91 protein-coding genes and 1 tRNA gene (2 of these 92 running past the window's edge) are annotated in these 115,343 nt (G+C 58.5%); 44 read left to right on the forward strand and 48 right to left on the reverse strand.

Translation table 11 applies throughout. The annotated features are described in order from the left end of the window. Nucleotides 1–703, forward strand: the 3' portion of a protein-coding gene (gcvT, locus tag E5K02_RS21720; RefSeq protein ID WP_135397924.1) for a glycine cleavage system aminomethyltransferase GcvT. 404 nt of this gene lie to the left of the window's left edge; 703 of the gene's 1,107 nt are visible here — the last part of the coding sequence; the start codon falls outside the window, past its left edge; it ends in the stop codon at nucleotides 701–703. Nucleotides 704–793: 90 nt separating this feature from the next. Next, nucleotides 794–1,510, forward strand: coding sequence for a 2-phosphosulfolactate phosphatase (locus E5K02_RS21725; RefSeq protein WP_135397926.1), 717 nt, complete (start codon nucleotides 794–796; stop codon nucleotides 1,508–1,510). Nucleotides 1,511–1,600: 90 nt separating this feature from the next. Here the strand turns inward: E5K02_RS21725 and E5K02_RS21730 are convergent, their stop codons facing one another. Beyond that, the gene (locus E5K02_RS21730) at nucleotides 1,601–1,927 is read right to left on the reverse strand and encodes a nucleotide pyrophosphohydrolase (RefSeq protein ID WP_135397928.1); all 327 of its coding nucleotides are present in this window, start codon (nucleotides 1,925–1,927) and stop codon (nucleotides 1,601–1,603) included. A gap of 166 nt (nucleotides 1,928–2,093) precedes the next feature. Further along, nucleotides 2,094–2,543, reverse strand: a complete 450-nt coding sequence (dtd, locus tag E5K02_RS21735; RefSeq protein WP_135397930.1) for a D-aminoacyl-tRNA deacylase — start codon at nucleotides 2,541–2,543, stop codon at nucleotides 2,094–2,096. A gap of 93 nt (nucleotides 2,544–2,636) precedes the next feature. Between dtd and E5K02_RS21740 the strand changes: the two genes are divergently transcribed. Then, nucleotides 2,637–4,130 carry a hypothetical protein gene (locus E5K02_RS21740; RefSeq protein ID WP_135397932.1) on the forward strand — a complete coding sequence of 498 codons (1,494 nt, stop codon included), beginning with the start codon at nucleotides 2,637–2,639 and terminating at the stop codon, nucleotides 4,128–4,130. A 27-nt stretch (nucleotides 4,131–4,157) separates the two neighbouring features. Here the strand turns inward: E5K02_RS21740 and mltG are convergent, their stop codons facing one another. The 3 genes from mltG to E5K02_RS21755 form a co-directional block, all read right to left on the reverse strand. Beyond that, nucleotides 4,158–5,228: an endolytic transglycosylase MltG gene (gene mltG / locus E5K02_RS21745; RefSeq protein ID WP_135397934.1), complete on the reverse strand. Its 1,071-nt coding sequence runs from the start codon at nucleotides 5,226–5,228 to the stop codon at nucleotides 4,158–4,160. Between the two features lie 20 nt (nucleotides 5,229–5,248). Continuing rightward, nucleotides 5,249–6,025 (reverse strand): class I SAM-dependent methyltransferase, encoded by a 777-nt coding sequence (locus E5K02_RS21750; protein ID WP_135397936.1) that lies wholly within the window; start codon nucleotides 6,023–6,025, stop codon nucleotides 5,249–5,251. A gap of 157 nt (nucleotides 6,026–6,182) precedes the next feature. After that, entirely contained in the window at nucleotides 6,183–7,670 is a 1,488-nt protein-coding gene (locus E5K02_RS21755; protein WP_135397938.1) for a helix-turn-helix domain-containing protein, read from the reverse strand. A gap of 202 nt (nucleotides 7,671–7,872) precedes the next feature. Here E5K02_RS21755 and aceB point away from each other — a divergent pair, with 202 nt between their 5' ends. Then, nucleotides 7,873–9,507 carry a malate synthase A gene (gene aceB / locus E5K02_RS21760; RefSeq protein ID WP_135397940.1) on the forward strand — a complete coding sequence of 545 codons (1,635 nt, stop codon included), beginning with the start codon at nucleotides 7,873–7,875 and terminating at the stop codon, nucleotides 9,505–9,507. A gap of 217 nt (nucleotides 9,508–9,724) precedes the next feature. Continuing rightward, on the forward strand, nucleotides 9,725–11,017 hold the full coding sequence (gene aceA, locus E5K02_RS21765) for an isocitrate lyase (protein ID WP_135397942.1): 1,293 nt from the start codon (nucleotides 9,725–9,727) through the stop codon (nucleotides 11,015–11,017). A gap of 368 nt (nucleotides 11,018–11,385) precedes the next feature. On the opposite strand, the gene E5K02_RS21770 is transcribed toward aceA, so the two are convergent. Both E5K02_RS21770 and E5K02_RS21775 read right to left on the reverse strand, forming a co-directional pair. Next, entirely contained in the window at nucleotides 11,386–12,561 is a 1,176-nt protein-coding gene (locus E5K02_RS21770; RefSeq protein WP_135397944.1) for a ribonuclease D, read from the reverse strand. Between the two features lie 200 nt (nucleotides 12,562–12,761). Continuing rightward, complete coding sequence (locus E5K02_RS21775; protein ID WP_135397946.1) at nucleotides 12,762–13,244, reverse strand: hypothetical protein; 483 nt, start codon at nucleotides 13,242–13,244, stop codon at nucleotides 12,762–12,764. A 221-nt stretch (nucleotides 13,245–13,465) separates the two neighbouring features. On the opposite strand from E5K02_RS21775, the gene E5K02_RS21780 reads away from it, so the two are divergent. Continuing rightward, the gene (locus tag E5K02_RS21780; protein ID WP_135397948.1) at nucleotides 13,466–13,717 is read left to right on the forward strand and encodes a hypothetical protein; all 252 of its coding nucleotides are present in this window, start codon (nucleotides 13,466–13,468) and stop codon (nucleotides 13,715–13,717) included. Here E5K02_RS21780 and E5K02_RS21785 read toward each other — a convergent pair. Then, nucleotides 13,714–14,139 (reverse strand): DUF2721 domain-containing protein, encoded by a 426-nt coding sequence (locus E5K02_RS21785; protein WP_135397950.1) that lies wholly within the window; start codon nucleotides 14,137–14,139, stop codon nucleotides 13,714–13,716. The genes E5K02_RS21780 and E5K02_RS21785 overlap by 4 nt on opposite strands. A gap of 129 nt (nucleotides 14,140–14,268) precedes the next feature. On the opposite strand from E5K02_RS21785, the gene E5K02_RS21790 reads away from it, so the two are divergent. Beyond that, nucleotides 14,269–16,854 carry a M14 family metallopeptidase gene (locus E5K02_RS21790; RefSeq protein WP_135397952.1) on the forward strand — a complete coding sequence of 862 codons (2,586 nt, stop codon included), beginning with the start codon at nucleotides 14,269–14,271 and terminating at the stop codon, nucleotides 16,852–16,854. 68 nt (nucleotides 16,855–16,922) lie between these two features. Here the strand turns inward: E5K02_RS21790 and E5K02_RS21795 are convergent, their stop codons facing one another. The 3 genes from E5K02_RS21795 to E5K02_RS21805 form a co-directional block, all read right to left on the reverse strand. After that, entirely contained in the window at nucleotides 16,923–17,240 is a 318-nt protein-coding gene (locus E5K02_RS21795) for a hypothetical protein (protein ID WP_135397954.1), read from the reverse strand. A 187-nt stretch (nucleotides 17,241–17,427) separates the two neighbouring features. Continuing rightward, the gene (locus tag E5K02_RS21800) at nucleotides 17,428–18,663 is read right to left on the reverse strand and encodes an S-adenosylmethionine:tRNA ribosyltransferase-isomerase (RefSeq protein WP_135397956.1); all 1,236 of its coding nucleotides are present in this window, start codon (nucleotides 18,661–18,663) and stop codon (nucleotides 17,428–17,430) included. Nucleotides 18,664–18,726: 63 nt separating this feature from the next. Beyond that, nucleotides 18,727–19,506, reverse strand: coding sequence for a class I SAM-dependent methyltransferase (locus tag E5K02_RS21805; RefSeq protein WP_135397958.1), 780 nt, complete (start codon nucleotides 19,504–19,506; stop codon nucleotides 18,727–18,729). Between the two features lie 255 nt (nucleotides 19,507–19,761). Between E5K02_RS21805 and E5K02_RS25800 the strand changes: the two genes are divergently transcribed. Beyond that, nucleotides 19,762–20,343, forward strand: coding sequence for a hypothetical protein (locus tag E5K02_RS25800; RefSeq protein ID WP_206026002.1), 582 nt, complete (start codon nucleotides 19,762–19,764; stop codon nucleotides 20,341–20,343). 82 nt (nucleotides 20,344–20,425) lie between these two features. On the opposite strand, the gene E5K02_RS25805 is transcribed toward E5K02_RS25800, so the two are convergent. The 7 genes from E5K02_RS25805 to rpsF all read right to left on the reverse strand — a co-directional run bounded on the left by E5K02_RS25805 (nucleotide 20,426) and on the right by rpsF (nucleotide 29,476). Further along, nucleotides 20,426–21,025, reverse strand: a complete 600-nt coding sequence (locus tag E5K02_RS25805; RefSeq protein ID WP_206026003.1) for a TM2 domain-containing protein — start codon at nucleotides 21,023–21,025, stop codon at nucleotides 20,426–20,428. 230 nt (nucleotides 21,026–21,255) lie between these two features. Next, complete coding sequence (priA, locus tag E5K02_RS21820) at nucleotides 21,256–23,793, reverse strand: replication restart helicase PriA (protein ID WP_135397960.1); 2,538 nt, start codon at nucleotides 23,791–23,793, stop codon at nucleotides 21,256–21,258. Nucleotides 23,794–23,902: 109 nt separating this feature from the next. After that, nucleotides 23,903–25,954 (reverse strand): thioredoxin domain-containing protein, encoded by a 2,052-nt coding sequence (locus tag E5K02_RS21825; protein ID WP_135397962.1) that lies wholly within the window; start codon nucleotides 25,952–25,954, stop codon nucleotides 23,903–23,905. A 55-nt stretch (nucleotides 25,955–26,009) separates the two neighbouring features. After that, nucleotides 26,010–28,073: a GSCFA domain-containing protein gene (locus E5K02_RS21830; protein WP_135397964.1), complete on the reverse strand. Its 2,064-nt coding sequence runs from the start codon at nucleotides 28,071–28,073 to the stop codon at nucleotides 26,010–26,012. A 304-nt stretch (nucleotides 28,074–28,377) separates the two neighbouring features. Continuing rightward, nucleotides 28,378–28,821, reverse strand: a complete 444-nt coding sequence (gene rplI / locus E5K02_RS21835; RefSeq protein ID WP_135397966.1) for a 50S ribosomal protein L9 — start codon at nucleotides 28,819–28,821, stop codon at nucleotides 28,378–28,380. Nucleotides 28,822–28,842: 21 nt separating this feature from the next. Continuing rightward, entirely contained in the window at nucleotides 28,843–29,094 is a 252-nt protein-coding gene (rpsR, locus tag E5K02_RS21840) for a 30S ribosomal protein S18 (RefSeq protein ID WP_100338887.1), read from the reverse strand. Nucleotides 29,095–29,098: 4 nt separating this feature from the next. After that, nucleotides 29,099–29,476 carry a 30S ribosomal protein S6 gene (gene rpsF, locus E5K02_RS21845; RefSeq protein ID WP_135397968.1) on the reverse strand — a complete coding sequence of 126 codons (378 nt, stop codon included), beginning with the start codon at nucleotides 29,474–29,476 and terminating at the stop codon, nucleotides 29,099–29,101. Nucleotides 29,477–29,858: 382 nt separating this feature from the next. Between rpsF and E5K02_RS21850 the strand changes: the two genes are divergently transcribed. From E5K02_RS21850 to E5K02_RS21935, 18 genes are all read left to right on the forward strand, one after another. After that, nucleotides 29,859–31,217, forward strand: a complete 1,359-nt coding sequence (locus tag E5K02_RS21850) for a c-type cytochrome (protein ID WP_135397970.1) — start codon at nucleotides 29,859–29,861, stop codon at nucleotides 31,215–31,217. A 156-nt stretch (nucleotides 31,218–31,373) separates the two neighbouring features. Further along, on the forward strand, nucleotides 31,374–34,403 hold the full coding sequence (locus E5K02_RS21855) for a TAT-variant-translocated molybdopterin oxidoreductase (protein WP_135397971.1): 3,030 nt from the start codon (nucleotides 31,374–31,376) through the stop codon (nucleotides 34,401–34,403). Nucleotides 34,404–34,512: 109 nt separating this feature from the next. Continuing rightward, the gene (nrfD, locus tag E5K02_RS21860) at nucleotides 34,513–35,970 is read left to right on the forward strand and encodes an NrfD/PsrC family molybdoenzyme membrane anchor subunit (RefSeq protein ID WP_240737397.1); all 1,458 of its coding nucleotides are present in this window, start codon (nucleotides 34,513–34,515) and stop codon (nucleotides 35,968–35,970) included. Beyond that, nucleotides 35,963–36,487 carry a DUF3341 domain-containing protein gene (locus E5K02_RS21865; protein ID WP_100338892.1) on the forward strand — a complete coding sequence of 175 codons (525 nt, stop codon included), beginning with the start codon at nucleotides 35,963–35,965 and terminating at the stop codon, nucleotides 36,485–36,487. The genes nrfD and E5K02_RS21865 overlap by 8 nt, the downstream gene beginning before the upstream one ends. Then, nucleotides 36,487–37,209, forward strand: coding sequence for a c-type cytochrome (locus tag E5K02_RS21870; RefSeq protein ID WP_135397973.1), 723 nt, complete (start codon nucleotides 36,487–36,489; stop codon nucleotides 37,207–37,209). The genes E5K02_RS21865 and E5K02_RS21870 overlap by 1 nt, the downstream gene beginning before the upstream one ends. Nucleotides 37,210–37,211: 2 nt before the next feature. Beyond that, nucleotides 37,212–38,543 (forward strand): quinol:cytochrome C oxidoreductase, encoded by a 1,332-nt coding sequence (locus E5K02_RS21875; protein ID WP_240737398.1) that lies wholly within the window; start codon nucleotides 37,212–37,214, stop codon nucleotides 38,541–38,543. Between the two features lie 93 nt (nucleotides 38,544–38,636). After that, nucleotides 38,637–39,707 carry a cytochrome c oxidase subunit II gene (locus tag E5K02_RS21880; protein ID WP_135397975.1) on the forward strand — a complete coding sequence of 357 codons (1,071 nt, stop codon included), beginning with the start codon at nucleotides 38,637–38,639 and terminating at the stop codon, nucleotides 39,705–39,707. A 26-nt stretch (nucleotides 39,708–39,733) separates the two neighbouring features. Then, nucleotides 39,734–41,596 (forward strand): cytochrome c oxidase subunit I, encoded by a 1,863-nt coding sequence (locus E5K02_RS21885; RefSeq protein WP_206026004.1) that lies wholly within the window; start codon nucleotides 39,734–39,736, stop codon nucleotides 41,594–41,596. A gap of 171 nt (nucleotides 41,597–41,767) precedes the next feature. Beyond that, nucleotides 41,768–42,847 (forward strand): COX15/CtaA family protein, encoded by a 1,080-nt coding sequence (locus E5K02_RS21890; RefSeq protein WP_135397977.1) that lies wholly within the window; start codon nucleotides 41,768–41,770, stop codon nucleotides 42,845–42,847. Between the two features lie 51 nt (nucleotides 42,848–42,898). Continuing rightward, on the forward strand, nucleotides 42,899–43,750 hold the full coding sequence (gene cyoE, locus E5K02_RS21895; protein WP_135397979.1) for a heme o synthase: 852 nt from the start codon (nucleotides 42,899–42,901) through the stop codon (nucleotides 43,748–43,750). Nucleotides 43,751–43,759: 9 nt separating this feature from the next. Continuing rightward, nucleotides 43,760–44,347 (forward strand): cytochrome c oxidase subunit 3, encoded by a 588-nt coding sequence (locus E5K02_RS21900; RefSeq protein ID WP_135397981.1) that lies wholly within the window; start codon nucleotides 43,760–43,762, stop codon nucleotides 44,345–44,347. A gap of 22 nt (nucleotides 44,348–44,369) precedes the next feature. After that, complete coding sequence (locus tag E5K02_RS21905; RefSeq protein ID WP_135397983.1) at nucleotides 44,370–45,143, forward strand: cytochrome c oxidase subunit 3; 774 nt, start codon at nucleotides 44,370–44,372, stop codon at nucleotides 45,141–45,143. A gap of 47 nt (nucleotides 45,144–45,190) precedes the next feature. Next, nucleotides 45,191–45,532 (forward strand): cytochrome C oxidase subunit IV family protein, encoded by a 342-nt coding sequence (locus E5K02_RS21910; protein WP_135397985.1) that lies wholly within the window; start codon nucleotides 45,191–45,193, stop codon nucleotides 45,530–45,532. A gap of 4 nt (nucleotides 45,533–45,536) precedes the next feature. Beyond that, on the forward strand, nucleotides 45,537–46,211 hold the full coding sequence (locus E5K02_RS21915; protein WP_135397987.1) for an SCO family protein: 675 nt from the start codon (nucleotides 45,537–45,539) through the stop codon (nucleotides 46,209–46,211). Beyond that, nucleotides 46,186–46,740 carry a DUF420 domain-containing protein gene (locus tag E5K02_RS21920; RefSeq protein ID WP_135397989.1) on the forward strand — a complete coding sequence of 185 codons (555 nt, stop codon included), beginning with the start codon at nucleotides 46,186–46,188 and terminating at the stop codon, nucleotides 46,738–46,740. Before E5K02_RS21915 ends, E5K02_RS21920 begins: the two co-directional genes overlap by 26 nt. A gap of 41 nt (nucleotides 46,741–46,781) precedes the next feature. After that, nucleotides 46,782–47,027, forward strand: a complete 246-nt coding sequence (locus E5K02_RS21925; RefSeq protein ID WP_135397991.1) for a hypothetical protein — start codon at nucleotides 46,782–46,784, stop codon at nucleotides 47,025–47,027. Between the two features lie 227 nt (nucleotides 47,028–47,254). Then, a complete protein-coding gene (locus tag E5K02_RS21930) occupies nucleotides 47,255–50,956 on the forward strand; it encodes a sensor histidine kinase (RefSeq protein WP_167856536.1) in 3,702 nt (1,233 codons plus the stop codon). Between the two features lie 103 nt (nucleotides 50,957–51,059). After that, nucleotides 51,060–54,587 carry a hypothetical protein gene (locus E5K02_RS21935; protein WP_135397995.1) on the forward strand — a complete coding sequence of 1,176 codons (3,528 nt, stop codon included), beginning with the start codon at nucleotides 51,060–51,062 and terminating at the stop codon, nucleotides 54,585–54,587. A gap of 68 nt (nucleotides 54,588–54,655) precedes the next feature. On the opposite strand, the gene E5K02_RS21940 is transcribed toward E5K02_RS21935, so the two are convergent. Further along, nucleotides 54,656–56,749, reverse strand: a complete 2,094-nt coding sequence (locus tag E5K02_RS21940; protein ID WP_135397997.1) for a beta-N-acetylhexosaminidase — start codon at nucleotides 56,747–56,749, stop codon at nucleotides 54,656–54,658. Nucleotides 56,750–56,893: 144 nt separating this feature from the next. On the opposite strand from E5K02_RS21940, the gene E5K02_RS21945 reads away from it, so the two are divergent. Next, the gene (locus E5K02_RS21945; protein WP_135397999.1) at nucleotides 56,894–58,690 is read left to right on the forward strand and encodes a hypothetical protein; all 1,797 of its coding nucleotides are present in this window, start codon (nucleotides 56,894–56,896) and stop codon (nucleotides 58,688–58,690) included. Between the two features lie 4 nt (nucleotides 58,691–58,694). On the opposite strand, the gene E5K02_RS21950 is transcribed toward E5K02_RS21945, so the two are convergent. The 6 genes from E5K02_RS21950 to E5K02_RS21975 all read right to left on the reverse strand — a co-directional run bounded on the left by E5K02_RS21950 (nucleotide 58,695) and on the right by E5K02_RS21975 (nucleotide 65,507). After that, nucleotides 58,695–60,044, reverse strand: a complete 1,350-nt coding sequence (locus E5K02_RS21950) for a DUF58 domain-containing protein (RefSeq protein WP_167856537.1) — start codon at nucleotides 60,042–60,044, stop codon at nucleotides 58,695–58,697. Nucleotides 60,045–60,113: 69 nt separating this feature from the next. Next, on the reverse strand, nucleotides 60,114–61,154 hold the full coding sequence (locus E5K02_RS21955; RefSeq protein ID WP_135398003.1) for an AAA family ATPase: 1,041 nt from the start codon (nucleotides 61,152–61,154) through the stop codon (nucleotides 60,114–60,116). A gap of 165 nt (nucleotides 61,155–61,319) precedes the next feature. Further along, nucleotides 61,320–62,696 (reverse strand): DUF4350 domain-containing protein, encoded by a 1,377-nt coding sequence (locus tag E5K02_RS21960; RefSeq protein WP_167856538.1) that lies wholly within the window; start codon nucleotides 62,694–62,696, stop codon nucleotides 61,320–61,322. 14 nt (nucleotides 62,697–62,710) lie between these two features. Further along, the gene (locus E5K02_RS21965; protein WP_135398007.1) at nucleotides 62,711–63,511 is read right to left on the reverse strand and encodes a DUF4129 domain-containing protein; all 801 of its coding nucleotides are present in this window, start codon (nucleotides 63,509–63,511) and stop codon (nucleotides 62,711–62,713) included. Between the two features lie 54 nt (nucleotides 63,512–63,565). Then, a complete protein-coding gene (locus tag E5K02_RS21970) occupies nucleotides 63,566–64,540 on the reverse strand; it encodes a hypothetical protein (RefSeq protein ID WP_135398009.1) in 975 nt (324 codons plus the stop codon). A gap of 16 nt (nucleotides 64,541–64,556) precedes the next feature. Then, nucleotides 64,557–65,507 (reverse strand): stage II sporulation protein M, encoded by a 951-nt coding sequence (locus E5K02_RS21975; RefSeq protein ID WP_135398011.1) that lies wholly within the window; start codon nucleotides 65,505–65,507, stop codon nucleotides 64,557–64,559. A gap of 246 nt (nucleotides 65,508–65,753) precedes the next feature. Between E5K02_RS21975 and E5K02_RS21980 the strand changes: the two genes are divergently transcribed. Next, a complete protein-coding gene (locus tag E5K02_RS21980) occupies nucleotides 65,754–66,476 on the forward strand; it encodes an RDD family protein (RefSeq protein ID WP_135398012.1) in 723 nt (240 codons plus the stop codon). A 172-nt stretch (nucleotides 66,477–66,648) separates the two neighbouring features. On the opposite strand, the gene E5K02_RS21985 is transcribed toward E5K02_RS21980, so the two are convergent. Next, the gene (locus tag E5K02_RS21985) at nucleotides 66,649–68,655 is read right to left on the reverse strand and encodes a DUF4394 domain-containing protein (protein WP_135398013.1); all 2,007 of its coding nucleotides are present in this window, start codon (nucleotides 68,653–68,655) and stop codon (nucleotides 66,649–66,651) included. Nucleotides 68,656–68,902: 247 nt separating this feature from the next. Next, the gene (locus E5K02_RS21990) at nucleotides 68,903–69,634 is read right to left on the reverse strand and encodes an SDR family oxidoreductase (protein ID WP_135398015.1); all 732 of its coding nucleotides are present in this window, start codon (nucleotides 69,632–69,634) and stop codon (nucleotides 68,903–68,905) included. 416 nt (nucleotides 69,635–70,050) lie between these two features. Here E5K02_RS21990 and E5K02_RS21995 point away from each other — a divergent pair, with 416 nt between their 5' ends. Next, on the forward strand, nucleotides 70,051–70,386 hold the full coding sequence (locus E5K02_RS21995; RefSeq protein WP_135398017.1) for a DUF1294 domain-containing protein: 336 nt from the start codon (nucleotides 70,051–70,053) through the stop codon (nucleotides 70,384–70,386). Nucleotides 70,387–70,566: 180 nt separating this feature from the next. Here E5K02_RS21995 and E5K02_RS22000 read toward each other — a convergent pair whose 3' ends face one another. The 3 genes from E5K02_RS22000 to E5K02_RS22010 all read right to left on the reverse strand — a co-directional run bounded on the left by E5K02_RS22000 (nucleotide 70,567) and on the right by E5K02_RS22010 (nucleotide 74,786). Further along, complete coding sequence (locus tag E5K02_RS22000; protein ID WP_135398019.1) at nucleotides 70,567–71,784, reverse strand: PAS domain-containing sensor histidine kinase; 1,218 nt, start codon at nucleotides 71,782–71,784, stop codon at nucleotides 70,567–70,569. A gap of 303 nt (nucleotides 71,785–72,087) precedes the next feature. Further along, entirely contained in the window at nucleotides 72,088–73,629 is a 1,542-nt protein-coding gene (locus E5K02_RS22005) for a bifunctional GNAT family N-acetyltransferase/carbon-nitrogen hydrolase family protein (RefSeq protein WP_394346427.1), read from the reverse strand. A gap of 380 nt (nucleotides 73,630–74,009) precedes the next feature. Continuing rightward, entirely contained in the window at nucleotides 74,010–74,786 is a 777-nt protein-coding gene (locus E5K02_RS22010) for a hypothetical protein (RefSeq protein ID WP_135398023.1), read from the reverse strand. Nucleotides 74,787–75,027: 241 nt separating this feature from the next. On the opposite strand from E5K02_RS22010, the gene E5K02_RS22015 reads away from it, so the two are divergent. Together E5K02_RS22015 and E5K02_RS22020 are read left to right on the forward strand one after the other, a co-directional pair. Next, nucleotides 75,028–78,573: a fibronectin type III domain-containing protein gene (locus tag E5K02_RS22015; RefSeq protein WP_135398025.1), complete on the forward strand. Its 3,546-nt coding sequence runs from the start codon at nucleotides 75,028–75,030 to the stop codon at nucleotides 78,571–78,573. Nucleotides 78,574–78,885: 312 nt separating this feature from the next. Beyond that, nucleotides 78,886–82,461, forward strand: coding sequence for a hypothetical protein (locus tag E5K02_RS22020; RefSeq protein ID WP_135398027.1), 3,576 nt, complete (start codon nucleotides 78,886–78,888; stop codon nucleotides 82,459–82,461). 81 nt (nucleotides 82,462–82,542) lie between these two features. Here the strand turns inward: E5K02_RS22020 and E5K02_RS22025 are convergent, their stop codons facing one another. The 9 genes from E5K02_RS22025 to E5K02_RS22065 form a co-directional block, all read right to left on the reverse strand. Beyond that, a complete protein-coding gene (locus tag E5K02_RS22025) occupies nucleotides 82,543–83,202 on the reverse strand; it encodes a 3-oxoacid CoA-transferase subunit B (RefSeq protein WP_135398029.1) in 660 nt (219 codons plus the stop codon). A 50-nt stretch (nucleotides 83,203–83,252) separates the two neighbouring features. After that, complete coding sequence (locus E5K02_RS22030) at nucleotides 83,253–83,582, reverse strand: cupin domain-containing protein (RefSeq protein WP_135398031.1); 330 nt, start codon at nucleotides 83,580–83,582, stop codon at nucleotides 83,253–83,255. 12 nt (nucleotides 83,583–83,594) lie between these two features. After that, nucleotides 83,595–84,299: a CoA transferase subunit A gene (locus E5K02_RS22035; protein WP_135398033.1), complete on the reverse strand. Its 705-nt coding sequence runs from the start codon at nucleotides 84,297–84,299 to the stop codon at nucleotides 83,595–83,597. Between the two features lie 227 nt (nucleotides 84,300–84,526). Next, complete coding sequence (locus E5K02_RS22040) at nucleotides 84,527–85,480, reverse strand: bifunctional riboflavin kinase/FAD synthetase (RefSeq protein WP_135398035.1); 954 nt, start codon at nucleotides 85,478–85,480, stop codon at nucleotides 84,527–84,529. 55 nt (nucleotides 85,481–85,535) lie between these two features. Continuing rightward, nucleotides 85,536–86,348 carry a tRNA pseudouridine(55) synthase TruB gene (gene truB, locus E5K02_RS22045; RefSeq protein ID WP_135398037.1) on the reverse strand — a complete coding sequence of 271 codons (813 nt, stop codon included), beginning with the start codon at nucleotides 86,346–86,348 and terminating at the stop codon, nucleotides 85,536–85,538. Beyond that, entirely contained in the window at nucleotides 86,345–87,133 is a 789-nt protein-coding gene (locus E5K02_RS22050) for an undecaprenyl-diphosphate phosphatase (RefSeq protein WP_135398039.1), read from the reverse strand. The genes truB and E5K02_RS22050 overlap by 4 nt, the downstream gene beginning before the upstream one ends. Next, the gene (locus E5K02_RS22055) at nucleotides 87,134–87,451 is read right to left on the reverse strand and encodes a DUF3098 domain-containing protein (RefSeq protein WP_135398041.1); all 318 of its coding nucleotides are present in this window, start codon (nucleotides 87,449–87,451) and stop codon (nucleotides 87,134–87,136) included. An 88-nt stretch (nucleotides 87,452–87,539) separates the two neighbouring features. Next, nucleotides 87,540–88,433: a cell division protein FtsX gene (locus E5K02_RS22060; protein ID WP_135398043.1), complete on the reverse strand. Its 894-nt coding sequence runs from the start codon at nucleotides 88,431–88,433 to the stop codon at nucleotides 87,540–87,542. A gap of 88 nt (nucleotides 88,434–88,521) precedes the next feature. After that, on the reverse strand, nucleotides 88,522–93,123 hold the full coding sequence (locus tag E5K02_RS22065) for a translocation/assembly module TamB domain-containing protein (RefSeq protein WP_135398045.1): 4,602 nt from the start codon (nucleotides 93,121–93,123) through the stop codon (nucleotides 88,522–88,524). 241 nt (nucleotides 93,124–93,364) lie between these two features. Here E5K02_RS22065 and tsaD point away from each other — a divergent pair, with 241 nt between their 5' ends. The 6 genes from tsaD (at nucleotide 93,365) to E5K02_RS22095 (ending at nucleotide 99,312) form a co-directional block, all read left to right on the forward strand. Further along, nucleotides 93,365–94,375 (forward strand): tRNA (adenosine(37)-N6)-threonylcarbamoyltransferase complex transferase subunit TsaD, encoded by a 1,011-nt coding sequence (gene tsaD, locus E5K02_RS22070; RefSeq protein WP_135398047.1) that lies wholly within the window; start codon nucleotides 93,365–93,367, stop codon nucleotides 94,373–94,375. Nucleotides 94,376–94,558: 183 nt separating this feature from the next. Beyond that, nucleotides 94,559–95,032, forward strand: coding sequence for an SsrA-binding protein SmpB (gene smpB, locus E5K02_RS22075; protein ID WP_100338930.1), 474 nt, complete (start codon nucleotides 94,559–94,561; stop codon nucleotides 95,030–95,032). A 155-nt stretch (nucleotides 95,033–95,187) separates the two neighbouring features. After that, complete coding sequence (locus tag E5K02_RS22080) at nucleotides 95,188–95,991, forward strand: C40 family peptidase (RefSeq protein ID WP_240737400.1); 804 nt, start codon at nucleotides 95,188–95,190, stop codon at nucleotides 95,989–95,991. Nucleotides 95,992–96,221: 230 nt separating this feature from the next. Further along, nucleotides 96,222–96,719, forward strand: coding sequence for an HNH endonuclease (locus E5K02_RS22085; protein ID WP_135398049.1), 498 nt, complete (start codon nucleotides 96,222–96,224; stop codon nucleotides 96,717–96,719). Between the two features lie 263 nt (nucleotides 96,720–96,982). Continuing rightward, nucleotides 96,983–98,050 (forward strand): fatty acid desaturase family protein, encoded by a 1,068-nt coding sequence (locus E5K02_RS22090; RefSeq protein ID WP_135398051.1) that lies wholly within the window; start codon nucleotides 96,983–96,985, stop codon nucleotides 98,048–98,050. 194 nt (nucleotides 98,051–98,244) lie between these two features. Continuing rightward, the gene (locus E5K02_RS22095; protein ID WP_135398053.1) at nucleotides 98,245–99,312 is read left to right on the forward strand and encodes a fatty acid desaturase family protein; all 1,068 of its coding nucleotides are present in this window, start codon (nucleotides 98,245–98,247) and stop codon (nucleotides 99,310–99,312) included. An 87-nt stretch (nucleotides 99,313–99,399) separates the two neighbouring features. On the opposite strand, the gene E5K02_RS22100 is transcribed toward E5K02_RS22095, so the two are convergent. Next, a complete protein-coding gene (locus tag E5K02_RS22100; protein WP_135398055.1) occupies nucleotides 99,400–100,284 on the reverse strand; it encodes an alpha/beta fold hydrolase in 885 nt (294 codons plus the stop codon). 206 nt (nucleotides 100,285–100,490) lie between these two features. Next, nucleotides 100,491–101,111: a hypothetical protein gene (locus tag E5K02_RS22105; protein ID WP_135398057.1), complete on the reverse strand. Its 621-nt coding sequence runs from the start codon at nucleotides 101,109–101,111 to the stop codon at nucleotides 100,491–100,493. Between the two features lie 176 nt (nucleotides 101,112–101,287). Between E5K02_RS22105 and rpsA the strand changes: the two genes are divergently transcribed. From rpsA to cphA, 3 genes are all read left to right on the forward strand, one after another. Next, complete coding sequence (gene rpsA, locus E5K02_RS22110; protein WP_240737401.1) at nucleotides 101,288–103,315, forward strand: 30S ribosomal protein S1; 2,028 nt, start codon at nucleotides 101,288–101,290, stop codon at nucleotides 103,313–103,315. A 216-nt stretch (nucleotides 103,316–103,531) separates the two neighbouring features. Then, nucleotides 103,532–103,602, forward strand: a tRNA-Cys gene (locus E5K02_RS22115). A gap of 268 nt (nucleotides 103,603–103,870) precedes the next feature. Continuing rightward, entirely contained in the window at nucleotides 103,871–106,510 is a 2,640-nt protein-coding gene (cphA, locus tag E5K02_RS22120) for a cyanophycin synthetase (protein WP_135398058.1), read from the forward strand. Between the two features lie 72 nt (nucleotides 106,511–106,582). Here the strand turns inward: cphA and E5K02_RS22125 are convergent, their stop codons facing one another. Then, the gene (locus E5K02_RS22125; protein WP_135398059.1) at nucleotides 106,583–107,530 is read right to left on the reverse strand and encodes a hypothetical protein; all 948 of its coding nucleotides are present in this window, start codon (nucleotides 107,528–107,530) and stop codon (nucleotides 106,583–106,585) included. 112 nt (nucleotides 107,531–107,642) lie between these two features. Here E5K02_RS22125 and E5K02_RS22130 point away from each other — a divergent pair, with 112 nt between their 5' ends. From E5K02_RS22130 to kdsA, 3 genes are read left to right on the forward strand one after another with little or no spacing between them, the layout of a single operon-like run. Continuing rightward, nucleotides 107,643–108,245, forward strand: a complete 603-nt coding sequence (locus E5K02_RS22130; protein WP_135398061.1) for a methyltransferase domain-containing protein — start codon at nucleotides 107,643–107,645, stop codon at nucleotides 108,243–108,245. Nucleotides 108,246–108,252: 7 nt separating this feature from the next. Continuing rightward, nucleotides 108,253–108,558: a hypothetical protein gene (locus E5K02_RS22135; RefSeq protein ID WP_167856539.1), complete on the forward strand. Its 306-nt coding sequence runs from the start codon at nucleotides 108,253–108,255 to the stop codon at nucleotides 108,556–108,558. Between the two features lie 36 nt (nucleotides 108,559–108,594). Beyond that, nucleotides 108,595–109,419 (forward strand): 3-deoxy-8-phosphooctulonate synthase, encoded by an 825-nt coding sequence (gene kdsA, locus E5K02_RS22140; RefSeq protein WP_135398065.1) that lies wholly within the window; start codon nucleotides 108,595–108,597, stop codon nucleotides 109,417–109,419. A 66-nt stretch (nucleotides 109,420–109,485) separates the two neighbouring features. On the opposite strand, the gene E5K02_RS22145 is transcribed toward kdsA, so the two are convergent. Both E5K02_RS22145 and apaG read right to left on the reverse strand, forming a co-directional pair. Beyond that, complete coding sequence (locus E5K02_RS22145) at nucleotides 109,486–110,256, reverse strand: O-methyltransferase (RefSeq protein ID WP_240737402.1); 771 nt, start codon at nucleotides 110,254–110,256, stop codon at nucleotides 109,486–109,488. Nucleotides 110,257–110,404: 148 nt separating this feature from the next. Next, entirely contained in the window at nucleotides 110,405–110,791 is a 387-nt protein-coding gene (gene apaG, locus E5K02_RS22150; RefSeq protein WP_135398069.1) for a Co2+/Mg2+ efflux protein ApaG, read from the reverse strand. Nucleotides 110,792–110,899: 108 nt separating this feature from the next. Here apaG and E5K02_RS22155 point away from each other — a divergent pair, with 108 nt between their 5' ends. Next, nucleotides 110,900–111,565 (forward strand): uracil-DNA glycosylase, encoded by a 666-nt coding sequence (locus E5K02_RS22155; protein WP_135398071.1) that lies wholly within the window; start codon nucleotides 110,900–110,902, stop codon nucleotides 111,563–111,565. Nucleotides 111,566–111,835: 270 nt separating this feature from the next. Here E5K02_RS22155 and lepB read toward each other — a convergent pair whose 3' ends face one another. From lepB to E5K02_RS22175, 4 genes are all read right to left on the reverse strand, one after another. Next, nucleotides 111,836–113,032, reverse strand: coding sequence for a signal peptidase I (gene lepB / locus E5K02_RS22160; RefSeq protein WP_135398072.1), 1,197 nt, complete (start codon nucleotides 113,030–113,032; stop codon nucleotides 111,836–111,838). 137 nt (nucleotides 113,033–113,169) lie between these two features. Continuing rightward, entirely contained in the window at nucleotides 113,170–113,889 is a 720-nt protein-coding gene (dapB, locus tag E5K02_RS22165; RefSeq protein WP_135398074.1) for a 4-hydroxy-tetrahydrodipicolinate reductase, read from the reverse strand. Next, nucleotides 113,886–114,515: a DUF5683 domain-containing protein gene (locus E5K02_RS22170; RefSeq protein ID WP_135398076.1), complete on the reverse strand. Its 630-nt coding sequence runs from the start codon at nucleotides 114,513–114,515 to the stop codon at nucleotides 113,886–113,888. The genes dapB and E5K02_RS22170 overlap by 4 nt, the downstream gene beginning before the upstream one ends. A 46-nt stretch (nucleotides 114,516–114,561) precedes the next feature. After that, nucleotides 114,562–115,343, reverse strand: the 3' portion of a protein-coding gene (locus tag E5K02_RS22175; protein ID WP_135398078.1) for a ParB/RepB/Spo0J family partition protein. The gene runs 181 nt beyond the window's last position; the window shows 782 of its 963 coding nt (coding positions 182–963); its start codon lies off the right edge, out of view; it ends in the stop codon at nucleotides 114,562–114,564.

Below are 115,343 nucleotides of genomic sequence, written 5' to 3' on the forward strand. Positions count from 1 at the left end.
CGAAATGGAAAACATTTCCGACCAAACCAGCCTCTTTGCCGTGCAAGGCCCCAAGGCTGCCGAGGCCCTGCAGAGCCTAACCGACGCCGACCTACAAAGCATTCCGTACTACTCCTTCGTGCGGGGCACGTTTGCCGGGGCACCCAACGTCATTATCTCGGCCACGGGCTACACCGGCGCCGGCGGCTTCGAGCTCTATATTCCGAACGAACACGCCCAGCAGGTCTGGGACAAGATTATGGAAGCTGGCCAGCCGTTCGGCCTGAAGCCCATCGGCCTCGGAGCCCGCGACACGTTGCGCCTGGAAATGGGCTTCTCGCTCTACGGCAATGACATCGACGACTCGACCTCGCCCCTGGAGGCCGGGCTGGGCTGGATTACCAAGTTCACCAAAGACTTCACCAACTCGGCCCGCCTGAAAGCCCAGAAAGAGCAGGGCGTGAGCCGCAAGCTGGTAGCTTTTCTGATGGACGGGCCGGGCATTCCGCGCAGCCACTACGAGCTGGTGAATGAGGCCGGGGAGAAGATAGGAGAAGTAACCTCGGGCACCCAGTCGCCCTCCCTGAGCAAGGGTATTGGCCTGGGCTACGTGCGTACCGAGTTCAGCGCCCCCGGCAGCCAGATCTTCGTGCAGGTGCGGGGCAAAAACTTTCCGGCTACGGTCGTGAAGCTGCCTTTTGTGAAAGGCACCGAAGAAGCCTAAGCGGCTTGCCTGCTGTTGTAGCAGAACGTCATGCCGGACCCGGCATGACGTTCTTTTTTGTCTGTTTAGTCTCCAGTTACCCCGTTTTGCATGCCCTCACTCGATATTTGCTTTAGTCCGGAATTGTTGCCGTTGTATGATCTGAGGGGAAAAGTGGCGGTGGTCGTCGATATTCTGCGGGCTACCTCTTCCATCGTCACGGCCCTGGCGGCGGGCGTAACGCACATTGTGCCCTTCAGTGAGCTGGAAGCCTGTCGAGCAATGGCCGCCCAGGGCTACCTGACAGCGGCGGAGCGGGACGGGCAGCAGGCCGAGGGCTTTGACCTGGGCAATTCTCCCTTTGGCTACCTCGATGGTGTGCTGCCAGTGCGGGGCCGAGGTGTGGCCATTACCACGACCAATGGTACCCGCGCCCTGCATCTTTCTCTTGCTGCCGACGCGGTGGTGGTGGGCGCTTTTCTCAATCTGGCAGCCGTAGCGCAGTTCGTTCGGCAGCAGGGCAAAGATGCGGTGGTGGTATGTGCAGGTTGGAAAGGCATGTTCAATCTGGAAGACACCCTGTTTGGGGGCGCCCTGGCCCAGCGGCTCGAAGCGGAGTTTGACACAACCAGCAGCGACGCCACGCTGGCCGCGCGCCACCTCTGGCAGCAGGCCCAGCCCGATCTGAGCACGTATCTGCTACAATCGGCCCACGTGCGCCGCCTCAACAACCTGGAAGCCAACAAGGATTTCGAGTACTGCGTGCAGCTCGATACACACGATTTGCTTCCTATCTGGCGCGAAGGGCGGCTGATAGCAAATGCCTAACCCAACAGCGTACTTGCCAAAGCGGGGCGGCCGGAGGTATTCTCCGGCCGCCCCGCTGGCTTATCGACGGGTTTCTGCGCGAATGTCAATTCAGCGCAACTTTTCGTTCTGCTGATGACGGTCAGCATCACGCCGGGTTTTCTTTTCCAGGTTGCGTTGCAGGGCTTCGGTGAGGTTCACTCCGGTTTGGTTGGCCAGGCAGATAACGACGAAAAGCACATCGGCTAGCTCGTCGGCCAGCACTTTGTCACGGTCCGAGGCTTTAAAGGATTGTTCCCCGTACTGGCGGGCAATGATACGCGCCACCTCACCAACTTCTTCCGTGAGCATGGCCATGTTGGTCAGCTCGTTAAAATACCGGACCCCGGTAGTCTGAATCCAGGTATCAACCGTCTGTTGGGCTTCTTCAATAGTCATAGCGGTAGTGGGCTGAGGTAAAAGTAGACGAGTCCTTGCTAGTATGCAGGGCAAAGCCAGTCGTGCTTTGCGAAGGTAGTCCCGCCCTGCCCCAGTAAGTTTTCTCGTTGCACAGTGTAAAAATGCGTGTTTGCGGCTGGCCATTAGCATTGGCGCAATGAGCCCTTCACCGCTCCGGCGAATCCAGCACGATGGTAACGGGCCCGTCGTTGAGGAGCTCCACTTGCATGTCGGCCCCGAACTCGCCGGTCGGTACGGGCTGACCCAGCAACTGTTCCAGCAGCCGCACAAACTCCTCGTAGAGCGGAATGGCAATAGGGGGCGGGGCCGCCCCGATGTAGCTGGGGCGGTTGCCTTTTCGGGCGTCGGCCAGCAAGGTGAACTGGCTCACCACCAGCACCTGCCCCTGTATATCCTGCACGCTGCGGTTCATCTTGCCTTCCTCGTCGCTGAAAATCCGCAGCTGCACGAGTTTGCGGGCTATCCACTCGAGGGATTTGGTATCGTCGTCGGGGGCAAAGCCGGCCAGTACCAGCAGGCCGGGGCCAATCTGGCCGGTGATGCGGCCGTCGACCGTGACGCTGGCCTGACGGACGCGCTGAAGCACTACGCGCATAATTCGGAGGGAGAAACGGGAAAAGAATGGAGGGTCGGGCGGGTTTTTCGTACTTCGCAGCGCCAACCGGCACTTTGCGCACTGCGGCCCTGCATGACAGCCACGAAGAACGATAATCCAACAACAAAAAACGCCCTGTATGTACTGCTGGCTCTGCTGGTAGTGGCCGCAGTGCGGCTGCATGGGTTGGCGCAAGCCGCGCTGCCCGATTACGATTCGGTGCGCAACTGGCAGATTGTGCAGGAAATAGCCCGAGGCAACTTTCGCAACCTGTTTCACCACGGCAGCCCCGGCTTTTCGGTGCTCTATGTACCCGTAGCCTGGGTTACAAGCAACTTTCACGTCTTTCAATACCTGAACTCGCTATTAGGGGTGGCCGCAGTTGGGCTACTGGCGGCTTTCGTAGGCCGGGTGGTCCGCTTGCAGAGCTGGGAAATGGCCCTGCTGACGCTGCTTATCGGTACCTCCGTGTTTCTGACTTTTTCGGGCCGCGACTTTACCATGGGCTCAGCTTCGCTCCTGGTGTTTGCCGGACTGCTGGAGCAATACTACCGCCGGCTGAACACCCCCAGCTCCCGACAGCTACGGCGGGCGGCACTGTGGCTGGCCGTGGGGTTGAGCATCAACTACAAGTTCATCCTCACGCTGCCCATTCTGGCGGTCTTTGAGTTGCTACAGCGCGACGGGCTTTTGGGGCAGCGGCGCAACTGGCTGTGGGTAGCTGGCACGCTGGCAACGCCTTTTCTTCTATTTGGCGTGGTCGGCGTGTTGGCTGGGCTGCCTTGGTACCGGTGGCCGGCCGTGTATTACAATGTGCTGTTTCCGGGGGCTGCCAACGCGGCGGGCCGCCAAGGCAGCGTCCAGTTGGATTTGACCTACTACCTGCAGTTTCTCTGGGATTTTGAGTCGCCGCTGCTTCTGCTGGCGTTGGTGGCAGTGCCGGTTTTGTGGCGGCGGGAGCTGTTTACGGAGCTGCGGCAAGTCAACTTGCCGCGCTACCTGGCGGGGTGGGCCTACGCCTATTTGGCGGGCATGTCGTTGCTGCTAAAGGCTCCGCGGGGGCTGCTGTTGGCCTACGGGCTGTGCTACGCGTTAACGTTTTTGAGCATCCGCCGGGTGGTATTGGGCTGGCGCCTGGCCGTAGTCGTTCTGCTGGCTTGTGCCCTCAATCTTTACCGGATTCAGCGCGAAGTATATGCCTACACGCCCAGCCACTACCCCCAGGTGGCGCGGTGGCTGCAGCAGCGGCAGGTTGGTAAGGTGGTCAGCACGGTCGGCTTGGGCCTGGCGCCATTTGGCCTCGATACAGTAGCTGCCATTACCAGCACCAAGCAGCTGCCGGCCCTGCAAAAGCGGGGCTTCCGGTACGTACTGCTCGATGGGTACTGGCGCGTGACTAACGTAGCGCAGTTCGATTCACTGCGGCAGCAGCGGGCAGTGGCCGCCTGGCCCGAGCCCCTGCTTACCTGCCCGCTGCTGTTTCTGGAACACTCCGAATATACTGGGCTGAATTACCAGCAGACTTTGGCTCTGCACCGCTTGGCGCAACAGGATTCGGCCCAGTTGCGGCTATACCGACTGCCGTAAGGTTGAGTGGAAGTGCTGCTTTGCCTCTTAGCGCAAAATCTTCAGGCTGTCGAGGGTGTGCTGGTATTTGCGGGCGTTGCGCTTATGCTGGGCGTAGGTTTCGGCAAAGTCGGAGAAGCCGCTACGGTCAGGGCGGGCACAGAAGAAAAAGTACTTGTGCGCGGCGGGCTTGAGCACCGCATTCAGGGTTTGGCGGTTGGCCGAGGTGATGGGGCCGGGCGGCAAACCCTTGTTTTTGTAGGTATTGTAGGGCGAGTCAACCAGCTTATCCTTGTTCAGCACGCGCTTCACCCCGAAGTTACCGATGGCCCAGAGCAGGGTTGGGTCGGCTTGCAGGCGCATGCCGCTGCGGAGCCGGTTCAGATATACCCCGGCAATTATGGGCTTGTCGGTCGGCTCCGAGGTTTCGCGCTGCACAATGCTGGCCAGCACGTGCACCTGCGTCGGGGTTAGCTTCAGCGAATCGGCCCGCTGCCGGCGCTGCGGCGTCCAGAACCGGTGGTGCATGGCCGCCGCCGAATCCAGGAATTGCGTAGCCGAGGTGTTCCACAAAAACCGGTAGGGCCCGGGCAGGAACATGGTCAGAATTGTGGTCGTATCGAGCTGATAACGGCGCAGCAGCAGGCCGTTGTCGTTGAGCAACAGGCGCAGCTGGGTCGAATCGGCCTCCAGCTGCCGGGCTACCTGGCGCACAAGCTGGGGCTTGTACTTGAAAGCATCCAGAGTAAACGCTACCGTATCCTGCGGGCCCTGCAGGAGCTTGTCAACCAACGCTGAGTTGCCCAGCTCGGGCGTTAGCAGGTACCGGCCGGGCCGGACACGCGCGGGGTAGTCGCGCCAGCGGGCCACCTGCGCAAAGGTTGCCGAGTCGCGCAGGAGCTCGTGTTTCTGCAGCGAATCGAGCACTGCCCGAAACGAGGAGCCCGTCCGAATGTACAAGTAGGCGGGGCCAAAAGCCGAGGCCGTCACGTTGGGTTTCCACAGCAGCTGCCAGGCCTGGTACAAGCCGACGCTGCCGGCCAGCAGGAATACGAAAAATACTGCCCATAGCACCCGCCGCCAGAGCGAGGTGGGTTGGTAGGAAGGTGGTTGATTCAAAACGTTGAGCTACGGCTTTTTTAGGGCTTCACGGCTTTTGCCACAACCCGCCGCCAGACAAAGGTAAAGTCTCCGTCGGCAACCTCCTGAATCTGGAAAAGACGGCGGGCCATTACGGAGGTGTTGCGAAATTCGCCCCGCACGGCAATGGCGTTCTTGCCGTGGCAACCGGCCTTGTCTAGCCAGTCGTTGAGGCCCATAGGAACATCGGCCGCCGGCTCCCCGATTTCTTCTACCCGCAGGCCCGCTTCCTCCAGGCAGGCTCGCCATTCCTGAGGCGGCAAGTTGCGCACGTGCGAAGGGTCGCGCAGCTGTTCCACGTTGTTTTGCCACTCACTGATGGCGGGCTCATTATCGGGCACGCTGGTATCGGCCAGCAGGAAGCGGCCCCCGGGCCGCAGTACCCGGGCTACTTCGGCCAGGAACTGGGGCACCGAGTGGAAATGGTGGGGCGCCACCCGGCAGGTCACGACCGAGAATGAGTTATCCGGAAAGGGCAGGGCTTCAGCCGCACCGATTACCCACACTACGTTGGTCAGACCTTGTTCCTGTTGCCGTTTCTGGGCCTCGGCCAGCATGCCCGTCGACACGTCCAGCCCCACCACCGACTGCACCAGGGGGGCAAAGGCCAGGGCCGTAAAGCCCGTGCCCGTGGCTACGTCCAGCACCGTGTCGGTGGGCTGGCAATCGGCGTGTTCCAGCAACCATTGCAACAGAGCCTCACTCCACGTATTCCACTGGGTGTTGTAGTGCGTTGCCTGGCGGTCAAACTGTTCTTTGGCGGAAGAGGAAGGCATGGCTCGTTGCGTTTAGAGTGGTGGCTATGAAAGTATATGCTCAGTTCCTTGTTCCGGGCCCCGGCCGGGCGCTAGCGTAGAACGGGTACTGGCCAGTAGTTGAATCTACTGCCTGGCCCTGGCTTCGGTTACGCCCAGTTACGCCAAAGTAACGCCCTTATCCCGCATTGACCAGGGTGGCAATTGCTGCCTCTAGCTCCTTGGTACGTTGCTTCCGCTCAATTTCAACGGGCGCGGCCGCTCGCACCTCGCAGTCGTGGATGGCGCACCGCTCGCAGGTTTCGTTTACAATGCGCAGCGGAATAGCGGGGTCTTCCCAGAACAGCACTTTCTGCTTCAGATTCTCATCACACAGCAGCCCGACGGTTACGCTGACGGCCGGTTCATTTGGTGCCCCGGCCCGGGCCAGCGTGAGGCACAGATATTCATCGTTGGTGCCGAAGTAATGGGAGCGTTGGGCTGAAATAGCCGTATTGGGAGTCTTCGAAACGGGCTGTTGCCGCAGCTCCGCAATCAGGCGCAGCGACACCCACCGGCGGCAGTAATGCTCGTGCAGCTCGTTGCCGTGCGGGTTGTGCAGCCGTGAAAGGTGCAGCTCCTTGGTCAGCAGGAAGCCCGCGTCGGCGTTAGCCTGGTCGAAGCGTAGAAAGAACAGACTCTGCAGGCCGAAGTGCCGGGGCAGCAGGTTGGTAATGCGCTGCATAAACATCTCCGGCGACACGTCATACTTGGTAATCAGGTCCAGAAATGCCGTCGGGTCCCATTTCTTACTGCCAAACAGCTTCTGAAAGTCGCGCGTGAGGTTGTCTTCCTCCATCAGCAGGGCTCCGGCGAAGTAAGACGCCTTGAAGTTGTTGAGCACCTCATCAAAGCTGCGCACCGGAAAGCTGGCATTCACGTAGGGCCGTTCCCGCAGGTTGAGGTAGTTGAAGGCAATTTCGCGGCCCAGCACAAACGCTTCCTGGGCTCCGCTCAGGCCGGGGCGCATCAGCAGGCGTTTGGTTTTGGGTTGAAACACGGACCGCAGCCGCCCCAGGTTCATGTACTCGCCCAGCTGGCTCCGGTCCACGGTGTAGCCATACTTGTCGGTCAGCACCCGCTCCAGCTGCCGGGTGGCGAAAGGGGCGGCTACCATCAGCTTCTCCTGCACTACAAACGTGCGGACATCCTGCTCCAACTCCTCAAAGTAGTTGTCGTGCATCTCCTGGTAGGAGCGCAGGGAAGCCAGAAAGAAGTGTTCCTGCCGCATCTCGTAGTTGCGGGCAATTTCAAACAGCGTCCCGATGAAGGCATTCATCTTGGCGGGCGCATCCGAAATCAGCTCCACGATGCGCACGGGGTCCAGCCCGAACATTTCCAGTGGGAATTCTTTGAGCAGGTCCGACTGCAACAGCTCAGATATGGGTTCGAGCTTGCGGCTCAGCGTCAGGGAGGTAAGCTGGTCGTAGCTTACCTCCAGCACCTTGCTCAGGCTCAGAATCTTGTCGGCTTTGGGGTACTTTTTGCCCTTCTCGATTTCATTCAGGTACGACACCGACACGTCGCAGGCCCGGGCCAGTTCGGCCGGAGTAAAGCCGCGTTCCTGACGCAGCTCGCGCAGCTTTAAACCAAAAATTAACCGGACAACCTGACCGTGACTAAGCATAACGGGAATACAGAGGTAGACTACCCCCTACGGAAGACCGGAGCGGGAGCGGCTACAAGAAAAAAATAAAGCTGGAAAAGCCTGACAAAAGTAGGTAAAAACCAACTTTTATAAACTTTAGCGAAAATTCGCTTGATTAATAAAATTCGCTATCGTATGTTTGGTTATATTCTTTCCTGCTTCTTTCCAAAACCACTAGCCTATGTCACCTTTCGCGGAACCCCAGACCCTGGTACCCCCACCAGCCTACATCACACCCGAGCGGGTAAAAGTAGTGGGTGCGTACTCGCCCGAGTTTGCCGAAATCCTTACTCCCTCGGCCCTAGCCTTCGTAGCTGAGCTGCACCGCCGCTTCGACCGTACCCGCCGGGAGCTGTTGCTGCGCCGGGAAGCCCGGCAGCGCGAGTTCGAGGCTGGAATTCTGCCCGGCTTTCTGCCCGAAACGCAAATGATTCGGGACAAGCCCTGGACCGTGGCGCCCGTGCCCGCCGACTTGCAGGACCGCCGGGTGGAAATAACGGGCCCGGTGGAGCGCAAGATGATTATCAATGCTCTCAACTCGGGAGCCAAGGTGTTTATGGCCGATCTGGAGGATTCCAACTCCCCAACCTGGGCTAACGTGGTGGAAGGGCAGCGCAACCTGCGCGATGCCGTGCGGCGCACCATTTCCTTGAGCACCCCTACCAAAGAGTACAAACTCAATGAGGAAACAGCTACGCTCGTGGTTCGCCCCCGGGGCTGGCACCTAGCCGAGAAGCACGTGCTGGTGGACGGGGAGCCGATTAGCGCCTCCATGTTCGACTTCGGTCTGTACTTTTTCCATAATGCCCACGAGCTGTGTGCCCGCGGCAGTGCCCCGTATTATTACCTGCCCAAAATCGAAAGTCACCTCGAGGCCCGGCTGTGGAACGACATCTTTGGCTTTGCTCAGTGGTCGTTGAAAATGCCTAAGTGCACCATCAAGGCCACCGTGCTGATTGAAACGCTCCCCGCCGCCTTCGAGCTGAACGAAATTCTCTACGAGCTGCGCGAGCATAGCGCCGGCCTTAACTGCGGCCGCTGGGACTATATCTTCTCCTATATCAAGCGCCTGGGATTAAAGCCCGAGTTCCGCCTGCCCGACCGCGCCCAGGTCACGATGACGGTGCCCTTCATGGCCGCCTACTCGCAGCTGGTGGTACAAACCTGTCACCGTCGCGGCGTACACGCCATTGGAGGCATGGCCGCCCAGATTCCAATCAAGAACGACCCCGAAGCAAACGAGGCGGCCCTGGAAAAAGTACGGCTGGATAAGGTGCGGGAAGCCAGAAACGGCCACGACGGTACCTGGGTAGCCCATCCGGGCCTGGTACCGGTAGCCTTGGCCGTATTCAATGAGCTAATGCCCCAGCCCAACCAGATTGACAATAAGCGCGAGGATGTGAAAGTTACCGCTGCCGATTTGGTAAAGGCCCCGACGGGTACGATTACCGAGGAAGGACTGAAGCTGAACATCGACGTGGCCATTCAGTACCTCGAAGCCTGGCTGGGCGGTAATGGCTGCGTGCCGATCTACAACCTGATGGAAGACGCAGCTACTGCCGAAATCAGTCGGGCCCAGGTGTGGCAGTGGGTGCACACGCCCGGTACTACCCTGCAAGATGGCCGCGAAATAACCGTGGAACTGTACCGCTCCTATGTGCCCCAGCAGCTGGAAAAAATCCGGGCCCTGGTAGGGGAGGAACGCTACACCAAGGGCCAGTACCTACAGGCAGCCCGCCTGTTCGACAGCCTGGTGACCAGTGAGAAATTCGTCGAGTTCCTCACGGTGCCGGCGTACGAGCAGCTGCCCAGCTAATCCTGCTTCATTACAGAGGCACCTGCTGCTAGCCTACCGAAGCAGTAAGCTGTCCACTGACTCGCACGGCCCAAACTGTGCGCTACTTCCTTATTGCCAGTTCCGAAAAGCGGCTTTTTAGCCTGCCTGGCACCGCTTTGCCTATTCAAATCGGCTTCCACCACTTCCAACCCTTTCTTTTCAACCCGCAGGCTGGGCCTGCCCAACTTTCTTTTCCATGAACAAGCAAGAACGTATTGCCGCCATCAAGCAAGACTGGGCCACAAATCCGCGCTGGAAAGGTGTGGAGCGGCCCTACGCCGCCGAGGACGTCGTGAAGCTGCAGAACTCTATTCGCATCGAGTACTCTCTGGCGCGCCAGGGTGCCGAGCGGCTCTGGAAGCTGCTGCATTCAGAGCAATACGTGGCCGGCTTGGGTGCTCTGACCGGTAACCAGGCCGTGCAGGAAGTGCAGGCCGGACTGAACGCCATTTACCTCAGCGGCTGGCAAGTGGCTGCCGATGCCAACGGGGCCGGGCAGATGTATCCCGATCAGAGCCTTTACCCTGTCGACAGCGTACCGAGCGTGGTCAAGCGCATCAACAATGCCCTGCTGCGGGCCGACCAAATCCAGAACCTGAGTGGGGAGGGCAATGTCCACTGGCTGGTGCCGATTGTGGCCGATGCCGAGGCTGGTTTTGGCGGCAACCTCAACGCGTTTGAGTTGATGAAGATGATGATTGAAGCCGGCGCCGCCGGGGTGCATTTCGAAGACCAGCTCTCATCGGCTAAAAAGTGTGGCCACCTTGGCGGCAAAGTGCTGGTTCCTACGCAGGAGGCCATCAACAAGCTGGTTGCCGCCCGCCTGGCCGCCGACGTGCTAAACGTGCCCACGCTGGTAGTAGCCCGCACCGACGCTGATGCCGCCGACCTGATAACTTCCGATGTAGACGAGCGGGACCAGCCCTTCGTGCTCTCCGGGGAAGAGCGGACCAGTGAAGGCTTCTACCGGGTAAAGCCCGGTGTAGAATCTTGCATTGCCCGCGGGTTGGCCTACGCGCCCTACGCCGACTTACTCTGGATGGAAACCTCTCACCCTGATTTGAGCCAAGCGCGGGCCTTTGCGGAGGGTATTCATGCCAAGTACCCCGGCAAGCTGCTGGCCTACAACTGCTCGCCGTCTTTCAACTGGGCCTCCAAGCTCAGCGTGGAGCAAATGGAGACATTCCGCGAAGAGCTGGCCGCTCTGGGCTTTAAGTTTCAGTTTATCACCCTGGCCGGCTTCCACGCCCTCAACACCAGCATGTTTGAATTGGCTCAGGCATACCGTGACCGGGGCATGGCGGGCTATTCAGAGTTGCAGGAGCGGGAGTTTGCCCTCCAGAAGCATGGCTTCAAAGCCGTGAAGCACCAAAGCTTTGTGGGTACGGGCTACTTCGATGCCGTGCAAAGCGTGGTATCGGCGGGCAAGGCCAGCACCTCGGCTTTAGTGGGCTCTACTGAAGAGGCGCAGTTTCAAAACGCGCATTAGGCTGTTTGAGGCCATTGTGCACCCTATCGTCTTCTATGTCAAAAAGGTCTTTTCCTAGGAAAAGACCTTTTTGCAATTTTTTAGGCCTAGCCGGGGTTGTGCGAAGTCCTTTTTAGGCAGGTGAAGTAGGTTTGTTGCCAGGTAGTTATACTCAATGATATGGTTATATGAAAGTCTAATTAGTGCGGGTTTTTGTTTGGGGGTGCTGCGGGGTATGCCTAGGTTTGAGCCCATTAAGGAATTGCTATAATTTATTTTCAAAAGCCTATTTATTTCGACTAAGTTTAAGTGTAATTCTACCCCCTATTACCCAAGAAAGCCGCCCTGACCAGGGCGGGTTTCTTGGGTAATAGGGGGTAGAATATTCCTTAGAAAGGCGCGGCTATTTGAGCATAATCCAGGGTGTGGCGCTGGCAGGCTTCCTGCAAGATAGTCTTTTGCCAGGGCCGCAACACTTGGTCGGCCCCTAGCTCAATAATATCAGCTACCAAGCGGTTAGACAGTACCAGGTTGGCTACGTAGATATTGATATCAGTGGTAATGTGCGTTTTCAACTGCATCAGGAGCTGCTCGCGGGCATCAGCTTTGGCGGCTTTGTCGCCACTGAGGCGGCGGCGGAAGGGGAAGCGGCGCTGTTCACCGGTTGGGGCAGGCTCGGGCACGGGCACAAAATTGTCGGGCGAGAGTGCTGCCAGTTGGTCGAGATAAGGAGCGCGCTTGAGCTCGGGGTGCAGGCCGCGGGTATTCTTCCAGTCGTTGGCATCGCGCGGGGTGTCGCGCACCAGCTCCGAGAGGCGGTCATTGGCAAACACCATGTACGGCGGCTTGTCGAGCTGGCGGGCTACCTGGTCGCGGAGCAGGTACAGGTCGCGAAACAGGGGCATTTCGCCGGGGAGAATCCGGTATTTACCCGCAATGCGCAGGTAAGGCCGGTCGTCGCGGGTGTAGCGCACTTCCTCCAGGGCGGCATTTTCTTGTTCGGCCCACTCACTACGCCCCAGCTCGGCCAGCTTGGTCCGCAGGCGGTCGGCCAGCTCGAAGAGATAGAGCACATCGTTGGCCGCATACACCTTTTGCGCTTCGGTGAGGGGGCGCTTCAGCCAGTTGGATTTCTGCTCGCCCTTATCAACTTCAATACCCAGCTCGGCCTGAATCAGGCGGCCCAGGGAGATATTGTTGTCTGACTCGCCCAGCAGCGTATACTGCACGCTGGTATCCAGAATATTGCGCACGTGCACCCCATAGAGCTCATCCAGCAGCAGGATATCGGACTTGCAGCTATGGAATACCTTCTCAATGGCCGGGTCGCGCAGCAGGGCCCAGATGGGCTCTAACTCCTGGCCGGGATTGGTCAGTGGAATAGGGTCGAGCAGGTACACAACCTGACCGTCAAAGATCTGAATCAGCGCCAGGTTGCGGCCGTAGCGGTGGCGCATGTCGTCAAACTCCAGGTCGACAGCCAAGCGTTTGGCGGGTTGTAGCGCCGCGGCGGCCTGCTGCATTTCGGCAGCAGTAGTCAGGTAGTGTATAATAGGTGTAGACATTCAGGCAAAGCAAAAGGCAGTGGCAAAGGCGCCGAAAAAGGCGCAGGCCATTTTGGTAAAGGTAGGCACCGGGGGCGGGCAAACCAATGAGGCCCCATGGCGGGGTAAGTTAGGCAATAAAGCAGCACGGGTGGCCGGCGCACTGCTAGCAGCGCCTGGCCAACGCAAGAATACTGTCTCGTTAGTGGCCCGCAGCAACGCTAGTCCTCATCGTCGTCGTCCTCGTCGTGGTGGCTGAAATCCAGCTCCCGCGCCACGCTCAGGGTTTCCTGGATTACTTCCTCCATGAGCGGTTTGGTGTCCGCGTCGAGGGTCCGCTCAAATAAGTTGAGCAGCAGTTCCCCGTCCTCATTCACATACAGATTGGTGTAAAGCTTCTCAAACAGCTTAGCATCCTTGGTAATCGTAGCATCGATTTCGGCTACCGACTTTGCCTTTAGCGCCCGGTGCAGTACTTCCATCACCTTGCGGCTTTCTTCATGGTCGCCCAGGTCGGCCAGCAGCTTCAGGATCGACATGGCTACGGCTAGGCGCACCCGCTCGAAACGGAAGGCAATGTCGGCCTTGCCGGCCTGCTCGAAGGTTTTGTAGGCTGCTACGTCGGCTGGCGAAAGGTATTGAGTGGCCTCGCCTTCGGTGCGAAACGCTTCGTGCAGCAGCTGCTCGTATAAACTCGTGCTCATAAAAAGAGGCTTAGGGAATGGTTGTCGGAACCCGAAACAGGGCCCCGAGCGAAATTTTACCGGCGACTTACAGCTTCAGGGCGTAACCTAAAAGCCCAAAGGTACGATTGCAGCAGGAGGGAAAAGGCTTACCCGACCGGGGGCGGCCAACTTTAGGCTGTTCATGCCGGTTGGTTTTGCAAGTACTCCTTTCCCATTCAGCATATTAATCTCTGTTACCGATGACGCACAAAACGAAATGGCTGGTTTTTGCCCCTTCCGGACTGATGGTAATTGGCTTGGGCACCTGCTTGATTCAGTGGGCTACGGCCATCAAGCAAGATGGCGAGCCGACGGCCAAGTGGGTCGGCGCCGGTACCCTGGCCTTGGGCGTATTTAATGCGGGTATCTGCTTGTTTGGTCGGGGTGTGGCAGAAAGTGTGTTGTACCAGATCCGGGAGAAAGAATCGACGCCGGGGTTGCCGCAAGACTAGCGGCGCCTGGAGCCGGCCAAGCGCTGCTCTTCATCTTCCTCCATGTCGTTGAGCTCAATCGTGAGGGCATCCACCGAAATCTGGATTTCCCAGAGCGACATGCCCAATGAAATCAGCAAGCCAATGAGGCTGGCTCCAAAAACCAGATGACCAGCCGTAGTAAAGCCGGCATAGAGCAGAAACATGGACAGGACGCAGCCAAACATGGCTCCAACGCCCACGGCCTGCATGTTGCGGACGATAATCAGGCGCTGCCGCAGGTTCTGAATTTGGCGGATGAGGTGGGCGCTGTGCGTCGTTTCGTACTGTGACTTGAGCGTGCGCACTATCGTAGCCAGTGTCATGAAGCGGTTGGTATAGGCCAGCAAAAGCAGCGACAAGGCCGGAAACAGCAGGGCAGGAGTAGTCAGAGTTATTTCCATATACTGGGGACTGGTAGTTGCTGTGAGGCTTCGCCGCTTACGGAGGCTGGTGCCGAAAATAGCCGCTCACAGAATAGCTTTGCTTCGTCGCCCAGAATTTTCTACTGTTCTTCTTTCAGTACTTCTCCTATGCGCTTGTATAAAGTGTCTGCCCCCGTTGCGCGCGTTTACTGCTTGGTTATCGTGCTACTTGGCGCACTGGGGCAGCCGGGCCGGGCCCAGCCAGCTGCGGGCCTACCCACTCCTACCCAGTTTCTGGGGTATCCTTTGGGCAGCCGTTTTACCGCTCACGCCCAAGTGTTAGGCTACGTGCAGCAGGTTGTTCAGCAGTCGGGGGGGCGCATGCGGCTGCAGGCTTACGGCACTACCTACGAGGGACGGCCTTTGCAGTTGGTACAAGTCGGTACGCCGGAAAATCTGAGCCGGCTGGAAGAAATTCGGCGCAACAACCTGCGGCTGGCCGGCCTGGAAAACGGGGCCGTGCAGCGGCAGCAGCCGGCTATTGTGTGGCTCAGCTACAACATTCACGGCAACGAAGCCGTGTCGTCGGAAGCCGTTATGGAAGTGCTCTACGACCTGGCCAACCCCGAGAATGCCCAAACCCAGCAGTGGCTGCAGAACGTGGTAGTGCTCGTAGACCCGTGCGTGAACCCGGACGGGCGCGAGCGGTACGTGCAGTGGTACAACCGCAGCCGTAACCAGGTGCCCAATGCCTCGCCCTACGCCTGGGAGCACCACGAGCCCTGGCCCGGGGGGCGCTACAACCACTACTTCTTCGATTTGAACCGCGACTGGGCCTGGCAAACCCAGCAGGAAAGCCAGCAGCGGGTAGCAGTGTACAACCAGTGGCTGCCCCAGGTGCACGCCGACTTCCACGAGATGAGCGTCGACGACCCGTACTACTTTTCGCCGGCCGCCAAGCCGTTTCACGAGGATATCACGCCCTGGCAGCGCAGTTTTCAGAATATCATTGGCGACTACAACCGCAAGGTGTTCGACCAAAACAACTGGCTCTATTTTACCCGCGAAACCTACGACCTGTTTTACCCCAGCTACGGCGACACCTACCCCAGCTTCAACGGCGCCATCGGCATGACCTACGAGCAGGGCGGCTCGGGCCGGGCCGGGGTGCGGGTGGCTAAGTCCGACGGCGATACGCTGACCTTGCAGCAGCGCATTGCCCACCACCACGCCGCCAGTCTGGCTACCATTCAGGCCGCAGCCGAGCGGCGCAGCCAACTGGTAGACGAGTTTGCCAAGTATCACACCAACGCCCGCACCAAGCCCCGCGGACCGTACAAAACTTACGTGCTCAGCAGCGAGGCTCCGGGCCAGCTCAGCGCCCTGACAAGCTACCTCGACCGGCAGCAGATTCGCTACGGCTACGCCGGCCGCCAGCTGCGCACCCGGGCGTTTAGCTACGCCACCGGCAAAACCGAAAACGTGCAGCTGCAACCCCAGGATGTGGTCATCAGCATGTATCAGCCCAAGTCGACGCTGGTAAAAGTACTGTTTGAGCCCCGCCCGGCGTTGGAAGATTCACTCACGTACGATATTACGGCCTGGGCCTTGCCGTATGCCTACGGCGTGAAAAGCTACGCGCTTTGGTCACGGCTGGAGCCCCAGCAGGCGAAGGATTTTCCCGGTGGTAAAGGCCGCCAGACCTCCGGTGTAGCCGGTAGTGAAACGGCGACTCCCTATGCCTACGTGGCCCGCTGGAGTACTGTGCAGGACGTGCGCTTTCTGAGTGGTCTGCTCCAGCAAGGCGTAAAAGCCCGGGTGGCGCAGCGCCCTTTCGAGGCCGAAGGCCAGCAGTATAAGTCCGGCACTCTGATTCTGACGCGCACCGGTAACGAAGCCCTGGGTTCGGATTTTGACCGGCTCGTGCGGGCCCAAGCTGATTCGGCGGGGGTAGTAGTGCAAGCGGTGCGCTCGGGCTTTTCTACCAGCGGCGCCGATTTGGGCTCAGGGTACGTGCGCTACGTTAGCCGGCCCACCGTGGGCGTTGTGGCGGGGGAGGGCGTTTCGCCAACCGCTTTTGGGGAGGTCTGGCACTTTTTTGAGCAGCAGCTGGGCTACCCCGTCACGGTGCTGGGCGCCGACTACCTGCGTACCGTTCCGTTGCAGAAATTTGATGTGCTCATCCTGCCCGATGGGGATTATGCCGGTATTTACCCCGAGAAAAGCCTGGAGGCCTTGAAGGCTTGGGTGCGGGGGGGCGGCAAACTGATTGCCCTGGAAGGCGCCGCCGCATATCTGGCCAACAAAAAGGACTTCCTGCTCAAAACCAAGGCTAAGGCCGCCGACAGCACCAAAGCCAAAAATTCGTACCAACAGCTTCGGCGCTACGCCGATGCCGAACGCCAGCAAATCGGGCAGCGGGTACAGGGCAGTGTGTACCGGGTGCAGCTCGACAATACCCATCCGCTGGCCTTTGGCTACGGCAGCACCTATTTTGCCCTGGTGCGCGATACGCTCAACTACCGTTTCCTGGGTGAAGGCGGCTGGAACGTGGGCGTGTTGCGGCGCGACAATTATGCGGCCGGCTTTGCCGGCCGTGGGGCCCGCCCGAAGCTCACGGATACATTTGTGCTAGGCACCCAGGAAATGGGCCGCGGGCAAATCGTGTACTTGGCCGATAACCCCTTGTTTCGCGGTTTCTGGCAGGGAGGCAAGCTCCTGTTTAGCAACGCCCTGTTTTTCGTGGGACAGTAGTCCGAGCCCTATCAAGCAAAAGCCCCCGTCAGAGTACTGACGGGGGCTTTTGTTTAGCTGACTTTTGCTTAGTCTACTACGTCTTCGGCTTTGTTTTTCACGGCCGAAGCACCTTTTTTCACGGCGTGGCCGGTTTTCTGGGCGCCTTTCTTCACGACCTGGCCGGTTTTCTTACCAGCGTATTTGGCGTCTTCCTTGGTGTTGTAGGCAGCCTGGCCCGCTTTGGTACGGCCCGAGCGGCTCTCCACTTTTACGGTACCATTGTCGCGTACTTCAGCAGTGGTCTTGGCGCCAGTGGCATTGTCGCGGACGGTAGTTTTATTATCCTGCGCTTGTGCAGCAAACGAAAAGGCTACCATTGTCAGTAGCAGTGCTATCTTTTTCATGATGAGGAGTCGTTTGAAATAGGGTAATTCTAGGTCCTTATACGGGCGCTGTGGAATAGGTTGTAGCGTGCCTAGCTCCTCCGGTTTAAACCGGTGATGGATAGCTCAATTCCTTAAAACGCAGAAAAGCCGATGCATCATCCCATTCATCGGCTTCTGGTAAAATTAGTGCAGTTGCACCAGCAAATCAGGGCAGCAGCAGCGAACTGTCGCCGTAGCTGAGGAAGCGGTATTCGTGGGCCAGCGCGTGGTCGTAGACGCGGCGCCAGTCGGGGCCGATAAGGGCGGAAACCAGCAGCAGAAGCGTGCTTTCGGGTTGGTGAAAATTAGTGACCAAGCCCTGTGCTACCCGAAAGGTATAGCCCGGTGCAATCAGGAGCTGCGTGGTGGCCTGAATGGAATCGGAGCCGACTTGCTCCAAATAGGTTAGCAGCGCCTGCAAAGAATCCTGCATTGTTACTTCGTGGCCGCCTTCGTAAGGCTGCCACTGGCTTACGTGCAAGGGCACAGCGCCAGCGGGCAGCGGCTGGCGGGCCAACTGAGCGCCCAGCCAATACAAGCTTTCTAAAGTGCGCAAGCTGGTTGTGCCCACAGCAATAATAGGCCGAGGAGTGTGGCTCAGGAGCTGCTGAAGTAAGGTGGCGTTTACTGAAATTGGCTCGGCATGCATAGGATGGCCAGCCATTTGCTCGGCCTTCACGGGCTGGAAAGTGCCGGCGCCCACGTGCAGCGTTAGCTCGGCGGTGGCAATGCCCCGGGCGTGTAAGTCGTTAAAAACGGCGTCGGAGAAGTGCAGGCCCGCCGTCGGAGCCGCTACTGCGCCCTCGTGCGCCGCATACACAGTCTGGTAACGTACCGCATCTACGTCCGTGTCTTCCCGATTTAAGTAGGGCGGCAGGGGCAAATGACCCGCCGCGCGCAGAACCTCGGCAAAAGGCAGGTGGGCCGGCTGCCAGCTAAACCGAATCAGGGAGTAGCCTTCCGCTGCCTCCACTCGTTCGGCCGTTAGGAGTGCCTCGCCGTCGGGGCCCGGGAAGGCTACTTGTACCGGCCCCGACTTCCAGCGTTTCCCATTCCCAACCAAGCATTTCCAGACGCAACTGTCGGTTTGCTGCATGGCCAGCTCCACCGAGCGGTGGGGGGCTACGGGCTCCAGGCAAAATAGCTCGACAATGCCACCCGTAGGCTTTTGGCAAAAAAGCCGGGCCCGCACCACTTTCGTGTTGTTGAACACTAGTAGGGAGCCAGCGGGCAACTCGCCGGGCAAGTCAGTGAACTGCTTATCCTCAATCGTACCCCGGCGGTACACCAGCAACTTGGACTGGTCCCGGTTGGGCAAGGGCTCGGGTGCTATCCGCTCGGGGGGGAGCTGGTAGGTAAAATCGTGAATCGAGAGCAGGCGTGGATCAGAAAAGGCAGACATAGGCTGCAAAGGTACACGCCAGCCGCGGGTTGTGGGACACTACACCCGCCTAACGGCAAACGGCTACTTGGCCCGGCGGAAAAACATCAGGTGCTGCTGGGGCAGGGTTTCGATGCTTTCGATGAACTCCAGCCCAACGGCCTTCATTTCCTTGCGGGCCTGTTCAATACTCATCTTGTGAATGCGCTTGATAGGCACTTTGGGGTCTTCCGCGCGGTACTCCGCCAACGCCACCCGGCCGTTGGGCTTCAGGGCTGTTTTAATAGCCCGCATCATTTCGCGCGGATGGTCAAACTCGTGGTACGCATCCACAATCAGAGCCAAGTCAATACTGTTGGCAGGCAGGTTCGGATTTTGAACCGTGCCCAGCACCGGCTCCACATTGGGCGCGTTGTTGCGGTCCTTGTTGTCTTGCAGGTAGGTAATCATTTCCGGCTGAATATCAACTGCCAGCACCTTACCCTGGGGCACGAGCTGGCTCATACGGAAAGAGAAGTAGCCCGTGCCGGCGCCAATATCGGCTACTACATCGGTGGGCTTGAGGCGCAGGGCTTTCAGAAGCACATCGGTGCCCTCTTCTTCCTGCCGACCCGAGCGTTCGAGCCAGTCGGCGCCCTCGTGGCCCATCACGTGGGCAATTTGCCGGCCCAGGTAGTAGCGGCTGATCCCATTGGGGTCGGCAGGGGGGCGAATTTCGTAGCCGGTGGAGTCGGCCACGGGAGCTTGGCGGCGCTGCTCTCCGGCCGCCGCGGCCGTGCTTTCGGCTAAGGGCTGGGTGCAGGCTTGGTTCAGAAGAAAGCTCAGTGCCCAGGAGCCTAGCAGCAAATAAGAAGGTATGGTCATACGCACAGGTGCAAATAAACTGTGTTCCGGCAAACATCCATATTCGGGGAAGGGTTCGCTCCGTCGTGGGCTTCCGGGGCGAGTGCGCCCGGTTGAGGTGAATGAGGCATAACCGGCTTCGTTATGAATGACTTGGCTGGATTGGGAGTAGATTATCTTGAACAAAAACATCTGCTTAACGCCAAAGTCGGGCTACTCTTTATACTTTGGCCCGTAGAAAGCCTGTTTTAGAACCTTCACCAACCTTTCAAACCCATGAAACACGTATCCGGACTTCTACACAAGCTGACGGCATTTGCGGCCGTTGTCGTTGCGCTCAGCGGCTGTAATCGGGCTGAATATGCCATGTTGCCCAAGACGTCGTCTTACCACGGCACCGAGCACCGCGCCGTAAGCGTAAAGCCGGCCCCGGCTGCGGCAACACCTGCGGCGGAAGCGCCCGTAACGGCCACGCCAGAAGCTGTAGTAGCTGCTCCCGCACCGGTTGAAGCTGCTGGCGCTGTAGCTGCAGTAGCGCCTACTGCCAAGCCTGCTGCTACTCCGGCTCCCGCTAAAGCGCAGCGCAAGCTCAGCATCGTAGAACGTGCCGTAGTGGCCAAGGTGGCCAAGAAGGCCGACAAGCTGACCAGCAAGATGCGGGTGAAAAAGCATAGCGAAACGGCTAGCGCCAACAAGCTGAGCGGGAAGCTGCGCCAGGGCATCATCTTGCTGCTGGTAGGTCTGCTGATTGAGATTCTGGGTGCTGCTACGGGTATTGGCCTTATCTACCTGCTGGGTGCCATTGTAGCCATCATCGGGGTTGTACTCATCGTACTCTACCTGCTCGAAGAGCTGTAAGACAAGAACTCTGATAAAGAGTTGTCACAAAAAAGCCCCGCCGGTAGCTACCGACGGGGCTTTTTTGTGACGACTGCGAAGCTTAGATCTTCTTGGCGTATTCGCCATTCTTGGGCTTCAAGCTGCCGGTCAGGATCCGCACGAAGTCGATAATAACCAGAATGAAACCAACGATGAGCAGGCTCAGCACAATCTGCAGAATGCCTTTGCCAATGTAGCCCAGGTAGAAATCGTGCACGCCCAGGCCGCCCAGGAAAAAGCAGAGCAGGGCCGCTACGACTTGGCTTTTGCCTTCTTCGGCCGGGGCCGCAGCCTTCTTGGCTTGCTTGGCGGCTTTGTGCATGGCCTTGATGGTGGCTTTCACCTCCTTGATTTCGCTGGCGGTAGGCGCTGCAGCTTTAGGCGCAGCGGTGGTTGTAGCCTGCTGAGCGTGGGCCGCGTACGTACGCGGAGCTTTGCTCGCCTTTACCGGAGTTGCTACCGGAGCCGTAGCAGCCGTTAGCTCGGGGGCTTCGGTCACGGGAGCAGCTGTGGTAACGGCTGCGGCTGGCTGCGCAGCTACGCTGGTAGCCGTGCTATTGTGGTAGGGAGCGGCAGCTTTGAAGGTGTAGCTTTCCTTGCTGCAGGAAGCGAGTGACAAAGCTACCAGAGCAGCTGAACAGAGTGTGGTAAACTGTTTCATGATATGAGGTTAGGTAAGAAAAGTATTTGCAGCTAAACAGTATTTTGTGGTACTGTGTCAGGTAAGTACTGCAATATTAAACCTTTTCCTATCCAACCACGTTTATAGGCGGCTAAAAATACTTATACTTATAAATTTAATTTGTTATATATAGTTGTTAATCAGCTTATTGCTTCTTTGGTATTCACATCATTATGTTAGGCCGGAACAGGGCTGGGCGCAGAGTGGCCTTACATCGGGTCGACATCGGCAACCAGGCGGGCTTGCTTAAATTCCTTTTGGTCTTTTACCACGTTCATGGCCTCCATAATCTGGCTTTTAGCGTGCTTAAGCACCGTATGTTCCCGGTCGAGCTTAATGGTGATTTCCTGCAGATAGAAGTTCCGGATGCGGAAGATATAAGGCGCTTCCGGGCCGAGCACGGCCTCCCGGCCCAGGCGGAACACCAACTCCTGGGTTAGTAGAATAGCGGCCTGCTCGGCCACTAGCTGATCCACATGCTTTACCGTGAGACGAATCACGCGCATGAAGGGAGGAAAGCCGTATTCGCGCCGCTGCGTGATTTCGTACTCGTAGAATTCGAGGTAGTCGTTACGGATTACCTTATCGAAGATTACCTGGGCAGGGTCGGCGGTCTGAATGATGACTTTGCCTTTCTTGCCCTTGCGGCCCGCCCGCCCACTGACCTGCACAAACATCTGGAAGGCTCGCTCGTGGGCCCGGAAGTCGGGGTAGTGAATGATGCTGTCGGCGTTGATAATACCAACCAGACTTACATTGGCAAAATCCAGCCCTTTGGTTACCATCTGCGTGCCCACCAGCACGTTGGTCGTCTGCTGCTCAAAGTCAGAAATAATCTGCTGGTAGGAATTCTTGGCCCGGGTGGTATCAAGGTCCATGCGCTGCACGTTGGCGGCGGGCAGCATAATCTTGAGGTCGTCCTCAATCTTCTCGGTGCCAAACCCTACGGTTTTCAGATTGCGGGAGCCACAGGCGGGGCACTCCACCGGCATCCGGTCGTGGAAGCCGCAGTAGTGGCAGCGTAGCTCGTGGGCGTGCTTGTGGTAGCTCAGGCTCACGGCGCAATTTTTACACTTCGGAATCCAGCCACAGTCGAGGCAGGAAATAAAGGGCGAGTAGCCGCGGCGGTTTTGAAACAGAATGACCTGCTCTTTTAAGCCCAGTTTCCGCTCAATTTCGCCCAGCAGCTCGGGGGTGAAATGGTTGAGCATTTTCTTGGCCTCGCGCTGCTTGCGGGTATCCACGAGCTCAATTTCGGGCAGGCCCGCTTCCCCAAAGCGCTTGGTGAGTGTAACCAAACCCCAGCGTCCGGCCCGGGTCTGATAGTAAGTTTCGACGGCCGGCGTGGCCGAGCCGAGCAGGGTTTTGGCCCCCTGAAAATTAGCCATCATCAGGGCTACTTCCCGGGCGTTGTAGCGCGGCGACGGGTCGTACTGCTTGTAGCTGCTCTCGTGCTCCTCATCCACGATGATGAGCGACATATTGTCGAAGGGCAGAAACACGGCAGAGCGCACGCCAATAACCACCTGAAAGCGGCCCGAGAGCACGCCATTCCACACCTCCACCCGCTCGTTATCGGAGAACTTGGAGTGGTACACGCCGAGCCGGGTGCCGAATACGCGCATCAGGCGGGTTACAATCTGGGCCGTGAGGGCAATTTCGGGCAGCAGGTACAGCACCTGGCCGCCACCCTCCAGGGCCTTGCGAATCAGCTCGATGTAGATTTCAGTTTTGCCCGCCCCCGTTACGCCGTGCAGCAGCACAATGTCCTTTTCCCCGAACTGCTTCAGGATTTCGTCGTGGGCCGCCGTTTGGGCTTCGCTTAGCGTGAAGGGCATCTGGGCTTCCGGCGAATCATCGAGCGGAAAGCGCGACACAATCACGTCGAATTGCTCCAGTACCCCGTTTTTGATAAGAGTATTCACCGCCGAAGGGGAGAGGTGGGGGCTGCTGGTCAAGGCTGCTTTTTCCAGTCCTTGGTGGTTGGCGTGCACATTCTGGTACACCGGCACACGCTGCAGGTAGCGCATCAGCACGTCGAGCTGCTTGGGCTTGCTCGCCATGCGGGTAAAAAGCTCCTCAATGGCCGACTCTTCCATGAAGTGGTGGGCCAGGCGCACTTTCTTCACCACTTTGGGCGAATACTTATCGGCCAAGTGCTCGAACAGGAAGATTACGTCTTTCTGGATCAGTGACTTAATCACCTTGTGAAAATTGGCGCTGGCCAGCAGGTCGCCTACTTCGGTAAAGGTCAATGCCTTGCCGTCTTCGGCGCTAAGCACCTCCACAATCTTTTCCTCCTGCTCGCTAAGCGGGTAGGGATTCTGCTCGGGCTCAAAAGCCGGGTGGAGCTGAATGCGCGACTCGGAGCTAAGCTTCAGCGCCGAGGGCAGGGCCGCATTGATAACTTCTCCCAGCGTGCACATGTAGTAGTCGGCCATCCAGCGGAAGAGTTTCAGCTGGGCCTGGGTTACCACCGGCGCATCGTCGATAAACTCCAGAATGTACTTGGCCTGGTACTGAGCCGGTGGCGTTTCGTGCACGGCCGCCACAATGCAGCTGAGCGTTTTCTTGGCCCCGAACTGCACAATTACGCGGCCCCCGATGACGACCTCGTCGTTCATCTCGTAGGGCACGCGGTAGGTATACAGCTTGGGTAGCGGCAGGGGCAGAATTACGTCCACAAACAGCGTGACGCGGTCGGCTCCGGCGGCTTCCGGCTGGGCAAAGTCAAAGGAAAGGCTCAACGGACAGATCAGCTAACAACAGGACCGCAAAGGTAAGCCGAATTGCGGGCCGGAGGTTTCTTCCGTCTTCGCAATTCGGCTTATGTAGGTCAGGGCCAAGTAGTAAAAGTTAGTATCCCCCAGTGGCCGGCAACTGCGCCAGTGCCTCGGCTACAGTATGCACTGGCCGTTGACAAGCCCGGTTGAAGCACACGTACAGCGTCGTTTCGCCGTTCAGGGCGGTGCGATGCTGCAGCAGAGGCAGCTCGGCAGCGTCTGGCGCGCCAGCTACCACCGCGTGGGGTAGAAAGTGCCGGCTGAGTTCCTGCCGCACTGCTTCTACCTCGGGGCCGACAATGACAATTTCGGCCATGGGCTGCAACAACGCCGCATAGAGAGAGGCCCAATTAGTAAGGTGTTGCGGCTCTTTCACCACCAGTTCCTGCACGTGGCTGAGCATAGTCGTGGCCAGGTCGTGGTAGTCGTTTCGTTCCAGGTGCAGTCCCAGCCGGAGCAGGTTGTGGGCCATAACGGAATTAGAGCCCGGAATGACGTTATCAAACAGCTCCTTTTTGCGGGCAATAAGTTTTTCTCCGGCATCATCCGTGTAGAAAAACTGGTTTTCAAGCGGGTCGAAGAAGTGGGCCGACACGTAGTGCGTCAAGCCTTCCGCTTCGTGCAGCCAGTAGGTATCGAAAGTGGCTTCGTACAGCCCAAGATATGCCTGCACCACCAAGGCATAATCTTCCAAGAAACCATCGATGCTGGCCCGGCCGGCTTTGTAGGTTCGGTGCAAGCGCGGGCCGCGACGAAGGTTTTTCTGCAGAAACCGCGCGTTCTGCAAGGCCAGCTCCAGAAATTCAGCTTCCCCAAAAGCCCGATAAGCATCGACTAGCCCACTTATCATCAGCGCATTCCAGCCGGTCAATACTTTGTCGTCGAGGCCGGGCCGCACGCGTTGGGCTCGGGCGGCCATGATTTTCTGTTTCCACTCGGCTACTACTGCCTGCAAAACATCTACTTCCAGCTCGTGGTCGGCCGCAAAGTTGGCGTCCGACTGCCGCCGGTGCAGGATGTTGCGGCCATGTTCCCAGTTGCCCAGCGCCGTACAGGTGTAGTAAGCCGAGAACAAGGCCTCCTCGTCGCCGAGAATATCCTGGAGTTCTTCTTTGGTGAAGACGTAGAACTTGCCCTCCTCACCTTCACTATCCGCATCCAGGGAAGAGTAAAACCCGCCTTCCGGGCTAGTAAGCTCCCGTTTTATGAAAGCTACCGTGTCGTACACCACGGTGCGAAACAGCGCGTCTTGGGTTAGCTGGTAGGCTTCGGCATACAGGCTTACGAGTTGTGCGTTGTCGTAGAGCATCTTCTCGAAGTGCGGCACCAGCCACTCGGCGTCGACGGAGTAGCGGGCAAAGCCGCCACCGGCTTGATCGTAGATGCCGCCCCAGGCCATTTCGCGCAGCGTGAGCAGCGTCTGATTCAGAACTAGCTGGCTCCCGGTGCGGGCGTGGCAACGCAGCAGAAAGCGCCAGATACTGGGCATGGGAAATTTGGGCGCCCGGTTCATGCCACCTTTTTCCGAGTCGAACCGTACGCCCAGGTTGTATACCAGCAGCTTGAACTGCTCGTCGGAAAGGGCCAAATCGGAAGGGGCGGCCCCATATTTTTCCAGGTCGCTGGTGCGTAATACGCGGGCAAATTCTTCGGCCGATTTGTCCAGCTCCGCCCGATGCTCGCCCTGATAGGCCTGTCCAATGCTTTCCAGGAGCTGCACCCAGCTGCGCGGCGGGAAATAAGTACCGCCATAAAAGGGCTTGGCCTCTGGATTTAGAAACACATTCAGCGGCCACCCCCCCTGCAAACCCATGGCTTGTAGCGCGTCCATGTAGACTTGGTCCACGTCGGGCCGCTCTTCCCGGTCAACCTTGATGCACACAAAGTGCTCATTCATCACCTGCGCTATGGTGTGGTTCTCGAACGATTCTCGCTCCATCACATGGCACCAGTGGCAAGCCGCGTAGCCAATGCTGACAATAATAGGTTTTTGCTCTCTTTGGGCCCGACTGAGTGCTTCCGGGCCCCAGGGGTACCAGTCAACCGGGTTGTGCGCGTGCTGCAGCAGGTAAGGGCTGGTTTCCTGGCTGAGGCGGTTGGTGTGCGTTGGTTGGGCCGGAGACATACAGGGAAGTTAAGGGATACAAAACAAAACCCGGCTTTAGGGGCCGGGTTTGAGTTTACGAAGCAGATGGAGTTTCGTCGGTAGCAGCTGGTTTCTTGCGCGACGGCCGGCTGCGTTTCTTAGGTGCCTCTGGCGCTGTCTCTTCGGGTTTGGGTGCGTCGGCCTTGGGCTCTTTCGGCTTGGCAGCGGGCCTCGCGCGTGGTTTGCGAGGCTTCTTTTCCGCTGCTGGTGCTGGCTCACTTACCGGCTCGGGCACCACCACTTCTACTGGGCTAGCAGCTTCTACTGCCACCGGGTCTGCCGAAACCGGCGGAGTCGGTACCGTATTTCTTGGCTCTGCCTCCAGAGGAATCACCGGCTCTACTGGTGTAGGTTCGGTAGCCTCCGTGGGTTCAGCATACAGTGCCGGCCGCTTCCTGCGCGAAGTGCTGGGAGGGGTGGTAATGATTCGGTCTTTCGTAGCCCGAGGCTTCTTCTCGGTTTCCACGCGGGTGCTCTTACCCCGGGCCGCTTTGAGGCTTCGTTGCTTCGGGGCCGGCGTTTCTTCCGGCTCGTCCATAGGCTGCAGCCAGTCGACATTCGGTTTCGGGGTTGGCAGAACTGGCGCCAGGGGCTGCTCTGCCGGCTGTACAACGGCGTGAACTCGTTCAGGCGCTACCGATTCAGGCACTGCCTCGGCAACTGGAGCTTCCGCCGGAGTAGGAGCGGGGCTGGATTGCGGCTCTTCCGGAACTTCCGCTTCAAACGCAACCGTTGCTTCCGGCTCTTGTTGAGCAGTCAGGTCCGTTTCCGCGTTGGACGCCCCAGCGGCGGCCTCGGCGGCCAACTGAGCCTGCAGCTGCGCTGCCCGCTTACGAGCAGTGCGCTTGGCCCCGCCCCGGCTGCGCCGCTTCTTTTTAGGTAAAGCTGCCGAGGCTTCTAAAGCCGTTTCGCCCTCTTCATCGTCTTCTGCTTCGTACTGGTCTTCTTCTTGGGCAGCTTCCTCAACCGGGCTGGTCACCGTTACGGCAGTTGCCGGCGTCACGGTAGGAGCAGCAACCTCTACTGGTGTGCGCTCCTTCTCGGGATCAGGCTCCCCTATATCAATACGTTCTTCGTCGTCATCAAGCTCCGGTTCCGGTTCCGGTTTCGGCTGGGGTAGGGGCAAAGCAGCCAGTTGCCGCTCCAGCTCCTGAATTTCGGAGCGGACATCGGCTTGAGCAGCCAACCGCTGCACACGGGCCAGGGTGGCTGCCAAAAATTCGCGGTGCTCGGGTGCTTCGGGGTAAAGCGGCCGGTGCCCCAGCGCCTGGCGCACCGATTCCCACTCTCTGCGGAAGCGGCCGAAACCCGGGTCAAAGTATGTGCGGGTAAACCGTTCCCAGATGTAGTTTTCCGCTACCTCCGACGGATGCAGCATATCCGCTGCATAGAAGCGGTAGTCGCGCAAATCATCCAGTAACAGCTCATAAGCCGGGAAATACGATACATCCGGCAGTAATTCGCTTAAGTAGTGACAAGCAACCCGCAGCACCGATTTGCTCACTGAGTTCAGGGGCAGCGTATCTTTCACGTGCCGCACGGGGCTTACCGTCAAGATAAAGCGCAAGGTCGGGTTGGTCCGCCGCAGGTACGCATGCGTTTCGGCCACCGCGTTGATAATCTCATCGGGGGTAAGCAGCACCTTTTCAAAGCGCTCAGCCGGTACCTTATGGCAGTTGTTAACTATCTCGTCGGTTTCCAGCAAGCGGTAGGCAAAGGCCGTTCCCAGGGTCAGTACTACAACATCGGTGTTCTGCAGAAAGGCACCAACTTCCTGTACCAGGCCTTGTATGCGCTGCAGCAACGTCACCGGCGAGTCGGCCCCAACAGTGGCGTGTAGGTCATAGCTCTGCCAGCGGCCCCGGGCCTCCACTACGTGTTGCTGCCAATCCTTATCCTCACCGGCGGCCGCGCGAAGCAGCTGGCACGCCGAGACAGGGTTGAAAACAGTGCCGAAAGGATTAATCAGGGTTTTAACCTTCGTAGCCGCCAACCGGCTGCCGATGGTATCCGAAAAGCACGAGCCTACCGTAAGCACTCGGGCCGAGAGCGGCAATTGTTGGGGGTGCGGCGTAAGCGGTAATTCAGTACGAAACATTCTACAGGTATAAGGCCTAACAAGGGCCAACGAACAGGCAACCTACTCAACTCTGTTCTTTCAGCCAAAACCAGTGTCGCCTACGACTAGGCCGACGACGCCAGAAAGCGTACGGCCTATTGAGCGTCTTGGATCATCTAAATCTACGGATAACAGTATACACCTCTCACCGAGAAGACGTTTCCGCTTTAAACAAACAAGGAAATCCTACTGCCGTTCAAGTATCAGAAAGAAGAATAACCAATAGCAAAAAAGCCTGACTACCGCGGTAGTCAGGCTTTTTTGCTATTGAAGAAGCAGCAGCCTATTCAGCTACTACGTTGAAGCGCACCTGGTGCTTCACTTCTTTGTGCAGGTTGATCGTAGCGGTGTACTCACCAGCCGAAGCAGGCTCCTGGTCGAAGGAGATACGCTTGCGGTCTACGTCTACGCCTTTCGCTTTCAAAGCGTCGGCCAGCTGCAGGGTAGTCACGCGGCCAAAAATCTTGCCGGTCTCGCCCACTTTGGCTTTGATTTCGAAAGCAGCATCACCGATTTTGTCGGCAATGGCCTGCGCGTCACCTTTGATCTTGTCGGCTTTGTGCGCAGCCTGACGTACGTTCTCGGCAACGATTTTCTTGTTCGTCTTATCGGCCAGCATGGCCAGGCCCTGCGGCAGCAGGTAGTTACGACCGTAGCCGGGCTTTACAGTAACGATGTCGTTCTTGTAGCCCAGGTTCTTTACGTCGTCTTTCAGAATTACTTCCATGTCAGTCTCTGTAAGAAAGGTTTACTTCAACGAATCGGTTACGTAGGGCATCAGAGCCAGGTGACGGGCTTTGGCCACGGCCTGAGCAATTTTGCGCTGGAATTTCAGGCTGGTACCGGTGATACGACGGGGCAGAATGCGGCCCTGCTCGTTCACGAACTTCAGCAGGAAGTTCGGGTCTTTGTAGTCCACGTACTTAATGCCGTTCTTCTTGAAGCGGCAGTATTTCTTGCGCGTGTCCTGCTTGTGGATTTTCTCGTTGGCTAGGCTCATGGTCTTATTGGGCTACGGCTTCCGATTGTTGTTTAGCCTTCTGCTGGTTCATCTCGCCATTGCGACGACGCTGGCTGTAAGCCACGGCGTGCTTGTCGAGTACAGTCGTCAGGAAGCGGATGACACGCTCGTCGCGGCGGAACGCCAGCTCGAGTACGTCAACGATGTTACCTGAGCCAGTGAATTCCACCAGGAAATAATATCCGGTGTTCTTCTTCTGGATAGGGTAAGCCAGCTTCTTGAGGCCCCAGTTTTCGGTGTGGATAATGTCGGCGCTATTTTCCTTAAGCACCTGCGAGAACTTCTCGATCGTCTCTTGCACCTGCGTCTCGTTCAGCACGGGAGTCAGGATGAAGACCGTCTCGTAATTTCTTACTTCCATTAGACGGGATGAAAAAATTAGATGAAAAAATGAATCAGGGCGCAAAGATACTATTTATCTGGGGTAATACTCAAGGTGTTCAGCAAAAATATCCAGGTCGGCAAAATTAAGAGGCAGAAGTAGAGGCGAAGCCAAACCTTTGAAGCTAAGATAAGTTAGGAAAGGGAGTAGTATTAATCCGAGGGAGCTACAAGCTCGAGTGTAGACGGGAGTAATGTATTCCTATAATATAAGGAGATGCATTACAACGGTTTTTAGAATGATTCTAAGCAAGCCACAACGGGCGAAAATTAGCCCAGGCGGGTTTGTGGTCTGCGATTCCCGACCTACATTTGTGGCCTTGAAGTACCCCTGCCTTTCTTTTTCCCAGTCACATTGTGCTATGAATAGCATCCGACTTCGTCCTCTCTCCAACTTCTTTCTAGCTCTGTTTCTGACATTTGCTGCTGTGGGTACTACCACGGCACAGCAAGCTGAAACTTCCCCGGTTGCCACCGCGCCGGCCGCTAGCAAGGATGGCGTGACGCCCGGCTCTACTGCCGCCGCCGCCCCAGCTGCCGCTGCGGGTGCTACCACTGGTGATGCCGCCGCTATCAGCGCCGGTGCTGCCCTATTCACCCAGAACTGCGCCCAGTGCCACGCCATCAATGAGGTAGTGGTAGGTCCCGCTCTGAAAGATATCCACAAGCGTCGCCCCATTTCGTGGTTGATTCCGTGGATCAAGAACTCCAGCAAAGTTGTCGCCAGCGGCGATGAGTACGCGGTAAAGATCTTCAATCAGTACCAGAAACAGCAGATGCCGAGCTTCCAGCTCTCGGATGCTGAAATTACCTCGATTGTTTCCTACGTTGCTTCGGAAAGTGATAAGCCTGCTCAGGCTTCCACTGGCGGCGTAACTGCCGAGAATGCTGGTAAGGTTGATGGCCAAGATGGTGGCGCTGCCGCCGGTGCCGGTACTGGCAACAGCACCATCGACATTCTTCTTATTGTATTAGTAGTTGTATTGCTGGTGCTGGTGGTAACCCTGGTTATCATTGCCAACATCATGAAGGACGTGCTGCGCGGCCGCAAAGACCTCGACGGTCGCGACGTAGAGCAGCTCGAGCAGCGCTTCGATTTCTCAAAAATCTACAAGTCGCCCGTAGTACGTGGGCTGGCAGTTGGCCTCTTCGTGCTGGTTGTATTATATGAGTCGGTACAGGGCGTAATGGCCATTGGTTTGGCTCAGGGCTACCAGCCTACCCAACCGATTGCCTTTTCGCACAAGCTGCACGCTGGCGAAAACCAGATTAACTGCTCGTATTGCCACACGTCGGTTTATAAGAGCAAGAGCGCTAACATTCCTTCGGCCAACATCTGTATGAACTGCCACTCGCAGGTGAAAACGGAGTCGCCCGAAATCAAGAAGATCTACCGCGCCATCGAGCGGAAGCAGCCGATTCAGTGGGTTCGTATCCATAACCTGCCTGACCTGGCTTACTTCAACCACTCGCAGCACACCCAGGTAGGGGGCATCGAGTGCCAGACCTGTCATGGTCCGATTCAGAACATGGAAGTAGTATACCAGTACTCGGCACTGACGATGGGCTGGTGCATCAACTGCCACCGCGAGACTCCGCTCAACACGAAGGGCAACGGCTACTACACGAACCTCGTGAAGCTGCACGATGCCGCCAACAGCGGTGCTCCTTTCACGGTATCGTCGAACGGCGGTACGGAGTGCTCGAAGTGCCACTACTAGCATAACTAGGTCTTAGGTGCCCAGAGCATAGCAACTGCTACCTCCGGAGCACCTAAGACCTATTTCCTCTTAAAAAACACGCATACCAACTTAGAGGCTTACCGGACCAGAATCCAAGTCGCTAAGTCCCTAAGACCCTAGTCCCCAAAAAACACGATGCAAGAGTCGCCTAAGTACTGGAAGGGAATTGAGGAACTGGAAAGCTCACCGGAGTTTGTCAAAAACGCGTTCAGCGAGTTTGCCGACTTCCTGCCGGTGAAGGAATCCCACGGCTCTTCCGACGCCGCGGTAGCCCCGCGTCGCGACTTCCTCAAACTCATGGGCTTTGGTATTGCCGCCGCCACCCTGGCTAGCTGCGAAACCCCGGTCCGCAAGGCAATTCCTTACCTCAACAAGCCCGAAGAGGTAGATCCAGGTATTGCCAACTTTTACGCTTCCACTTATTTCAATGGTACCGACTACAATGCGGTGCTGGTGAAAACCCGTGAGGGCCGTCCGATTAAGCTAGAAGGCAACCCCGGTTCGCCCATCACGCGTGGCGGCTTGTCGGCCCGGGCGCAAGCCTCGGTGCTGAGCCTCTACGACAAAGGCCGTTTGCAGCACTTCGCCATCAAAGGCAAGAAGGCCGCTACCGACCAAGTCGACCAGGAAATTCGCACGAAGCTGGCCGGTGCCACTGGTCGTATTGCCATCGTGTCGCCGACCATCATCAGCCCCACGACCAAGAAGGTAATTGCTGAGTTTGCTGCGCGCTACCCCAACACGGAGCACGTAATGTACGATGCCAACTCCCAGTCAGCATTGTTGCGGGCTAATGGTGGAGTACTGCCTTCTTACGATTTCAGCAAGGCTGCTGTGATTGTGAGCTTAGGCGCTGATTTCCTCGGTACCTGGTTGTCACCGGTTGAATATGCTAGTCAGTATATCACCAACCGTAAGGTTTCGGCTGAGAAGAAGACCATGAACCGTCACTTCCAGTTTGAAACGGCTCTGACCCTAACCGGCTCCAACGCCGACGTTCGGGTGCCAGTGAAGCCTTCCGAAATGGGTGCTACTGCCGTGGCCTTGTACAACGCCGTAGTGGGCGGTGGTGCCGCTGCTGGTTCTGCTCAGCTGAAAAAAGCTGCCGCCGAACTGCGTGCTGCCGGCAACCGTGGCCTAGTAGTTTCGGGTTCGAATGATGTAGCTATCCAGACGCTGGTGGCTGCCATCAACCAGACGCTCGGCAGCGCAGCCGTTGACCTGACCGCACCTTCAATGCTGCGTCAGGGCGACGATGCCCGTATGCTGCGTTTGATAAACGATATGAATGCCGGCTCAGTAGGAGCTGTCATCTTCTATCACGCCAACCCCGCTTACGACCATCCGCTGGCCGAAAAGGTCAAAACGGGTATTGCCAAGGTACCAGTGAGCATCTCGCTCAACGACCGTTTGGATGAAACCGGCTCGTTGTGCTACTATGCCTGCCCTGACCACAACTATTTGGAATCGTGGAATGACTACGAGCCCAAGCGTGGTTTCCTGAGCTTGGCTCAGCCCGCTATTTCGCCACTGTTTGCTACCCGTCAGGCGCAAGACAGCCTACTAACCTGGGCCGGCAATCCGCAGAGCTACTACAACTACTTGCGCGCCTCTTGGCGTGGTCTGCTCGGCGGTAACTTCCAAGCTGGTTGGGACAAGGCCGTACACGACGGTGTTGCCCTTGGTACTTTGTCGCCTGCTCCAGTAGCCCCGGTAGCTCCGGCTATGAGCGCAGCTCAGGCTGTTGCCGCTATCGGCTCTGCACCGAAAGGCTCGGGTGTTGAGCTGGCTATCTACGAAAAAGTAGGTGTAGGCCCCGGCAACTGGGAAGGTAACAACCCTTGGTTGCAGGAATTGCCCGACCCGGTTTCGAAAGCAACCTGGGGCAACTACGTAGCCGTTCCGCGTGCTATGGCCGTGAAAAACGGCTGGGAGCAGGGTGATGTGCTGAAAGTGACGGCTAACGGCGTTTCTATCGAATTGCCCGTGTTGATTCAGCCCGGCCAAGCCAACGATACTGTAGGTATTGCTATTGGTTATGGTCGTAAGATGGCGGGTAAAGTTGGCGACAACGTAGGAGCCAACGTGTACCCCATGGCTATGATGCGCGACAATAGCATCATCTACGCCAACACCGTGACACTGGAGAAGACGGGTGCTCAGTCGCCCATCGCCCAGACGCAGACGCACCACACCATCATGGACCGCAAGCCGGTCGTGCAGGAGTCGACGCTGGCGAAGTACATTGAGAACCCCAAAGAGGTAACCGAGTACGACAAGATTGCCACGCCGGAAGGCTTAGAGAAACCTAACAAGGTTTCGCTCTGGCAAGACTATGAGTACAAGAACCACCACTGGGGTATGGTCATCGACCTTAACTCCTGCATTGGTTGCGGCTCTTGCGTAATCGGGTGTCAAGTTGAGAACAACGTTGCCGTTGTTGGTAAACAAGAAGTGATTAACCGTCGGGAAATGCACTGGCTGCGTATCGACCGTTACTATAGCTCAGACGCTAGCAAGGAAGACTTCGCAGAGAAAGGCAAGTTGGACACGTATGCGGCCATGGAAGACCCCTCGGAGAACCCGTCGGTTATTTTCCAGCCAATGTTGTGTCAGCACTGCAACCACGCTCCTTGCGAAACGGTGTGCCCCGTACTGGCTACCACGCACAGCTCGGAAGGTCTCAACCAGATGACCTACAACCGCTGCGTAGGTACCCGTTACTGCGCTAACAACTGCCCCTACAAAGTGCGTCGCTTTAACTGGTTCTCGTACTACTCAAATGAGAAGTTCGAGGATGTGAACAGCCACATGTTCACCGACCTGGGCCGCATGGTACTGAACCCCGACGTAACTGTTCGGGCTCGGGGTGTGATGGAGAAATGCTCGTTCTGCGTACAGCGTATTCAGCTTGGTAAGCTGGAAGCCAAGAAGCAGAAGCGTCGTCCGAAGGATGGAGAAGTGGTAACCGCCTGTGCGCAGTCGTGCCCCACCCAAGCCATTGTATTCGGTGACATGCGGGACCCGGAATCTCAGATTTCGAAGATCATCCGCCGCGAGGATGGCGAGCGTGGCTTCCACGTATTGGATGCTATCAACGTGCAGCCTAACATCACGTATCTGACTAAGATCCGTAACACGGAAACTGAAGTTCGCAACGCTTAATCACAGGGTCAAGGATCTTAGGGACGTGGAGTAGGAGAGATGCCCAACCGGTGGTTGGAAATAAACAGATACTCTACGTTCCCAAGACCCCCACTAACCAACTAAAACTATGCAGCACGTATCGCCTGTACGGGAGCCGCTCGTAACCGGGGGGAAATCGTACCACGACGTCACTCAAGACGTGTGCCGCCAGGTAGAAGCCGCCCCGAATGTTCGGTGGATGGCCGCCCTGAGCGTTGCGCTCTTCTTCCTGGGTATCTTCCTGTACTCTGTATACCGCACCTTGTGGTATGGTATCGGGGAATGGGGTCTGAACAAAACCGTCGGCTGGGCCTGGGACATCACCAACTTCGTGTGGTGGGTCGGTATTGGTCACGCTGGCACGCTGATTTCCGCAGTACTCCTGCTGTTCCGCCAGAAGTGGCGGAGTTCTATTAACCGCGCTGCAGAAGCTATGACGATCTTCGCCGTAATCTGCGCCGCCATGTTCCCAGTACTGCACATGGGCCGCCCGTGGCTCGCTTACTGGGTATTCCCGCTGCAAAATACCTTCGGTTCGCTGTGGGTAAACTTCAATTCGCCCCTGCTGTGGGACGTATTTGCCATCTCGACCTACTTCACCGTGTCGCTGGTTTTCTGGTACACGGGTCTGGTACCCGACTTTGCTACCATCCGTGACCGGGCAAAAGGCCCTATTGCTAAAGTAGCTTACTCGCTGCTGAGCATGGGCTGGACGGGTTCGGCCAAGCACTGGAGCCGTTACGAAACGGTGTCGCTGATTCTGGCTGGTGTTTCGACCCCGCTGGTACTCTCGGTACACACTATTGTATCGATGGACTTTGCAACCTCGGTAGTTCCGGGCTGGCATACCACTATCTTTCCTCCCTACTTCGTAGCTGGCGCTATCTTCTCGGGCTTCGCCATGGTACTGACCCTGATGCTCATCACCCGGGTAGTATTTAAGCTGGAAGACTACATCACGATGGAGCACATCGCCCTCATGAATAAAATCATGATGATTACCGGCTCTATTGTAGGGGTAGCTTACATTACCGAGTTCTTCATTGCTTGGTACTCGCAGGTAGAGTTCGAACAGTATGCCTTCATCAACCGGGCCACGGGTCCTTACTGGTGGGCTTACTGGTCGATGATGACTTGCAACGTAATTTCGCCCCAGCTGGTGTGGATTCGTCGCGTGCGGTACAGCATTCCGCTGACCTTCATTCTGTCGATCATTGTTAACATCGGTATGTGGTTCGAGCGTTTCGTAATCATCGTGACCTCGTTGCACCGTGACTACCTGCCTTCGAGCTGGGTGATGTTCTCGCCCACAATTATCGACATCGGTATCTATGTGGGTACGCTGGGTTTGTTCTTCACGCTGTTCCTGCTCTTCGCTAAGTTCTTCCCCGTGGTAAACATGGCTGAAGTGAAGACCGTGCTGAAATACACGGTGGATAACGGTCCGACCTACACCGGTCATGACCCGCACCACGACCTGATTCACAAGCCAACCACCCACGGAGTACCTGCCAACGCTCCGGTAAACTACAATAAGCATGACTAAGCGCTTCGCCCTCGGCATCTTCGACGACGAAGACGTGCTGATGCACGCCATTGAAAACGTCCGCGCGGCGGGTGTAAAGATCTATGAAGTGTTTACTCCGTTCCCCATCCACGGCATCGACGATGCGCTGGGTATTGAACGGTCCCGCTTGCCCATTGCCGCTTTCTTCTACGGCATGTGCGGCCTGGCTTTCGCTCTGTGGATGCAGATCTATATGCTAGGCTTCGACTGGCCGATGATTATTGGTGGTAAGCCACACATTGCGTTGCCCGCCTTCATTCCAGTATCCTTCGAATTGACGGTATTTTTTACCTGCCACGGTATGGTAATTACCTTCTACACGATTAGCAAATTGTACCCGCGCTGGAGAACTCCAGTACTGGACGTACGCTCGACGGACGACAAGTTCGTCATGGCCATCGAAATCAACGAAAGCACTGACCTCAACAACCTGAGCAAATTGCTGCGTGAGAATGGCGCTTCGGAGGTGAACGAAAAAGAAATGACTAAGAACTAATGACGCACACGCTGAAACTAGGCCTGCAAGCGTCGGCTATTGTATTTGCCTCGGTGCTGGCTACAGCTTGTAATCGGGCTGATGATACCGGCTTGGAATATGCTCCTCAGATGTACGAGCCTATTGCCTACGAACCTCTCAAGCAGATTCATACTAATACTGTGAATCCGATGGGATTGAATATGCGCAATCCAGTAGTAGGGACTGTCCCCCGCGGCAAGCTCAACTACTACTCGCACGTACCGAAGGATAGTGTAGGAACTGCCGAACGTCGTTTGCGCAACCCGTACTCTTACTCGAAAGCCAACCTGGAAGAAGGTAAGGTTCTTTACACCCGTATTTGCTCCCATTGTCACGGAGAAGCAGGAGCAGGGGATGGCCCAGTAGGACAAAAATTCAAGGGGGTTCCAAACTACTCGGCTGGTTCTTACAAGACCATGAATGATGCCCATATCTACCACGTAATCCAGTGGGGTAAGGGCCGTATGATGCCACACGGTTCTATCGTAAACCCTGAGGAGCGTTGGAAAATAGCTATGTACGTCCGCGTACTACAGCGTGGTGAAGGACCTGATGGGTTGGCTAAGCTGGTGAATGTTAGCACCGATTCGACCGAAATGACGGACCGCGCTACTCAATCCCCAGTTTTGGAAGCCCAGGCTGACAAAGCTTCATCTACTCCCGGTCAAGGCGACCAGGCTCGAAACGGAACGGCGAACTAACTATGGCAACTCTGACGCATCACGAAAGCGCCACGGCTGAATACCTGGAGCTTGCGCCGAAAACCCGCAGAACCTTCATCAGCATTATCGTTGCTGGAGTTATTCTGTTGGCAATAGGACTAATTATGGCCGCCATGCACATTGGCGGTGGACACGAAGCAGCTGGCGCGGCTCATGGAGCTGCGCATGCCGCCGGCCCTGAGGCTGGTGCTGGCGCGGCTCATCACGAAGGCAGCCCCCTGTGGCTAAAGCGCCTTTTTGTTACGCTTTGGCACAACAACGTTTTCTTCGTCGGTGTGTCGGCTATTGGTACATTCTTCGTCGCGCTGCAATACGTAGCCTACGCTGGTTGGTCAGTAGTTATTAAGCGCATCAATGAGGCCATGAGTGTATGGCTGCTGCCCGGTCTGGTTATTTTCCTCGCCGTTTTCTTCCTGGGCCGTCACGACCTGTTCCACTGGACGCACGACGGCATTATGGATCCTAAAGCAGAAAATTACGACGCCATTATTGCAGGCAAGAGCGGGTTCTTGAACATGCCCTTCTACCTGATCCGCATGGTTGTGTACTTGGGCATCTGGTGGTTCTTCTCCGAACGTCTGCGCAAGATCTCCCTGGCTGAAGACCTGAACGGTGGTACGGAGTATTTCCACAAGAGCATCAATGTTGCTGCTCTATTCCTAGTGCTGTACGCTGTTACCTCGTCAATGTCGGCTTGGGACTGGGTGATGTCGGTCGACGTGCACTGGTTCTCAACCATGTTTGGCTGGTATGTATTTGCCTCTTGGTGGGTATCGGGTATTGCGGTTACAACTCTTACCGCTATTTACCTGAAACAGGCTGGTTACTTGAAGTTCGTGAATGCAAACCACCTGCATGACCTTGGTAAGTTCATGTTTGGCTTCAGCATTTTCTGGACCTATGTATGGTTCTCGCAGTTTATGCTGATTTGGTACGCTAACCTACCTGAAGAAGCAGTGTATTACAACCAGCGTCTGGGCGGCTTTAATGGGGCTTATACCTGGATCTTCTTCTTCAACCTGGTTATCAACTTCGCTTTTCCCTTCCTGGTGCTGATGCGTCGTGACGCCAAGCGTCAGATGATCATGCTGAAGATTGTGAGCATTGCTATCCTGATTGGTCACTGGTCAGATTTCTATCTGATGATCACGCCTGCAACTATGCAGGAGAATAATGGGTTTATCATGGAGATAGGTGTAGCTCTGATTTTCCTGGGCAGCTATCTTCTGTTGTTCACCAAGCGCTTGGCCCAAGCCTCGCTGGTACCGGTGAACCACCCATTCCTGGACGAAAGCGTGCACCACACGACTTAATCAGACATGAGTATTGAGAAGTGAGAAGTTAGACTTGATTGTGTAACGAAATCTCACTTCTAACCTCTCAACTCTCACCTCTTCACTCAACTAATGATTGCTCTTGGTATTCTTCTGGTACTCGTGCTGCTGCTGGTCGTATTCGGCCTGCTGTTCCGCATCCAGATACTGACTTCCATTTTCTCGGGCAGCTCCACGCGCGAGATTGGCACGAGTAACCGCGTCAACGCCATCCTTTTTATCATTTTTATGATAATCGGTGGGGCGGCATTTGCTTACTCCTTTATTGAAAACTATGGCAAAATGAATCCGCCCATTGCGTCGGTTCATGGCCATGAGATGGAGCGCCTGTTCTGGACGACGATGATCATCATCGGCATCGTGTTCGTTCTGACCCACATCCTGTTGTTTGTGTACTCCTACAAGTATCAGCATAAGGAAGGTCGTCGCGCTTACTTCTTCCCCCATAACAACAAGATTGAAATCATTTGGACAGTGATTCCGGCTATCGTCATGGCTGGTCTGGTATTCGCTGGTTGGAAAGAGTGGACCAAGATTACCGGCCCCGCTCCTAAGGACTCGGTAGTACTAGAAGTAATGGGGAAGCAGTTCAACTGGCTTGTGCGCTACCCCGGCCGCGACCAGAAGCTGGGCGTAGTGAATTACCGTCTGATTGATGCTACCAACGAATTCGGCTTTGACTTGAGCGATAAGAGCGGGTTAGACGACTTCGTGGCCGGTGAGATTCACGTTCCCAAAGGTCACCCGGTGTTGCTGAAGATTCGCTCGCGCGACGTATTGCACGCTGTTTACATGCCGCACTTCCGCGTGCAGATGTACGCTGTGCCCGGTATGCCCACCAAGTTTTGGTTTACCCCAACCAAAACTACTGATGAAATGCGTGCTGAGCTTGGTAATCCTAAGTTCAACTACGAATTGGCTTGTAACCAGATCTGCGGTCGTGGCCACTTTGCCATGAAGCTGAACATCATTGTGGACGAGCCTGACGATTACGTGGCTTGGTTTGCCCAGCAAAAGTCTTTCTCGGAGCAGAACCCTGATGTTCTGGCTAATTTCAAGCAGAAATCGGACAAATTGGGAGAAAAGGAAAACGCTTCAGCTGCCGCAGCTGTTGTTACTCCGGCTGCCAAGGCCTCGCTCTAATTCTTATTTAACGCACGCTCTCTTCTATGGCTGCTAATCTTCCTACTCACTCGCAAGTGCAGGGTGGCATCGGGGTAACCGAGCCAAGCACCACGCACGACGAGCACCTGCACCACGACGAACACCATGATCAGCACTGGCTGTTCAAGTACGTCTTCAGTCAGGACCATAAGGTCATTGCCAAGCAATTCCTGATTACAGGTATCTTCTGGGCAATCATCGGTGGTACGCTCTCCAGCTTGTTCCGTCTGCAACTCGGCTGGCCCGAGTCGACCTTTGAATGGCTCTCGCCTTTCCTGGGGAAGTGGATTGAGGCTGGTAAGCTGAACCCCGAGTTTTATCTGGCTTTGGTGACGATGCACGGTACCATCATGGTATTCTTCGTGCTGACGGCTGGCCTCTCGGGGACGTTCTCCAACTTCCTGATTCCGCTGCAGGTAGGTGCCCGCGACATGGCTTCGGGCTTCATGAACATGCTCTCGTACTGGTTCTTCTTCCTGTCGAGCATTATCATGTTCACCTCGCTCTTCATCGAGACTGGTCCTGCCGCTGCCGGCTGGACGATCTATCCGCCGCTGAGCGCTCTGCCCCAAGCCATTCCTGGTTCGGGTATGGGTATGACCCTCTGGTTGGTATCGATGGCACTGTTCATTGTATCGCAGCTCTTGGGTGGTGTTAACTACATTACTACCGTAATTAACCTGCGTACCCGCGGCATGTCGATGTCGAAGCTGCCCCTGACCATTTGGGCTTTCTTCCTGACGGCTATTCTGGGCCTGCTCTCGTTTCCAGTTCTGTTCTCGGCTGCTCTGCTGCTGATCTTTGACCGCTCGTTCGGTACCTCGTTCTTCCTGTCGGATATTTATATTGCCGGCCAGGCTCTGAACCACCAAGGTGGTAGCCCCATTCTGTTCCAGCACTTGTTCTGGTTCCTGGGTCACCCCGAAGTGTATATCGTTATTATGCCCGCCATGGGTATGGTGTCGGAGATTCTGGCTACCAATGCTCGTAAGCCGATCTTCGGTTATCGCGCTATGATTGGTTCGCTGTTGGGCATCTCGCTGTTGTCATTCGTTGTGTGGGCTCACCACATGTTCGTAACCGGCATGAACCCCTTCCTCGGTTCGGTGTTCATGTTCCTGACGCTGATCATTGCTGTGCCGTCGGCGGTGAAGACCTTTAACTGGCTGGCTACGCTGTGGCGCGGTAACATCCGCTTCACCACGGCTATGCTGTTCTCGATTGGCTTCGTTTCGCTGTTCATCTCGGGTGGTCTGACCGGTATTATCCTGGGTAATGCTGCCATCGACATTCAGATGCACAACACGTACTTCGTGGTAGCTCACTTCCACTTGGTAATGGGTTCGTCGGCTTTCTTCGGCCTATTTGCCGGTGTATATCACTGGTTCCCCAAAATGTTCGGTCGGATGCTCGACGAGAAACTGGGCTACATCCATTTCTGGCTGACTTTCATTGGGGTATACCTCGTGTTCATGCCGATGCACTACGTTGGTATTGCCGGCTTCCCCCGTCGTTACTACGCCTGGACTGGTTTTGACTCATTCAGCCAGTTTGCTGACCTGAACAAGTTTATTTCGGCTGCTGCTATTCTGGCCTTCTTTGGTCAGTTTGTCTTCATCTTCAACTTCTTCTACAGCATCTTCCGCGGCCGTCGTGCTACCGAGAACCCCTGGAACTCGACGACGCTGGAGTGGACTACGCCAGTAGTACCCGGTCACGGCAACTGGCCCGGCGAAATTCCTGCTGTCTATCGTTGGCCTTATGACTATAGCAAGCCCGGTGCCGCCGAGGACTTCATTCCGCAGAACGTGCCTTATTCGAAGACCCAGTCTTCGAACCTGCCGTACGAGCGGGACACGGCAGAATAGTCTTCTAGACGCCAAGTAAAACGGGCCGCTGTACTCACGGCGGCCCGTTTTTATTTACCCACAAACGGGGGAATCCGGTACCGGCATCACCGGTAGGATTTCCCCGTTTTGCTGTAATCAAACCTACGCTTTGGTTGTTTATAAAACAGCGTAAGAGCATCACTAACAAGTATGATAGTACCTGCATTTGTGCGCCGTTTTCGATTCATTGGCATCGTGACTGTCGTGGCAGTATACGTGCTCATCATGGTAGGCGGAATAGTGCGTAGTACCGGCTCCGGCATGGGGTGCCCCGACTGGCCGAAGTGTTTTGGGACTTGGATTCCTCCAACTCAGGCAAGCCAGTTACCGGCCAATTACAAGGAAATTTATACTGCTCAACGGGTAGCTAAGAATCAGAAACTGGCTAAGACACTGCAACGGTTTGGGTTTAAGCAGGTGGCCAGTGAAATTTTTGCTCACCCCACTCAGTACATTGAAACTGACTTCAATGTCACCAAGACCTGGATTGAGTATGTAAATCGACTGGTGGGGGCACTTATAGGCGTTTTTGTCTTTCTGACGGTGCTATTCGCCTTGCCGTATTGGCAGCGCGACCGAGCAGTATTTTGGTTGGCCTTTTCCTCATTTCTGCTAACGGGGGTACAAGGGTATCTGGGCTCACTCGTGGTGTCGACCAACCTGCTGCCGATTATGGTAACCATTCATATGGGCTTGGCTTTGGTTATCGTAGCCATGCTCATTTACGCCGTTATTCGCTCCCAGCGTGAGAATGCGAATGTAGAAATGGTGTCACTACAACCAAGGCTAACTCCGTGGCTATGGTTGATTACGCTACTGACCTTTGTGCAAATTGTGTTGGGCACGCAGGTGCGGGAGGAAGTAGATATAGTAGCCTTTGCCGCTAATTACCTCAATCGGGTTGGTTGGATAGAGCAGTTAGGCGCTGTGTTTAAATTTCACCGCACCTTTTCGGCGGTGCTGCTGCTGTTGAATGCTTACGTGGCGTACCAATTGTACTCTATATCAGTAGGGCGGCTACGTAGCATGGCTCTGGTTAATATGGGGGTTATCAGTCTGGAAATCCTGGCGGGCATTGTGCTGGCCTATTTTGCGCTACCGGCCGCCGTACAGCCTATTCACCTGACGTTGGCTACGGTTTTGTTTGGAACCCAGTTTTTGACCATCGTTTTATATAGTCGGGCAACGAAATTGCAACGGCAGGCCGCTTATCCGGGCGTTGTTGCGTAACTTTGCGGCCCCGTTTGAGGCTGATCTGGCGGGAGTTTTGATTGCGTAAGAATGACGAAAGCCAAGGCCTATTTCCAGTTACTCAAATTCCGGCTGGCATTAACAGTGGCCTTTTCCAGTGCCATCGGCTATTTGCTCGGCGCGCAGGAATTTGACTGGGGGCGGGCATTACTTGTGCTGCTAGGTGGTCTGCTGGTTACTGGCTCGGCCAATACCATCAACCAGATCCACGAAATTGAGCTTGACAAGCTCATGAAGCGCACGGCCAAAAGACCTTTGCCCAAGGGCATTTTGAGTCCCGCTGAGGCTTGGGTTTTTGCCATTATTATCGGGGTGGCGGGTTTATTCATTCTCGGGTACTTTTTTAACACCCTAGCCGCCGCACTTTCCTTACTGTCGCTCATCTTATACGGCTTTGTTTACACGCCGCTGAAGACGATTTCTCCTATCTGCGTAGCCGTAGGAGCTATTCCTGGTGGTATGCCGCCCCTGCTGGGCTGGGTGGCGGCTACGGGATTTTTGGGTACCGAGGCCTGGGTGCTGTTTGGTATTCAATTCATGTGGCAGTTTCCGCACTTTTGGGCCATAGCCTGGGTTTTAGATGAGGACTACAAGAAGGCCGGCTTCAAAATGCTGCCCACCCCAGGTGGTAAAGATTTGCGGACGGCCTTCCAGATTATGACCTATACGCTGCTGCTGATTCCGCTGAGCTTGCTGCCCTTGCAGCTGGGCATGGCCGGTAAAACATCGGCGCTGATAGCCGTCATCTGCGGGGTACTATTTCTCATGCAGACCTTCTACCTGATGCGGACCTGCTCTAAGAAAGCGGCCATGAGCATCATGTTCGGGTCATTTCTGTACCTGCCGATCGTGCAGATTGCGCTGGTTTTCGACAAAATTTAACGTTTCAGGATGGCAACTTCCGAAATATTGCAAGACAAAGAAGCCGGGACCGGGACTCACCCCAAGCGCCTGCTGCTGTGGCTGATGATGATCAGCATCACCATGATTTTTGCGGCCTATACCAGCGCCTACATTGTGCGGCGTGAGGAAGGCAACTGGTTGGAGTTTGACTTACCCGCCGGGCTGCTCTACACGACTGTTCTTATCCTGCTCAGCAGCGCCACCATGCAGTGGGCTTACTTTTCGGCGCGTAAGGACGAAGTGAGACGTGCGCAAATCGGTCTGTTCCTGACCTTTGCACTCGGTGTAGTTTTCCTGGTAGGGCAGTGGAATGTTTGGGGAGATTTGGTAGACAACAAAATCTTTTTTGGTGGCGTTGATGCTAATCCATCGGGTTCTTTCCTGTATGTGCTCACCGGGGTGCACGGTTTTCACCTAATTACAGGCCTGATCTTTCTACTCATCGTATTGCGTAAAAGCCTGAACTATCAGGTACATTCTCGCCAAATGCTCTCCATTGGCAATGCCACTATCTACTGGCACTTCCTCGGCGCGCTTTGGTTGTACCTGTATTTGTTCCTACTTTTGAACCACTGATTTCGTTTTTACTTCGCTCGTTATGTCCACCACCTCCACGACGCAGACGCTTCACAACAACGCCTCCATCGAGCGGCCCCGTTCCGGGACCTGGGATGGCGGCAACGAACCCTTCAAGGCTAGCTATGGCAAGCTGATGATGTGGTTCTTCCTGCTGTCGGATGCCTTCACGTTTGCCGCCTTCCTGACAACCTACGGGTTGATGCGCCACCGCCACCTAGCCTTTACCGGCGACCACAAAGACTTTGTGTTCTCGACGGCTTACTGGCCTATCCCCGACAAGGTATTCAACTCTTTCCCCGGCCTGCACGGCATGGATTTGCCGCTGGCCTTCGTGGCGTTGATGACCATGATTCTGATCTTCAGCTCCGTGACGATGGTACTGGCCGTAGAAGCTGGTCACCGAATGGACAAGGCTGATGTGCAGAAATGGCTGTTGTGGACCCTGCTCTTCGGTGCTACGTTCGTAAGCTGCCAGGCGTGGGAGTGGAGCCACTTTATTGGTGGCACGGAAGAAGGCACCAAGATGCTGGACGGCACGATTTTCCACGGTGCTAACCTGCAAATGAACCAGTACGGCCCCGTACTATTCGCCGATTTGTTCTTCTTCATCACCGGTTTCCACGGCACCCACGTATTCAGCGGCCTGGTGCTACTGACTTGGGCTTTCATTGCTACCACCAACGGGACGTTTGAGAAGCGTGGCCACTATGAAATGGTAGAGAAAATCGGTTTGTACTGGCACTTCGTAGACTTGGTGTGGGTATTCGTATTTACCTTCTTCTACCTCGTTTAAGACGAAACCAGCTTAGTCGTTTCCTTCGCTTTTAATTCTCTAGTCATATGGCTCATCACGCAACTGACCACACCCAGCCAACCGGTGAGATTCCGCGCCCCGTAACGGGCTGGATCTGGAAAACCTTCTTTGTCCTGGTAGGCGTAACTGCTCTGGAATTCCTTGTCACCTTCGTAATGGACCCCAGCACCTTTCGGAATTCGATTCTGATTGTGCTGACCATTTTCAAAGCTTTCTTTATTGTAGCTGAGTTCATGCACTTGAAGCATGAAACCAAAGGCCTGATCTGGTCGATTTTGGTGCCCATGGCCCTGTTGATCTGGTTGATGGTCGCCCTGATTACCGAGGGATCCGCTATTGGCGAGGCGATTTACAACGCCTTTAAATAATTCAATGCGGCCCAAGCAAACCCTCATTCTGGGCCTTATTCTGCTTTTGCCGGTACTGGCGTTTTTGTTTCTCAAAACCTTCGGTACCAACCGTTTCGCGCTGCCAACTTACTTGCCCGACCGTGTCGACTCGACCCAGGTTGGTGGGGAGTGGCAGCGCGATACTGTTTTCCATACCCTAGGTGATTTCCGACTACCATCCCAATCAGGCCGACTAGTAACCCAGCAGGACCTGAATGGAGGGGTGTATGTGGCCAACTTCTTCTTTACCACCTGCCCTGGGGCCTGCCCCCGCATGAACAGCCAATTGATGCGGGTGCAAGAAAAGTTTCGTAAGGACCCTCGCGTAAAGCTGGTTTCGTATACTGTCGACCCCGAGCATGACTCGGTGGCGGTGCTGGCCCGCTATGCAGAGCGGTATGGCGCTATTGCTGGGAAGTGGTTCTTTCTGACCGGCAACAAAGCTGAGCTATACCGGTTAGCTACTCAGGAATTTCGCTTAGAGGCTCCCTCGGGTGCGGCTCCCGGTATCGTGCACAGCCAGAACCTGTATCTGGTAGATCGGGACAAGCGGGTACGGGGCATTTACGATGGAACCAAGGCGAAAGAAGTAGAGCGCCTCATCACCGAAATCAGCATTCTGCTGTACAACTATGACCACGACAAGTCCAGTCGCTAATCCTGGCAACAACGCCAAGATTAAAACGACTATGATTATTCTGGCAGCGGTAGTGCCGTTGCTGGTAGCCATTCTGCATTATTTCCCCGAGACATTTCGGATTCCCGGAGCCCAGGTAAAGTTTCTGCCCGCGCTGAATGCCGTGCTCAACTCCCTCACAGCCCTGTGCCTGGTGTTGGGCTACTACTTTATCCGGAACAAGCAGGTCCTGCGCCACCGCGCCATGATGGGCACGGCTTTCCTGTTAGGCTCCTTGTTTCTGGTTTCTTACGTGGTCTATCATTCTCAGGTACCTTCTACCAAGTTTGGGGGAGAAGGCCTGATCAGAACGGTGTACTACTTCGTGCTGCTAACCCACATTGTGCTGGCAGCCGTAACGGTAGGGCTAGTTTTGTTCACGCTGTACTTTGCCTTAACCGACCAGTTTGCCAAGCACCGCCGTATTGCCCGCTGGACCTTTCCAATCTGGCTGTATGTATCGGTTACGGGGGTAATCGTCTACTTCATGATTTCACCCTACTACACCTAAGCTCTGGGAAACTTTTCCTTATCCATTTGGTTAGTAAAGAGATGAAAAAGACTGTAGGAGTTGGTTTTTTTGCCCTGTTTGTGGCTGTTTTACTGAGCTTGGCTCCGTTGGCGACCCAAGCGCAGTGCACTATGTGTAAAACCCAGGTAGAGGCGGCGCGCACCGAAAAAGATGCGTACGATACTTCCGGGCTCAATAAAGGCATTGTGTACCTGATGACTATACCCTACCTGCTCATTGGTACGGTAGGGTATTTCTGGTACCGCAACAGCCACAAGAAAAAGTAATACCCGAACCCTCCTTAACGAGTTGGGCCTTATGGAAGCTGAAGTGTCCGCGGTGCCACCGCGGACCTTTGTGTAAATACCTGGCGCTAAACCTGGCTAGGTAGGTTAGCCGCGTGAAGTAGGAAATGCCGCCATTTGGCGGCATTTTTGTTTGGGCTGCCCCCCGTTTTTACCCGTAATTCTAGTTTGTTCTGCTGTTGAAGTCGTCCCGATTTTCCCCTTTCGTTGTGTTGCTGGCGGCCGCCATTTGTTTTGTGGGCGCCTACCTCAGCAACCGCTTCGGGTCTCGGGCCACCGGGGTGCTGGTGTATACTGATGTGGTGCGCCTACAGAGCTTGGTGGAGGGAGCCGAACAGATTGCCCAGCGGGAAACCGGCGAAGTAGCTCGTCGTCTGCAGAGCGGAGAGCTAAATTTTGGTACCCTGGTAGGCCACACAACTTACCCGTGCTTTGTTTTTCGCGGTGATAAACTCCTCTACTGGTCAGATCATACCACCCGGCCCGAACCGGAAAACGTTGGCCAGAATTTTCGCGAGAAGCTCGTGGAAATGAAATTTGGCTACTACCTGGCCTTACGCCAACCCGCCGGACCCTACGTGGTGCTGACGTATGTACCCCTGGAAAAGCGTTACGGTATCAGCAACCGTTACCTGCGGGAGGGGTCCGAAAAAGCGTTGTTTCGCGGATTGAATGTGCGCATCATGCCCAATATGCCGGGCTCGCGCCTGCCGTGGCTTCGTTCGCAGGAGGGAAAGTATTTGTTTTCGGTGGAGAGCCTGCAGCCCAGCCCGGTTACGGGCAAGTATCTACTCCTGGCCTTTTTGGTGCTGGGTACGGTGCTATACGTAGGCGGCTGGCTACTTTTGGCCCGTCGTCAGCTGAGGCAGGGGCGCATTATAGCCGGGGCTGCCAGTGTGGTTGTGCCGCTGGCTGTATACCGGGCGGGCCTGCTGTATCTGGGCTTGCCTTTTTCAGTGGTTGAATTGCCCTTGTTCGACCCGCGCGTCTACGCCGCTTCCTGGCTGTCGCCGTCCCTGGGCGACTTGCTGATTAATGCCTTCCTGCTGCTGCTGACTGCTTACTACGCGCTGCTGCTGTTTCGGCGCTATGGGGTGGTGCGACAGGCGCGGCATGTCGAGTCGTTGGCGGGGCGCGTCGGCGTAGGAGCCTGCGTGGTGTTAGGGTATTGGGGGCTGCTGGAAATGCTTTTTCAGTTTTATTCCAACAGCTTCAACAACTCCCAGTTGGTGCTGGATATCACCCAGAATATTCAGCTGTCGGGCTTCAAGCTTCTGTTGTGCCTGGCTATCGTGCTGCACACGGGCGGCTATCTGGTCGGGTTTTACATTCTCTCCCAGCTTTTTATTGCCATCGGCCGGCCGGTTACCAAGCGTTTTGGAGCCTCTATGCTGGCTATTTCCACGCTGCTGTTTTTGCCCGCCGGAATTGTGGTGGGAGAGGCCCACACTATTCTGCTGGGGCTGACGCTGCTGTTTTTCCTGGTGGTGCGCATCACCGGGCTCAAGCAGCTGGCGTCCATCATGCCGTATCAGGTCTACTTGTTCATCTTCCTCATGCTGGGCATTAGCTCCGCTGTCGGAGCCTTGGCCTTGTTCGAGCACTTCGACCGACAGCTGGTGCTAACCAAGCAGAAGATTGCCAGCAACCTGTTGGTTGATAATGACTTGCAGGGGGAGTACCTGCTGGCTGAGCGCACTGGCGAAATGGCCGCCGATCCGCTGATTCGGACCATGCTGGCCAGTCCGTTTACCAATCAGGATATGGTGCGGCAGAAGATTGTGAAATACTACCTGCGCGACTATTTCGATAAGTATGAAGTCGTCGTGACCCTATTCGACCCTGCCGGCAAGCCAATTCAGGAATCCAAGAATAAGCCCAACCTCGCTACCACGCGGCAACTGCTGCTACGCTCGGCTCTGGCCACCGACCAGCCCAACGTGTACCTGATCCGGAACCCCAACTCCTTCAGTACCCGGCGCTACGTTGCCTTCGTGGGCGTGCCCAGCCCCCGGGGCGGGGTAAGTACGGTGCTGCTGGAACTGTCCTTGAAAAAGCTTACGGCCAACAGCGTAGTGCCCGAGTTGCTGGTCGACCAGAAGTTTTTCCAGCCCAGCCTGGGGCCCGAGCTCAGCTACGCGGGCTTTGAGCAAAGCCGGCTGGTGTATAACGAGGGCGACTTCGACTATACCAACCGCCTGACGCCCCAGCAGCTGCAGGATCCGCGGCTATACAGCACCGGCTTATCAGTGGAGGGCTTCCATCATTTTGCGGTGCGGGGCCCCCAAAACCGGACGGCCGTCGTCACCACGGCTACTTATTCCTTTGCCGACTGGCTGGCTAATTTTTCCTTTCTGTTCCTGCTCCACACCTTCTTCTGGCTTATTGCCATTGGTATCTACATGCTGGCCCGGGGGCGCTACTTTGAAGCCTTCCAAACCAACTTCAGCACCAAGATTCAGCTGTTTCTCAACTTCGGCATTCTGGTGCCGCTTATCATCGTTAGCATTGCCACGGCCAGTCAGGTAACCAATTCCTACAAGCGCGACCTGCTGCGCACCTACGAGCGGCGGGGCAAGGCCGTACAGGAGAACCTGCTGAAAAACCAGGCGGTGCTGGCGGACTCAGCCAGCCGGACGGCGCTGGTAGACCTGGCCGAAAACGTGTCGAGCCTTACCGAAACGGACCTGAACCTCTACAATGCCCAGGGCGAGCTGCTAGTGAGCAGCCAGCCGCTCATCTTCGAATCGGGGCTGCTAAGCCCCCTGATGAACCCGCAGGCCGCCGCCGCCCTGGCCGAGCAGGCCCAGCCCCGGGTGCTGCTTACCGAGCGGGCCGGGTCGTTGTCCTTCAATTCCCTGTATCTGCCCTTGCGCACGTTGGTCGGGCCCGAGCGGGCCAATGTGGTGGTAGGCTACGTGGGAATTCCCTTCTTCGACTCCGAGAAAGAGCTGGACAACAAGCTGATCGAGCTGATATCCACTATCCTGAACATCTTCACCGTGATGTTCATCCTGTTTTTGGTGCTGACCTTTATTGCCTCGCGCATGCTCACCTCGCCCCTGAAGGTGCTGACCGAGAAGCTGAAGCACACCACCCTGACGGGGCAAAATGAAATGCTGGCCTACGAGTCGTCGGACGAAATCGGGCTGCTTGTGCGCGAGTACAATGCCATGCTGCTGAAGCTGGAGGAAAGTAAGCAGGAACTGGCTACCCAGGAGAAAGAGGCCGCCTGGCGGGAAATGGCCCGGCAGGTAGCCCACGAAATCAAGAACCCGCTGACGCCAATGAAGCTGAGTCTGCAGTTTTTGCAGAAGGCTATAACCGAAAAACGCTCCAATGCCGAGGAGCTGATTGGCAAGATTTCCCAGACCTTGATTACCCAGGTCGATGTGCTCAGCGACATTGCCACCTCCTTCAGTAACTTCACCAACCTGCCCGCCATGCGCCCCGAGCGGCTCGACATTGCGTCTATTCTGCGGCGCTGCGTGAGCCTGCACCAGGGAGGCGCCCGGGGCGGCAGCATCGATATGGACCTCCCGCCCGAAGCCGAAGAGGGCCAGTATGTGGTCTTTGCCGACGAGAACTTGCTGGTGCGCACCTTTAATAACCTGCTCATCAACGCCCTGCAAGCTGTGCCCGAAAGCCGCAAACCCCTCATCAAAGCGCATCTGGAGGCAGTAGGCCCCGACCGGGTACGCGTCTGCATTGAGGACAATGGGGCAGGTATACCGGAAAATGTGCGCGACAAAGTGTTTGTGCCCAATTTCACGACCAAGGAGTCGGGTTCGGGCATTGGGCTGGCCGTGGCCCGGCGCGGTATCGAAAGTGCCGGCGGCAAAATCTGGTTTGAAACCCAGGAAGGCACTGGTACTACATTTTGTATCGAGCTGCCGCTGGCCCCGGCCTAAGCGTCTTGCCCAGAAGGTGGAGCTGGCTGGCACGAAACAACCGGCTTTGCGCGTTGTTGAGCCACACCAATAGCTTCCGCTTCAACCCCGTTTTCAGTACCGAATGATCAGCAGCAATACGCTTCAACTTCTGCGCATTTGCCTGCTGCTACTCGGTGGTGTACTGGGAGCCTCCGCCACGGCCTGGGGGCAGCAGCGCCAGGACGTGCCCTCCTCGCGGCGCTGCCGCTGGGTGCTGCTTACGCCCGGCCGCGACACTACGCGCTTTGCCCTGACGGATTCTCTGACCGTGGTGCCCTCGTCGGTGAACGTGCTGGGTCAGTCGGTAGCGTATAATTCGCGGACGGGCCTCTACCAGCTGGTCCGCCCCGCCCCGGTTGCCACCGATTCGGCCGCCGCGCCGCCGCGCGACTCGGCGCTGGTGTGCTACCGGGTGCTGCCGCTGCAACTGACGGCCCCCCGGTTTCGGCGGCCCCGCGGGCTGATGGACAGCGTGACCTTTGGCCGCCGGCCGGTGAGATACGAAGATTTTGCCGTGAAAGAGCAGATTCTTAACACGCCGGGCATCAACAAGACCGGTAACCTGTCGCGGGGGGTGTCGTTTGGCAACACTCAAAACGTGTTTGTCAACTCTTCCCTTAACCTGCAGCTCGACGGCAAGCTCACCGACGATATTACCCTGACGGCCGCCATTTCCGACCAGAACGTTCCGTTTCAGCCCGAGGGCAACACCCAGCAGCTCCAGGAATTCGACCGGCTTTATATCACCCTCACCCACCCGCGCTGGAACCTGACGGCCGGCGACGTGGTGCTGCGCAACAAGCCCGATTATTTTCTGCGCTTCTACAAGAATGTGCAGGGTGCGGCCATTGAAGCCAACGTCATTCAGAAGCCGGGCCTGCGCAGCAATACGACCGTGGCGGCGGGTGTAGCCAAGGGTAAATTCGCCTCTATTGATATTGCCCCGATTGAGAACGTACAGGGCCCGTACCGCCTGCGCGGGCCCAACGGGGAGCAGTTCATTATTGTGCTGGCCAACTCTGAGCGGGTGTACCTCGACGGGCGCCTGCTGACGCGTGGCTTCGACTTCGACTACGTCATCGACTACAACCAGGCCGAGGTAACGTTTTCGCCCCAGCACCTAATTACCCGCAACTCGCGCATCAAAGTCGATTTTGAGTATTCCGACTTCAACTACGCCCGCTCGCTCTACCACGCCAGCCACTACCAGGAGCTGGGCAAGCTGAGCGTGCACGCTAACTACTACCGCGAAGCCGACAACCCCGACAACTCCCCCAACCTGACGCTGGACGATACCACGCGCGCCCTGCTGCGCCGCGTCAGCGAAAACGTAAGCCAAGTGAGCACGCCCGGCGCTACGGCCTCAGCCTACGACCGGCGGCAGGTGCAGTACAACCAGGCGGAGGTGTTGGACCCGGTGACCCAGCAGCTGACCAGGGTTTTTACCTACCCGCCCGACTCGACCAAGGCCGTGTACACCGTGCGCTTCACGGACAAAGGCCCGGGCGGCGGCACTTACAACCTGAGCACCCGCTTTGGCAATGCCAACGGGCGGGTGTACGAATACGTGGGGCAGGGGCGGGGCCGCTACCTCGACGAGCGGCTGCTGCCCACGCCGCTCGAGAAGCAGATGGTGACGCTAGGCGCCAGCTACCGCCTCGACTCCACGACCACCGTATTCGCCGATGTGGCCTCGACCAACTTGGACCTGAACCGGTTTTCGCCCGCAACAGACAAGGGCCAGGCGCTACGCGTGGGCTACGCCGTGCAAGACCGGGCCCTGGCCTTGCCGGTGCTCAAGGCCTACAAGTTTCGCAGCGCCCTGGACTATGAGTACACCAGCCACCGCTTTGCGCCCATCGACCGGTACCGCGACATCGAGTTTGACCGCAACTGGAGCACTACCAGCACCGTGCAGGGCAATGCTACGCGCCGGGCTGCCCGGGAGGACAACGTGCTCAACTTCTCGGTAGGAGCCGTGAAAGATGCCAACAACCTGATCAACTACCGCGTCACGCGCCGCTACCGGGCCGGCGAAGTGAATGGTTTGCAGAACTGGCTGGATGTGGCTCAGAAGCTCGGCGACGTAGAAATGCGGGCTGGGCTGTTTCTGCTCAGTACCGAGGCTGGGCGCTTTAAATCCGAATGGGCTAGGGGCGAGGCCACGGCCCGCTACACCCGCGGCCCCATTGTGCCGGGCTACGCCTACCGGTTCGATAAAAACCGCGTGGCCCTGCCCAGCGGCGACTCGCTGAGCTCGGCCAACTACTTCGACGAACACAATGTGTTTATCCAAAGTCAGGATACGGCCAGAACCCGCTTCCGCCTGGACTACACCTACCGGCGCGACCAGACGCCCGTGCGCAACGAGCTCCAGACCCGCGGCCAGGCTCAGACCTGGCAGGGCACGTTCAGCAGCCGCCTGGGCAAGAATCAGGACCTGAGCCTGCTGGCCACCTACCGCGACCTGGCCGCCCGCGACAGTGCCCGCCAAAGCACCGTGCTGGGCAAAGTAGACTGGAATGCTTCCTTTCTGCAGAATGTGCTGCGCTCGGAGCTGAGCTACAGCGTGGCCACGGGCCGGGAACTGCGGCGCGATTTTTCATTTCTGCCAGTGCCTGCCGGGCAGGGTACTCACTATTATCAAGATGCTGACGGTGACGGTGTGCAGCAAAAAGACGAGTTCTTTGAGGCCCAAACGCCCGACGCCCAGTACCGCACCTACATCAAGGTGTTTTTGCCCACCGACGATTACATTATTGCCTTTACCAACCGCTTCAGCTACCGGCTTACCATTAATGCCCCGCGGCAGTGGCGCGACCAGCCCGGCTGGCGCAGCCTGGTTTCGCGCTTCTCCACGGTCAGCTCCGTCACCCTCGACCGCCGCACCATTGATAAGGGTCTGGTTTCCCGCCTGAATCCGTTTGCCTTCCAAACCGAGGATACCTTGCTTTTGTCCTTAAACAAGCTGCTGCGTAACACGGTGTATTTCAACCGTTCCAACCCAATCTTCGGGGCCGAGTTCACCGTGCAGCAAACCCAGCAGAAGGTGCTGCTCAGCCAGGGCTTCGACGTGCGCAACTTGGCGAGCCAGTCGGTGCTGCTGCGCCGCACGCTGGCCCAGCAGTTTACGGCCCGCCTGACGACGACCCGCAGTATCCGGGAAAGCAACTCGGACTATTCGGATTTGCGCAATTTTCGGCTGCTGGTCTATGAGGTGGCCCCCGAAATCAGCTACCAGCCCAACAATACCCTGCGCTTTACGGGCACCTACCAGCGCATCAGCAAGCAGAATACGGCCGGCCCCGAAAAGGATATCCGCGGCACGTTTGATGAGCTTGGGGTTGAAACCCGCATCAGCCAGGTGAGCAAGCGCACGGTGTCGGGCACGGCGCGCTACGTGAAGGTGGGCTTCGACGCCGACCAATCGTCGCTCGTAGCCCTGGAAATTCTCAATGCCCTGCGGCCGGGCAGCAACTTCACCTGGAACCTGAACGTGGAGCAGCGCCTGAGCAACGGCCTGAACGTGACCCTGGCCTACGACGGCCGCAAGCCCAACGGGCTGGCCCCCATTCACACCGGTCGCATGCAGGTATCGGTCTTGTTTTAAGCACTTGGTCTGTCTTTTCGGGCCACCATGCGCCACCAAGCAGTAGCGCCTGACCAGCCTGCCGGGAACTAAAACGTGAGCAGCTTGCGCATGTGGTTGACTATAGCCAGCTCGGCCTGTCCGGCAGGAGCTTTGGCGGCATCCAGCTGCTTCAGGGCCGCCGCCTGCCAGGTAGCCGAAGGTTTCTGGTTTTTCTCCAGCAGCTGCAGCCGCTCCAGACCCAGGGTAGCCAGCAGGCGCAACTGGCCGGAAAGCGGGGCATATTCCCACAAGCTGGACCCTTTCAGCAGCAGGGGCTGTAGCTGCTGGTCGTTGGCCTGCCAGGTGCGTAGCTGGGCGTTAAGGAAGGAAAGGAGGGCTTTGGAACTTTGGCCCTTAAACCGCTCGGCGGCCGGGGCCAGCTCCAGATACTGCGCCAGCCCCTCCACGGCTACCCCAAATTGCCGGGCCGCTTCCGACTCGGCCGGGGCCGCATCTACCAGGCGGTTCAGGGGGGTGGATGGCGTATAGGTAAAGCCCTGGAAGTGCCGCTTGTATTCCTTCACCGGTTCCAGTACGCCGGCCAAGGTGCGCAGCGCGGCTACGTCGCCCCCCCCGGCCAGCTGCATCAGCAGCTCCTCGGGTGCTGTGCGGTGCCGCAGGCCCAGGGTTTCCAGCTCGTTCGATACCAGGGCCAGGCGGCGGTACATATCCGGTACGTCGCGCACGGCTGCGGCCGACCATAGCCGCTCGGCTACGGCGGCTGCCCGCGGCCAGATGCGGCTCTCAATAATCACGCTGTCGGCAAATTCAGACCACATCGTGGCTTCCCCGCCCAGAATAAGGGCTTTCTGCGGGCCAGTCAGGGGAGCATCCGCGGGCAGCGGGTCGTTGAGGTAATGGCTGGCCGCCGAGAAATTCAGATCCAGGTAGTAACCGTTGGAAAGCAAGGCCGCGTGGTTCTGTTTGGCCGCGTCATAAAGCCCTTTGCGGCCCCGCCAGCTCTGAATGACGGCATCTTCCGGCAGGCCCGGGCCCAGAATTTCATCCCAGCCCACCATCTTTTTCCGGTACTTGGTGACGTACTGCAACAGGCGCCGATTGAAGTAGGTCTGCAGCCCGTGCTTGTCGAGCTGGCCATTCTCCTTGAGGTAGCCTTTTTCCTTGGCCCAGGCCATGATGCGCGGGCTCCGCCGCCACTGCCGTCCGTCGTTTTCGTCGCCCCCGATGTGAAAATACGGGTCGGGAAACAGGGCCGTCATTTCGCCCAGCAGCTTGTCGATGAGCTGATAGGTGGTTTCCTTGGTGGGGTCGAGGGCAATATTGAGCGTGCGCCAGGTTTGAGCCGGGCCGTACGTCGAGTCAACAGAAGCCAGCTCGGGGTAGGCGGCCATCCAGCTGGTGGTGTGGCCGGGCATGTCGAACTCCGGAATAACGCGGATGCCGCGCTGCGCCGCGTAGCGAATCACCTCGCGCACCTGGGCGTGGGTGTAGTACTGGCCGCCCACCTGGTGCAGGCGGGGCAACACCTTGCTTTCGACCCGGAAGGCCTGGTCGTCGGATAAGTGCCAGTGTAGCACGTTGAGCTTCACGGCCGCCATGCCGTCGAGGTTGCGCTTGATGACGGCCACGGGCATAAAGTGCCGGGCGGCATCGATGAGCAGGCCCCGCCACCGAAAGCGGGGTGAGTCGGCAATATCGACTTCGGCAAAGGCGTATTCCTTTTTCTCGGTCGTCAGGAGCTGGCGCAGCGTAGCCAGGCCGCGCAGAACGCCCAAGTGGGTGGGGGCCGCCAGCGCGATGCCCATCGGCGTGACGCGCAGGCTGTACGTCTCGTCGTCGCCGAGCATGGCCAGCTGCCCCAGGCGGCCATAGGTGACGGTCAGGTCGGCGGCCCCGGATGTGACCAGCTCGGTCGAGAGGCGCTTGTCGTTGGTTTGCTGCCCCAGCCAGGTGCCAAACTGCACCACTACCGGACGCAGGGCCGAATCAGCTTTCGGCCCCTGCAATTGCACCCGCCAGCGGCCTTTGAGCGCAAAGCGGCTGGTGCCCCACTGCACGGTGGCAGGTACTGGTAGCAGACTGCGCGTATCCGGGCCCGGATTCTGGGCCTGGAGCCGGGGAAATCCACTCAAAAGCAGGATCAGGAGCAACAAACGGGGCAAGGCAAAGCAAGCAGGCATAAGCAGACAAAGCAGAAAGGAGAGGGACACGAAAGGTAAGCAACGACCGGGCCCGAATAGGCAATAAACGGTAGGTATTGCTAATTTGGAGCTTTTATCGACTGCCTGCGCCCGTTCCGGTGAGTGGCAGCCTCTATTTTTCCTATGACTTCTCCTTCCCGAATTGCCTGGCTCCTGAGCGTAGGGCTGCTCCTGTGGCTGGGGCTTTACGTATCGTCGGCGTTGCGGAATGGGGTAAACATCATCAGTTCGGACAGCGCCGGCTATTACCTCTACCTGCCCGCCATCTTCGTTTACGATGACCTGCAGCAGCTGCAGTTTCGCGAGGCTACCATTGCCAAATACCACTACGCCGGCCTGAACGAGCACGCCACGCTAGACCCGGTCAGCGGCAACTACGTGCTCAAGTATTCCTCGGGGCTGGCCCTGCAGGAGCTCCCGTTTTTTCTGGTGGCCCACGCCGTGGCCGAGCCCCTGGGCTATCCGGCCGATGGCTACTCGCAGCCCTACCAGTGGGCTATCCGGCTGGGGAGCTTGCTGGCGGCCGCCCTAAGCTTGTGGCTGGTGCGCCGGGCCCTGCTACCGCGGTTTGGGGAGTGGCCCACCGCCCTAGCTCTGCTTATTCTGGTGCTGGGTACCAACTACCTGAACTACTCCGGCGGGCAGGGCGGCATGACCCACAACTGGCTTTTCGGCTGGTACGCGGTGCTGCTGCTGCTCACGCCGAGCTTTTATGCCCGCCCCACGCTGGGCAAGGCCCTGGGCATCGGCGCCACCGTCGGCATCATGACCCTGACCCGGCCCACCGAAATTCTGGCCGTGCTGCTGCCCCTGCTCTGGGGCCTGGAACTGAGCCGGGCCTTTGTGCTGGCGCGGCTGGCGTTCTGGCGCCGTCACCTGGGCCTGCTCTGTGCGGCCCTGCTGGCGGGCGCACTCGTGGTGAGTATACAGCTGGTGTACTGGCACTACGCCATTGGATCCTGGTTGTACTACAGCTACGGCGAAGAAGGATTTAACTGGCTGAAACCGCACCTCTGGGAGGGTATTTTCAGCTTCCGCAGCGGCTGGCTGATCTATTCACCCCTGCTGGTGACGGCGCTGGTCGGGTTTGGACCCCTGCGCCGGCAGCAGCCCGCCGCCTTTTGGCCCATGCTGGTTTATCTGCTGCTGTTTCTCTATGTCACGTTTGCCTGGGAGCAGTGGACCTACGGCGGGGCCCTGGGGCAGCGGGCCATGGTGCAAAGCTACGCCGTGCTGGCCTGGCCCCTGGCCGCAGCCCTGGCCTGGCTGTTGGCGCGCCCGCGCTGGGCCGCGGCCTACGGTGTAGTAGCCGTAGTGGGGTGCTACTACGGCTTCTGGCTGACGCTGATGGCGCAGGCCGGGGGCTTGCTGGCGGCCGGCGACATGACCCGCTCGTACCTGTGGCGCATCCTGTTTCGCTACGAGGTGCCCAGCGAAACCCGCTTACTGCTCGACAGCAACTCCGAGTTTACCGGCACAGCTACCCACCAGCGGGTGGTGTGGGAGCAGGGTTTTGAACAGGAAACCAAGGGAATCTGCGGGACGCCGGCCTTGCAGGGCAACTGCTCCCTGGCCCTGGACTCCTTGCACCCGCAAAGCACCGAGTACGTTGTGGCGGCCAAGCCCGGCGACTTCCAGTGGCTGCGGGCTTCGGCGCTGGCCCGCGCCGAGTACAAAGAATGGGAAATGCCCCGAATGACCCAGTACGTGGTGCGGTTTCGGCGCGGTACGGAGGTGGTAAAAGAGCGCACCGTGCGCCTGCAGCGGGCCCTGGACGACAGCTGGCCCCGGGAGCTGCACTTCGATATGCGCCCGCCCAAGGAAGAATTCGACAACGTCTCGGTCGTGTTTCTCTACTACGGCACCCGCACCGGCCTGCTGCTCGACAACGCCAAAATCACCGTGTTCGACGAGCAGTAACAGGCTAAATCAAGCCCCGCGACTTAAATTCGAGGTAACGGTTGATGGTGTTTACCGTGAGCTGCTGGGGTGGCGTGAGCAGGCTGTAAATGCCGTAGCGCTGCAACTCGCGCACAATCTGCCGCTTTTCCTGGGCAAATTTCTCGGCAATAGTTTGGTTGTACACATCTTCGGTGGTGGCGGCCGGCTGGGTTAGAAACTGCTGGAGCTCGGTGTTTTCGAAGAACACGACCAGCAACAGGTGGTCTTTGGCCAGGCGCCGCAGGTAGGGCAGCTGGCGCTGCAGCCCGTTCAGGGTTTCGAAATTGGTGAACAGAATCAGCAGGCTGCGCTGCCGGATCTTGGCTTTGACGTTGGAGTACAGCAGCTCAAAATCCGTTTCCAAATATTTGGTGCGTTGCTTATAGAGCACCTCCAGCACTTTTTGCATGTGGCCCGCCCGGCGCTCCGCCGGTACAATGGCACTCAGCCGGTCGGCGAAGGTGATAAGGCCCGCTTTGTCGTGTTTGAGCAAGGCAATGTTGCTGACCACCAGCGTGGCATTGATGGCGTAGTCGAGCAGGCTCAGGCCCTCAAACGGCATGCGCATCACCCGGCCCTTATCAATGAGGCAGTATACCTGCTGGGCACGCTCATCCTGGAAATGGTTGACCACCAGCGTGTCGGTGCCGGTACCTGCGCGCCGCGCCGTGGCTTTCCAGTTGATGGTACGCGGGTCGTCGCCGGGCACGTAGGGGCGGATTTGCTCAAATTCCATGCTGTGGCCCACCCGCCGGATCCGCTTCACGCCGGCCTCCGTGAGCCGGTTGCTGATAGCCAGCAGCTCGTACTGCCGCATCTGCAGAAACGAGGGGTACACGGGCACCATCTGCTCCTGGCCGAAGCGGAAGCGGCGCTGCCCCAGCCCCAATGGCGACCGAACAAACACGTTCAGGAAGCCAAAATGGTATTCGCCCCGCTTCACGGGCCGCAGCTGGTAGTGGATGACCGTGGTCTGTCCCGCCGGTACGGTAGCCTTGAAAAGCACGTCGCGCCGCTGAAACTGCACCGGAATTTCATCGATGGTTTCGGTGCGGATAGGGAAGCGGTACTGGTTTTCGAGGTAGATGGCCACGTCATTGTCGCTGCCGTTGGCGAGCTTTTCGCCCATAACGCGCCGCCCAAATACGGGCCCGGCTCCGTCGCGCGCCGGAGCGTAGAGCAGCAGGATATCCAGCAGCGTGAGTACCAGCAGCAGCCCCAGCGCCAGTTGCAGCGGGACGAGCAAGGCCGGCAGGAAAAAGGCCACCACCAGACCTACGACCACTGCCAGCAGCAGCAGAAAAAAGCGCAGAGTCAGAAAGAAGGATTTCAAGCGGGGAGAGAAAGCAGGGTGAAACGACCGGCCCAGGACTGCTCCTCGGCTGAAGGGTACGTGAAGCAGTTAGCGCGGTACCTCAATCTGCTGCACAATCTGCTGTACAACATCATCGGCCGTGTGGCCTTCCATTTCACGCTCGGGCGTGAGCAGAATCCGGTGACGCAGCACGTGGGGGGCCAAATACTGCACGTCCTCGGGTGTTACAAAGTCGCGGCCCCGCAGCGCGGCCAGGGCTTTGGCCCCGTTGAGCAAGGACAGGGAAGCCCGGGGGGAGGCCCCCAGGTACAAGCCTTTGTGAGCCCGGGTTTGGCCCACGAGGCGGGCAATGTATTCCAGCAGCTTGGGCTCGACGTGCTGGCGCTGTACCTGGGCGCGCAGCTGGCGCAGGTCGTCGGCCGTGAGGACGGCCTGAACCCGCTCGAGCGAGGTGCCGCCCAGGCCGCTGTGGTGCCCCTGTAAAATGGCCACTTCTTCCTCCAGCGTGGGGTAGCCCACGTTCAGCTTAAACAAGAACCGGTCGAGCTGGGCTTCGGGCAAGCGGTAAGTTCCTTCCTGCTCAATGGGGTTTTGGGTGGCCAGCACCACGAACGGGTCGGTCATGGGGTAGCGGGTGCCATCCTGGGTTATCTGGCGTTCTTCCATCACCTCAAACAGGGCCGACTGGGTTTTGGCCGGGGCCCGGTTGATTTCATCGATAAGCACGATGCTGGCGAATATGGGGCCGGGCCGAAATTCAAACTCCGACTTATTGGGCAGGAAAACCGAGGTGCCCAACACGTCGGAGGGCATCAGGTCGGGGGTGAACTGCAGGCGGCTAAACGACACGGCCAGGGTACGGGCCAGCAACTTGGCCGTGAGTGTTTTGGCTACCCCCGGTACTCCCTCCAGCAGCACGTGCCCATCGGCCAGAATAGCGGTGAGCAGCAACTCAGCCAGCGCGTGCTGCCCCACAATGATTTTGCTAAGCTCCTGACGAATGGCTTCCGCATGACGGCTCAGGCCACTCAGGTCGGTACGCGGAGCAAAAGCCGAAGTAGCTGCGGCCCCGGTTTCCGGGGCCGCATCGTCGGCAGCGGAGAAGGGCAGGGGTGAGTTATTTTCCATATAAGGTGAAGAGCAAACGGCAGGCGGTGTCGAAAATGAAGGCAGGAATTATTTAATTAGAAATGCTATATACTCGCTTATTAGTGCGCTTCATTCTGTTTAAACGGCTTTATTAGAAAAGTTACAAAATGGTAAAATTCAACTACTAACCAGAGTGCAATTAGTTTAAGCCATTGCTTTGCGAAAGTCGTTCAAGGCCTTACTCAGCAACAGCAGTTCATTATCGGATACCTGCCGGGAGGTGCGAATGAAATTAATGCGCCGCACCAGCAATTCTACTTCGGCCAGGGACAAACCGGTCTTACTAGCCAGCCTTTCCCGGGCCTCTGCTTCATCCAAGTCCAGGCTGGGCTCGTGCAGCCGGGTGCGAAGAAACTCCAGAAACAACCCGATTTTTTTGTCCGCTATCAGCGCATGATTACCGCCCTGCTGGTACAAGCCTGCCACGGTGCGGGTGAAAAGCAGCGTCGTGTTGGGCAAGGGTCGTAGAATCGGGATGACACGCTGCCGACGTTTGGCCTCAAACAAGATGAAAAGTATGGCCCCGGCCAAGCTTAGATAAAGAGCCCAGCGCAGGGCGTCGTGCGCCAGCAGCACCCGCAGTAAGGATTGCTCCCCCTGTCGGCCCTGCTTCTGAAATTCGTCCCACCACACCGGCCGACCGACCGGCAAATACGAAAGAGCAGCAAAAGCAAAGTTGCTGGTAGGAGGCCGGAGTACGAAATAATTGGTGAAAGCCAAAGGTACCGAGCAGAGGTAGAGTTGGCCTCGGCCATGTGGAATGCGTACCAGCACGGCCCGGCCCTTCTCATCGGCGGCTAGCTGGGTGGCTTGCAGGCCGCTGTCGGGCAGAATGCGGTAGGCGGCTCCCAGCGTCGGCAGGCGAAAGGTGCCGCCCGCCGCCCGCGCCAGCCGCGGATTACTCAGGCGCAGCTGCACCGAGTCCTGCAAACCCGCCGCTTTGGCTGGGCCTTTCAGGCGGGGCGTACCCACGAAGGGGGCCGTGCGGAAACCCAGCGTGTCGGCAAATTGGGAGTTGAACTGCTCGGCGGCAATAAACACGTCGTTGCCGCGCGCTACGTGGCGGAGCAGCGCCCGGGTATCGGCCGAGCTGAGCTCGAACTCGTCATTGACAAACAGGTAGGAGGCCTTTGGGTAATCAGATTCAGCCAAGCCCGCGGCATAGTCATCCTCGGCGGCTAGCTGGGCTGAATCGGGCGGGGCCGGCGCCGCAGCCAGCGTGCTATCCGAAGTTGCCGTCTGGGCCTCGTCCTGGTAAAGCTGGCTGGCCGACTCTGGCGTAACTTCCTCTTCTCCTTCGAGGTAGCTGTAAATGGGCAGGCGCACCGCGTGCACGTCGCGCGCCCTGACGCCCAGCACCTCGGGCAATACCTGGTAGAGAACATAGGTGCCGTAAGGAATCTTGTCCTTGTTTTCGAAGGTAGGTTCCCAGTTCAGGGGTTTGGGCCGGTAGTACTCCACGGCCACGTAAGCGCCGAACAGCAGCACCAACCCCAGCAGATACCAACGAAACGTCGTCATGGTCTTCATAGGCGCTACGCGGCGTGACGGGTAGAGGCCAGCTGCCGTTGGAAGGCCACGCGGGCGTCGCGGGCCAGGGCGTACTGCGCCGCCGACAAGTCGTTTTGCTCGCCATACCACACGTATTCAAACTGCTGGGTTAGCTCCCGAAACGGGGGCCGCAGGGAGCTGGCACCAAGCTCGTGCACGTAGTCGTGGTTGGTTTTTTCGGGCTGCCACTGAATCAGGCCCTGGTCGGTGAGCTGCTTGAGCACCTGCAGATATCCCAGGCGCACGGCCAGGCGGTAATTGCCCGTGGCCTCGGCCTCGGCCAGCAAGGCGGAAAAGTCCAGGGTATGAATGTCTTCAGTGGTGGTATCATAGGCCAGTGAGGAGCGCCGCGGGGCGCGGCCAAAGGCCCGGGTAATATCCACCTGCATAAGTTTCAGCACCACAAACACGAACCCAATCAGTAAGAGGGCATAAATGCCGTATTCCCACATGATGCGCCCCCCGCGGGTTGCCAGCAAGCTGCTGAACCATTGCCACACCCGGGCCCAGAACAAATCCCAGGCGCTGTGCTCACTCTTGACTTCGACGTACTGAAACTCCCGCTGCGCCCGAAACTCCCGCAGCTGCTGTTCGGCCGGCCGACGCAAGGACACGATGGTCGTGCGGTCGGCCGGCAGGGGGCGCACGGTCAGGTCGGCCTGAGGCTTGGGCTTGGGCTTGCTCCAGGCGGGCGTCAGGGCCACCAACAGCACTAGCAGGCAGCTAAGCCGGCGCAGACGAATAAGCAGGGAGATGATAACCAAAACCAGCGGAATAGGAAGCACTAGAACCAGGGGTGGCCATTGGGCCGCGGCCGGGCAAGATACGGTTAGCAGGGCTTAGTACTCGCCTTCGTCATCGGGGCGGTAGGCTTGGTTGTAAGCTACCGGCGCCGGGCCCTGGCCGATACTGTCGACCAAGGAGCGAAGCCCAAGACCCTCCCGGCGCTCCACCAGATTGAAGTACTGAAACACAATGGCCAGCAGCGGAATGGTGTAGGTAACCATGATGCCCAGCACAAAGAGGCACTGCGTAATGACCCCAAACACGTCCGATTCGAGGCCGGGAATCTTGAGCATCTTGCCAAATAGCACCGCGTACTGGGGCAGGGCAAACAGCATAGACAGCATGCTCTGAATCATGCCGGCCACGAAGAGCAGCCCCAGCGTCGACCACCACTTGCCTTTTATCAGGTAAAAGCAGCGCAGCAGGGCCTGCCACACGCCGCCTTCTTCAAGCCACAGCACCGGAAAATACAGCGACAAGGGTACCATGATGTAGATAATCAGTGGGAACAGTACCACAAACAACAGGGCAAAAGAGTCGCTGAGGGCCGTCAGGCCGGTGACAAGGGCAATAAGCATAATGTAGATGCCGAACAGAAACATGAAGGCCATAATCAGGCGTCCGATTCGGCTCTTGATATCCTGCCACACCTGGGCCGGCGTAGGCACCTGCTCGTGCACTAGCACCAGCCGCACGTAGGAATACACCGTGACCAGCAGCAGAATAAAGCTTATCAGGCCACTGAGGGCGGCTATGGCAAAACCGGAAAAGTAAACCGGAGTAAAAAAGTCGGGTGAGCTCCCGGCCTGGGCGGCATTATTGATGCTTTTGCCCACCTCATTCCAGATAACGTTGGTCACGAGCCCGAGGCCTACGCCCATGAGCAGGGCAGGAGGCAAAACGAAGTAAAGCAGGCATTTGCCCAAGGGGCGAAAGTGAGCGGCAATAAATTCGAACGTCGCGCCGATTTTCTTGCCGAAATCCCGCTCCTGGCGCAAATCGGCGGTGTGGGTATACGTAGACTGCATAGGTGAAGAAAGGCAATTAGAAGGAAGAAGCGCGCCGGGCCAGCTGCCGCGGATACAGGATAAAGTACCAGATAATGAAAGCTGCCGAAGTGCCGATGATGGTCAGGCTCAGCAGGGCGGGCATCTCGGTGTGGCGCGTCACGAAGCCTTCCAGAAAGCCCGCAACCACGAAGATGGGTACCAGGCCCAGGGCCAGCTTCAGCCCGTCGCGGGCACCCTGGCGAAAGGAGTCGGTGCGGGAGTAGGTGCCCGGAAACAGCAGGCTGCGTGCCATCACCAGACCCGCCCCGGCGGCCAGAATAATGGCCGATATTTCCAGCGTACCATGAATCCAGATGGTGAGCACCGACGGCAGTAGCACGCCTTTTTGGTAGAAGAAATACTGAAAGGAGCCCAGCATCACACCATTATGAAACAAAGCCCAGACCGTGCCCAGCCCCAGCGTGGCCCCTAGGGCATAGGCCGTCAGGGCCACGTAGATATTGTTGGCGGTGATGGCCAAAAACATGGGCGCCTCGTTCATGCCCTTGTAAACGGCCATAGGGTCGCCCCGCTCGATGTTTTCGATGGTGCGGTTCACGTAGGCATCGCCCAGGACCACGCGCACAAACGTGTCGTCGTAGGCGGCCGACAAGGCCCCGATAAGGGTGAAGATGGTGAACAAGGCCAGAGACCAGGCCAGGGTACGGTGGTGCCGGGCTACCAGCAAGGGCAGCTCCTGCTGCCAGAAATCCCCAAACCGGGTCGTCGATTCGCTCTTATTCTTGTAAAGCGCCTGGTGCAGCTTGCCCGTCAGGTCGTTCAGGTAGCGGGTCGTCGCCGAAGTGGGGTAAAAGGTCTGGGCATAAGCCAGGTCGTCGGTCAGCTCGATAAAGCGGGCGGCCAGCTCATCGGGGCCTGCCGGCGGCTGGGTTTCGTAGCGCCGCCACTTGGCTTCATTTTGTCGCAGAAAAACCGCCTCACGCATACAATAAGCTAAGTATAGAGCTGGAAACAGCCGTAAATATGGGTGAGCTAGAGCAGCAACACGGGCGGGCATAGACTACTGCACGCAGAAGACCCGACCGCCCAAACACGACCTTGCGCGCAGGGTGGTGTTGCGAAGATTGGTAATTTTTCCGACCTGATGCGCATACCTAGTGACTAAATTCCGTCATTGGAGCTTCTTGTTCGGGTTTTAGTTCGATTTATCCTGTTGCCAACGCCTTTTGCTATGAGTACCATCCGCATCCACACCACGCAGAACGTGACCCTCGAATACGAGGTAGCCAGTGTCGGGGAACGTATTGTGGCCACCATTATCGACAACCTCATCCTATTCGGCTGGGCAGTAGTGAGTATGGGCCTATTGGCCGCTATTGGAATAGATGACGCGGTGATGCCATTTCTGGGCGTGTTTCTGGTGGGCGTGCCCTTTGTCTTTTACCATCTGGCCTGTGAAATATTCCTCAACGGCCAGAGCCTGGGCAAACGGGCGCGCGACATCAAGGTAATCCGCCTCGATGGGACCCGCCCCCGCGTGGGCGACTACCTGCTGCGCTGGATATTGCGCATCGTTGACCTGGGCTTTTTTGGCGGTCTGATTGCTATAGTAGTGATTCTCTCCAACGGCCGCGGCCAGCGCATCGGCGACTTGGCCGCCGGTACCTCTGTCGTCAGTACCCGGCCCCGGCAAGGCGCCGGCGCCCTGGCCCCACCCATGACGGATGCCAACTACGTGGTGGTCTTCCCGCAGGCTGCACAGCTGGCCGACCACGATGTGGCCACTATTCGGCAGCTGCTGGCCAAAAGTCTGGAGCGCGACAATTACCTGCTGCTGAACGAGGTGGCCAACAAAGTGAAGTCCCTGACCGGTATCCAGACCGACTTGGCCGACGAAGCTTTCCTGCGCACTATCCTGCGCGACCATGCCCACCTGGCGGCTACGGGCAGCTAGGCTTGCCCCACAGCTTGTTTTAAAACAGCCAGACCCGCTCTAAGGGCGGGTCTGGCTGTTTTAAAACAAGCTGTGGCTGGTTCTACCGCAACCCTGGGCGCACGCCTGAAAAGAAAAAAGCTCCTTCAAGATGCTTGAAGGAGCTTTTCTGTACTAACTACGGACGGAGCCGTTACTTGAGGATAACACCCCGGCGGGTGCCGGCGGCCTGCCCATCGAGCAGCAGCGTGAAGAAGTAGATGCCCTGACGTTGGGCCGCGCTGCTCCAGCGGATGCTTTGAGCGCCAGCTCCCAGCGTACCCACGTTGCGGCTTTCTACCTGCCGACCCAAGGCGTCGGTTACTACCAGCGTTACCTGGGCGGGGCGGGGTAGGGTGAAGGCAATGTTGGCTTCGGCCACGGCGGGGTTCGGATACAGGCCCAGACCCGAAGCCAGATCGTCCCGGTCGCGGGTGCCGGTGGCCACCCCGGTGGCGGCAGCCACGGCAATGTCGCGCACGGTAATACCGTTACCGATGGTGCTAACGGCAGTGGCGGCTCCGGTGCCCAGGTTTACGGTGTAGAAGGTGCTGTTGGCCGACGTGCCGACAGTTGCCACCATGTAGGCCGTGTTTACGCCTACGCCGGTGCTGTAGATATCCAGGTCCACGTTGGCCGGGTTGGTATTGGCCGTAAAGCCGGAGCTTCCAACGGGCGTCAGTTGCCCGTCGGCGGGTGGGTTGGCCGTGCTCTGGGTGCTGAGCACGTTCAGCACTTCGTCGTAGTTGTACAGGGTCGTGCCGCTCGTAGCATTGGCGCCCGTGAAGCTGTTGGTGTAGGCCACGGCTCCGGTGGTGGGCGTGTTGGCGCCCGAAGCGTAGGTTATCTGCCCATCGGTAGCGGCCAGGGTGCCGTTCACGGGGTTGAGGCGGTAGTTGTTGCGATTAGCACCCACCACCCGAATCCGGTCCACGGTGGGGTTGAAGTCGAAGCTGATGCTACCCGTGCCCAGGGCCAGGGCAATGCCCGCGCTGGTCGGGGTGGCCACGCCGGTAGCGGCATTGATGGTGTAGAGCTGGCCGGTTTGGGTCGTGGCATTGTAGCCCAGGGCGTACAGTGCGTTGTTCAGGGGCCGCACGTCGAGGCCCACCAGCGTCTGGTTGGCATCAACGCCGGTAATGCCCACGGCGGCCCGAATCAGGCTGGGCTGGGCCGAGTCGAAGGAAATCAGGTTGGTGCCCGCCAGGCCGTATACCAGCTGCCCCGTAATGGCGGGCAAGGTGGCCGGCCGGTCGATGGCAAAGGTGATGTCGGTCACCTGTTCTGCCGAGCCCGTATTCAGGCGTCCTACCAGCGTGGTGGCTCCATTGGCCAGGTCCAGGCTGAAGAGGCGGGTCTCCAGGTTGGCAACGCTTGGGTCCGTTACGCTGAGTACCGCGTTGTTCAGGGCCGTGGTGGGGTTGAAGCGGATATCCAGGTCGCTGTAGGTTAGCAGGCCGCTGAAGCTGATGTTGATGGAGCCTACCGTGTTGAGCGTGCCGTTGTTTGGGGGCACCTGCGTCACGAGGCGGTTGTTCTGCTCGTCGATGTTGTAGAGCGTGGTGGCCGAGGCGCCGATGTAGCTGTTGGTGTAGGCCGACGAGCCCACGGAAGGCGTCTGGTTGGCGTTTACGTCGGTTGTGGCGTAGGCCAGCGTGCCGTCGGTAGCGGCCAGAGTTCCGTTCACGGGGTTGAGGCGGTAGTTATTCCGGTTGCTCGACGTCACCCGGATGCGGTCCACGGTGGGGTTGAAGTCGAAGCCGATGCGCTTCAGGTCGGTCCCCAGGTTCAGGGTCAGGGCCGAGCCTACGGCGGTAGCGGCGGCCGAGGTCCGGTTGATGATGTAGAGCTGGGCTTGCTGGGTGGTAGCATTATACCCCAGGGCAAACAATTCTCCCGTGTTGGGCCGCGAGTCGAGGCCAACCAGGGTTTGGCCACTGGTAATGCCGGTAATGGTTATCCGGGTGGAAACGGGAGTGGCCGTGGAGGTATTGAGCCCGCCCAGGTTGAACGATACCAGGGAAGCGGCAGTAGTGCCTTCTACCGAGGAGAGGCCATATACGGTTTGGGCCTGGGCGGTACCGATAGAGAAAGCTAGGGCTGTTAAACCCAGCAGGGCAGTGCGAAAAGAGCCTTTTCGGGGAGTAGAGTTTGTGCTCATGGACTAAATGAAAGATAATTGTGGATGAGACACCGGCAGTAGTAAGCTGACCGGTAACACCTCTACGGGGTTGTGTCCGGTTATGGATTGGTTTTCGTCTGTTTTTTACTTCCGAGCACAAGAAAATGTGCCAAACTTCGTTCTGCCCGCTTCGGCCCCTGGGGCGGCAGTAGCCTAAAACACACAAGGCGGCCCCTGGGGAGAGCCGCCTTGTTGGAAACAGAGTAGTAGATGCAGATGCGGTGGTTTACCAGGCCACGGGCTTGCCCTGCCAAGTCACGAAGCTGCCGTTTTCCTCGGCGTGCAGCTGGTCGGTGAGGCGAATGATGCCCCGGGCCGAGTCGGCGGCGGGTAGGGCCGCGCCGGTACCGCCCATGTCGGTACGCATCCAGCCCGGGTCCACCATAATGGAGATAATGCCGTAGTGCCCGGCCTCGGCGGCCAGGGTGCGCATATACATGTTCATGGCCGCCTTGCTGGCGCTGTAGTGGTAGTGGCTGCCCGAGGCCTTGAGCTCCAACGAGCCCAGGCCCGATGACAAGCTTACCACCCGGCTTTTGTGGCGGGCCTTGAGCAGGGGCAGAAACTGCTGGGTGACCAGCAGCGGACCCACGGCGTTGGTGCCAAATACCTGCATAGCGTCCTCGTAGCGCAGCTGCCCCAGCTTTTGGGTTTCGGACGGGTCGTCGATGCCCGAGCCGGGATGGCCCGGCAGAATGCCCGCGTTATTAATCAGAATATCAAGGTGGTCGGTGGCGGCGGCTACCTGGGCGTAGGCCGCGGCCAAGGAGTCGGCACTGGTCACGTCCAGGGGCAGTACCACGAGCTGGCCTTCCCGCTGCTGGCCCAGGGCCTGCAGGTCGGTGGCGGCGTCGGGCTGGCGCGTGGCGGCAAAGACCTGGTCGCCGCGCTCCAGGTATTGGCGGGTAAGTTCGAGGCCCAGGCCGCGGTTGGCACCGGTAATGAGGACAGATTTCATAGGGGTGGAGAGCTTTAGTAGGCCCTGGCCAAGCCAGGAAAGAACTGATTTGCGGCCGGAAGTTTAGGTAAATAAAAGCCGGTTTTTGAGTGGTTGACGCTGGCCAGCGCAAAAAAGCCGGTCGGGAACGTTCCCGACCGGCTTTTCCCGCAAAATAGTAACCAGCCGAGTCCTGCCGGCTTGGCCTTCTGCCGGTAGGGCGTCGTGGCGGGTTCTGACGGCGGCTAACTTTACGCCGGGGCAAAACTCCTGCGGCCCGGGTACGCCGGAAACGGGGAACAGTGGGCCCGTTATTCCGGCTAGCCGACCTTTTGCTTGCTCGCAGTTCAATACCTTGTGGCCCCGTTGAGGCACTCTTCGTTGACCAACCTAGCTAGTATCTCGTCTGCCTCGCCCTTGTTGAACCCACCTCGCCGGTGCAAACCCCTGCAGCGGCCACCCCGGCCGAACCTGCAACGCCCGCCTTCTACACCATGACACTACTTCTGAGCTGCCTGTTGTTTTTCAATCTGCTGTGTTTTCTGCTTTTCGCCTTGGATAAACGCAAAGCCCAACGGAACCAGCGGCGCATTGCCGAAAAAACGCTGCACCTCGCCACGCTGCCCGGCGCGGCGCCCGGCGCGTGGGCGGCCATTTTGCTGCTCCATCATAAAAACCGCAAAGCCGCTTTCTGGAGCATTACCCTGCTGCTGACGCTGCTGCAAGGCGCAGTGCTCTATTGCGCGTTGCCCTATTTCCGGGCGCCGTTGTAGCAGTATTAAACGGCTGCATGCGGGGAACCGGGCCCTGCATAAGTCAAGTACCGGGAGTTCCTAAGCCGAAGCGCAGCTGTGGTCATTCGCCAGGGGAAGAAAACGACCCTGTAGTTGAACTGTAGCCATCATGGCAACCGTGGCTTATCTCGCCTTTCGACAGTGCGGAGTACGTTTTCTTCAGTGTAGCTCCACGAAAAAGCAGGTGCCCTGACCCTCTTGGCTTTCTACCCAGATCTTGCCCTGGTGCTGCCGCACAATCTGCCAGGTGATGAACAGGCCCAGGCCCGTGCTGGCTTCCCCGCCCACGCCGGTGCGGGCGGCCGGGCTGAACTTCTCGAACAAGCTGGCCTGTAGCGCTTCGGGAATGCCGATACCCGTGTCTTGGACCGTTAGCAGCACCCGGTGCTCGTGTTCTTGCAGTCCTACCGTTACGCAGCCCCCAGCCGGAGTAAACTTCAGGGCGTTGCTGACCAGGTTGTCCACTACCCGCCCGAAGGTGTCGGCGTGCAGGTTGGCGTGCAGGTTGGCGTGCAGGGGTTGCGGGGGCAAGTCCAGGGCCAGCCTCAAGCCTTTTTCGTGGGCAGCCAGCTGGTGCGCCGCTAGCCGGTCTACCAGCAGGGCGTTCAGGTTGGTGGGCTGCTTGCGCAGGTCCCGCGCTTCGAGGGAGCCCAGCAGCAGCACGTCCTGCAGCAGCTTGTAGGCATCGGCACAGGACCGCCGGATGAGGGCCAGGTAGTGGGCCGTATCCGGCACGTTCTCCGTCGGCAGCGTGGCCGCGTCCACTTGGCGCTGGAGCAGGTCGGTGAGCAGCTGAATGTGGCCAATGGGCGCCTTCAGGTCGTGGCTGACCAAGTGCACGATGGTTTCCTGCGTATCGTAGAGGCGCTTCAGGGACAGCTCCAGCGCCTTCCGGTCCCTGATGTCCTCCAGCTGCGTAAAGCCCAACTCTTCGCCTGCCTCCCCGTCGGGAAAGCGCATCGAGGTGACCTGACACCAGAACGACGACCCGTCGGTGCGCACCAGGCAGGTTTCCAGCGTGAAATGGGGCAGCTTGCGGGCCCAGAGCCGCTCCTGCAAAAAGCGCCAGTCGGCCTGATAGTCGGGGTGGGCAAATTCCTGGATTTGGTGACCCACTACCTCGTCCAGGTGGGTGCATCCGAGCATGTCCAGCACCATCCGGTTGGCCTGCCGGATGACCAGGTCCGGGCCGATGATTTTTTGCCCGAACGGCGAATTTTCAAACACCGTCCGGAACCGGACCTGGCTGGCGTGGTACTGGTTGGCCAGGGCTTGGTGCGCCGCCCTATCGACGCGTTCCGCCCGCATCCAGTCCAGCTCTGCGCGCAGGGAGTGTAGCTCGGTTTCCAGGGAGCGGTACTCGGCATCCGATTTCATAGCGTAGGGGAAGCGGCAAATAGAGTAGAGGTTGCGGTAAGGTACAGAAAGCCGTTGGCCCGGTCACGGCGTAGGTAAGCTTTTGCTGCGCAACAGCGGAGGTTGCGAGGCGGTAAGGGGGCTTCACCCAGGAGAGGAAGAGGTATGAATAACCGCCGCATAATAGACGCTCCTGTTCCTGAACTGCTGCGCATGCCCATCTACTGGCATGGAGGCCCTGGCTCACACTACGGGCGGCTAGCTCAGCTGAAAGGCTCCGCACCCATGAGGTACGGAGCCTTTCAGCTGAGTTACTAAGCAGATTTACCCGGCCGCAATGGCCTTGCGCTTGCTCACGCGGGGATGACGCTCGTCGGTGCCCTGGGCCAGCAACTCGTCGTCGCGGTCCGACTTCTTGATCGTCCAGCTCAGCGAGTAGAGGTCCTTGCGCCGGTCGCGCAGGTTGCGCACGGCCCCGCTGGTGTTCAGGTCCTTGAGCAAATCCAGGTCGAGGTCGGCAATCAGGGTCATCTCCGTGTTGGGCGTAGCCTCGGCCACAATGGCGTCGTGGGGGAAGGCAAAGTCGGAGGGGCTGAACACGGCACTCTGCGAGTACTGAATGTCCATGTTCTCGACCCGGGGCAGGTTGCCGACCGAGCCGGTAATGGCCACGTAGCACTCGTTTTCGATGGCCCGGGCCTGGGCGCAGATGCGCACGCGCTGGTAGGCGTTCTTGGTGTCGGTCCAGAAGGGCACGAACAGGATTTTCACGCCCTCGTCCGAGAGCATGCGGGCCAGCTCGGGAAACTCCACGTCGTAGCACACCAGGATGCCGATTTTGCCGAAGTCGGTGTCGAAGCACTTGAGCTTGTCGCCGCCGCGCATGCCCCAGTAGGAGGCCTCGTCGGGCGTTACGTGCAGCTTGTACTGCTCGTCCACGGTGCCGTCGCGGCGGCAGAGGTAGGCCACGTTGTGCAGCTTGCCGTCCTCGTACACCGGCATGGAGCCCGCCACGATGTTGATGTTGTAGCTCACGGCCAGCTCCATCATCTTGGCCTTGATGGGCTCAGTGAAGGCCGCCATAGCCCGAATAGCCACGGCCGGCGAGTCCTCGTTGGTGAGGGCCATCAGCGGGGCGTTGAAGAACTCGGGGAACATCACGCAGTCGGCTTTGTAGCCCGACACGGTATCGACGAAGAACTCCATCTGCTGCAACAGGTCTTCCAGGGAGCGGGTGGCGCGCATCTGCCACTGCACGATGCCGATGCGGACGTTGCTTTTCTGGTTGCCGATCAGCTTTTCCTCCTCCTCGTAGTACACGTTGATCCACTCCAGGAGCGTAGCAAAGGCCTTACTTTCGGAATCGTAGGGCAAATAGCCGCGAATGATTTTGCGGACGTGAAACTCGTTCGAGAGCTGGAAGGTGAGGATGGGGTCGGTGATTTCCTTGTTGCGCACCATCTCCACGTACTTGGCCGGCGTCATCTCGTTGGCGTAGGCCGCGTAGCCCGGAATCCGGCCCCCGGCCACCATGGCGCGCAGGTTAAGGTTTTCGCAGAGCTCCTTGCGGGCGTCGTAGAGGCGGCGGCCCAGGCGCAGTGAGCGGTACTCGGGGTCCACGAATACGTCGACGCCGTAGAGCGTGTCGCCGTCGGGGTTGTGGGTGTTGAACTTGCCGTGGCCGGTAATCTTGGCGTAGGTGTGCCGGTCGCCGAAGTCGGAGTACTGCACGATGATGGCCAGGGCGGCGGCTACCACCACGCCATTGTCTTCGATGCAGATCTGGCCCTCGGGAAACTTGCGAATCAGGGCCCCGAACTCCTCGGCCGACCAGGCGCCCTCCATATTGGAGTACACCTTGTCCATAATTCCTTTTACCGCCTTGAAATCGGAGCGGCGCAGGGTGCGCAATACCAGCTTGTGGGCCGGTACGGCGGTGGGCGTCAGCAACTCCGGAGTTGCCGGCTTATCAGCAGAAACTTTCTTAGCGTGGCTGCCGCTCGTTTTGCCATTTGCAGAAGTGGCCATATAAATCAGGGGAAGGATGTATGCAAAAATACTCAAATGCGGCCCGTTGGGTTGAGCTCGGGCCGGCCTGTGTACGGTTGTGGGGTGGTTTTGGCGGCCCCGCCCGCCTGCCTGCCGTAACAACCAGCCGCTGTCGGGCTCGGTTTACGCGCTTGGGCAAAGGGTGAGGACCTAACAACGCGGCCCCCCGAAACGTGCCGTACCGGCCCCGGGCCGCCTTAGGTCCCGGGTTTGGTGAAGACCGGAATAAACCGCCTAGAGCCGCCACTGGACTGCCGCTGCGGGTGCTTGTTTTTCTGCTCGTCGTAGTAGAAGGACTGGCTCAGCATCTCGGTTTCCAGGGTTAGCATACCCACGGCAGCGGGCCGGGAAGTCTGGGTCTGGGGGTGGGCCGCATCGAGGCGGAGAATGGACGGGTCGAAGGCCGCCAGGGAATCCAGGTTGGCGGGCCGGTGAGTAAGGGTATCCAGGCCGGGCTTGATCTGCACGAGCTCATATTCCTCGGCGTGGCCCTGGAAGCGGTGAAAAACCAGGCGGGAAGGCCCGGCGTAGAGCGACTCAAACCCCAGCCAGTAGTCCAGGGGCCCGCCATTGGCCCCCGAGTTGGTGTAGAAGCGCAGGTCGTTTTGCACCAGGGCCGCCGCGGGCCGGCGGCTGTTGAGTTCGAGCAGGCCCACCGAGCGGCCGTTCTCGAAAACCTCCAGGAAGTCGTGCCCGGTGGGGGCCTTGGGGTAGGGCAGCTGCGTGAGCCGCCCGGGGTGCAGCTGGCCCCGAAACACTACTTTCCCCCTGGGTGCCGGTACCCTATTCAGTTGCTGGTACTGCCGCAACCGGAGTTCCACCGGCACAGCCTGGGCGGCGCTGCTGTGCAGCAGCAGGCGGTGGGTCAGCTTTTGCTGGTCTTTTTCCCAGACGTCCCAGACCAGCAGGTTTTTCGAAACGAGGCCCACCACCACCTGGGAGGCGCGGGCGGGCAGGTGCAGCAGCAGGAGCATGCAGCCCAGTAACAGGAGGCGTGGCAAGGATGGCAAGGCGGCTGGGATGGTAGCGCACCCGCCCGTACGGGTGCGAAGGGGCAAGGTAAGCGCAAAGTCGGGAAGCCCCCGAAATAAAATGGCCGCTTTTCAGCCGGGGCAGGGTGATAAAAATAAACCGGAGGAGCTTGCGGCCGGAATGTACTTTTGAGATTACAACCTACTGCAACCCCAGCATATAGCTGGATCAACTATCTAGTGCATGAAGAAAAATTACTCCTGGTGTATCATCCTACTACTCCTGTGTATCGCCAGCCGGCCGGGGCAGGCCCAACAGGTCAGCGGGTATGAGTTTCGGGCCCAAACCCGGACCTACGTCCCGTTGGGCAGCGACGCCACCCGGCTGCCGGCCGTTGAAGCCGATGAGGTTATTGTGAACGACATTCCCCTGGGCTTCACGTTTGTCATGGGTGGCCGCTTCTACACGAAAGTGGCCGTTTCGTCGAACGGCTGGATGGCGCTTTCCACCTTGCCCGTGTCAGACCCCACGCCCAGTTCGGAGCAACTGGTTTCTATGGGAGTGGTTAACGCCGAGAATATCATTGCGCCGCTGTGGGCCGACTTGAGCGGCAGCGGGGGCCGGGCGTTTTACCAAACGACCGGCACGGCGCCCAACCGGGTATTCACCATGGAGTGGCGCGACTTCCGCTGGGACAAGCAGGCCCCGCAGGCGGTAGTCTCGTTTCAGGCCCGGCTCTATGAGCGAGAAAGGACGATAGAATTTAATTACCGCCCCGAGGCGGGCAGCGTGAGCAACACGGGGCCGCTGGCGCTGGCCCGGGCCGGGCTTAATACCCGAGACGAAGGCCGTCATGTGCTCAGCAACCTGGGGCAGGCTCCCCGGCCGTATAGCTACAGCCCGGGCCCCGGCACCCTGATCAAGCCGGCCAACGGGCAACAGTACGAGTTCCTGTATCGGCCGAACCGGTATCTGAGCTGCCAGTCACCGGAATCCTCCTCCGTAACCCGGGTAGGGCGCACGACGGCCCGCGTGAGCTGGGTGCTGGGTAACAACTGGCCGGGCGGGCAGCCGCGGGTGCATTATGGCCCCCTGGGGTTTGTGCTGGGCAGCGCCGCCGAAAAAATTGCCCCCGGCCTGCCCGGCGACTCGGCCCAGCTGACCGACCTGCTGCCTGCTTCGGCCTACGAGTACTTCATCGAAACCGACTGCGGGGCCGCCAACTTCCCGGCCAGCACCCGTCGCACCAGCTTCTCGACCTTCACGCCCCTCAGCAACGACGAGGCCAGCAGTGCGCTCTGGCTGCCGGTAATTGAGGTCGAAAAGCAAAACCTGTTCACCCAGGGTACTTGCCTGAATGCCTCAGCTTCCTTGCCCGCCAACAGCACCTGTATCCTTCCTACGGGCGCCGTGCGCGACGTCTGGTACGTTTTCCGGGCTACCAGCACCAGTCATCAGATCCTGCTTAATGCGGGGCCGGGCGACACGCACGTAGTAGAGCTGCGCAATGGGTACGGCTCCAGTTCCCGTGCTCTGGCCTGTGGCACCAACACCGCCCCGCTTCGGGTTAATTCGTTGGTTGTGGGGGCAGCCTATTTCGTTCGGGTTTACACCTTGGCGGCACCTGCTATCTTTACGGTAGGCGTGTTGCCGGGCCAGCTGCCACCTCCCCCAAACGATGATTGTTCAGCCGCCCAGCTCCTGACGGTGGCCTCCGGCCCGGGGGCCCTGCCGGCTACCCCCGGCACGGTGCGCTACGCGACACCCAGAAGCGGCGATGGGTATGCTGCCTGTGCCAATGGCAATGAATCCAAGGACGTGTTTTACAAGTTTGTGATGCCCAGTGGGCCAGCGGAGGTACTGTTTCGGCCGGCGTTTGAGGCTGGCGTTGAAGTGCTTAGCTCGTGCACCAGCGGCACCTCCTTATCCACGAACTGTATTGTCGTACAGGCCGGCCGCTTGGGCCGCTTATCCCTGGCCGGCCTGCCCCCCGGGGCTACCTACTACCTGCGCGTGTATAACCGCAATTGGGAAATCCATATCCCGACCGACGCCCGCTTTACCATTGCCGTGAATAGCCTGGCGCCCGCCCCGGCCAACGACGAGTGCAGCGGCGCCCAAACGCTGCCGCTTACGCCAACGGGCGTAGTGGGCGTGAGCGGCACGCTGCTGAGTGCTACCTCCTCGGGGCTGCAGCCGCCGACCTCGGAGTGCTACGCGGCGCCCTCCAGCTTTGCTCCCGAAAGGTATACGCCGCCCAGCAGTGCCCGCGACGTCTGGTATCAGTTTACGGCGACGGCTACCACCCACGTACTGGGGCTGAACGCCACGCGCCATGCGGTAGTGGAAGTAGTGCAAACCACGGCCGGCTCGCCCTGCGCCAGCGGGGCGGTGGTGCAGCGGCTGGGCTGCGCCATGGCCCGCCCCATTGGCCCCATCATCGACGGCGCCACCACTCGACCGCCTTTGCCCGCTCGCCTGCTGCTTCCTAACCTGGTCGTGGGCACTACGTACTGGGTGCGGGTATTTCAAGTAACGGAACCCACTGCCCGCACGCCCGACGGCGAGGCCTCCTTCGACCTAAGCCTGCACACTTGGACGACCCCCGGCAACGACGAGCCCCAGAATGCGCAGCTAGTGGCGCTGGCTTCGTCTCTGTCGCCCTGCAGCACCCGGGTTGAGTTTAGTTTCGACGGCGCCACACCTTCCTTTACGGGCACTACGCAGAGCGAAAAGCGCGACCTGTGGTTTTCCTTTGTGGCGCCACCCGCCCCGGCGGGCCACACCACTTCGCGCGTTATTCTGCGGCTGGGCGAAAATGAGGAACACTTGCAAGACGGAGGAATGGAGTTTCGGGACGGCCCTAATGTCAACTCCTTCGTTTATTCTTCCCAATCCTGGGGCCGCGCGCTGATGGCACTCCGGCCGGGCGATTCTTATTCTGGCCTGACTCCGGGCAAGACCTACTACCTGCGGCTCTACAGCAGCCTGCCCAACCCGGAGCCTTTTGCCCGCATGAGCCTCTGCCTGTCGGTAGATGTCAACAATGATCCTTGCTCGGCCCTACCGCTGCCCATCAGTGCCGGGGGACACTGCCTGCAACCCGTGCAGGGCAGCACATACGGGGCCGGGGAAAGCCGCCTGAATACTGGCGTCCATGCGCTGATTCCGAACTGCGGCCCGCCCAAAGGCACTATTAGGGACGTGTGGTACCGCGTAGTACCTGCCACACCCGCTTTTACGCTGCACACCGACGATAAAACGATTACCCTGGCTCGGCTGTACCTGCCCACTGCGGGCACTTGCGACGGAAACATGCAGCTAATCAGTTGCCAGAGCAGCCGGGCGGGCCTGGCCGAAATCCGGGGGTTGGGCACCGTCCTGTTTGATAATTTAACCGTGGGGCAGCCCTACTACCTGGCGGTTTCGAATAGCGACAACTACTACGAAGAGACTGGGCCCTTCACCCTCTGCGCCCAAACCGCCCTGACGTTGCCCACGCGCCCGGCCACAACCCAGCCGCAGCTGAATGTGTGGCCCAACCCGGTAACGGCCGGGGAGCTGCTGAGCGTGCAGCTGCCGGCCGACCTGGCCGTTGCCGCCCAGGTGCGGGTAGAATGGCTTTCGGCCCTGGGGCAAGTCCTGCCCGCTACGGGCGCCGGGGAGCTGCCGGTAGGGCAGGGGCAGGTACAGGTGCCCACCGCCGGCCGGGCGGCGGGGCTCTACCTGCTGCGCCTGTGGCTGCCCGACGGCCAGCCCCTGCCCGTGCACCGAATTGTAGTGCAGTAAGACCAAGGCTTGACGACTATAAAGCAGGGCCGGCGGATTTCCGCCGGCCCTGTTGGTTTGGGCTATATCCAAATCAGGAAGGCCACGGGCCCAGCCTGGCGGGTACGCCCGCCGCCGGAATGACCCGCTGACCGGCCGGGGCACCACCGGAAAAGAGCCGGGCGTACCGGCTCGGGAAGCTGAACGGTAGAAGCCCGGGCCGGGAGGTATATTTATCCGGCCGGGGAGACCGGGCAATGGGGGCCGAGTGCGTACATTTAGGGCTGTTTTCAAGCCAATTATCCCCGTCGGGGCCCTTCTAACACGGACTATATGAGGAAAAACTACTGTTGGGTTATACTGCTGGGAATACTACTCGTGGCGGGCGGCCCGGCCCGGGCCCAGCTGCTGGGATACCAGTTTCAGGCCCAGGCGGGCACCTATCTGCCGCTCGGCACCGGGGCTACCCGCCTGCCCGACCTGGAAGCCGACGAAGCCGTGGTCAATGGCGTGCCGCTGGGCTTTAGCTTTGTCATGAACGGGCAGTTCTTCACCAAGGCCGGCGTCAGCTCCAACGGCTGGCTGAGCCTGGCCCCGACGCCCGTGCAGTTTGCCATTCCGTATTCTACCTCGCTCTACCTGGGCGGGGCGGGCAGCGGCAGAACCATTGCGCCGCTGTGGGCCGATTTGAGCGGCAGCGGCGGCCGGGCCTTCTACCAAACGACCGGCACGGCGCCCAACCGGGTGTTTACCATGGAGTGGCGCGACTTCCGCTGGGACAAGCAGGCCACCCAGGCGGTGGTGTCGTTCCAGGCCCGGCTCTACGAGGGCTCCAACCGGATTGAGTTCAGCTACCGGCCCGAAGCGGGCAGCGTGAGCAGCTCCACGCCCATGGCCCAGGCCCGGGCCGGCCTCACCACGGGGCCGTATTCGTCGACGGTCAACTACATTATGCTCAGCGACCTGGGCGCCAGTCCGCAACTCAACCCCAGCAACTACGAGGGCACCCTGCTCAAGCCCGCCGGCGGGCAGCTCTACCGGTTTACGCCCAGCCCCAACACCATCCCTGATTGCCCGGTGGCTACCTCGCCCCAGCTGCGGCGCCTGACCCACACCACGGCTACCGTCGACTGGGTGCTCGACCGCACCCTGGACGTGGGCCGCCGGGTGCACTACGGGCCCCGGGGCTTCGTGCTGGGCAGCGCCGCCGACAAGGTAGCGCCCGTGCTGCCCGGCGATACGGCCCAGCTGACCGGCCTGCTGCCTTCCACCGACTATGAGTTTCTGGTGGAGGTCGACTGCGGTACGAGCACCGCGCTTACCCGTAGCACGCGGGGCCGGTTTCGCACCTACACCCCGCCCAGCAACGACGAAGGCAGCCGCGCCATCTGGGTGCCGGTGCTGGGCTCGGTGCGCTACACCCAGCTGACCGGCGGCCGGTGCGCCGACGCCTCCACTTCCTTGCCGGCCACGGCTGCCTGCGGCACGCCCACCGAAATCGTGCGCGATGTCTGGTACGCCTTCCGGGCCACCGAGGCCAGCCACCAGCTCGTTATGCAGGGCTATACCGCGCAGGAACCCTACGTAGTCGACGTGCGCGACGGGTACGGCCCCAGTTCGCGAAGCCTGTTTTGCGGCCTGAACACTGCCGCCGCGCCGCTGGTGGTCGGCTCCCTGGCCGTGGGGCAGCCTTATTTTATCCGGATATATCCGCTGCGGCCCGAGCACTACTCCTTCCAGCTGGCGGTGCTGGGCCACAACACGACGCCCCCGGCCAACGACAACTGCACTACGGCCCAAGTGCTACCGGTAGACCCCGTTCCGGGCAGCCAGCCCGGCACTACCGGCACGGTGCGCCACGCCACGGCCAGCAACCTGGGCTTGTTTGGCACCGGGTCGTGCAGCGCCAGTACCACCGACAACTCCAGGGACGTGTTTTACCAGTTCGTGGCCCCCGGGCCAGCAGCGGAGGTGCAGCTGCGCCCGGCTTTCACGGCCGGGGTCGACGTTCTTTCGTCCTGTACCAGCGTGCTGCCCAGCTACCGGGACTGTATCACGGTGGAAGCCGGCAAGTTAGGCCGCCTCGCCCTGACGGGGCTGACCACGGGGGCCACCTATTACCTGCGGGTGTATAATGCGTCGGAGGTTGTTGACCTGATTGACGCTGCTTTTGCTATTGCCGTCAGTGCGCCCCCCGGCATTCCGATCAATGATGAGTGCGCTGGGGCGGTAGTCCTGCCCGTCACGGCGCCGCTGGTCGTGGGGGCCACGGGCACCTTCAACGGCGCTACGGCGTCGGGCCTGGCGCCGCCGGCCACGCTGTGCTACGCGCCCCGCAGCAATACGAACCCCTACACCGCTCCCGCCGCGGCCAGCGACGTCTGGTACCGGTTTACGGCCACCAGCACCACCCACGCCCTGCAGCTGCATGCAACCTCGGATGCCGTACTGGAAGTGCTCCGCACCACCGCCGGCTCGCCCTGCGCCCCCGGCGCCCCCGTGCAGCGCCTGGCCTGCGCCGTGGCCCACGCCGAAGACCCGCTCTACGGCCGGTTTTACGTGGGCGAGAAGCCCCCGCTGCCGGCCCGTCTGCTGCTGACCAGCCTGAGCGTCGGGGAGACGTACTGGGTACGGGCATTTCCGCTGGCCGCTCCGACGGCCACCCGGCCGGCGGGCAAGTATAGCTTCGAGCTCAGCCTGAACACCTGGGCGGCGCCGGCAAACGACGAGCCGGCCGCGGCCGTGCCGGTAGCCGTGTCGCCCACGGCCCAGCCCTGCGCTTCGCCCGTGGCCTTTACCCTGGACGGGGCAACCCCCAGCTTCCCGGCCGCGGGCGGCTCGGCCTGGACCGAGCGGGACGTGTGGTTTTCCTTTGTGGCGCCCCCGGCTACGGGTGGGCGCAGCTACTCCAGCGTCCTGCTCTGGCTCGGCGAGAATCAGCTCCACATGATGCAGGGCGGTATTGAGCTGCGCGACGGGACCACCCGGGCGGCCCGCATCCTGGAAAGTCAGCAGTGGGGGCCCTTTGCCCAGCTGGTGGGGCCGGGGCTGAGCTATAACCGGCTCACGCCCGGGCAAACCTACTACGTGCGCTTCTACAGCTCCCTGACCAACCCCGAGCCCCTGACTCAGTTCAGCTTTTGTCTCACCGTCGCACTGAACGATGAGCCTTGCGACGCGCTGCCGCTGCCGCTCAGCGCCAGTGGGCAGTGCACGCAGCCGGTGGTGGGCACCCTGTTCGGGGCGACTCCGAGCCGCATTAATCCTGGGCTGGGGCTGGCCGTGCCCAACTGCAGCGCCGAAACCGTGTATGATGTCTGGTACCGGGTGGTGCCCACCAGCTCCGCCTTCTTCCTGCGCACCGACGACGTGACCGTAGGGCAGGCCCGGCTCTATAAGCTGGCAACTCCCGGTGGTGCCTGCGCGGAAGCCCTGGAGCTGGTAAGCTGCCAGGCCAGCCAAGCCGTGACAGTAGAGCCCCGGGCCCTGGGTACGGTGTTGTTCGACAACCTGACGCCTGGCCAGCCCTACTACCTGGCCGTGGCAAACCAGGGCGGCGCCGGCGACAACCGCAAAGTCTCGTTCACGCTCTGCGCCCAAAGTGCGGTATCCCTGCCCACGCGCGGGGCCGCGGGCCGGGCGGCTGGCAGTGCCTGGCCCAACCCCGTAGCGGCCGGGGAGGCGCTGCACCTGCGTTTGCCGGCTGACTTGCCGCGTCCGGCCGCCGTGCGGGCCCAGTGGCTTACCGCTCAAGGGCAGGAGCTCCCGGGGGCCGCGGCGGCGCAGTACGCGCCGGTGGCTGGAGAGCTGGCACTGCCCACCACGGGCCGGGCCCCGGGCCTCTACCTCTTGCGCCTGTGGCTGCCCGACGGGCAGCCGCTGCCCGTATACCGCGTTGTGGTGCAGTAGCTTTCGAGCTTTGCCAACTAAAAGGCCCGCTGGATTTTCCGGCGGGCCTTTTTATTGTGGTCGGTGGCGACGCGCAGCGGGCTACACGCCCTGCATTTCGGGCACGCCGGCGGCCGGAACGACCAGCTTGCCCGCCGTAGCGGCCTGAATCTGCTCGACGCTCACGCCCGGGGCCCGCTCGCGCAGCACAAAGCCGTCGGGCGTCACGTCGAGCACGGCCAGCTCGGTCACGATTTTCTTCACGCAGCGCAGGCCCGTAATGGGCAGGGTGCAGGCGGGCAGCAGCTTGCTGCTACCATCCTTGGCCACGTGCTGCATGGCCACAATGATATTTTTGGCCGAGGCCACCAGGTCCATGGCCCCGCCCATGCCTTTCACCATCTTGCCCGGAATCTTCCAGTTGGCAATGTCGCCGGTTTCGGACACCTCCATGGCGCCCAGAATGGTCAGGTCTACGTGTTCCCCGCGAATCATGCCGAAGGAGTCGGCCGAGCTGAAGATGCTGGAGCCGGGCAGCGTCGTGACGGTCTGCTTGCCGGCGTTGATCAGGTCGGGGTCTACCTGGTCGTCGGTGGGGAAGGGGCCCATGCCGAGCAGGCCGTTTTCACTTTGCAGCTCCACGTTGATGCCGGCCGGAATGTAGTTGGCCACCAGCGTGGGAATACCGATTCCCAAATTGACGTAGGAGTTGTCTTTTACTTCCTGGGCTATTCGTTTGGCAATGCCGTGTTTGTCGAGCATAAGAAACAAGGGTGGGAAACAAGGGGGGTGAACGTGGAGAAGTGCCCGACTTAGGCCTCTTCCCCGCCAATGGGACCGTAGAGGATGGCCCAGGTGGCAAAATCGGCTGAGAACACCTCAAAGAAATGGGGCAGGCCGGCCGGCACAAAAATCAGGTCGTGGGCGTGGCACTGCACCATTTCGCCATTACGGTTGAGTACGGCCTCGCCGCTGATAACGACGTAGACCTCGTCCTGCGGGTGGGGCGTTTGAGTATCTACTTCGCTGGGCGCGAAATACTCCGTGCGCATGCTGCCGTGGCGCAGCAACACTGTAAAAGGCGGGTTGCCTTCCTGGCTAATCTGGGCCTGGGCTTGCAGCAAGGAGATGTTTGCGTCCATGGCGCAACAGCGTTAGGTGGTAGCCGGGCGTACCGTGCGTTGCTCGATGCGCTTTTCGTAATTGTTGCCCTGGAAAATGCGTTGCACGAAAATGCCGGGCGTGTGAATCTGGTTGGGGTCCAGTTCGCCGGCGGGCACGAGTTCCTCTACTTCAGCTACGGTAATCTTGCCGGCCGTGGCCATCATCGGGTTAAAATTGCGGGCCGTGCCCTTGTACACCAGGTTGCCAGCCGTGTCGCCCTTCCAGGCTTTCACAAAGGCGAAATCGGCGTGCAAGGCTGTTTCGAGCAGGTACATCTTGCCGTTGAACTCCCGGCTTTCCTTGCCTTCGCCCACTTCCGTGCCGTAGCCGGCCGGGGTGTAAAAGGCCGGAATGCCCGCGCCGCCGGCCCGGCACCGCTCGGCCAGGGTGCCCTGCGGAATCAGCTCGACTTCCAGCTCGCCGGAGAGCAGCTGGCGCTCAAACTCGGCGTTTTCGCCCACGTAGCTCGAAATCATCTTGCGCACCTGCTTGGTTTGCAGCATCAGGCCAATGCCAAAATCATCGACGCCGGCGTTGTTGCTGATGCAGGTCAGGTTTTTGACGCCCAGGCGCAGAATTTCCTGGATGGCGTTTTCGGGAATGCCGCACAGGCCGAAGCCGCCCAGCATCAGGGTCATGCCGTCGGTGAGGCCGTGCAGGGCCGCCTGGGCATCGGCTACTACTTTATTAATCATAGGTGGGAAAGGAGGGTTTGCGGGTCGAAAATAGCAAGATGCCGGGGAGTAGGCGCGGCAACCGGTAAAAAACACGAAGCGGCCATGCCAATTTGGGGGCGGCAGCGGCAGAAACAGGAAGCCCGGCTGCCTTTTCAGATAACCGGGCTTCAGCTGAGAATATTTTGTCAGGCCCTCCTGCTTCCCGCGGGTCGAAATGACGGTCCGTTTATTTCATCGGCGGTAACTCAGCCGCCCACCAAGTGCTGGCGGGCCATGTCGGCGTCCTTCGCCAGCTGAGCTTTGAGCTCATCCAGACCGTTGAACTTCTGCTCGTCGCGCAGGCGGGCCACCAGCTGCACCGTCAGGGGCTGGTCGTACAGGTCGCCGTCGAAGTCGAGCAGGTGAGTTTCGATGGTTTGGTCCAGGTTGCCGGCTACGGTGGGGCGCACCCCGATGTTGAGCATGGCCTGGTGGTGAGTGCCGGCGGCCGTCGTAGCCAGCACGGCATATACTCCCCGGGCCGGAATCAGCTTCAGCGGCTCTTCCACTTGCATATTCGCCGTTGGGAAGCCGATGGTGCGGCCCAGCTGCTTGCCCCGCACCACGGTGCCGGTCAGCGGGTAGTTGTAGCCCAGGTAGCGGTTGGCCGTCAGGATGTCGCCCTGCTCCAGGGCCCGGCGGATGCGGGTGCTGCTCACGGCCACCGCGTCCACATCCTCGCGCGGAATCTCCTCGACTTCCATGCCGTAGCGCTCCGCATGCTGGCTCAGGTACTCAAAGCTGCCCTCCCGGTTTTTGCCGAAGCGGTGGTCGTAGCCAATAACCAGCTTGCGCGTACCGACCGTGTCGAGCAAAATTCGCTGGATGTATTCTTCCGAGCTCAACTCCGAAAATTCCTTGGTAAAAGGCACAATCAGCAGGTAATCTACCCCAAAGTCGGCCAGCTGGCGGCTGCGCTCCTGCAGGCTCGAAAGCAGCTGAATGTTCAGGGGCTGGGGGTGGGCCAGGGGCGGGGCCAGCACCAGGCGGGGGTGGGGCCAGTAGGTGATAACCACCGAGGGGCCGCCGTGGTGCCGGGCTACTTCCAGCAGCCGCCGCAGAATCTTCTGGTGCCCCAGGTGCACGCCGTCGAAGGTGCCGGTCGTGACGGTGGCATTGCCAAGGTGAGGAAACTGCGCCGGGTCGTGAAAGACTTCCATCGGGTAAATACGCGAATTGATAAATAGAGGAGCGGGCCGCCGCCAGGCCACGTGTTTACGAAGCCGGGTCGGCGGGGGCTGAATCGGCAGGAGGGCTGCTGGCTTGGTAAAACTCCAGGCCGGCCCGCTTTTCGGGCAGGCGCTGCCGGGGTTGGCGCGGCGGGCGGGTTTCTTCTCCTTCGCGGCGCGGGGGGCGCAAGGCTTCCAAAGCTTCCAGGGTTAGGGCGTCTTCCACGCGGTACTCCCCGATGCGGGTGCGCACCAGCTTGGTCAGGTGGGCACCGCAGCCCAGGTGCTGGCCAAAGTCGCGGGCCAGGCTGCGAATGTAAGTGCCCTTGGTGCAAACCACCCGGAACTGCACCTCGGGCAGGTTGATGCCGGTCAGTTCAAACTCCTTGATGGTTACTTCCTTAGACTTGATTTCGGCCGTGTCGCCACGGCGGGCCACTTCGTAGGCCCGCTCCCCGTTGATTTTCACGGCCGAGTACAACGGCGGGGTCTGCTGAATGGGGCCGGTGAAGGCCTGGACGGCGGCCAGCAGCTGCTCGGGGGTAACGTGGGCGTAGGGCAGGTCGGCATCCACGGCCGTTTCCAGGTCGAAGGAAGGCGTGGTCTGGCCCAGGCGGAAGGTGCCGGTGTACTCTTTTTCCTGGGCCTGAATCAAGTCAATCTGCTTGGTTTTCTTGCCCGTGCACAAAATCAGCAGGCCGGTAGCCAGCGGGTCGAGGGTGCCGGCATGGCCGATTTTCTTGATGCGCAGCGTGTTCTTAACCTTGCGCACCACGTCAAACGACGTCCAGGTCAGGGGCTTGTCGAGCAGCAAAACCTCGCCGGTTTCGAAGTCGAAGGCATGGGGTTGCTGGCTCATATCAGGTGCAGGTTAATGCCCAGCGCAATCATCACCAGAATGGTAATGCCCACGATGATGCGGTAGAAGCCGAAGGCCCGGAAGCCAAACTTTGACACAAAATTCACGAACGACTTCACCGCCAACAGCGCCACAATGAACGCCACCACGTTGCCGAAGGCCAGTACCTTGAGGTCTTCGGCCAGGGGCGCATTCACCTTGTAAGACTTGTACATCTCGTAGGCCGTAATCACAAACATGGTGGGCACGGCCAGCAGGAAGGAGAAGTCGGCGGCCGAGCGGCGGTCGAAGCCCTGGGCCAGGCCCCCCACGATGGTAGCCGCGGAACGGGATACGCCCGGCACCAGGGCTAGGCACTGAAACAAGCCTATTTTCAGGGCTTGCAGGGTGCTGGGCGTGGTTACCTGCTTGCGCGACTCGCTAAACCACCGGTCGATGAAGAGTAGCACCACGCCGCCCACGACCAGGGAAGTAGCTACCACCGTCACGCTTTTCAGCAGCTCGGCAATAACGTCCTTGAGCAGAAAGCCCAGCAGGCCGAAAGGCAAAAAGGCTACGGCCAGTTTCACGTAGAAGTCGAAGCTCTGCAGAAAACGGCGCCAGTAGAGCACCACCACCGACAGAATGGCCCCGAATTGAATAGAGGTAATGTAGGTTTCGGTAAAGGGCAATTGGCCGATACCCAGCAGGTTGGCCACAATAATCATGTGGCCGGTGCTGGAAACGGGTAAAAACTCAGTTAAGCCTTCGACAATAGCCAGAATCAGGGCGTGCCAGTAGTTCATTTAGGGACGCTTGTAGGTAGGAGCCGTGGGGGCCGGGGCCACGGGGGCGGCAGGCTGGGAAGCGGTTTCGGTGCGGGTAATCGTGTCGGTAGCGGCGGGCGGAGTGTCGCCGGGCTTGGCCATAATGGCCCAGAACTCGATGATAAAGCCCACGGCCAGCAAAATCGGGCCCAGCGTGATGCCCAGGAATCCTTCGCCGTAGTCGGCCGAGTCCAGGGTCATGGTGATAAAGCCGGCCGCCAGCACGGCCAGCCCGAGGTACATCAGGCGGTAGTTGCGCTTGCCGAAGGCAAAGCGGGGAGTTTGAGTCGGTTCCATATTCGTTGTTAGTTGTTGGTAGTCAGTTGTTAGAAGTAGGCAGCAGTTCGAAGTACCAACTGACAACCAGCAACTAACCGCTAAAAAATCAATACAAATCATCGAGCGACATGCCCAGGTACTTGCGCACGGCGCGGTAGGAGCTCAGAAAGCCGATGCCACAGCCCAGCAGCACCATGCCTACCATCAGGGCCGCAATCAGCCGTTCGTCGCGCAGCAGGCGCAGCTCTTCCAGTTGCAAATAGGCATATTGGAGCAGGGCCAGCAGGAGCAGCGCGGCAATAGCGCCGCTGGCAAAGCCTTGCCAGGTAGCCCGGCGCAGAAAAGGCCGCTGAATGAAAAAGGAGGTGGCGCCCACCAGCTGCATGCTCCGAATCAGGAAGCGCTGGGAAAACAGGGCCAGCTTGATGGTATTGTTAATCAGCACGGTCACGACCAGCGTCAAGACCAAGGCGAAGCCCAGCAGCACCAGACTGATTTTGCGCAGGTTCTTGTTCACCGAGTCGATAAAGCTCTGCACGTACTCTACTTCGTACACGCCCGGCTCGGCCCGCAGTTCCTGCACGATGCGCCGCATCTGGGTAGAGTCGGTGTATTCGGCGCTGATTTTCAGTAAGTAAGCATCGCGCAACGGATTGTCGCCCAGAAACTGCTCGGCATCTTCCCCCGTTTGCTCCAGAAACTGCTTCGCACCCTCTTCTTTGGAAAGAAAGCGCACCTGGGGCTGGTCGTCTTTGTAGGCCACGTACTTTTTGCGGCTCAAGTCCTGCTGCAGGCGCAGCAGCTGGGTTTCGGGCAAGTCCCGGTCCAGATACACCTGCATTTCAATGTTTTCCTTGACCAGGTTGCTCAGCTTGTGGGCGTGAATCAGCAACAGGCCAAACAAGCCAATGACCAGCAAGGACAGCGTAATGCTGAACACTACCATCAGGTGGGGGTAGCTACCGAGCTTTTTCTTGCGGGTCGGGCGGTTTTGGGCCATGCGGCAAAGGTAAGGTTGATTGGTGATTGTTGGGAGTTGATTGTTATTGTTCAATGTCCAATAAGCATCAATCAATATTGGGCTCAGCTTAAAGCACCGTGCGCGGGTCGTCGTCGACGTTGAGCACTTCCCGGGCTTTGCGGGCGGCTGCTTCGCGGCGGCGCAGCCGCTTGCGCGAAAACAGCTCCCGGAATGAGTCGAACTGCTCGGTGTGCAGCAAGCTGACGCCGGCCCGGGCCTGGTTGGTAAGCGCGGCCTGGTCGGGGTTGAAGTCGCGGGGCGTGGTTTCGTAGCGCAGTTTGGCCCGGAACTTTCCGTCGGGCCGCAGGTAGTATTCCAGGCTCAGGTCGCCGAGCAGGGAGGCCTGACCGGCGGCGTTGGGTGTGCCGGGGTCAGTGCCCGTGGGGTTCGTTGTATTGGCACTGGTGTTGAAGCCCCCTTCCCGGGTCACGCGCAGCCGGCCGTTGAGGAAACTATAGCTCAGGCGCACCTGCAACTCCTGCAGCTGTTCCGAAGACAGCCCGTTGATGTTGAAGTCAATTTCCAGGTTCTGGTCGATCTGAGAAGTAAGCAGGCCCAGCTGGGTCGACAAGATCTGGCCCAGGCTGTTCTGTACCGTATTGTCGTTGCCGCGCAAGCTGATCTGGGTGAACTGGCCCGGCGGGGAAAGCTGCTTGAATACCAATAGGCTGAACACTTGCCGGTTGAGTTCCTGTTCGTCGTTGCGCAGCGAAGAGGTAAAGGCCGTCAGGTCGCCTTCCAGGGACGAGGGCGCATCGTTGAACTCCAGGCTCAGGCGAATAATGGGCAGCAGCAGGGGGCCGGTCAGGTTCATTACGGCCGTCACCGGCACTACGGCCCGGCTGTTGATGGCCGCCTGGCCCAGAATAGGTGCCAGGGAGGTTCGTTGGGTATAGGCGGCTGTTACGTTCATCTCGCCGGCCAGCGGGTCGCCGTTCCAGGAAATAATGCCGCCGGGCCGCACCACAAATTCCTTGTTAATGAGGCCCTGCAAGGTGAAGTTGTAGGCCCCGCGCACAATCTCGACCTGCCCGAACATGTTGAAGTCGCCGCGGGTGTCGATGTTGAGGCGCAGCTGCCCGGCGGCCGTGCCCCGGATAATGTCGCCGGTGCTTTCGTCGAGCAAAATCTCAATGTAGGCGTCCGGCGTCACGTCCAGGTTCATGTTCAGCCGTATCCCCGACAAATCCACCTGGCCCGCGGCGGCGGTGGGCACTTTCACGGTGGTCAGCGTATCAGTCAGGTTGCGGTTGACGAACTTGATGTAGCTGGCCTGCTGGGCTTTGGCGGCGTTGTCGAGCGGCAACGACAGGCGGGTGCCGGCGTCGCTGCGGGCCCGCACGTTCACAACTAAGTTATCGGAGGGGCCAAACAGCACGGCGTCGCCGGTGGCGTAGGCCGTCCCGAAATACAGCTCGTTGTCTTTGCGGGTGGTGTTGAGTACCAGCAGCTTATTGAAATTGGCCCGCAGGCCCAGGCGCATGTTCCGGAAGCCCTGGTGGAAAATATTGCCATCCAGCACGCCCGAATTGCCCAGCGGGTCGCGCAGTCGAATGGAGCGGAAATTGATGCGGTCTTCCTGAAACCGGATTCGGTCGGAGAAGGTGTAGGTGGTGCCCAGGTAGGTGAAGGTCAGCTTGCCGTTGGTCACGTCCACGTTGCCCACCAGGTTGGGGGCGGCCAGGCGGCCGGTCAGGCGCAGGGTGCCCGCGGCGGTGCCGCCCATGTCCTTGAAGAGGAAGTTGAGCAGGGGCTCGGCCAGCTTCACAGGGGCATTGTCGAGTACGGCCGTCAGGTTGAGCTGCTGCTCCTTGGCCTGGGGCGAATAGGTGCCCGCTACCCGCACCACCCGCAGCTGCTCGCGCAGCACGTCCATGTCAATCAGCAGCTGGCCGTTGCGGTTGTTCCACTCGCTGCTACCCCGCACGTTGCCAATGAGTACGTCGTCGAACTGCAGGGAGTCGACGCCGAGGGTACTGTTGATTTTCAGGGGGCCGTACACGCCGCTAATGGTGCCGGCGGCATTCACGCGGCCCGCCACATTCTGGTCCGTCAGCGGGTTCAGCGTCGTCAGGTCAAAGTCCTTGACGGCCAGCTGCAGCTGCTTGCTGGGGTCGTTGGAAATAAAGCCCTGGGCGCTGATACTCTGCAAGCCATTGCTCAGGGTAAAGTTTTGAATGTCGAATTCCTTGCCCCGACCCGAAATAATGACCGAGTTGCTGGCCGCAATGGTCCAGTCCTTGCCCAGCAGGTTCACACCCGACTGCCGGAAGACAATCTGCACGGCCTGGGGCAAAAAGGCCAGGGAGCCGTTGATGGCCGCTTTGTTGGTGGAATTGGTTTGGGCCAGAGAGGTCGAGAAGTTGATGCGTTCCTGGTCCCAGACGCCTTCCACGTAGAATTTTTCCGTCTTACCCAAACCGGGCAGCACCTGCCGCTCGGAGGTAATGTTGGCCTGGGCCAGCACTTCGGGCTGGTAGGGCAGCTTGGAGGTGTTGAATTCAAAGTCGGTGTTGAACACCCGCACGCTGTCGTACTGGATGCTGTTGAAGTGCCCGCCCAGCGCGAAAATGGACGTCGGTCCGTTGCGGAAGGAGCCGTCGATACGGGAAAAGTCGGACACCGTCAGGCCCGGCAGGAACAGGCGCAGCACGGGGTTGGCTTGCTTCAGGTACAGGTCCAGGGCAATCTGGTACTCGGGCGTGGGGCGCTGCTGCTTGCGGCGGTAGTAGCTGGCAATGGCCGCGTCGTTGCTTTCAAAGTTGAGTTGGTACTCGGTCAGCAGGGTTTGCACGTCGCGGGCCACGGCCGTAAAGTTGAAGTTGCCGTTGGCCGTCAGATTCAGTACTTCCGAGCGGACGGTGAGGCGGCGCTGGGCCCCGGTGCGCTGACTGACCACGTCGAAGGTATCGATGGGCACGGTGCGGCCGGCGAAGCTGAGGCGGGAGTTGCGCAGCACAATGCGGCCGATTAGCTCGTCGAGCTTGAGGCCCTGGAATTTCACGTCGGCCGTGGTGGCTACTACCACGCTTTGCTTGGTCAGGCCCAGGGCCCGCAGGTCGGCCCGCTGCACCCGGGCTTCCACGTCGAAGGCTTGCCGGGCTTTGTTCAGGTCGATGGTCCCGTTGGCGTCGATTTGCAGGTTGGGGTCGTTTACGGCCAGCTTGCCGTCGAACGACTGCCGGCTGAACTGCCCGTTGGTGGTAATGTTGCGGAACCGGTAGCCGTTGAGCCAGATGCTTTGCACGCTGGCGTTGGCCTTGAGCCGGGCCCGCTCGGGCGTAAAGCCCACGCCTTCCACGCGGCCGTTCATGGTAATGTCGCGCACTGTGCTTTCGTCGCCCAGCAGCTTGCCCAGCTGAAAGGCCGTGGTCTTGACCTGTCCTTCGTAAGTGGAGTAGGCCGGGTCGGTTTTAAACTTAATATTCACGTCCGACACCACCTCGCCCAGGGCCGTGCGGAAGGCGCCGTTGGCTACAAAGTCGTTGTAGAAGCCCAGAAATTGCCCGTTGAGGCGCACCGTGCCCAGGCGCGCCACGTAGGGCCAGCCCGAGGCCGGAATGTAGCGCTTGATGTCGCGCCCGTCGATAACGGAGGGCTTGAGGCGCATTTCCACGAAGCTCTCTTTCAAATTGGGCAGGCCCTGCACGTTAATATTGCCCCGCACGTGGGTGTTGCGGCCGTAGGTCACGTCCAGGTTCTTGGTCGTGAAATTGGTGACGTAGCCTTTGGCCTCGCCCGAAAGCAGCACGGTTTCCTTCAGATCCCGAATAAAAGGCTGGGGCGCGAAGGAGGCAATATCGTCGGAGTACACCCGCGACGAATCCAGCCGGGCCGTGACTTTCACCGAATCGTTGAAATCGACAAAGTTGAGGAAGTGCTGGTACTCGAACTTGATGTAGGGCCGCAACTGGCTCTTACCCACGCGCAAATCCAGGCCGGCAAATTCCCAGAACTTGTCGGCGTAGGTCATATTAGCCGTCAGCTCCTTTAACCGGGTTTTCGAGGGAATATCCACGGCCCGCAGCCCGTCAATCTGGGCGTGAATCGTGTCGCCGCGCAGCCAAAGCTGGGAGGCGTCGGCGTATACGCTGTCGATAAACATGTGGGCGTAGTCGATGGTGCGGCCGTAGGTTTCGGCCCGGGCCACGTCTTTGCGGTCGAGTACGAAGCGCCCGTTGCGCAGGCCAATGGCCTTAATCTGAAAATCGAAAGGCTTGGAAACCTTGGTCGTATCGGTGGGCCCGATCAGGCGTTTCACAGCTCCAATGAACTGGTCGAGTGTGGTCGAATCGGGCTGATTGGCGTAGGTAATCAGCGAGAAGCGCGGCTCCTCCAGCGTGAGCTTGCCCACGTGGAGGTGGCGGGGGTCAAACATCGAAAACAGCTCAATGTCGGCATCGGCCTTGCCAATGTTGAATAGCTCGCCACCCTGCCGGTCCAGCACCCGCACGCCTTCCAGCACCACGCGGGTAAAGGGTCGCACATCTACCCGGCCCACAATCACCCGTTGCCCCAGCTTATCGGTCAGGATAGTGGCGGCCCGGTGCGCCAGGTTGGTTTGCACGCTCGGAATGCGCAGGGCCAACAGCACGCCGCCCACCACCAAGCCCAGCAGCAGGAGCAGGCTTAGCAGAATTTTGAGCGTGACGGAGACGAAGCGGGGCACAGAAACAGAGCTGGAAAATGTTGAGCTTACGGGACGAAGATGCGGGATTTACCTCAATGGCTGCCTGGGAAATAAGATAAGCTGCAAAACAATTCCAGCTCCGGCCCGCGCCGTATCAAAGAATCCTGACACGTGACAAATGTGTTGGTTTAGTGTTTTAAACGACCTTTGTACTATAATTTGTGCAGGCAGCGGCCCAAAAGCGCCTAACTGCCTGCTACTACCTCTTGACTATTTCCGCATGCATTCCCCCGTCATTCTGGCTATCGAGTCTTCCTGTGATGATACGTCGGCCGCCGTTATGGCCGGCGGCGAAATCCTCGCCAACGTGGTAGCCACGCAGCAAGTGCACGAACAATACGGCGGTGTGGTTCCCGAGTTGGCTTCGCGCGCCCACCAGCAGCACCTGATTCCGGTAGTGCAGGAAGCCCTGCGCCGGGCAAAGGTAGACAAATCCGCCCTCGACGCCGTGGCCTTTACCCAGGGGCCCGGCCTGCTGGGCTCGTTATTGGTGGGCAGTATGTTTGCCAAAACCTTCGCCCAGGCCCTGGATAAACCGCTGATTGCCGTCAACCATATGCGGGCTCATATCCTGGCTCATTTCATCCGGGCGCCCCGGCCGGCGTTTCCGTTTTTGTGCCTGACCGTCAGCGGGGGCCACACCCAGCTGGTCGTGGTGCGCAGCCCGATGGACATGCAGGTAATCGGCCAAACCATCGACGATGCCGCCGGGGAAGCCTTCGATAAAACCGCCAAGCTGCTCGGCCTGCCGTATCCGGGCGGCCCGCACCTGGACAAGCAGGCCAAGCTGGGTAATCCTACGCGCTTCCCGTTTCCGGTGGGCGCCATGCCGGGCTACGACTTTTCCTTCAGCGGCCTGAAAACCTCGGTGCTGTATTTTCTGCGGCAGCAAACGGCCCAGAATCCGGACTTCGTCGCCGAAAACCTGCCCGACCTCTGTGCCAGCATTCAGCACACCATCATTCAAACCCTGCTGCGCCAACTCGTGCGAGCCGCTCAGGATAACAACCTAACCCAAATTGCCCTGGCCGGGGGCGTGGCGGCCAACTCCGGCCTGCGGGCGGCTCTAACCGAGCTAACGGCTGAGAAAGGCTGGGAGGTGTTCATTCCCGACTTCGAGTTTTGCACCGACAATGCCGGAATGGTTGCCATGACGGCCCACTTCCAGTACCAGGCCGGCGACTTTGCCGAGCCCCTCGTCAGCCCCGACCCGCGCCTGAAGCTCACCTAGGGCGGCGTATTCGCGTGTCTAATGGCCCTGCCCGGGTTAATTGCGGTTGACCAACGACAGGCGCCCGCTCGGCGTTCATACACTATTCGGTTCGCCCAAGCCGGCGAATTTGCGTACCTACGCTACTCTATAAGTATAGTACCCCGGAAGAGCTTCGGCCGGCCGGGGCTTTTGCACCCTACCATGGCCAAACAAAAAGACGATACCCCCAAGCGCGTTAATATCCTGAACCGCCGCGCCAGCTACGAATACAGCTTCCTGGCCAAATACGACGCGGGCATGATGCTGCAGGGCACCGAAATAAAAAGCATTCGGGAAGGCAACGTGAACATGCAGGACGGTTTCTGCACCTTCCACCCCGACGGTTCCCTGTGGGTGCACAACCTGAGCATCTCGCAGTACACGCTGGGCACCTACAACAACCACGAGCCGAAGCGGGAGCGGAAGCTGCTGCTCAACAAAAAGGAGCTGCGCCAGCTCGCCAACAAAACCCAGGAGCAGGGCGTCACCATCATTCCCGTACGCCTGTTTGTCAACGACCGGGGTTTTGCCAAGCTCGAAATTGCCCTGGCCAAAGGCAAAAAGCTCTTCGACAAGCGCGACGACATCAAGGCCAAAGACCAGAAGCGCGAAATGGACCGCGCCCGGGAATACTAGGTGGTGAAATAGTGTGTTTTAGGGAAGATATTTGGCCGACTGGCTTTTAAGCGGGAGTTTCGTGGATATTTGCAATAATTCGGTGATGCCCGCTCGTATACTTCAGCCCCGCTGAACGACAACTCACCATTTTACCACTTCACCAGTTCACCACTTTGAACCACGGAATCTGCGCCCTGAGCGTCGTGCCGGTGCGGGCCGAGCCCTCGGATAAAGCCGAAATTGTCACCCAGCTGATTTTTGGCGACTGTTACACCGTGCTCATTACCCAGGGCAACTGGCAGCAAATCCGGACCACGGCCGACAACTACGTGGGCTGGATGGACCCCAAGCAGCACCAGCCCGTGACCAGCGAGTACCTGGCGGCCTGGAGCGCCCAGGACCACCCGCGCAGTCTCGATGTGGTGCAGGTCGTGAGCAATGCCCAGGTGCGCATCCCGGTAACCATGGGGGCCCGCCTGCCCTTTTTTGACGGCATGACCCTGCGCCTGGGGGAGGAAACCTACTTCTACAACGGCGCGGCCACCAACCCTCAGAACGGCCACGGCCTGCAAGGCCCCCCCGAGAAGCGCTTGGCGCTGCTGCTCAAAGCCGGCCAGATTTTTCTGAAGGCTCCCTACCTCTGGGGTGGCCGTAGCCTCTTCGGCGTCGACTGCTCGGGCCTGGTGCAGCAGCTCTACGGCCTGATCGGGGTGCAGCTCCCCCGCGACGCCCGCCAGCAGATTGACCACGGCCGCACCGTGCACTTCGTCTCCCAAACCCAGCCCGGCGACCTGGCCTTCTTCGACAACGCCGACGGCAACATCGTGCACGTGGGCCTCGTGCTCGACGACCAGCAGATTCTGCACGCCAGCGGCGAAGTCCGCATCGACCCGCTGGACCACAACGGCATCTTCAACCGCAAAGCCCAGAAATACTCCCACAAGCTCCGCCTGATCAAGCGCATCTTGGCCGAATAGGGGTAATGTGTTTATGCGCAACAGGCCCGGGCGAGACTGAACAGCCTTACCCGGGCCTGTTGCGTCCATTTCTTAACATTCCCCAGCATGGGCCCGCCGGTACCGTAAATCGGCTATATAGCGGAGCTTTCCAGCCACTTTAGCGAAAGGAAACTTAAGCCCGCCGCTATTGTTAATACGCTTAGAATCATCTAGCTTTCGCTGTATCAGATGATTATTTCACCGAGCGTATGGACCAAAAAGTGCTAGTTCTCAATGGCGACTATACCGCCATTACGCTGTGCAGCGTGCAGAAGGCTTTTGTGCTATTGTTTCTGGATAAAGCCGAGATGATAGCCAAGTCGGACCACGGGGTGCTGCGTACGATTTCCTCTGCCTATCCCAAGCCCAGCATTATCCGCTTGCAGCGCTACGTGCGCGTGCCCTACAAGGGCATTGCCCTGAGCCGGCATAACATTATGAAGCGGGACCATTTCGAGTGTCAGTACTGCGGCTCCACTAAAAACCTGACGCTGGACCACGTGCTGCCCCGTTCCCGCGGCGGCGACTCGTCGTGGACCAACCTGCTGACGGCCTGTGCCCGCTGCAACCACGCCAAGGGCCACCGCACCCCTCAAGAAGCTGGCCTTACCATCAGACAGGTGCCCAAAAAGCCAACCTTATCCGGTTTTCTCAGGCTTAGTGCCGGCACCATCGACCAGAACTGGCATCCGTATCTAACCAACTAACGCCGGGAGCAGCTGCTTCCGGCTTTTTTGTGCCCGGCTACCAGCCGAAGTAAGCCTGCCAGCTCTGCTTGCGTGGGCAAACAAGCGCACGGGCCGGCGTGAAAAGCAGCCAACGCCTAAGTAGCAGAGCAGCAAGGTGAAGCTCCGCCCCGGCTGATTGAATTGATTTTGGAATTGTGCAAAATCCTGGGGTGGACGCACCAATTACGGTGCAGCTGCTGTTAGATGCGGTATCTTTGCAGCAGTCCACCCAGCTTCAGTTCATGTCAGCAGTACCCAAGTTTGCGGCTTCCCGCTCTTTTCACACCGAGTTAAAAAACCGTATCAACGCTTACTTCGAGGAGTCGGGTAAGGAGCAGACGGGCACCACCAGCCTGTTTGTGAAAGCCATTATCCTGACCGGGGCCTTCGTGGCGTTGTATGTCCACGTCGTGTTCTACACGCCATCGGCCCTGCTGGCCGTTGTAGAGTGCGCCCTGATGGGCGCCGTCGGCTCGGCCATCGGTTTCAACGTGATGCACGACGGGGCCCACGGCTCGTTCAGCAAATCCAAGTGGGTAAATCAGTTTGCCGCTTTCACGCTGAATGTGATGGGAGGCAACAGCTTTATGTGGAACATGAAGCACAACCTGATTCACCACATGTACACCAACGTGGACGGCTTCGACGACGACATTGATGCCCAGCCCTGGCTGCGCCTGAGCTCGACCCAGCCCCGCCACCGCTTTCACCGGTTCCAGCACCTCTACTTCTGGTTTTTCTACGCCCTGCTCTTCATTGCCTGGATTTTCTTCATGGACTACCAGAAGTACTTCAAAGGCAAGATAGGGGAGGTGCCGATTAAGAAAATGACGGCCACCGACCAGGGCGTCTTCTGGGGTTTCAAGGCCCTGCACCTGTTTCTGTTTATGGCCCTGCCGATTTACCTGGTCGGTTTCTGGGCTTGGCTGGTCGGCTTTATCGTGTTTGGCTGCGTGGCGGGCTTCTGCCTGAGCCTGGTATTCCAGCTGGCCCATACCGTAGAGCATGCGGCTTTCCCGATTCCCCACGAAACCACCAACAAGCTGGAAGACGAGTGGGCCATTCACCAGATCAAGACGACGGCCAACTTCGCCACCGACAATAAGGTTATCAGCTGGCTGGTAGGCGGGCTGAACTTCCAGGTCGAGCACCACTTGTTTCCCAAGATTTCGCACGTGCATTACCCTGAAATCAGCAAGATCATCAAGCAGATGTGCCAGGAGTTTGGGGTAACCTATAACGAGTACCCCAAGATGCGCTACGCCGTAGCTTCCCACGTGTCGTTTCTGCGCCAGATGGGCCGGGCGTAACCCTGCCGAAATAAAGATCAAAAGCCGAGCTGCAAACTAAAAGCTCGGCTTTTTCGTTGGTCTTGTTGACTTTCCCAAGAAAGTAGAGTAGATATCCGCAAGGTGTGGACGTCAGAATAAGTGCTGGAAGCCTCGGCCTCGGCGCTGACCCACGCTGCCCCGCAGCCGGGTTGCACAACCAACCATCCTTGCTGATGTCACTTCCCAAATTTGCTCCTCCGCGTAACTTTTACGCCGAGTTACGAGCCCGCACCAACCAATATTTCGAAGAAGCCGGCAAGTCTAGCACGGGCGGCTTCAGCATCGTGGGCAAAGCGCTGCTGCTGACCACCTGCTTTGTGCTGCTCTACGTGCACCTCGTGTTTTTCACGCCGGCTACGGCCCTGGCCTTGCTCGAGTGCGTGCTGCTGGGGGGCGTTATTTCGGCCATTGGCTTTAACGTGATGCACGACGGGGCCCACGGCTCGTTCAGCAGCCACAAGTGGCTGAATCATTTTGCCGCCTTTACCCTCAATATCCTGGGTGGCAGCAGCTACATGTGGAACGCCAAGCACAACGTGATTCACCACATGTACACCAATATTGAGGGCGCCGACGACGATATCGACATCCGGCCCTGGATGCGCATGAGTGCCGGGCAGCCTCACTACAAGCTGCACCGCTTTCAGCACCTCTATTTCTGGTTTCTGTACTGCATGCTCTACATTTCCTGGATTTTTGTGATGGACTACCAGAAGTACTTCACCAAGAAAATCGGGGATATGCCGCTCAAGAAGATGGATACGGCCGACCACCTCATTTTCTGGGGCTTCAAGGTGCTGAATCTCTTTCTCTACATTGCCCTGCCGATTTACACAGTTGGCTTCCTGGGCTGGCTGGCCGGCTTTGCCGTCACGACGTGCTTCGCCGGCCTGGTGCTGAGCCTGGTGTTTCAGCTGGCCCACACCGTGGAGCATACCGCCTTCCCCATGCCCCACGAAACGACGGGTAAAATGGAAGATGAGTGGGCTATTCACCAGATCAAGACGACGGCCAACTTCGCCACCGAAAACCGCCTGATCAGCTGGCTGGTAGGCGGGCTGAACTTCCAGGTCGAGCACCACTTGTTTCCCAAGATTTCGCACGTGCACTATCCCGCCATCAGCAAGATCATCAAGCAGATGTGCGGCGAGTACGGGGTGGAGTATATCGAATACCCCAAGATGCGCTACGCCGTAGCTTCCCACGTTTCCTTTCTGCGCCAGATGGGCCGGGCTGCTTAACGCCTGATTTCAGCACGAAGAACAAAAAAAGGCCTGCTCATGGAGCAGGCCTTTTCTGATTACCTATGATTACAATTCGGAATTAGCCTAGAAGGCCCGGCTGGCAGCGGCGGAGCCAGCCGTTGCATTTGCCGGCGCCACCCCGATAAAGTTCAACAAGTCTTGGTTGAGACGGTCCTTTTCCGTTACAAACAAGCCGTGGGGGGCCCCGTCGTACTCTACATACTGGGCATGAGGCACGTACTGCGTCATGCGCTTGCCGCTTACTTTATGTGGCACCGTGTCGTCGCTGGTACCGTGGATAACCAGCGCCGGTACCTTAAGGCTTTGCAGGTCCTGGCGGAAGTCGGTAGCGGCAAAGGCGTACACGTCCTGCTCGGTGGCGCGGGGCGAGGCCAGCTGGCAGATAGACTGCATCCAGTCGAGCGTGGGCTGGCTGACGGGGTGGCTGATGACGCCTACGCCGAAGAACTGCTTCCCAAAGGTGGAAAGGAAATCGAACCGGTCTTTGCGGATGCCCTCAATCATCTTGTCGAAGTTTTCCTTGGGGGCTCCGTCAGGGTTGTCGTCGGTTTGGAGTAGGAAGGGCGTCACGGCCGATACGAAGGCTACCCGGCTGACGCGGGCCCCGCCGTGGCGGCTCATGTAGCGGGCCACTTCGCCGCCGCCCATTGAGAAGCCCACTAGGGTCACGTCCTGCAGATTCAACTCCTCGAGCACGGCCTTCAAGTCATCGGCCAGCGTATCGTATTCGTGGCCTTCCCAGGTTTTAGTCGATTGACCGAAGCCGCGGCGGGTGTAGGCAATAACGCGGAGGCCGTGCTTGGGCAACTCGGCCAACTGGTACTCCCACATTTCATAGGAAGCCGGCCAGCCGTGAATCAGTACGACGGGTTTGCCCTGACCTTGGTCGGTATAGTGCAGTCTGATGTCTTGGCCATTAGCATCCTGGCCGACTTTGATGTAGCTCATGAGAATAGGGGTGTGGTTGTAGAACACTAGAGTAAGGGTGTGTACTGTTCACCTGCGGTAGGAGTTACAGTTGTGCTTACAGTGCCCACAGGCCCCTAATGCATTTTTCTCTACAAAGCAGAAAGCCCAGCCGTTGAACTCTCCCTACAGCCCGACGAAATATTATTTGGCGGAGAATATTTTGTATGGGAGGAGAACAGTAACTGCTACGAAACCCATAGGTGCCAACGCTTCGTGATACGCCACCGACCGCTCATCTTCTTGGCAAATATTAACGTCCCGCCACCACACTCGCTGCCGCATCCGTAGTCCTGCAAAAAGCAAGCTGCTGTGAAGGTTCTGTTAAAGCTTATGCGAGAGAAAAGAAGATGCGCCTTGGGTTTGGAGTTTTCGCCGCGTACAACGGGCTTGACACTGGAACCCACGTAGAAATTATGGTGCTTAGTAAGCGTGACTACTTCCAATGGAATAGGAACTGATGTGGTGATTGAATCCGTGAGTTTTGCCAACAACTGCTCAGCGGAATCAGCCCTGTCGCTCTTATTCCTAAGATGCCTATAGTTCCAATGTTCTTTGAGGGGTATTAACCGATCTGCTACATATAGGTCATAGTACACCGTGTCGTAGGGTAGCTTGGAGGTGGTGCCCGGTGGGGGTGGAGGTAGAGGTATGTACTCCCCGGGAGCAATAATTTCCTCAAACAGATCTACCAGCACCTGCGCTTCCTGCTGGCGGTAGTACTCCGACTCCGGCGAGTGGATGTCGGGCGCTTTCGAGCAAGCCCCCAGCAGCACGGCCAACGTTCCCAAAAGCAGCCGGTTTTTCATGCCGTCAAAGTAGTGCTTTTCAAGTGCTTCCAGCTGTGGGAAACTTGCCGCAAACTCCGTATCTTTGCCGCCCCGCCAGGGTGGCGGGGTCTGGAGCTGAGCTTCAGGAAGTTACTCATAACGCGGACCCGGATTTGATCCTAAGCCGGCCGTGTATAGTAGGATCAACCAGTATTATGGCAGTAGAAGTAGTTGACAACTTCGATTGGGACAACGTCGGAGCTTCGCAGTTTGGTGGTAACTATACCGCCGACCAGCGCGCCGAGATGGAAAAAATGTACGGCGACACGCTGACGACCGTCCAGGAAGAAGAAGTGGTAAAAGGTACCGTAGTTGGTATCACCGACCGCGACGTTATCCTGAACATCGGCTTTAAGTCGGACGGCCTCGTGCCCCTGTCGGAATTCCGCGACCTGACCGACCTCAAAATCGGTGACCAGGTAGAGGTATTCATCGAAGACCAGGAAGACTCAAACGGCCAGCTGATCCTGTCACGCAAGAAGGCGAAGATCAAGCAGGCTTGGAAGTCGATTTACGACGCTCTGGAGAATGACACCATTCTCGAAGGCGTAGTAAAGCGTCGGACCAAAGGTGGTCTGATCATGGATCTGGACGGCGTAGAGGCCTTCCTGCCCGGCTCGCAAATTGACGTGAAGCCTATCCGTGACTTCGACATTTATGTCGGCCGTCGTATGGAAGTGAAGGTTGTGAAAATCAACGCCGCTTTCGACAACGTAGTAGTATCGCACAAAGTCCTGATCGAGAAAGACCTCGAGAAGCAGCGCGAAGCTATCCTCAACAACCTGGAGAAAGGCCAGATCCTCGAGGGCGTTATCAAGAACATGACCAACTTCGGTGTGTTCATCGACCTGGGTGGTGTCGACGGTCTGCTGCACATCACGGACATCTCGTGGGGCCGCATCGCGCACCCTTCGGAGGTTCTGCAGCTCGACCAGAAACTCAACGTGGTTGTTCTGGACTTCGACGAAGCCAAGAAGCGTATCTCGCTCGGCCTGAAGCAGCTGACTCCCCACCCATGGGATTCGCTCGTCGCCGAAATGGGCGTAGGCTCGAAGGTGAAAGGCCGTATCGTGAACGTAGCTGATTACGGCGCGTTCATGGAAATCATCCCCGGCGTTGAAGGTCTGATCCACGTTTCGGAAATGAGCTGGAGCCAGCACCTGCGCAACCCGCAGGACTTCATCAAGCAGGGCGACGTAGTGGAGGCTCAGATCCTGACCCTCGACCGCGAAGACCGCAAGATGAGCCTGGGCATCAAGCAACTGACCGAAGACCCATGGACCCGCGCTGACTTCGGCACGAAGTACGCCGTAGGTTCTAAGCACAACGGTCTGGTGCGCAACCTGACCAACTTCGGCCTGTTCGTAGAGCTGGAAGAAGGCGTTGATGGCCTCGTGCACGTTTCCGACCTGTCGTGGACCAAGAAGATCAAGCACCCCTCCGAAATGGTGAAGGTGGGCGACCGTCTGGACGTGCAGGTACTGGAGCTCGACGTAGCCAACCGTCGTCTGGCCCTGGGCCACAAGCAGCTGGAAGAAAACCCCTGGGATACGTTCCAGACGGTGTTCACCCCCGGCTCGGTGCACAAGGCTACCATCACCGAGAAAAACGACCGGGGTGCCGTGCTCGAGCTGCCTTACGGCATCGAGGGCTTCGCTTACCCCAAGTCGCTGCAGAAAGAAGACGGCTCGCAGGCTGAGAACGGCGAATCGCTGGACTTCCGCGTAGTGGAATTCTCGAAGGATGACCGTCGGATCGTACTGTCGCACACGGCTGCTTACAACCAGCAGGCCGAAGAGGATAGCCGCGCTTCGAAATTCGCCAAGAAGAAGCCCGCCGGCGGTGCCGGTGCTGCTGCTCAGGGCGAAGGCAAGCTGAGCGACCTCAAGAAGCCCGCCGCTGGCGAGAAGTCGACCCTGGGTGACCTGGACGCTCTGTCGGCGCTGCGCGACAAGATGATGGGTACCGAGCGTCAGGCTGGCGAGCAGAAGCTGCAGGCTTCGGCCGAGGCCAAGGCTCCCGCCGCTGAGGCTCCTGCCGAAGGCGGTATCCTGGCTGCCGTAACTGGTGCTGCTTCGGCCGCGCTGGACAAGGTGACCGAGGTTGCCGGCGACGTAGTTGACACGGTGAAGCACGCTCTGTCGAACGATGACGCTGACCAGAAAGACGAAGAGAAAGCCTAAGCTTGCTTGAAGTCGAAAATAGAAGAGGCCCTGGAGTAATCCAGGGCCTTTTTTATGGATTGCCGCCGCCCAGTTCGTGCGGCGCTTACACCCAGTAGCTGCCCACATATTTCTTCTGCCAGAAAGCCAACGGATTAAGCCTAGCGGGAACGAAAAACACCCGGTTGATTTGGAAAAGGAAGAATATGCCGTAGCTTTGCAACCCAATCCACACCCGGTGACGTGACCGAGTGGCTAGGTAGAGGTCTGCAAAACCTCCTACAGCGGTTCGAATCCGCTCGTCACCTCTCTTTTTAGTTCCTGTTTTCAGTAGCTCTGTACCCCGGTCGATTAGCCCCGACCGGGGTTTTTTGCTTTTAATTCCGGGCATATAGTAATCTATCCATATTTTTTGCCGGGATTTATACGGATGATGGGTAGTTGATTCGCTGAAACTGAATCAGTTTGTGGGCAATGCGTAAAAACAGGGCGAAGCCAGGTATCCTAAACTATAATCCCTACATTTCATTTCCGCGTAAGAACGCGCACCTACCTATTCCTTTCTGCCATTCCCCTATGAAAATCATTGATCTTCGCACAATGCGCGGTCCGAGCTACTGGTCTGTAAAACATTACAAGCTGATTGTAATGAAGGTAGACTTGGAAGATCAGGCAGATGCATGGTCAAATACTTTTCCCGCACTGGCTGAGCAGTTGCCCGCTCTCCTGCCGGAATTAGACCATTATCTGCCTTCGGACACAGAAAAGTCTCAGCAGAAACATCCCCCCCTGACAGCCGAGCAGCTTCAGGATGGCGAGCCGCTGGGCCATGTTATTCAACATGTGGCGCTGGCGCTGCAGCGTATGGCGGGTATGCCAGTGTTTTGGGGCAAATCGTATCCGGCCCACCAGCCCGGGGTGGAGTTCGTCGTGTTCTGCTACCAAGAGGAGCGGGCCGGCCGCGTAGCCGCCGAAGCCGCCGTGCAGCTGGTAAACGACTTATGCCAGGGCAAAACCGTGGAAGTCCAGCAGATTGTGGACGAGCTGCACGAGATTCGCGAAGACGAGTTTGTCGGGCCCAGCACGTGGAGCATCGTCTCGGAAGCGGCATCCCGCAACATTCCCTACATTCAGCTCAAGAACAGCAATATCATTCAACTGGGCTACGGAGTCAACCAGAAGCGTATCTGGGCCACAACGACCAGCTATACCTCGCATGCCGGGGTAGAGGTGGCGGGCAATAAGAACCGCACCAAGGCCATGCTGAAAGACTCCGGGGTGCCGGTGCCCACGGGTACCACCGTGTATTCGGAAGCGGGCCTACGGGATGCCGTGGAGGATTTGGGTTACCCAATCGTGACCAAGCCGCTGGACGGTAACCATGGCAAGGGGGCTACCATTCGCATCACCAATTGGGAAGATGCGCTGGAAGGCCTGAAAGCGGCCCAGGTGTACTCACGAGCCGTTATTGTTGAGCAGTTCATCGAAGGCGACGACCACCGCCTGCTGGTTGTGAACGGCAAGCTCATTGCCGCCGCCAAACGGACTCCGGCTGCTGTTACCGGCAACGGGACCAACACCATTCAAGAGCTGATTGATGAAGTCAACAAGGACCCCCGCCGCGGTATTGGCCACGAAAAGGTCCTGACCAGCATCAAGGCTGACCAGCATACGCTCGATATTCTCAAGGCCCAGGATCTGACCCTGGAATCGGTGCTGCCGGCTGGGACACAGCTTTACCTGAAAAGCACGGCCAACATCAGCACCGGTGGTACGGCCACCGATGTAACCGACTTGGTGCACCCCTACAACGTATTGCTGGCACAGCGTGTCGCTGGTATAGTAGGCCTCGACATCTGCGGCATCGACGTACTAACCTCCGACATTGCCATTCCCTTAAACGAGACGCGCGGTGCCGTTATTGAGGTTAATGCTGCGCCGGGTTTCCGGATGCATATTTCTCCGGCTGATGGTCTGCCCCGCAACGTAGCCGAGCCGGTTGTCGACATGCTGTTTCCGCCCGGAGTAAACGCCCGCATCCCAATCTTCGCCGTAACCGGTACTAACGGCAAAACCACCACCACACTGCTGCTTTCGCACATCGTAGCCTCGCAAGGCTATAAGGTAGGCCATACCACCACCAGCGGCATTTTCATTCAGGGCGTGCAGCTGCAGAGCGGCGACTGCACCGGTGGGCAAAGCGCCGAGTTTGTGCTGAAAGACCCCACAGTAAACTTTGCCGTGCTGGAAACCGCCCGGGGCGGGATGCTCCGCTCGGGTCTGGGTTTTCACACCTGCGACGTAGCCGTGGTAACCAACGTGGCAGCCGACCACTTAGGCATGCGCGACATCTATACCGTCGAGGAAATGGCGCAGGTGAAAGGGGTGCTGCCCCGGACGGTGCGCAAAAACGGCTGGGCCGTGCTGAATGCTGACGACGACCTGGTATATGCCATGCGCGAGAAGCTGGAATGCCGGGTGGCCTTGTTCAGCATGAATGAGCATAGCTCCCGCATTCGGGAGCACGCTGAAAATGGAGGGTTGGCCGCCGTGTACGAAGAAGGCTACATCACCATTTATAAAAACAGCTATAAGCTGCGCATCGGCCGGGCCGCGGAGTTTCCCATTACTTTCGGAGGCCGCGCTACCTTCAACATTGAAAATGCCTTGGCAGCAGCGCTGGCCTGCTATTGCTACGGCTTCGACAAGGACGACATCAAGCAAGCCCTGCGCACCTTCGTGCCCTCGGCGGCCAAAACACCGGGCCGGATGAATGTCTACAAGTTTCCCACTTTTGAGGTTATCGTCGACTACGCGCACAACACGCACGGTATCGAGAAATTCGCCGAATTTCTGAATGCTACCGAGGCCACGCATAAGGTAGGCGTGGTATCGGGCCTGGGAGACCGGCGCGACGAAGACACGCTGAGCTTCTCGCGCGTGGCGGGTAAGATCTTCGACGAAGTTGTGCTGCGGCAGGACCGTGACCTGCGCGGCAAGACCAAAGAGGAGCTTAAGGAGATTATGACCCGTGGTCTGCGTCTGGATAAGCCCGAGCTGCCCATTACCTACATCGAAGACGAAATGGACGCCATTGACCACGTCTTAAACACCGCCAAGCCGGGCTCAGTAGTGGTGCTCTTTACCGAGAACATCAAAGCTACCCTGCAGAAGCTGGACGAGTTCGAGTCGCGCATTCCGGTGCTGGCTTCGTAGAACGTTAAAGCAACCCAACAAAAAAGCCCGGCTAGTCAGCCGGGCTTTTTTGTTGAAGGCAGGTCGGGAAACTTACTTCAACGTAAAGGTCGATTTGCCAATCATAACCCCGCCGGAGTAAAGTTCTACCGTGTGCAGGCCCGTTTTGTAGGGCGCTCCTTTGGCATAAACAAACTGCACAGGCTGGCGGGTGTTGTCAAATACGATGTCCTGCTTGGCCGTGTAAAAAGCTTCCGAGCCGTCAATCATGAAAGTGCCGCCGCCGGTGCTCAGATTGTACAGCGCAGCCCCATCCGGCTCGATCAGGCGCATCATGATTTCCTTGGTTTCCTTTGGCGACACGTCGTTGCGGCCCAGGTTGAAAGTTACTTTCACTTTCTCCACGCGCTTAGCCCGGAACTCGTTGTCGTCGTCGTCCTTTTCCTTGTTGCGGGCATTGATAACACCCACGCGGATATTCTCAGCCAGTAGGCGGGAGGCAATGCTCACCTTTTCGGCCAGCTCCTGGTTCGAGCGCACCACCGTCGTGATGGTGTCCGTCAGGCGGTTCTGCCGCTCTTTCAGCGTAGTGGTCTCCGTATACAGCGCTTCGTTGTCGCTCTTCAGCTGCGCAATTTCTTCGTCTTTCTTTCGCAGCTGGTTTTCAAAATTAGCCGCCCGTTGCTTGAAGCGGCGCTGCTCGGCAATGGAGAAGCTACCCGCTTTAAAGGAACGCAGCTTGAGCAAGTCGGCATTGATGGCCGCAATTTTAGCTTCCAGTGAGTCGTTGGCCAGTCCCATGCCCTGCACTTCCTGGCTTTGCCGCTCGAAGTCGGCTTTCAATGCCTCGTACTGCTTGATCTGCTCTTCCAGCTTCGAATCCTTTACTTTCAGGTCAGCCGTGAGTTGTTCATTCTGTTTGCCCTTCTGCTGGTTCATGTAGAACAGCACGCCGTTGATGCCTAGCAGGACCAGGATAAGGGCCACGATCAGTAGGACACGGTTGTTGTTCTTTGGCTCGGTGCTTTGGTTTTGTTCCATTGCGGAGGGGGTTAAATGAGGCCCGGACTGTTCGGGCGGTGGGTTACCTTTATGCACAAAAATAAAGGGATTGCCTACCTAGGCAAGTTTCGCGAGTAAATACTCCATCCGTATGCAATCAGATGTAGAGCTTGATGCCAATTATTGGAATGCACGCTACGTGGCGGGGCAAACCGGATGGGACGCTGGCGCCATAACGCCGCCCCTGCGGGATTATTTTGACCAGCTGAGCCTGCCACGGACTAGTAAAATTCTTATTCCGGGGGCCGGGCGGGGCTATGAGGCTGAATATCTGCATACTGCAGGCTACAACAATGTTTTCGTGGCTGATATAGCTCCCGAAGCCTTACGGGACCTGCAACAACGGGTTCCGGATTTTCCGGCTGAACACCTCTTGGAACAGGATTTTTTTACGCTGCCTGCCGATTCCGCCTACGATTTGATCGTGGAGCAAACCTTTTTCTGCGCCCTCAACCCGAGCCTGCGGCCGACTTACGCCCAGCAATGCGCCGCCCTGCTGCGCTCCGGTGGCACCCTCATGGGCCTGCTGTTCGACACAGTGTTCAGCCAGCCGGGTCCGCCCTTTGGTGGCAGCCGGGCCGAATATGAATCGTATTTTGCGCCGTATTTCGACTTTGTACACTTCAGCTCCGCCCACAATTCTATTCCGCCCCGGCAAGGGCGGGAGTTGTTTATGTGTTTGAAGAAGAAATGACAGCTGCATGAACCGCCCCCAACCTGTCCGTCCCCCGCAATTCATTACCCTCCTCGGTAAGGTGATGAACGTGTTGCTCGCTCTGGTGTGTGCCACCGCTACCATCTGGGCTGGGCGGTTGTTTATGGTGCGGCAGGGGCTGCCTTACGATGCTGCCGGCCAGTACGTGAATCCGCAAACCGGCATCATTTACGATGATAACATCGTGCGCGTGGCACTGGGCTTAACGCTCTTGTTTGGCGCTCTGACTTTACTGTTGCTGCTCACGGCGTACAAGCTGTATCGAGCTTCGCCCCGGCGCAAAGCCCGCTGATTTTTCTGAAACCAACATTCCGTGTTTTTTACTTCCATGATAGAATCTCTCGCCACCACGCTGCCCCATTTCCGCAATACCAACTCCGGCCAGTTTTTTCTGATGGCTGGTCCCTGCGTGATAGAAGGGGAGGATATGGCTTTGCGCATAGCCGAACGGGTCAAGCACATGACCGACAAGCTCCAGATTCCCTACATTTTCAAAGGCTCCTACCGCAAAGCCAACCGTAGCCGCCTCGATTCTTTCACGGGCATCGGCGACGAAACGGCCCTGCGCATTTTGCAGAAGGTAGGGCGGGAAATTGGGGTGCCTACCGTAACCGACATTCACGAGTCGGAGGAGGCCGCCTTAGCCGCCGAGTACGTCGACGTGCTGCAGATTCCGGCCTTTCTGTGTCGGCAAACCGACTTGCTGGTGGCCGCGGCCAAAACCGGCAAGGTGGTCAACGTGAAAAAAGGACAGTTCCTGAGCGGTGAGTCCATGCAGTTTGCCGTGGATAAAATTCAGCAGTCGGGCAATGCGCACGTGATTCTCACGGATCGGGGCAACTCCTTCGGCTATTCCGATCTGGTAGTTGACTTTCGCAACCTGCCCGCTATGCGCAGTTTCGGCGTACCCGTGGTAATGGACGTGACCCACTCCTTGCAGCGCCCCAACCAGGCCAGCGGGGTTACCGGGGGGCAGCCCGCCCTGATTGAAACCATTGCCAAAGCGGCTATTGCCGTCGGTGCCGATGGGCTCTTTATCGAAACACACCCGACTCCCGCCACGGCCAAGTCGGACGGGGCCAATATGCTGGCCCTGGATCAACTGGAAGACTTGCTGGTAAAGCTGACCCGCGTGCGGGAAGCTGTTCGGTAAAAGTTGGGTTGTTGGTGAGTGGTTCTGGTTTCTGTAGAAAAAGCCAAAACCGCTCACCGCTAAGCCTTAGGGCGCCAGCTGCTTGACCCGGTTCAGCAGGTTGTCTACTGCATTGTCGAAGCGGAGCGCGAAGTGCTGCTTGGGCTGGTTCTGGCGAAAAAACACCAAGCCGATAAAGAACAGATCCACCGTCAGGCGCACCTCCGGATGGGCTTTAACGGTTGCCCACGCCCGTTCCATCTCCGCCGACCAATGGATATCATCCAGCACAAATACGCTGTGGTTGGTGCGGTAGGGCAGGCACTGCTCGAAATACCGCACCGTGGGCTCGTAGCGGTGGTTACCATCGAAGAATGCAAAGTCCAGCGGGCCGGGCAAAGTGGCTAGAGTTGGAGCCAGAGTCTCGTCCAGGTTGCCTTCAACAAGTTGAATGTTCTGGAGCTGCAGCGTCTGAAACGTCTGTTGAGCCACGGCCGCCGTAGCCGGGCAGCCTTCGAAGGTAACAACGCGGGCCCGGGAGTCAGCAGCGGCCAGATAGGCCGTCGTCAGGCCCAGGGAAGTGCCCAGCTCCAGAATGGTGCGGGGCTGGAAATGATTAACCAAACGGAACAGCAGCTGGCCAAACTGCCGGGGCTTGGCCGCGGCGTGGGCAATGCTGCGGATGCTGCGCTGCCGGCCGGCGCCGGTGTGGGAGCCGGCCCCAAAGTCGCGCACCGTAATGACCGTGTCGTCCCGCAGCAACTCCTGCCGCCGCGCCTCAATGGGTTCGTAAGCGGCAAATAGCCCGTCGTGGTTGATAACGTGGGCGTAGAGTCCAAAAACGAACGGGGAATGCAACCCATGTGCATTCCCCGAGCGGAATAAAAAGCGGAGGTAACTAAAAGCCTGGAAAAACAAGAAGCAGAACGTAGGAGCAGAATAGGAGGGCTCAGGACTGCTGCGCGTCCCTCGGCGAGCCGGACCCGGGCTGGGAAGCCCGGCAAAATTAGTTTAGGCGGTAGGGGACTACCAACGTGAATTCGGGAATTTCGACGCTGAACTCGCGCCCATCCACGAGGCGCTCCATCTGGTAAGAGCCACGCATCTTGCCCAGTCCCGACTTCAGGTTACAACCCGAAACGTACTGGTGCGAGTCGCCGGGTTCCAGCACGGGCTGCTGGCCTACTACTCCCTCGCCTTCTACTTCGCGCACCACGCCGTTGGCATCGTAGATGTACCAATGACGGCGCAGGAGCTTTACCGTGTATTCGCTGCCATTAAGAATATCAATCTTGTAGGCAAACACGTAGTGTTCCTGAGCTGGACTGGAGTAGTCAGGCAAATAATTGGTCGTAACGCTAACGGTAACGCCCTGCGTAGTCGTCGTATTCATGGCTCCTGTGCGGTTCTGTGAAGGACTAACAACAGTGTCCGGAAATTGGTTTATCTACGCAGCGGCGACCCCTGAAGGCCGGCCAACCCGCAAAAAAATCTTTCCCTTATGTCCGTAAAGATAGAAGAAAGCTGGCGCAAGGTACTCGCCGCCGAGTTTGAAAAACCATATTTTCAGCATCTCATTACGTTTGTCCGCGGCGAATATGCCACAACCACGGTGTACCCGCCCGGGCCCGCCATTTTTCATGCTTTCGATGCCTGTCCGTTCGAGCAGGTGAAGGTCGTTATCCTGGGCCAGGACCCGTACCATGGCAAAGGACAAGCCAACGGATTGTCCTTCTCCGTAGCCGATGGGGTTCGGACGCCCCCGTCTCTGCAAAACATCTTTAAGGAGCTGCAGGATGATATTCCTACGGCCACGCCGCCGCCCAACGGCAACCTGGACCGCTGGGCCAACCAGGGCGTACTACTGTTAAATGCCACACTGACGGTGCGAGCCAAAGAGCCGGGCTCCCACCAGAAGAAAGGTTGGGAACAGTTCACCGACGCCGTAATTCAGCGCATTTCCGAAGAAAAGGAGCACGTCGTGTTCATCCTCTGGGGCGCCTACGCGCAGAAGAAGGGGGAGGTCATTGACGAGAAAAAGCACTTGGTCATTCGCTCGGCGCATCCGTCGCCCTATGCTGCCGACCGGGGCTTTTTCGGCTCCCGGCCTTTCAGCCAAACCAACGCTTATTTGCAGCAGCACGGCCTGCCGCCAATTGAGTGGTGATATTGTCCATGAAAATCCGCTCCACGCTGCTCTGGGCACTGGCGACGGTAATACTAACTATTCGCACGCATTACGCCTACCAGCACAATCACTACTAGGACTTCGGAGTGCTGGCTGTGTTCATCAGCTCATTTGGTTTATATGTACTCGTACTTATCGTGGGCTGGCTTTTCAACAGGATACGGTGAGCGGTAAGCACGAAGCAGATAACTTAAAAGGCCCGCCGGAGCTAACCGGCGGGCCTTTTAAGTTGAGCAGTAAGCAACTTCCCTAGTGGATGAAATTGAACAAACGGCTCCAGCGGATTTTGTGGAAGAAGTCGGCGTAGGGGTCTACCGACATCCAGATTAGCACCGCTTTGCCCACGATATGGTCTTCGGGAACAAAGCCCCAGTAGCGCGAGTCGAGTGAGTCGTGGCGGTTGTCGCCCATCATGAAGTAGTAGTTCTGCTTGAAGGTATAGCTCGTCAGCGGCTTGCCGTTCTGGGTCAATACCCCATTCTGCATGCTTACGCCCTCATTATGCTCGTAGCGCATGATGATTTTCTGGTAAATAGGCGTGTTTTCCGGCGTCAGCTGCACGGTCTGGCCTTCCTTGGGTAGCTGCAAAGGGCCGTAGTTATCCTTGTTCCAGTTTTTAGACGGGCCGGTCAGCGTAGGAGTGCTCTGGGGATAATCCGGATTGTTAGGAAAAACCTCTGCTTCGCCCTGGCCTGCGGGGGCTTTATCCAGTACCACTCCTTTAATAAAAGACTGCTGCTTGAAGTACTCCGCCGTTTTGGGCGTCGCATCGACCACGTAGGCCGGACCCATCTGGGTCATCTGGGCCTGGGGTACCCCGTTGGGGCTGTTGAAGTCGGAAATGCCCTGCTCCTGGAATACTTTGTCGCGTACGGGCTCATTTACCTGCAGGAAGTAGCGGTTCTGGCTTTGGGCCGGATTTACGGCCGGCTTGCCATTCACGTACACCTGCATGTCCTTTATTTCCAGCACGTCGCCGGCCACGGCTACGCAGCGCTTGATGTAGTTGGTGCGCAAATCGGCAGGGTGCTGGTTTTCGAAAGGCACGTTGAACACGACCACGTCGTTGCGCTGCACTTCCGAGAAGCCCGGCAGCCGGTAGGAGGGTAGCTGAATAGCGTCCGAGTAGCTTTTCAGGCTGGTACCCCAGAGCGTCTGGTGCGTCAGCGGTACCTGTAGCGGCGTCTGCGGAGTGCGGGGTCCGTAGTGCAGCTTGCTCACAAACAGGTAGTCGCCTACCAGCAAGGAGTGCTCCATGGACGGAGTTGGGATAGTGTAGGCCTCAAACGTGGCCCAGCGGATTAGCGTGGCGGCAACTACGGCAAACAAAATGGCATCTCCCCATTCCCGAAAAAAGCCTTTGGGCTTTTTAGTCGGGGCATCGGGGTTCTTTTGTGCAGTAGCGTTGGCAGCGGCAAGGCGCTCCTCCCAGGATTGAACGGCCATAAGTCGGCTAAATGAAAGCGAAAGAGCAACCCGGTCAGGCTGCAGTGGAACGCTGTAATATCTGAATAATTACGCGGGACTTATATATCCCGGGTCCAGTGCCGGCGGCAAAGCCGCTGGCAGTCAGGCCGAGGGTATTACAATCCTAGCAAATCTTTCATTCCAAATGTACCCTGGTGGCCGGGCAGCCATTCGGCCGCCAACAACGCGCCCAACACAAACCCGTCGCGGGAGTGGGCCTCGTGCTTGAGCTCAATCTGGTCGACGCCGGACTGGTAGGTTACAATGTGAGTGCCCACCACTTGCCCGACGCGCTCCGAGAGAATTGCCAGCTCGTTCGGGTTCTGGGTGGGCTCGTTGCGCCAGGTGGTCTTTTCTGGAAAATTACGCAGGATGCCTTCCGCCGCCGTCAGGGCCGTGCCGCTGGGCTGGTCGACTTTCTGGGTATGGTGAATTTCGCGTACCAGTACGTCGTAGCCCCCGAACTGGTGCATTTTGGCGGCTATGTACTCGTTGAAGTGGAAGAACAGGTTTACGCCCACGCTGTAGTTGGAGGCATAAAACAGGGCGCCGCCTTTCTGCTGGCACAACGCCTGAGCCTCGGCAAAATGGTGCAGCCAGCCCGTTGAGCCACAGACCACCGGAATGCCCTGCTGCAAGCAGGCCATTACGTTGCCAAACGCCGCATCGGGGTGGGTGAATTCAATGGCCGCATCCACGGTGGTAGAATCGAAGTCGGTAATCTGAACTTCGGGATGAGTTGGATCAACGATACCGGCAATCTGGTGGCCGCGGGCTACCGCTTGGGCTTCGATGGCCCGGCCCATTTTGCCGTAACCAATCAGGAGCAGCTTCATTCAGTGGGGCGCCTGGAGCGCGTATTGTTCAAGGTAAGTGTAAAGGAGAGGCCGGGCGTGAGGGCCGCCGTGGGCATCCAGAGCAGCGTGGGCTGCCATTGCAGGCTCAGATCGTCGCTGATATCAAAGTCTTTGAGGTGGGCATCTACGACGGCATCCAGAATAATCATGGTATAGGCCAGGGCCGAGTAGGCAATAAATACGTCCCGCTTCTGCCGGTAGAAAATGATGCCCTGACGCACGTAGCTGCTGTCGCGGGCCCTGGCCACATTAGGGCCCAGCTGTTCGCGGTAATTGGCGGCCCGGGGCCGGGTAGTCAGCACGGTATAGCCGTCGACGTACTCGCGGTAGCGGCTCTGGTAGAAAAACTCGCCGGCCAGCGTACCGCCCAAGGCCCCGTATACCAGCGGCAGTTTCCAGTATTTACGATTGTAAATCTGACCCGCGCCGGGCAGCATGGCCGACAACAACCCCGCTTTCTTGGGCCGGGTCATCGCCATGCCAAACAGCTTCTCGGTGCGCCGGGCTTCCTTGGTCAGGGCCGGGGTGCTAACCGCAGCCGAGTCGGGCCCGGCCGTGACCACCTGGGCCCAGGCTGGGAAAGCGGGCAGCAATGCGACCGGCAAAGCAAAAACAAGGAGACGGCGCGGAGTCCCGATCATCAAAAAGAGGTTAGGCTGGCTGGAGAATGTGCAGAATACGCTGCATGTCTTCTACCGAGTCGAACGCAATTTTGATTTCACCATTGCCCTGGGGGTTCGATTTTACCAACACCTTGCTGCCAAACCGGTCCGAGAGGAACCGCTCCGTGCGGCGCAGCTCGGCCACCGGAATGTGCACCTGGGTGTCTTGCACGGTTTGAGCCGAGGGCGCATCCGCCTTCTTCGGCGCCGCCAAGCCGGTCCGCACCAGCTGCTCTACTTTGCGCACCGATAATTCCTCGGCTACGATGCGGTGGAACAAGGCCAGCTGCTGCTCGGCATCGTCGATGTTGATCAGGGCGCGGGCGTGGCCCATGGAAATTACCGTATCGCGCAGGCCGATCTGAATATCGGGGGGCAGCTTGAGCAGGCGCAGGTAGTTGGTAACGGTCGAGCGGTTTTTGCCTACCCGGTCGCCCAGCTCTTCCTGCTTAAGATTGCACTCGCTCACCAGGCGCTGGTAGCTGAGGGCAATTTCAATAGCATTGAGGTTTTCGCGCTGAATGTTCTCAATCAGGGCCATTTCCAGCATCTGCTGGTCGTCGGCCTTGCGAATGTAGGCCGGAATGGCGTCTAGGCCGGCCAGTTTGGAAGCCTGCAGACGCCGCTCGCCCGAAATCAGCTGGTAGGCGTTGGTACCGGTCTGGCGCACCGTTACGGGCTGAATGATGCCCTGAATCTTGATGCTCTCCGCCAGCTCCTGCAGCGCCTCCTGGTCGAAGTGGGTGCGGGGCTGGTAGGGGTTGGCCTCGA

Origin of the sequence: Hymenobacter metallicola, from assembly GCF_004745645.1 — a bacterium.
GTDB lineage: Bacteria > Bacteroidota > Bacteroidia > Cytophagales > Hymenobacteraceae > Hymenobacter > Hymenobacter metallicola.

Coding starts and splice junctions, on each gene's coding strand:
- E5K02_RS21725 (WP_135397926.1), top strand. CDS start 794: ATGCCCTCACTCGATATTTGCTTTAGTCCGGAATTGTTGCCGTTGTAT.
- E5K02_RS21730 (WP_135397928.1), bottom strand. CDS start 1,927: ATGACTATTGAAGAAGCCCAACAGACGGTTGATACCTGGATTCAGACT.
- dtd (WP_135397930.1), bottom strand. CDS start 2,543: ATGCGCGTAGTGCTTCAGCGCGTCCGTCAGGCCAGCGTCACGGTCGAC.
- E5K02_RS21740 (WP_135397932.1), top strand. CDS start 2,637: ATGACAGCCACGAAGAACGATAATCCAACAACAAAAAACGCCCTGTAT.
- E5K02_RS21750 (WP_135397936.1), bottom strand. CDS start 6,025: ATGCCTTCCTCTTCCGCCAAAGAACAGTTTGACCGCCAGGCAACGCAC.
- E5K02_RS21755 (WP_135397938.1), bottom strand. CDS start 7,670: ATGCTTAGTCACGGTCAGGTTGTCCGGTTAATTTTTGGTTTAAAGCTG.
- aceB (WP_135397940.1), top strand. CDS start 7,873: ATGTCACCTTTCGCGGAACCCCAGACCCTGGTACCCCCACCAGCCTAC.
- aceA (WP_135397942.1), top strand. CDS start 9,725: ATGAACAAGCAAGAACGTATTGCCGCCATCAAGCAAGACTGGGCCACA.
- E5K02_RS21770 (WP_135397944.1), bottom strand. CDS start 12,561: ATGTCTACACCTATTATACACTACCTGACTACTGCTGCCGAAATGCAG.
- E5K02_RS21775 (WP_135397946.1), bottom strand. CDS start 13,244: ATGAGCACGAGTTTATACGAGCAGCTGCTGCACGAAGCGTTTCGCACC.
- E5K02_RS21780 (WP_135397948.1), top strand. CDS start 13,466: ATGACGCACAAAACGAAATGGCTGGTTTTTGCCCCTTCCGGACTGATG.
- E5K02_RS21785 (WP_135397950.1), bottom strand. CDS start 14,139: ATGGAAATAACTCTGACTACTCCTGCCCTGCTGTTTCCGGCCTTGTCG.
- E5K02_RS21790 (WP_135397952.1), top strand. CDS start 14,269: ATGCGCTTGTATAAAGTGTCTGCCCCCGTTGCGCGCGTTTACTGCTTG.
- E5K02_RS21795 (WP_135397954.1), bottom strand. CDS start 17,240: ATGAAAAAGATAGCACTGCTACTGACAATGGTAGCCTTTTCGTTTGCT.
- E5K02_RS21800 (WP_135397956.1), bottom strand. CDS start 18,663: ATGTCTGCCTTTTCTGATCCACGCCTGCTCTCGATTCACGATTTTACC.
- E5K02_RS21805 (WP_135397958.1), bottom strand. CDS start 19,506: ATGACCATACCTTCTTATTTGCTGCTAGGCTCCTGGGCACTGAGCTTT.
- E5K02_RS25800 (WP_206026002.1), top strand. CDS start 19,762: ATGAAACACGTATCCGGACTTCTACACAAGCTGACGGCATTTGCGGCC.
- E5K02_RS25805 (WP_206026003.1), bottom strand. CDS start 21,025: ATGAAACAGTTTACCACACTCTGTTCAGCTGCTCTGGTAGCTTTGTCA.
- E5K02_RS21825 (WP_135397962.1), bottom strand. CDS start 25,954: ATGTCTCCGGCCCAACCAACGCACACCAACCGCCTCAGCCAGGAAACC.
- E5K02_RS21830 (WP_135397964.1), bottom strand. CDS start 28,073: ATGTTTCGTACTGAATTACCGCTTACGCCGCACCCCCAACAATTGCCG.
- rplI (WP_135397966.1), bottom strand. CDS start 28,821: ATGGAAGTAATTCTGAAAGACGACGTAAAGAACCTGGGCTACAAGAAC.
- rpsR (WP_100338887.1), bottom strand. CDS start 29,094: ATGAGCCTAGCCAACGAGAAAATCCACAAGCAGGACACGCGCAAGAAA.
- rpsF (WP_135397968.1), bottom strand. CDS start 29,476: ATGGAAGTAAGAAATTACGAGACGGTCTTCATCCTGACTCCCGTGCTG.
- E5K02_RS21850 (WP_135397970.1), top strand. CDS start 29,859: ATGAATAGCATCCGACTTCGTCCTCTCTCCAACTTCTTTCTAGCTCTG.
- E5K02_RS21855 (WP_135397971.1), top strand. CDS start 31,374: ATGCAAGAGTCGCCTAAGTACTGGAAGGGAATTGAGGAACTGGAAAGC.
- nrfD (WP_240737397.1), top strand. CDS start 34,513: ATGCAGCACGTATCGCCTGTACGGGAGCCGCTCGTAACCGGGGGGAAA.
- E5K02_RS21865 (WP_100338892.1), top strand. CDS start 35,963: ATGACTAAGCGCTTCGCCCTCGGCATCTTCGACGACGAAGACGTGCTG.
- E5K02_RS21870 (WP_135397973.1), top strand. CDS start 36,487: ATGACGCACACGCTGAAACTAGGCCTGCAAGCGTCGGCTATTGTATTT.
- E5K02_RS21875 (WP_240737398.1), top strand. CDS start 37,212: ATGGCAACTCTGACGCATCACGAAAGCGCCACGGCTGAATACCTGGAG.
- E5K02_RS21880 (WP_135397975.1), top strand. CDS start 38,637: ATGATTGCTCTTGGTATTCTTCTGGTACTCGTGCTGCTGCTGGTCGTA.
- E5K02_RS21885 (WP_206026004.1), top strand. CDS start 39,734: ATGGCTGCTAATCTTCCTACTCACTCGCAAGTGCAGGGTGGCATCGGG.
- E5K02_RS21890 (WP_135397977.1), top strand. CDS start 41,768: ATGATAGTACCTGCATTTGTGCGCCGTTTTCGATTCATTGGCATCGTG.
- cyoE (WP_135397979.1), top strand. CDS start 42,899: ATGACGAAAGCCAAGGCCTATTTCCAGTTACTCAAATTCCGGCTGGCA.
- E5K02_RS21900 (WP_135397981.1), top strand. CDS start 43,760: ATGGCAACTTCCGAAATATTGCAAGACAAAGAAGCCGGGACCGGGACT.
- E5K02_RS21905 (WP_135397983.1), top strand. CDS start 44,370: ATGTCCACCACCTCCACGACGCAGACGCTTCACAACAACGCCTCCATC.
- E5K02_RS21910 (WP_135397985.1), top strand. CDS start 45,191: ATGGCTCATCACGCAACTGACCACACCCAGCCAACCGGTGAGATTCCG.
- E5K02_RS21915 (WP_135397987.1), top strand. CDS start 45,537: ATGCGGCCCAAGCAAACCCTCATTCTGGGCCTTATTCTGCTTTTGCCG.
- E5K02_RS21920 (WP_135397989.1), top strand. CDS start 46,186: ATGACCACGACAAGTCCAGTCGCTAATCCTGGCAACAACGCCAAGATT.
- E5K02_RS21925 (WP_135397991.1), top strand. CDS start 46,782: ATGAAAAAGACTGTAGGAGTTGGTTTTTTTGCCCTGTTTGTGGCTGTT.
- E5K02_RS21935 (WP_135397995.1), top strand. CDS start 51,060: ATGATCAGCAGCAATACGCTTCAACTTCTGCGCATTTGCCTGCTGCTA.
- E5K02_RS21940 (WP_135397997.1), bottom strand. CDS start 56,749: ATGCCTGCTTGCTTTGCCTTGCCCCGTTTGTTGCTCCTGATCCTGCTT.
- E5K02_RS21945 (WP_135397999.1), top strand. CDS start 56,894: ATGACTTCTCCTTCCCGAATTGCCTGGCTCCTGAGCGTAGGGCTGCTC.
- E5K02_RS21955 (WP_135398003.1), bottom strand. CDS start 61,154: ATGGAAAATAACTCACCCCTGCCCTTCTCCGCTGCCGACGATGCGGCC.
- E5K02_RS21960 (WP_167856538.1), bottom strand. CDS start 62,696: ATGACGACGTTTCGTTGGTATCTGCTGGGGTTGGTGCTGCTGTTCGGC.
- E5K02_RS21970 (WP_135398009.1), bottom strand. CDS start 64,540: ATGCAGTCTACGTATACCCACACCGCCGATTTGCGCCAGGAGCGGGAT.
- E5K02_RS21975 (WP_135398011.1), bottom strand. CDS start 65,507: ATGCGTGAGGCGGTTTTTCTGCGACAAAATGAAGCCAAGTGGCGGCGC.
- E5K02_RS21980 (WP_135398012.1), top strand. CDS start 65,754: ATGAGTACCATCCGCATCCACACCACGCAGAACGTGACCCTCGAATAC.
- E5K02_RS21985 (WP_135398013.1), bottom strand. CDS start 68,655: ATGAGCACAAACTCTACTCCCCGAAAAGGCTCTTTTCGCACTGCCCTG.
- E5K02_RS21990 (WP_135398015.1), bottom strand. CDS start 69,634: ATGAAATCTGTCCTCATTACCGGTGCCAACCGCGGCCTGGGCCTCGAA.
- E5K02_RS22000 (WP_135398019.1), bottom strand. CDS start 71,784: ATGAAATCGGATGCCGAGTACCGCTCCCTGGAAACCGAGCTACACTCC.
- E5K02_RS22005 (WP_394346427.1), bottom strand. CDS start 73,629: ATGGACAAGGTGTACTCCAATATGGAGGGCGCCTGGTCGGCCGAGGAG.
- E5K02_RS22010 (WP_135398023.1), bottom strand. CDS start 74,786: ATGCTCCTGCTGCTGCACCTGCCCGCCCGCGCCTCCCAGGTGGTGGTG.
- E5K02_RS22015 (WP_135398025.1), top strand. CDS start 75,028: ATGAAGAAAAATTACTCCTGGTGTATCATCCTACTACTCCTGTGTATC.
- E5K02_RS22020 (WP_135398027.1), top strand. CDS start 78,886: ATGAGGAAAAACTACTGTTGGGTTATACTGCTGGGAATACTACTCGTG.
- E5K02_RS22025 (WP_135398029.1), bottom strand. CDS start 83,202: ATGCTCGACAAACACGGCATTGCCAAACGAATAGCCCAGGAAGTAAAA.
- E5K02_RS22030 (WP_135398031.1), bottom strand. CDS start 83,582: ATGGACGCAAACATCTCCTTGCTGCAAGCCCAGGCCCAGATTAGCCAG.
- E5K02_RS22035 (WP_135398033.1), bottom strand. CDS start 84,299: ATGATTAATAAAGTAGTAGCCGATGCCCAGGCGGCCCTGCACGGCCTC.
- E5K02_RS22040 (WP_135398035.1), bottom strand. CDS start 85,480: ATGGAAGTCTTTCACGACCCGGCGCAGTTTCCTCACCTTGGCAATGCC.
- truB (WP_135398037.1), bottom strand. CDS start 86,348: ATGAGCCAGCAACCCCATGCCTTCGACTTCGAAACCGGCGAGGTTTTG.
- E5K02_RS22050 (WP_135398039.1), bottom strand. CDS start 87,133: ATGAACTACTGGCACGCCCTGATTCTGGCTATTGTCGAAGGCTTAACT.
- E5K02_RS22055 (WP_135398041.1), bottom strand. CDS start 87,451: ATGGAACCGACTCAAACTCCCCGCTTTGCCTTCGGCAAGCGCAACTAC.
- E5K02_RS22060 (WP_135398043.1), bottom strand. CDS start 88,433: ATGGCCCAAAACCGCCCGACCCGCAAGAAAAAGCTCGGTAGCTACCCC.
- tsaD (WP_135398047.1), top strand. CDS start 93,365: ATGCATTCCCCCGTCATTCTGGCTATCGAGTCTTCCTGTGATGATACG.
- smpB (WP_100338930.1), top strand. CDS start 94,559: ATGGCCAAACAAAAAGACGATACCCCCAAGCGCGTTAATATCCTGAAC.
- E5K02_RS22085 (WP_135398049.1), top strand. CDS start 96,222: ATGGACCAAAAAGTGCTAGTTCTCAATGGCGACTATACCGCCATTACG.
- E5K02_RS22090 (WP_135398051.1), top strand. CDS start 96,983: ATGTCAGCAGTACCCAAGTTTGCGGCTTCCCGCTCTTTTCACACCGAG.
- E5K02_RS22095 (WP_135398053.1), top strand. CDS start 98,245: ATGTCACTTCCCAAATTTGCTCCTCCGCGTAACTTTTACGCCGAGTTA.
- E5K02_RS22100 (WP_135398055.1), bottom strand. CDS start 100,284: ATGAGCTACATCAAAGTCGGCCAGGATGCTAATGGCCAAGACATCAGA.
- E5K02_RS22105 (WP_135398057.1), bottom strand. CDS start 101,111: ATGAAAAACCGGCTGCTTTTGGGAACGTTGGCCGTGCTGCTGGGGGCT.
- rpsA (WP_240737401.1), top strand. CDS start 101,288: ATGGCAGTAGAAGTAGTTGACAACTTCGATTGGGACAACGTCGGAGCT.
- cphA (WP_135398058.1), top strand. CDS start 103,871: ATGAAAATCATTGATCTTCGCACAATGCGCGGTCCGAGCTACTGGTCT.
- E5K02_RS22125 (WP_135398059.1), bottom strand. CDS start 107,530: ATGGAACAAAACCAAAGCACCGAGCCAAAGAACAACAACCGTGTCCTA.
- E5K02_RS22130 (WP_135398061.1), top strand. CDS start 107,643: ATGCAATCAGATGTAGAGCTTGATGCCAATTATTGGAATGCACGCTAC.
- E5K02_RS22135 (WP_167856539.1), top strand. CDS start 108,253: ATGAACCGCCCCCAACCTGTCCGTCCCCCGCAATTCATTACCCTCCTC.
- kdsA (WP_135398065.1), top strand. CDS start 108,595: ATGATAGAATCTCTCGCCACCACGCTGCCCCATTTCCGCAATACCAAC.
- apaG (WP_135398069.1), bottom strand. CDS start 110,791: ATGAATACGACGACTACGCAGGGCGTTACCGTTAGCGTTACGACCAAT.
- E5K02_RS22155 (WP_135398071.1), top strand. CDS start 110,900: ATGTCCGTAAAGATAGAAGAAAGCTGGCGCAAGGTACTCGCCGCCGAG.
- lepB (WP_135398072.1), bottom strand. CDS start 113,032: ATGGCCGTTCAATCCTGGGAGGAGCGCCTTGCCGCTGCCAACGCTACT.
- dapB (WP_135398074.1), bottom strand. CDS start 113,889: ATGAAGCTGCTCCTGATTGGTTACGGCAAAATGGGCCGGGCCATCGAA.